This is a genomic window from Kitasatospora sp. NPDC048365 (assembly GCF_043200835.1).
In the GTDB taxonomy this organism is placed as follows: Bacteria; Actinomycetota; Actinomycetes; order Streptomycetales; family Streptomycetaceae; genus Kitasatospora; species Kitasatospora terrestris.
Window position 1 is genome coordinate 57,672 of the sequence record NZ_JBICYJ010000015.1, and the last position, 113,863, is coordinate 171,534.

99 protein-coding genes and 3 tRNA genes (2 of these 102 only partly in view) are annotated in these 113,863 nt (G+C 73.2%); 28 read left to right on the forward strand and 74 right to left on the reverse strand.

Annotated features, from left to right (window positions below; translation table 11 throughout):
• On the reverse strand, positions 1 to 115 hold the 5' end (the start) of the coding sequence (locus ACGFX4_RS17405) for an SGNH/GDSL hydrolase family protein (protein WP_393074611.1). The gene continues 701 nt to the left of window position 1, outside the view; the window shows 115 of its 816 coding nt (coding positions 1-115); the start codon lies at positions 113 to 115; the stop codon falls past the left edge of the window.
• 148 nt (positions 116 to 263) lie between these two features.
• On the reverse strand, positions 264 to 1,205 hold the full coding sequence (locus ACGFX4_RS17410) for a PAC2 family protein (protein ID WP_393074614.1): 942 nt from the start codon (positions 1,203 to 1,205) through the stop codon (positions 264 to 266).
• A gap of 666 nt (positions 1,206 to 1,871) precedes the next feature.
• On the opposite strand from ACGFX4_RS17410, the gene ACGFX4_RS17415 reads away from it, so the two are divergent.
• Positions 1,872 to 2,597 carry a GNAT family N-acetyltransferase gene (locus ACGFX4_RS17415; RefSeq protein ID WP_393074616.1) on the forward strand — a complete coding sequence of 242 codons (726 nt, stop codon included), beginning with the start codon at positions 1,872 to 1,874 and terminating at the stop codon, positions 2,595 to 2,597.
• A gap of 128 nt (positions 2,598 to 2,725) precedes the next feature.
• Here the strand turns inward: ACGFX4_RS17415 and ACGFX4_RS17420 are convergent, their stop codons facing one another.
• The 8 genes from ACGFX4_RS17420 to ACGFX4_RS17455 all read right to left on the reverse strand — a co-directional run bounded on the left by ACGFX4_RS17420 (position 2,726) and on the right by ACGFX4_RS17455 (position 13,256).
• Positions 2,726 to 3,406, reverse strand: coding sequence for an MOSC domain-containing protein (locus ACGFX4_RS17420; protein WP_393074619.1), 681 nt, complete (start codon positions 3,404 to 3,406; stop codon positions 2,726 to 2,728).
• Positions 3,407 to 3,547: 141 nt separating this feature from the next.
• The gene (locus ACGFX4_RS17425) at positions 3,548 to 4,858 is read right to left on the reverse strand and encodes an ADP-ribosylglycohydrolase family protein (protein WP_393074622.1); all 1,311 of its coding nucleotides are present in this window, start codon (positions 4,856 to 4,858) and stop codon (positions 3,548 to 3,550) included.
• Between the two features lie 67 nt (positions 4,859 to 4,925).
• Complete coding sequence (locus ACGFX4_RS17430) at positions 4,926 to 5,477, reverse strand: ribonuclease (protein ID WP_393074624.1); 552 nt, start codon at positions 5,475 to 5,477, stop codon at positions 4,926 to 4,928.
• Positions 5,478 to 5,689: 212 nt separating this feature from the next.
• Entirely contained in the window at positions 5,690 to 8,398 is a 2,709-nt protein-coding gene (ppdK, locus tag ACGFX4_RS17435) for a pyruvate, phosphate dikinase (RefSeq protein ID WP_393074626.1), read from the reverse strand.
• Between the two features lie 565 nt (positions 8,399 to 8,963).
• Positions 8,964 to 10,037 carry a tRNA dihydrouridine synthase DusB gene (dusB, locus tag ACGFX4_RS17440; protein WP_393074855.1) on the reverse strand — a complete coding sequence of 358 codons (1,074 nt, stop codon included), beginning with the start codon at positions 10,035 to 10,037 and terminating at the stop codon, positions 8,964 to 8,966.
• Positions 10,038 to 10,426: 389 nt separating this feature from the next.
• Positions 10,427 to 11,398 carry a hypothetical protein gene (locus ACGFX4_RS17445; protein WP_393074629.1) on the reverse strand — a complete coding sequence of 324 codons (972 nt, stop codon included), beginning with the start codon at positions 11,396 to 11,398 and terminating at the stop codon, positions 10,427 to 10,429.
• Positions 11,395 to 12,042, reverse strand: a complete 648-nt coding sequence (locus ACGFX4_RS17450) for a response regulator transcription factor (protein WP_345696965.1) — start codon at positions 12,040 to 12,042, stop codon at positions 11,395 to 11,397. The genes ACGFX4_RS17445 and ACGFX4_RS17450 overlap by 4 nt, the downstream gene beginning before the upstream one ends.
• Positions 12,030 to 13,256, reverse strand: a complete 1,227-nt coding sequence (locus ACGFX4_RS17455; RefSeq protein ID WP_393074632.1) for a sensor histidine kinase — start codon at positions 13,254 to 13,256, stop codon at positions 12,030 to 12,032. The genes ACGFX4_RS17450 and ACGFX4_RS17455 overlap by 13 nt, the downstream gene beginning before the upstream one ends.
• Before the next feature lie 135 nt (positions 13,257 to 13,391).
• On the opposite strand from ACGFX4_RS17455, the gene ACGFX4_RS17460 reads away from it, so the two are divergent.
• The 3 genes from ACGFX4_RS17460 (at position 13,392) to ACGFX4_RS17470 (ending at position 16,871) form a co-directional block, all read left to right on the forward strand.
• Positions 13,392 to 14,114, forward strand: a complete 723-nt coding sequence (locus tag ACGFX4_RS17460) for a hypothetical protein (RefSeq protein ID WP_393074635.1) — start codon at positions 13,392 to 13,394, stop codon at positions 14,112 to 14,114.
• 588 nt (positions 14,115 to 14,702) lie between these two features.
• Positions 14,703 to 15,287 carry an NADAR family protein gene (locus ACGFX4_RS17465; protein WP_393074637.1) on the forward strand — a complete coding sequence of 195 codons (585 nt, stop codon included), beginning with the start codon at positions 14,703 to 14,705 and terminating at the stop codon, positions 15,285 to 15,287.
• A gap of 186 nt (positions 15,288 to 15,473) precedes the next feature.
• Entirely contained in the window at positions 15,474 to 16,871 is a 1,398-nt protein-coding gene (locus tag ACGFX4_RS17470; RefSeq protein ID WP_393074640.1) for a hypothetical protein, read from the forward strand.
• A gap of 243 nt (positions 16,872 to 17,114) precedes the next feature.
• Here the strand turns inward: ACGFX4_RS17470 and ACGFX4_RS17475 are convergent, their stop codons facing one another.
• Positions 17,115 to 18,497 (reverse strand): glycine--tRNA ligase, encoded by a 1,383-nt coding sequence (locus tag ACGFX4_RS17475; protein ID WP_393074642.1) that lies wholly within the window; start codon positions 18,495 to 18,497, stop codon positions 17,115 to 17,117.
• A 293-nt stretch (positions 18,498 to 18,790) separates the two neighbouring features.
• On the opposite strand from ACGFX4_RS17475, the gene ACGFX4_RS17480 reads away from it, so the two are divergent.
• The 4 genes from ACGFX4_RS17480 (at position 18,791) to ACGFX4_RS17495 (ending at position 22,189) form a co-directional block, all read left to right on the forward strand.
• Entirely contained in the window at positions 18,791 to 19,759 is a 969-nt protein-coding gene (locus tag ACGFX4_RS17480) for a metal ABC transporter substrate-binding protein (protein ID WP_393074645.1), read from the forward strand.
• Positions 19,760 to 19,866: 107 nt separating this feature from the next.
• Entirely contained in the window at positions 19,867 to 20,697 is an 831-nt protein-coding gene (locus tag ACGFX4_RS17485; RefSeq protein ID WP_393074648.1) for a metal ABC transporter ATP-binding protein, read from the forward strand.
• Positions 20,698 to 20,711: 14 nt separating this feature from the next.
• A complete protein-coding gene (locus ACGFX4_RS17490; protein ID WP_393074858.1) occupies positions 20,712 to 21,740 on the forward strand; it encodes a metal ABC transporter permease in 1,029 nt (342 codons plus the stop codon).
• A 35-nt stretch (positions 21,741 to 21,775) separates the two neighbouring features.
• Positions 21,776 to 22,189 carry a Fur family transcriptional regulator gene (locus ACGFX4_RS17495; RefSeq protein ID WP_345696973.1) on the forward strand — a complete coding sequence of 138 codons (414 nt, stop codon included), beginning with the start codon at positions 21,776 to 21,778 and terminating at the stop codon, positions 22,187 to 22,189.
• 89 nt (positions 22,190 to 22,278) lie between these two features.
• On the opposite strand, the gene ACGFX4_RS17500 is transcribed toward ACGFX4_RS17495, so the two are convergent.
• The 4 genes from ACGFX4_RS17500 to leuA all read right to left on the reverse strand — a co-directional run bounded on the left by ACGFX4_RS17500 (position 22,279) and on the right by leuA (position 26,783).
• Positions 22,279 to 23,115, reverse strand: coding sequence for an isoprenyl transferase (locus ACGFX4_RS17500; protein WP_393074651.1), 837 nt, complete (start codon positions 23,113 to 23,115; stop codon positions 22,279 to 22,281).
• 2 nt (positions 23,116 to 23,117) lie between these two features.
• Positions 23,118 to 23,864 carry a DNA repair protein RecO gene (gene recO / locus ACGFX4_RS17505; RefSeq protein ID WP_393074654.1) on the reverse strand — a complete coding sequence of 249 codons (747 nt, stop codon included), beginning with the start codon at positions 23,862 to 23,864 and terminating at the stop codon, positions 23,118 to 23,120.
• Positions 23,865 to 24,101: 237 nt separating this feature from the next.
• A complete protein-coding gene (locus tag ACGFX4_RS17510) occupies positions 24,102 to 24,647 on the reverse strand; it encodes a TerB family tellurite resistance protein (protein WP_393074657.1) in 546 nt (181 codons plus the stop codon).
• A gap of 354 nt (positions 24,648 to 25,001) precedes the next feature.
• Positions 25,002 to 26,783, reverse strand: coding sequence for a 2-isopropylmalate synthase (leuA, locus tag ACGFX4_RS17515; RefSeq protein WP_393074660.1), 1,782 nt, complete (start codon positions 26,781 to 26,783; stop codon positions 25,002 to 25,004).
• Positions 26,784 to 27,130: 347 nt separating this feature from the next.
• On the opposite strand from leuA, the gene ACGFX4_RS17520 reads away from it, so the two are divergent.
• Positions 27,131 to 27,448 carry a protealysin inhibitor emfourin gene (locus ACGFX4_RS17520; RefSeq protein WP_393074662.1) on the forward strand — a complete coding sequence of 106 codons (318 nt, stop codon included), beginning with the start codon at positions 27,131 to 27,133 and terminating at the stop codon, positions 27,446 to 27,448.
• On the opposite strand, the gene ACGFX4_RS17525 is transcribed toward ACGFX4_RS17520, so the two are convergent.
• From ACGFX4_RS17525 to ACGFX4_RS17580, 12 genes are all read right to left on the reverse strand, one after another.
• Positions 27,424 to 28,287 (reverse strand): phosphate ABC transporter ATP-binding protein, encoded by an 864-nt coding sequence (locus ACGFX4_RS17525; protein ID WP_393074665.1) that lies wholly within the window; start codon positions 28,285 to 28,287, stop codon positions 27,424 to 27,426. The two genes, ACGFX4_RS17520 and ACGFX4_RS17525, sit on opposite strands and share 25 nt — an antisense overlap.
• A gap of 215 nt (positions 28,288 to 28,502) precedes the next feature.
• Positions 28,503 to 29,480, reverse strand: a complete 978-nt coding sequence (locus tag ACGFX4_RS17530; RefSeq protein ID WP_393074666.1) for a sortase domain-bontaining protein — start codon at positions 29,478 to 29,480, stop codon at positions 28,503 to 28,505.
• The gene (locus ACGFX4_RS17535) at positions 29,477 to 31,765 is read right to left on the reverse strand and encodes a hypothetical protein (protein WP_393074668.1); all 2,289 of its coding nucleotides are present in this window, start codon (positions 31,763 to 31,765) and stop codon (positions 29,477 to 29,479) included. The genes ACGFX4_RS17530 and ACGFX4_RS17535 overlap by 4 nt, the downstream gene beginning before the upstream one ends.
• A gap of 187 nt (positions 31,766 to 31,952) precedes the next feature.
• On the reverse strand, positions 31,953 to 33,542 hold the full coding sequence (locus tag ACGFX4_RS17540) for an Ig-like domain-containing protein (protein WP_393074671.1): 1,590 nt from the start codon (positions 33,540 to 33,542) through the stop codon (positions 31,953 to 31,955).
• Positions 33,543 to 33,623: 81 nt separating this feature from the next.
• Positions 33,624 to 34,613, reverse strand: a complete 990-nt coding sequence (locus ACGFX4_RS17545; RefSeq protein ID WP_393074674.1) for a substrate-binding domain-containing protein — start codon at positions 34,611 to 34,613, stop codon at positions 33,624 to 33,626.
• 114 nt (positions 34,614 to 34,727) lie between these two features.
• On the reverse strand, positions 34,728 to 37,346 hold the full coding sequence (locus ACGFX4_RS17550; protein WP_393074676.1) for a hypothetical protein: 2,619 nt from the start codon (positions 37,344 to 37,346) through the stop codon (positions 34,728 to 34,730).
• Complete coding sequence (gene pstA, locus ACGFX4_RS17555) at positions 37,343 to 40,855, reverse strand: phosphate ABC transporter permease PstA (RefSeq protein WP_393074679.1); 3,513 nt, start codon at positions 40,853 to 40,855, stop codon at positions 37,343 to 37,345. The genes ACGFX4_RS17550 and pstA overlap by 4 nt, the downstream gene beginning before the upstream one ends.
• The gene (gene pstC / locus ACGFX4_RS17560; protein ID WP_393074682.1) at positions 40,852 to 41,868 is read right to left on the reverse strand and encodes a phosphate ABC transporter permease subunit PstC; all 1,017 of its coding nucleotides are present in this window, start codon (positions 41,866 to 41,868) and stop codon (positions 40,852 to 40,854) included. The genes pstA and pstC overlap by 4 nt, the downstream gene beginning before the upstream one ends.
• Positions 41,865 to 42,305 (reverse strand): hypothetical protein, encoded by a 441-nt coding sequence (locus ACGFX4_RS17565; protein WP_393074685.1) that lies wholly within the window; start codon positions 42,303 to 42,305, stop codon positions 41,865 to 41,867. Before ACGFX4_RS17565 ends, pstC begins: the two co-directional genes overlap by 4 nt.
• A gap of 163 nt (positions 42,306 to 42,468) precedes the next feature.
• A complete protein-coding gene (locus ACGFX4_RS17570) occupies positions 42,469 to 44,946 on the reverse strand; it encodes a beta-glucosidase (protein WP_393074687.1) in 2,478 nt (825 codons plus the stop codon).
• Positions 44,947 to 44,949: 3 nt separating this feature from the next.
• On the reverse strand, positions 44,950 to 45,663 hold the full coding sequence (locus tag ACGFX4_RS17575; protein WP_393074690.1) for an alpha/beta fold hydrolase: 714 nt from the start codon (positions 45,661 to 45,663) through the stop codon (positions 44,950 to 44,952).
• Between the two features lie 64 nt (positions 45,664 to 45,727).
• A complete protein-coding gene (locus tag ACGFX4_RS17580; protein ID WP_393074693.1) occupies positions 45,728 to 46,978 on the reverse strand; it encodes an MFS transporter in 1,251 nt (416 codons plus the stop codon).
• A gap of 140 nt (positions 46,979 to 47,118) precedes the next feature.
• On the opposite strand from ACGFX4_RS17580, the gene ACGFX4_RS17585 reads away from it, so the two are divergent.
• Entirely contained in the window at positions 47,119 to 48,135 is a 1,017-nt protein-coding gene (locus ACGFX4_RS17585) for a LacI family DNA-binding transcriptional regulator (protein ID WP_393074696.1), read from the forward strand.
• A gap of 66 nt (positions 48,136 to 48,201) precedes the next feature.
• Here ACGFX4_RS17585 and era read toward each other — a convergent pair whose 3' ends face one another.
• The 15 genes from era to hrcA form a co-directional block, all read right to left on the reverse strand.
• On the reverse strand, positions 48,202 to 49,131 hold the full coding sequence (era, locus tag ACGFX4_RS17590; protein ID WP_345696981.1) for a GTPase Era: 930 nt from the start codon (positions 49,129 to 49,131) through the stop codon (positions 48,202 to 48,204).
• 36 nt (positions 49,132 to 49,167) lie between these two features.
• Complete coding sequence (locus ACGFX4_RS17595) at positions 49,168 to 49,323, reverse strand: hypothetical protein (protein ID WP_393074698.1); 156 nt, start codon at positions 49,321 to 49,323, stop codon at positions 49,168 to 49,170.
• 71 nt (positions 49,324 to 49,394) lie between these two features.
• Positions 49,395 to 49,748 (reverse strand): cytidine deaminase, encoded by a 354-nt coding sequence (locus tag ACGFX4_RS17600; protein ID WP_393074701.1) that lies wholly within the window; start codon positions 49,746 to 49,748, stop codon positions 49,395 to 49,397.
• A gap of 17 nt (positions 49,749 to 49,765) precedes the next feature.
• Positions 49,766 to 50,734, reverse strand: coding sequence for an aldo/keto reductase (locus tag ACGFX4_RS17605; protein WP_393074703.1), 969 nt, complete (start codon positions 50,732 to 50,734; stop codon positions 49,766 to 49,768).
• Positions 50,735 to 50,832: 98 nt separating this feature from the next.
• A complete protein-coding gene (locus tag ACGFX4_RS17610) occupies positions 50,833 to 51,372 on the reverse strand; it encodes a DUF4383 domain-containing protein (protein ID WP_393074706.1) in 540 nt (179 codons plus the stop codon).
• A gap of 12 nt (positions 51,373 to 51,384) precedes the next feature.
• On the reverse strand, positions 51,385 to 51,615 hold the full coding sequence (locus ACGFX4_RS17615; RefSeq protein ID WP_393074709.1) for a hypothetical protein: 231 nt from the start codon (positions 51,613 to 51,615) through the stop codon (positions 51,385 to 51,387).
• Positions 51,616 to 51,741: 126 nt separating this feature from the next.
• Positions 51,742 to 53,076, reverse strand: a complete 1,335-nt coding sequence (locus ACGFX4_RS17620; RefSeq protein WP_393074711.1) for a hemolysin family protein — start codon at positions 53,074 to 53,076, stop codon at positions 51,742 to 51,744.
• Between the two features lie 13 nt (positions 53,077 to 53,089).
• Positions 53,090 to 53,584, reverse strand: coding sequence for an rRNA maturation RNase YbeY (gene ybeY / locus ACGFX4_RS17625; RefSeq protein WP_345696988.1), 495 nt, complete (start codon positions 53,582 to 53,584; stop codon positions 53,090 to 53,092).
• A 14-nt stretch (positions 53,585 to 53,598) separates the two neighbouring features.
• Positions 53,599 to 54,702 (reverse strand): PhoH family protein, encoded by a 1,104-nt coding sequence (locus ACGFX4_RS17630; protein WP_393074714.1) that lies wholly within the window; start codon positions 54,700 to 54,702, stop codon positions 53,599 to 53,601.
• A 203-nt stretch (positions 54,703 to 54,905) separates the two neighbouring features.
• Positions 54,906 to 55,823: a ribonuclease Z gene (locus ACGFX4_RS17635; RefSeq protein ID WP_393074717.1), complete on the reverse strand. Its 918-nt coding sequence runs from the start codon at positions 55,821 to 55,823 to the stop codon at positions 54,906 to 54,908.
• 6 nt (positions 55,824 to 55,829) lie between these two features.
• A complete protein-coding gene (locus tag ACGFX4_RS17640; protein WP_393074720.1) occupies positions 55,830 to 56,183 on the reverse strand; it encodes a histidine triad nucleotide-binding protein in 354 nt (117 codons plus the stop codon).
• A gap of 53 nt (positions 56,184 to 56,236) precedes the next feature.
• The gene (locus tag ACGFX4_RS17645) at positions 56,237 to 59,431 is read right to left on the reverse strand and encodes a PDZ domain-containing protein (RefSeq protein ID WP_393074723.1); all 3,195 of its coding nucleotides are present in this window, start codon (positions 59,429 to 59,431) and stop codon (positions 56,237 to 56,239) included.
• 63 nt (positions 59,432 to 59,494) lie between these two features.
• On the reverse strand, positions 59,495 to 60,244 hold the full coding sequence (locus tag ACGFX4_RS17650) for a 16S rRNA (uracil(1498)-N(3))-methyltransferase (protein WP_393074725.1): 750 nt from the start codon (positions 60,242 to 60,244) through the stop codon (positions 59,495 to 59,497).
• A 91-nt stretch (positions 60,245 to 60,335) separates the two neighbouring features.
• Complete coding sequence (gene dnaJ, locus ACGFX4_RS17655; RefSeq protein ID WP_345696994.1) at positions 60,336 to 61,475, reverse strand: molecular chaperone DnaJ; 1,140 nt, start codon at positions 61,473 to 61,475, stop codon at positions 60,336 to 60,338.
• 71 nt (positions 61,476 to 61,546) lie between these two features.
• Positions 61,547 to 62,620 (reverse strand): heat-inducible transcriptional repressor HrcA, encoded by a 1,074-nt coding sequence (gene hrcA, locus ACGFX4_RS17660; RefSeq protein ID WP_393074728.1) that lies wholly within the window; start codon positions 62,618 to 62,620, stop codon positions 61,547 to 61,549.
• Between the two features lie 186 nt (positions 62,621 to 62,806).
• Between hrcA and htpX the strand changes: the two genes are divergently transcribed.
• Complete coding sequence (gene htpX, locus ACGFX4_RS17665; protein ID WP_393074731.1) at positions 62,807 to 63,724, forward strand: zinc metalloprotease HtpX; 918 nt, start codon at positions 62,807 to 62,809, stop codon at positions 63,722 to 63,724.
• An 80-nt stretch (positions 63,725 to 63,804) separates the two neighbouring features.
• Positions 63,805 to 64,395 (forward strand): hypothetical protein, encoded by a 591-nt coding sequence (locus ACGFX4_RS17670; protein WP_393074733.1) that lies wholly within the window; start codon positions 63,805 to 63,807, stop codon positions 64,393 to 64,395.
• Between the two features lie 4 nt (positions 64,396 to 64,399).
• Here ACGFX4_RS17670 and ACGFX4_RS17675 read toward each other — a convergent pair whose 3' ends face one another.
• Complete coding sequence (locus ACGFX4_RS17675; RefSeq protein ID WP_393074735.1) at positions 64,400 to 64,750, reverse strand: hypothetical protein; 351 nt, start codon at positions 64,748 to 64,750, stop codon at positions 64,400 to 64,402.
• Between the two features lie 236 nt (positions 64,751 to 64,986).
• On the opposite strand from ACGFX4_RS17675, the gene ACGFX4_RS17680 reads away from it, so the two are divergent.
• Positions 64,987 to 65,757, forward strand: coding sequence for a DUF2785 domain-containing protein (locus ACGFX4_RS17680; RefSeq protein WP_393074737.1), 771 nt, complete (start codon positions 64,987 to 64,989; stop codon positions 65,755 to 65,757).
• A 101-nt stretch (positions 65,758 to 65,858) separates the two neighbouring features.
• Entirely contained in the window at positions 65,859 to 66,689 is an 831-nt protein-coding gene (locus ACGFX4_RS17685; RefSeq protein ID WP_393074739.1) for a DUF3097 domain-containing protein, read from the forward strand.
• Positions 66,690 to 66,725: 36 nt separating this feature from the next.
• On the opposite strand, the gene ACGFX4_RS17690 is transcribed toward ACGFX4_RS17685, so the two are convergent.
• The 3 genes from ACGFX4_RS17690 to ACGFX4_RS17700 all read right to left on the reverse strand — a co-directional run bounded on the left by ACGFX4_RS17690 (position 66,726) and on the right by ACGFX4_RS17700 (position 70,204).
• Positions 66,726 to 66,848: a hypothetical protein gene (locus ACGFX4_RS17690; protein ID WP_393074741.1), complete on the reverse strand. Its 123-nt coding sequence runs from the start codon at positions 66,846 to 66,848 to the stop codon at positions 66,726 to 66,728.
• A 170-nt stretch (positions 66,849 to 67,018) separates the two neighbouring features.
• Positions 67,019 to 68,248: a radical SAM family heme chaperone HemW gene (gene hemW, locus ACGFX4_RS17695; RefSeq protein ID WP_393074744.1), complete on the reverse strand. Its 1,230-nt coding sequence runs from the start codon at positions 68,246 to 68,248 to the stop codon at positions 67,019 to 67,021.
• A gap of 57 nt (positions 68,249 to 68,305) precedes the next feature.
• A complete protein-coding gene (locus ACGFX4_RS17700) occupies positions 68,306 to 70,204 on the reverse strand; it encodes an AMP-dependent synthetase/ligase (RefSeq protein WP_393074746.1) in 1,899 nt (632 codons plus the stop codon).
• Positions 70,205 to 70,425: 221 nt separating this feature from the next.
• On the opposite strand from ACGFX4_RS17700, the gene ACGFX4_RS17705 reads away from it, so the two are divergent.
• Positions 70,426 to 72,159 (forward strand): ABC transporter ATP-binding protein, encoded by a 1,734-nt coding sequence (locus ACGFX4_RS17705; protein ID WP_393074861.1) that lies wholly within the window; start codon positions 70,426 to 70,428, stop codon positions 72,157 to 72,159.
• Positions 72,160 to 72,245: 86 nt separating this feature from the next.
• Entirely contained in the window at positions 72,246 to 74,144 is a 1,899-nt protein-coding gene (locus tag ACGFX4_RS17710) for an ABC transporter ATP-binding protein (RefSeq protein WP_393074864.1), read from the forward strand.
• Here the strand turns inward: ACGFX4_RS17710 and ACGFX4_RS17715 are convergent.
• Both ACGFX4_RS17715 and ACGFX4_RS17720 read right to left on the reverse strand, forming a co-directional pair.
• Positions 74,120 to 75,055, reverse strand: a complete 936-nt coding sequence (locus ACGFX4_RS17715) for an EamA family transporter (protein ID WP_393074748.1) — start codon at positions 75,053 to 75,055, stop codon at positions 74,120 to 74,122. The genes ACGFX4_RS17710 and ACGFX4_RS17715 overlap by 25 nt on opposite strands.
• Before the next feature lie 17 nt (positions 75,056 to 75,072).
• Complete coding sequence (locus ACGFX4_RS17720) at positions 75,073 to 76,422, reverse strand: MFS transporter (RefSeq protein ID WP_393074751.1); 1,350 nt, start codon at positions 76,420 to 76,422, stop codon at positions 75,073 to 75,075.
• 90 nt (positions 76,423 to 76,512) lie between these two features.
• Here ACGFX4_RS17720 and ACGFX4_RS17725 point away from each other — a divergent pair, with 90 nt between their 5' ends.
• The 4 genes from ACGFX4_RS17725 (at position 76,513) to ACGFX4_RS17740 (ending at position 79,812) form a co-directional block, all read left to right on the forward strand.
• Positions 76,513 to 77,022, forward strand: a complete 510-nt coding sequence (locus ACGFX4_RS17725) for a MarR family winged helix-turn-helix transcriptional regulator (protein ID WP_393074753.1) — start codon at positions 76,513 to 76,515, stop codon at positions 77,020 to 77,022.
• 17 nt (positions 77,023 to 77,039) lie between these two features.
• Positions 77,040 to 77,927 (forward strand): RNA polymerase sigma factor SigJ, encoded by an 888-nt coding sequence (gene sigJ, locus ACGFX4_RS17730; RefSeq protein WP_393074755.1) that lies wholly within the window; start codon positions 77,040 to 77,042, stop codon positions 77,925 to 77,927.
• A gap of 109 nt (positions 77,928 to 78,036) precedes the next feature.
• Positions 78,037 to 79,107: an NAD(P)/FAD-dependent oxidoreductase gene (locus ACGFX4_RS17735; protein ID WP_393074757.1), complete on the forward strand. Its 1,071-nt coding sequence runs from the start codon at positions 78,037 to 78,039 to the stop codon at positions 79,105 to 79,107.
• A gap of 120 nt (positions 79,108 to 79,227) precedes the next feature.
• Complete coding sequence (locus ACGFX4_RS17740) at positions 79,228 to 79,812, forward strand: hypothetical protein (protein ID WP_393074759.1); 585 nt, start codon at positions 79,228 to 79,230, stop codon at positions 79,810 to 79,812.
• Positions 79,813 to 79,873: 61 nt separating this feature from the next.
• On the opposite strand, the gene lepA is transcribed toward ACGFX4_RS17740, so the two are convergent.
• A complete protein-coding gene (lepA, locus tag ACGFX4_RS17745) occupies positions 79,874 to 81,742 on the reverse strand; it encodes a translation elongation factor 4 (RefSeq protein WP_393074762.1) in 1,869 nt (622 codons plus the stop codon).
• Between the two features lie 91 nt (positions 81,743 to 81,833).
• Between lepA and ACGFX4_RS17750 the strand changes: the two genes are divergently transcribed.
• Together ACGFX4_RS17750 and rpsT are read left to right on the forward strand one after the other, a co-directional pair.
• Positions 81,834 to 82,139 carry an antibiotic biosynthesis monooxygenase family protein gene (locus ACGFX4_RS17750; RefSeq protein WP_393074765.1) on the forward strand — a complete coding sequence of 102 codons (306 nt, stop codon included), beginning with the start codon at positions 81,834 to 81,836 and terminating at the stop codon, positions 82,137 to 82,139.
• Between the two features lie 134 nt (positions 82,140 to 82,273).
• A complete protein-coding gene (gene rpsT / locus ACGFX4_RS17755; protein ID WP_393074768.1) occupies positions 82,274 to 82,537 on the forward strand; it encodes a 30S ribosomal protein S20 in 264 nt (87 codons plus the stop codon).
• 253 nt (positions 82,538 to 82,790) lie between these two features.
• Here rpsT and ACGFX4_RS17760 read toward each other — a convergent pair whose 3' ends face one another.
• Complete coding sequence (locus ACGFX4_RS17760) at positions 82,791 to 83,756, reverse strand: AraC family transcriptional regulator (RefSeq protein ID WP_393074771.1); 966 nt, start codon at positions 83,754 to 83,756, stop codon at positions 82,791 to 82,793.
• A 98-nt stretch (positions 83,757 to 83,854) separates the two neighbouring features.
• Here ACGFX4_RS17760 and ACGFX4_RS17765 point away from each other — a divergent pair, with 98 nt between their 5' ends.
• Positions 83,855 to 84,760, forward strand: coding sequence for an MBL fold metallo-hydrolase (locus ACGFX4_RS17765; RefSeq protein WP_393074773.1), 906 nt, complete (start codon positions 83,855 to 83,857; stop codon positions 84,758 to 84,760).
• Between the two features lie 93 nt (positions 84,761 to 84,853).
• On the opposite strand, the gene ACGFX4_RS17770 is transcribed toward ACGFX4_RS17765, so the two are convergent.
• Positions 84,854 to 86,023, reverse strand: a complete 1,170-nt coding sequence (locus ACGFX4_RS17770; RefSeq protein WP_393074775.1) for an FAD-dependent oxidoreductase — start codon at positions 86,021 to 86,023, stop codon at positions 84,854 to 84,856.
• Between the two features lie 179 nt (positions 86,024 to 86,202).
• Between ACGFX4_RS17770 and ACGFX4_RS17775 the strand changes: the two genes are divergently transcribed.
• Positions 86,203 to 86,949, forward strand: a complete 747-nt coding sequence (locus tag ACGFX4_RS17775; protein ID WP_393074777.1) for a hypothetical protein — start codon at positions 86,203 to 86,205, stop codon at positions 86,947 to 86,949.
• A 95-nt stretch (positions 86,950 to 87,044) separates the two neighbouring features.
• On the opposite strand, the gene holA is transcribed toward ACGFX4_RS17775, so the two are convergent.
• Complete coding sequence (gene holA / locus ACGFX4_RS17780) at positions 87,045 to 88,037, reverse strand: DNA polymerase III subunit delta (RefSeq protein WP_393074779.1); 993 nt, start codon at positions 88,035 to 88,037, stop codon at positions 87,045 to 87,047.
• A gap of 78 nt (positions 88,038 to 88,115) precedes the next feature.
• Between holA and ACGFX4_RS17785 the strand changes: the two genes are divergently transcribed.
• On the forward strand, positions 88,116 to 88,379 hold the full coding sequence (locus ACGFX4_RS17785; protein WP_393074782.1) for a hypothetical protein: 264 nt from the start codon (positions 88,116 to 88,118) through the stop codon (positions 88,377 to 88,379).
• A gap of 24 nt (positions 88,380 to 88,403) precedes the next feature.
• On the opposite strand, the gene ACGFX4_RS17790 is transcribed toward ACGFX4_RS17785, so the two are convergent.
• The 4 genes from ACGFX4_RS17790 to ACGFX4_RS17805 all read right to left on the reverse strand — a co-directional run bounded on the left by ACGFX4_RS17790 (position 88,404) and on the right by ACGFX4_RS17805 (position 94,473).
• Positions 88,404 to 91,154, reverse strand: a complete 2,751-nt coding sequence (locus ACGFX4_RS17790) for a ComEC/Rec2 family competence protein (protein WP_393074785.1) — start codon at positions 91,152 to 91,154, stop codon at positions 88,404 to 88,406.
• 143 nt (positions 91,155 to 91,297) lie between these two features.
• A complete protein-coding gene (locus ACGFX4_RS17795; RefSeq protein ID WP_393074788.1) occupies positions 91,298 to 92,419 on the reverse strand; it encodes a helix-hairpin-helix domain-containing protein in 1,122 nt (373 codons plus the stop codon).
• Positions 92,420 to 92,608: 189 nt separating this feature from the next.
• Entirely contained in the window at positions 92,609 to 93,454 is an 846-nt protein-coding gene (locus ACGFX4_RS17800) for a DegV family protein (RefSeq protein ID WP_393074790.1), read from the reverse strand.
• A gap of 224 nt (positions 93,455 to 93,678) precedes the next feature.
• Positions 93,679 to 94,473 (reverse strand): hypothetical protein, encoded by a 795-nt coding sequence (locus tag ACGFX4_RS17805; RefSeq protein WP_393074793.1) that lies wholly within the window; start codon positions 94,471 to 94,473, stop codon positions 93,679 to 93,681.
• Positions 94,474 to 94,795: 322 nt separating this feature from the next.
• Here ACGFX4_RS17805 and ACGFX4_RS17810 point away from each other — a divergent pair, with 322 nt between their 5' ends.
• Positions 94,796 to 95,749, forward strand: a complete 954-nt coding sequence (locus ACGFX4_RS17810; RefSeq protein ID WP_393074794.1) for a helix-turn-helix transcriptional regulator — start codon at positions 94,796 to 94,798, stop codon at positions 95,747 to 95,749.
• Between the two features lie 67 nt (positions 95,750 to 95,816).
• Here ACGFX4_RS17810 and ACGFX4_RS17815 read toward each other — a convergent pair whose 3' ends face one another.
• The 6 genes from ACGFX4_RS17815 to ACGFX4_RS17840 form a co-directional block, all read right to left on the reverse strand.
• Positions 95,817 to 96,410: a hypothetical protein gene (locus ACGFX4_RS17815; protein ID WP_393074797.1), complete on the reverse strand. Its 594-nt coding sequence runs from the start codon at positions 96,408 to 96,410 to the stop codon at positions 95,817 to 95,819.
• On the reverse strand, positions 96,407 to 97,504 hold the full coding sequence (locus ACGFX4_RS17820; RefSeq protein WP_393074800.1) for a hypothetical protein: 1,098 nt from the start codon (positions 97,502 to 97,504) through the stop codon (positions 96,407 to 96,409). The genes ACGFX4_RS17815 and ACGFX4_RS17820 overlap by 4 nt, the downstream gene beginning before the upstream one ends.
• A gap of 74 nt (positions 97,505 to 97,578) precedes the next feature.
• Complete coding sequence (leuS, locus tag ACGFX4_RS17825; protein WP_393074802.1) at positions 97,579 to 100,452, reverse strand: leucine--tRNA ligase; 2,874 nt, start codon at positions 100,450 to 100,452, stop codon at positions 97,579 to 97,581.
• A gap of 269 nt (positions 100,453 to 100,721) precedes the next feature.
• Positions 100,722 to 102,011 carry a hypothetical protein gene (locus tag ACGFX4_RS17830; RefSeq protein WP_393074805.1) on the reverse strand — a complete coding sequence of 430 codons (1,290 nt, stop codon included), beginning with the start codon at positions 102,009 to 102,011 and terminating at the stop codon, positions 100,722 to 100,724.
• A gap of 99 nt (positions 102,012 to 102,110) precedes the next feature.
• Positions 102,111 to 102,183 (reverse strand) — tRNA-Ala (locus ACGFX4_RS17835).
• A 65-nt stretch (positions 102,184 to 102,248) separates the two neighbouring features.
• Positions 102,249 to 103,691, reverse strand: coding sequence for an MFS transporter (locus ACGFX4_RS17840; RefSeq protein WP_393074807.1), 1,443 nt, complete (start codon positions 103,689 to 103,691; stop codon positions 102,249 to 102,251).
• A gap of 94 nt (positions 103,692 to 103,785) precedes the next feature.
• On the opposite strand from ACGFX4_RS17840, the gene ACGFX4_RS17845 reads away from it, so the two are divergent.
• Positions 103,786 to 104,673: a helix-turn-helix transcriptional regulator gene (locus ACGFX4_RS17845; RefSeq protein ID WP_393074809.1), complete on the forward strand. Its 888-nt coding sequence runs from the start codon at positions 103,786 to 103,788 to the stop codon at positions 104,671 to 104,673.
• Between the two features lie 44 nt (positions 104,674 to 104,717).
• Here the strand turns inward: ACGFX4_RS17845 and ACGFX4_RS17850 are convergent.
• The 8 genes from ACGFX4_RS17850 to ACGFX4_RS17885 form a co-directional block, all read right to left on the reverse strand.
• Positions 104,718 to 104,790, reverse strand: a tRNA-Ala gene (locus tag ACGFX4_RS17850).
• Positions 104,791 to 104,831: 41 nt separating this feature from the next.
• A tRNA-Ala gene (locus tag ACGFX4_RS17855) sits at positions 104,832 to 104,904 on the reverse strand.
• A 106-nt stretch (positions 104,905 to 105,010) separates the two neighbouring features.
• On the reverse strand, positions 105,011 to 105,658 hold the full coding sequence (locus ACGFX4_RS17860) for a histidine phosphatase family protein (protein ID WP_393074867.1): 648 nt from the start codon (positions 105,656 to 105,658) through the stop codon (positions 105,011 to 105,013).
• On the reverse strand, positions 105,655 to 106,107 hold the full coding sequence (rsfS, locus tag ACGFX4_RS17865; RefSeq protein ID WP_393074811.1) for a ribosome silencing factor: 453 nt from the start codon (positions 106,105 to 106,107) through the stop codon (positions 105,655 to 105,657). The genes ACGFX4_RS17860 and rsfS overlap by 4 nt, the downstream gene beginning before the upstream one ends.
• A 54-nt stretch (positions 106,108 to 106,161) precedes the next feature.
• A complete protein-coding gene (locus tag ACGFX4_RS17870) occupies positions 106,162 to 107,841 on the reverse strand; it encodes an LCP family protein (protein WP_393074813.1) in 1,680 nt (559 codons plus the stop codon).
• A 16-nt stretch (positions 107,842 to 107,857) separates the two neighbouring features.
• The gene (nadD, locus tag ACGFX4_RS17875; protein ID WP_393074816.1) at positions 107,858 to 108,481 is read right to left on the reverse strand and encodes a nicotinate-nucleotide adenylyltransferase; all 624 of its coding nucleotides are present in this window, start codon (positions 108,479 to 108,481) and stop codon (positions 107,858 to 107,860) included.
• 74 nt (positions 108,482 to 108,555) lie between these two features.
• A complete protein-coding gene (locus ACGFX4_RS17880; RefSeq protein ID WP_345697031.1) occupies positions 108,556 to 108,711 on the reverse strand; it encodes a hypothetical protein in 156 nt (51 codons plus the stop codon).
• 125 nt (positions 108,712 to 108,836) lie between these two features.
• On the reverse strand, positions 108,837 to 108,983 hold the full coding sequence (locus ACGFX4_RS17885) for a hypothetical protein (RefSeq protein WP_345697032.1): 147 nt from the start codon (positions 108,981 to 108,983) through the stop codon (positions 108,837 to 108,839).
• Positions 108,984 to 109,178: 195 nt separating this feature from the next.
• Here ACGFX4_RS17885 and ACGFX4_RS17890 point away from each other — a divergent pair, with 195 nt between their 5' ends.
• Complete coding sequence (locus ACGFX4_RS17890; RefSeq protein WP_393074821.1) at positions 109,179 to 110,234, forward strand: M48 family metallopeptidase; 1,056 nt, start codon at positions 109,179 to 109,181, stop codon at positions 110,232 to 110,234.
• Between the two features lie 36 nt (positions 110,235 to 110,270).
• On the opposite strand, the gene ACGFX4_RS17895 is transcribed toward ACGFX4_RS17890, so the two are convergent.
• The 4 genes from ACGFX4_RS17895 to ACGFX4_RS17910 form a co-directional block, all read right to left on the reverse strand.
• Positions 110,271 to 111,329 carry a hypothetical protein gene (locus ACGFX4_RS17895; RefSeq protein ID WP_393074824.1) on the reverse strand — a complete coding sequence of 353 codons (1,059 nt, stop codon included), beginning with the start codon at positions 111,327 to 111,329 and terminating at the stop codon, positions 110,271 to 110,273.
• A 90-nt stretch (positions 111,330 to 111,419) separates the two neighbouring features.
• The gene (locus ACGFX4_RS17900) at positions 111,420 to 112,007 is read right to left on the reverse strand and encodes a hypothetical protein (protein WP_393074827.1); all 588 of its coding nucleotides are present in this window, start codon (positions 112,005 to 112,007) and stop codon (positions 111,420 to 111,422) included.
• 126 nt (positions 112,008 to 112,133) lie between these two features.
• Positions 112,134 to 113,438 carry a glutamate-5-semialdehyde dehydrogenase gene (locus tag ACGFX4_RS17905; RefSeq protein WP_393074830.1) on the reverse strand — a complete coding sequence of 435 codons (1,305 nt, stop codon included), beginning with the start codon at positions 113,436 to 113,438 and terminating at the stop codon, positions 112,134 to 112,136.
• 62 nt (positions 113,439 to 113,500) lie between these two features.
• On the reverse strand, positions 113,501 to 113,863 hold the 3' portion of the coding sequence (locus ACGFX4_RS17910) for a hypothetical protein (protein ID WP_393074833.1). The gene runs 156 nt beyond the window's last position; 363 of the gene's 519 nt are visible here — the last part of the coding sequence; its start codon lies off the right edge, out of view — the gene reads right to left on this strand; it ends in the stop codon at positions 113,501 to 113,503.

The window sequence follows — 113,863 nt, forward strand, 5'->3', positions numbered from 1 at the left end:
GCGACGGGTAGTTCACCCCGGAGCGCGCGCAGCCCGCCGGCACCCCGACCTGCGGCTGGATCCGCAGCCCCGAGGTGTACGAGTCCCCCAGCGCGACGTACGGACCCGCCGGCACGGGACTCGGACTCGCGCTCGTGCCCACCCGCGCCGCACCGGTGCTCGACACCGGCACCGGCCGCTCCGCCGGGCCGCCACCGCACCCGGTCACCAACACCCCCAGGCCCACCGCGACAGCGGCGGCCACCACCCCCGAGCGCCGCACCCTACTCGGTGTCGCGCTCGTGCTCGGCGAGGAACTCCTCGAACCGCCGGCCCAGCTCGTCCGCCGAAGGCAGGTCGACCTCCTCGGCGAGCAGGCTCTCCCGGCTGACCGCGCCGGAGACCGCGTCGTACTGGCCCTCCATGCCCTGGATCGCCGACCGCAGCTCGCCGTCGCCCTGGGCCAGCTGCTCCTCGATCTCGGCGTGCACCTCGTCCGTCCGGACCCGCAGCTCGGTGCCGGGCAGCACCAGACCGGTCGCGGACTGCACCGACTCCAGGATCACCACCGCGGCCGAGGGGTAGGCCGAGCGGGCGATGTAGTGCGGCACGTGCACGGCGAAGCCCAGCACGTCGTGCCCGGCCTCGGCCAGCCGGTACTCCACCAGCGCCTGGGCGCTGCCGGGCACCTGCGCCTGGTCGAACCACTTCGGGTGGCCGGGCGCCAGGTCGAGCCGGTTGCCGTGCGGGGTCAGACCGACCGGGCGGGTGTGCGGCACGCCCATCGGGATGCCGTGGAAGTCGACCGCGAGCCGGACCTGGAAGCGCTCGACCAGATCGGCCACGGCCGCGGCGAACAGCTCCCACTCGGTGTCCGGCTCCAGGCCGGTGAGCAGCAGGAACGGCGCGCCGACCGAGTCGTGCACCAGCTGGAGCAGGATCTCCGGCGGGTCGTAGGCCACCCAGCTCTCGCGGTCGAACGTCATCGCGGGGCGGCGGGCCCGGTAGTCGACCAGGCGGTCGTGGTCGAACCGGGCGACCACCTGCGGCGCCCCGTGTTCCAGCAGGTGGGAGACCACCTGGCCGCCGGCCTCCCCGGCGTCCATGAAGCCCTCGAAGTGGTAGAGCAGCACCAGACCGCTGCCCGCCTCGGCGGCGGCCCGCGCGGCCGCCAGCGCGGTCACGCCCTGCGGCTCCAGCTCGTACAGCTCCTTGGGATCACGCACGGTGCACCCAACCCCGTCCCGTCTCGTCGTCGTACCTGTCGTCCAGTCCAGCGTGGCGGAGGCCGCCGACATTCCCGCTGTGGTTCCGCACTCCGGTCAGAGTCTTCACCTCCCCTCGCGAATCCTCTCACTTCCGCTAAAAACCGCAGGTGGAGTGCGTGGCGCCGCGATCGGAAGGTAGGATTCCGGCCGGGATCGAACAGTCCGCGGCGTGACGCGCGGCTTCGCGCGCCCCCGATGGCGCGCCGCGAAGTGACGCATTGCCCTCGGACGGGTATCGTCCTCTCGCTGCCTCGCATCGTCGCGTCGTCGCGCCACGCCGTCTGTCACGTCGTGGGCCACGTCCCGGTCCGATGTGCGGCCAGCCACTCCTAGCGCACCTTGCCTTCACCTGGCCGCCTGCTTCGCTTCGTGATCTCGTCTCTCTCTCGGCCATCTCGCGGACGCACACTGTCCCCTCGCTCATCCCGCCGGACCGGTCCGTCGACCCGTGTCCGTCTCCGGCACCGCGCTGCCCGCTTCCGGGCCGCCGCACCCCCGCACGTCCCAGCCTCGGGCGTGACCGGGCCGGGCGGCCGTTCCGAAGCCGGGGCGAAACGACCACTGCCCTCGTGCCGCAACCCTGGTACGCGGGCCCCCGACGACCGTCGAAGGACCGAAGGATCCGTGCCCGTACCCGTCACCCTCTACGGCCGCACCGTGCGGCTGGAGCCCCTCGCCGAGCACCACGCCCCGGCCCTGGCCGAGGCAGGCGCTGAGGACCGTACGACTTACGCCTTCACCCCCGTCCCGCACGGCCTGGAAGCCGCCCGCGACTACGTCGCGCGCGCCCTGGCCGACCGAAGTGCGGGCCGGTCGCTGCCCTTCGCCATCATCAGTACCGCCGACAACCGGGTCGTCGGCTCGACCCGGTTCCTGGAACTCGACTACTGGCAGGGCCCGCTGGTCTGGCCGCCGACGCCCGGCGTCCCGCACGGCGACCCGCTGCTCGCCGTGCCGGACGCCGCCGAGATCGGCAACACCTGGCTGTCCCCGCGCGCACAGGGCACCGGCATCAACACCGAGGGCAAGCTGCTGATGCTGCGGCACGCCTTCGAGGAGTGGGGCGTGCGCCGCATCTCGCTGCGCGCCGACGCCCGGAACACCCGCTCGCGGGCCGCGATCGAGCGGCTCGGCGCCACCTCCGAAGGGGTCCGCCGGGCGCACTCGCGCGGGCTGGACGGCGTGGTCCGGTCGACCGCCTTCTACTCGATCCTGGACGAGGAGTGGCCGGCCGTCCGCGACATCATCGAGCTGCGGATCGCCGCCGCCACCTCCCCGAGCGCGCCCGACCCGGCGCCCCTCAACCAGGAGTGCCTTAGACACGGCAGCAGCCCGCTGATCCCGGCCTGAGCCTGATGCTGATCCCGGCCTGGGCCTGATGCTGGACTGGGCCCGAGCCCGATGGTGGTCCGGGCCCTGAGCCCGGCGTTCCGTCCGCCGTGCCCGTCCCTCCCGTCCCCCTGCCCGCCCGCCCCGGCTCAGTCCTCCGGGGCGTAGGGCGGGGTGGCGGTGCGGCGGCGGGCCAGCTCGCGGTCCTCCTCCGGCAGCTCGGCGATGTCCACCAGGCGGGGCAGCAGCGTGGCGTCCGTCATCAGCGCGCGGAACACCAGCGAGACGCTGACGTCGTGGTCGGGCCGGTGCACCACCTCGACCGGGTCACCGGCCCGGACCGGCCCCGGCTCGACCACCCGCAGGTACGCGCCGGGCAGCCCGCGCTCGGCGAACCGGCGGGCCCAGCGCTGCTCATCCAGCCAGCGGGCGAAGGTCGAGCACGGGATCCGCGGGCAGGTGACCTGGAGCACCAGCCGGTCGCCGATCCGCCAGCGCTCGCCGATCAGCGCGCCGTCCACGTCCAGTCCGACGGTGGTGAGGTTCTCGCCGAAGCACCCGCCCGGAAGCTCCCGGCCCAGCTCCCGCTCCCACGCGTCCAGGCTCTCCCGGGCGTACGCGTAGACCGCCTGGTCGTCGCCGCCGTGGTTGCGCGTGTCGAAGATCGCATCACCGACCAGCCCACTGTGCAGACCGGTGCCCTTCGGGCCCGGCGCCCGCACCTCCACCGGCCCGGTGGTCGGCCGCTTGTCGATGCCGGTGGTCCCGACCGCCGACTTCGCCGGGTTGGGGCGGGGGTGGGCGAGATTGACCGAGAGGATGTGTGTCATGCGCGGCAGCGTACGACCGCTCCTCCCGTACGGCGCCCGGTTTTCCGCGCGGGGCCCCGCTGCTGACCATCACTCACGACCAAGTGACGAGAAATCAGCAGGTGGTGACTGTCCAGGTGGTGACGGTCCCGGCTCGGCAGCTCACAGCTCCCGCAGGACGTCCGCGAGCAGGCGCTCGGGATCGCCGAACCGGGCCGGATGCGCCTCGTACTCCCCAGCTGCCGGCCGCCACCCGCCCCGCACCGGCTCCACCGGAACGGCGGCCAGCCGGTACCCGGTCGACCCCTCGTGCACCGACAGCACGCCCTCGGCGGTGGACAGGCGCCACCGGCCGCTCCCGCGATGCGTCCTGACGCGCTGCCAGTCCCCGTCCGTCCAGAACAGGTCCGGCGGTGTGACCGATCGGGGCCGGCAAAAGGGCTCCGACCGACCGGGCCCCGCGTCCACCACCCCTCCGGCCTCGGGGAACGCCCAGCCGGGCAGCGACTCGCGGGCGGCCGACCAGGCGGCGGGGACACCCGCCGTGCCCGTGCGGGCGGCGACGATGCCGCCGACGATCGCCGCCGTGGTGTCCACGTCCCCGCCCGCCGAGACGGTCGCCCAGATGGCCGCCGGGTAGTCGTCCAGGTGCCGGGCCGCCACCAACAGCGCGAACGGCACCGTGTCGAGCGCGCTGACCCGGCTGCCGTTGCCCAGCAACCGGGCGGCGGTGCCGGTATCGGCCACGGTGACCAGCACGGCCGCCTCCTCCACCGCCCGCCGGACCGCGCCGTCCGGGGTCAGCCCCGCCACCTCGCCCAGGAACTCCGCCGGACCGATCTGCTCCTCGCGCGAGCGAACGGCGAACGCCGCCGCGACCGCGACGGCCACTGCGCCGTCCACCGCCTGGGGATGCGTGTGCGTGATCACCGCCGTCTCGGCCGCGGGCCCCACCACCGCCGCCGGATCCCCGGCGAACGCCGCGCCCAACGGGGCCACCCGCATCGCCGCGCCGTTCCCGAACGAGCCCTGCCCGTCGAACAGCCCACCCGCCAGCTCCCGGGCGTCTCCGCCCTCCCGGATCAGCCGCAGCAGCCGGTTGGCCGCCGGACCGTACCCCCGGTCGAAGTCGTGGCGCCGGGCGAAGGCGTGCGTGAGGTCGAAGGAGTCGATCCGGCCGCGCTCGCGGAACGCCGCGTACACCGAGCAGGCCATCTCGGTGTCGTCCGTCCACGGCCACGGCCCGGGCGGGGCCTGCAGCGCCGTCAGGTACGGGCGGTTGGCCGGGACGAAGAACTGGGCGCCGAGCGCGTCGCCCACGGAGAGTCCGTGCAGCGAGTCGAACGCAGGATCGGAGACGGCGTCGGGAGTCGGGCCGGGGGTCGGGTCCGGAGTCGGGCCGGGGGTCGGGTCCGGAGTCGGGCCGGGGGTCGAGTGGGATGCGGTGCCGGGGGTCGGGTCGGAGATGGTCATCCCGCCCAGGATGGCGGCCGCCGACGACCCGGCCAACCGAATTGCGTCCGGCTCCCGGCGGCGGCCCTCAGCAGCGGGCGTCGATCTCCTGGAAGCTCGCGTAGTGGTCCGCGGTCCAGTACTGCTCGCCCGCCGTGCCGGTGACGATCCGCCGGGTGCCGCGGTCGTCCGAGCCCGGGGTGACCACGGTGTACTCGTGGTAGTAGCCGGTCCGCTCGCGCGGCAGGCGGCTCTCCCGGTTCTCGAAGACGATGCCGTCCGAGCGGTACGGGTACGGGCCGCCCTTGGCGATCAGGGTGAGGGTGTCCAGGGCCTGCGTGGGGAGCTTGGTGCGGCACACGTCGGCGAGCGCGGTGCTGCTCGGCACCCACGCGGGCGAGGCGAGGATCGTCGACGCGGGCGCCGACGGCTTGGGCCCGCCGCCGGCCGACCGGCTCGCACCGGCCTTGGGGCTCGCACCCGTGCCCGCACTCGCGCTGGTGCCGTTGCCCGGGTTGCCGCTTCCGCCGCCACTGCCGGTGCCGCTTCCGCCCGAGCCGGAACTGCCGCAGCCGCTCACCACCAGGGCGGCGGAGAGGGCGACGAGGACGGTGGCGAGGCGGGTTCGGCTGCTGTGCATGGCCCCAGCTTGCCGTCTCCCGGTTTCCCCCGTCCGGCTCACTCGCCGGTGTGACGGCCACGAGCGGGAAAACGCCGCCGGGGCGGGAACGGACGCCATTGTCCGTTCCCGCCCCGGCTGCCTACGTACGGCGGCTCTCCTGCGCCGAGCTCCGCCGTACGCCCCTCCCCAGTGGAGGGGTGCGGTCAGCGATGGGACCGCGCTGCTTCGTGTCAGCGCGAATCGCTGCCCGCCGTCTCGATGGCGGCGCGGCCTGCCTCCAGGCGCGCCACCGGGATCCGGAAGGGGGAGCAGGATACGTAGTCCAGCCCGACCTCGTGGAAGAAGTGCACCGACTCCGGGTCGCCGCCGTGCTCGCCGCAGACACCGAGCTTGAGGTCGGGGCGGGTGGCCCGGCCGGCCTCGGCGGCGTGCTTGACCAGCGAGCCGACGCCGTCGCGGTCGATGGTCTCGAACGGGCTGACGCCGAAGATGCCCTTCTCCAGGTAGGAGGTGAAGAACGAAGCCTCCACGTCGTCCCGGGAGAAGCCCCAGACGGTCTGGGTCAGGTCGTTGGTGCCGAAGGAGAAGAACTCGGCGGCCTCGGCGATCTGACCGGCGGTCACCGCGGCGCGCGGCAGCTCGATCATGGTGCCGAGCTTGATGTCCAGCTGGACGCCGGTGGAGGAGGCGACCTCGGCGAGCACGCGCTCGCACTCGTCGCGGACCAGCTCCAGCTCCTGGACGGTGCCGACCAGCGGGATCATCACCTCGGGGCGCGGGTCGCCGCCGGCCAGCTTGCGCTCGGCCGCGGCCTCGGCGATCGCCCGGACCTGCATGCCGAACAGGCCGGGGATGACCAGGCCGAGGCGGACGCCGCGCAGACCCAGCATCGGGTTCTGCTCGTGCAGCTTGTGCACGGCCTGGAGCAGGCGCAGGTCGTTCTCGTTCGGGTCCTTGCGGGCCTCGGCGAGGGCGACGCGCACCGACAGCTCGGTGATGTTCGGCAGGAACTCGTGCAGCGGCGGGTCGAGCAGGCGGACGGTGACCGGGAGTCCGTCCATCGACTGGAACAGCTCCAGGAAGTCGCCCTTCTGCAGCGGCAGGAGGGAGGAGAGCGCGGTCTCGCGGTCCTTGTCGTTGTCCGCGAGGATCAGGTGCTCGACCTCCTTGCGGCGCTCCTCACCGAGGAACATGTGCTCGGTGCGGCACAGGCCGATGCCCTGGGCGCCGTACCGGCGGGCGCGGTTCGCGTCCTCGGCGTTGTCGGCGTTGGCCCGGACGGCCATCCGACGGCGGGTGTCGGCGTGCGCCATGATCCGGTGCACGGCCTGGACCAGACCGCCCTGGACGTCGGCGCCGGCGTGCAGGGTGCCCTCGAAGTACTCGACCACCGGGGACGGCAGCACCGGGACCTCGCCCAGGTACACCCGGCCGTTGGCACCGTCGATCGAGACCACGTCGCCCTCGTGGACGACCAGGCCGTCGGAGGTGGTGAACTTGCGGTTCTTGGTGTCGACCTCGAGCTCCTCGGCACCGCAGACACAGGTCTTGCCCATGCCACGGGCGACCACGGCCGCGTGCGAGGTCTTGCCGCCGCGCGAGGTCAGGATGCCCTCGGCGGCGATCATGCCCTCGAGGTCGTCCGGGTTGGTCTCCCGGCGGACCAGGATGACCTTCTCGCCGGAGCGCGACCACTTGACCGCGGTGTACGAGTCGAAGACCACCTTGCCGACCGCGGCACCCGGGGAGGCGGCGATGCCCCACGAGATCTGCTTGGACTCGGCGTTCGGCGCGAAGCGCGGGAACATCAGCTGCGCGAGCTGACCGCCGGTCACCCGGTGCAGCGCCTCGTCCAGGTCGATCAGGCCCTGGTCGACCAGCTGGACGGCGATCCGGAAGGCGGCGGCGGCGGTGCGCTTGCCCACGCGGGTCTGCAGCATCCAGAGCTTGCCGCGCTCGATGGTGAACTCGATGTCGCAGAGGTCGCGGTAGTGCGTCTCCAGCGTGTGCATGATCGACATCAGCTCGTCGTACGACTTCTTGTCGAGCTGCTCGAGGTCGGCCAGCTGCAGGGTGTTGCGGATGCCGGCGACGACGTCCTCGCCCTGCGCGTTGGCGAGGTAGTCGCCGTAGACGCCCTGGGTACCGGTGGAGGGGTCGCGGGTGAAGGCGACACCGGTGCCCGAGTCCTCGCCGAGGTTGCCGAAGACCATGGTGCAGATGTTGACCGCGGTGCCCAGGTCGTTCGGGATGCGCTCCTGGCGGCGGTACAGCCGGGCGCGGTCGCCGTTCCACGAGTGGAAGACCGCGTAGATCGCGAGGTCGAGCTGCTCGCGCGGCTCCTGCGGGAAGGCTCGGCCGGTCTCCCGGAGCACGATCGCCTTGAAGGTCTCCACCAGGGCCTTGAGGTCCTCGGCGGTCAGGTCGAGGTCGTTGACCGTGCCCTTGGCGTGCTTGGCCTCTTCGAGGGCCTCCTCGAACAGCTCACCGTCCACGCCCAGCACGGTCTTGCCGAACATCTGGACCAGACGGCGGTAGGAGTCCCACGCGAAGCGCTCGTTGCCGGACTGGGCGGCGAGCCCGGTCACCGAGACATCGGAGAGGCCGATGTTGAGGACGGTGTCCATCATGCCGGGCATCGAGAACTTCGCACCCGACCGGACCGAGACCAGCAGCGGGTTGTCCGACTGGCCCAGCTTCTTGCCCATCTCCTGCTCGAGGGCGGCGAGGTGGCCGCTGATCTCCTCGTGCAGGGAGGTCGGCTCACTGCCGGTCTCCAGGAAGACCTTGCAGGCCTCGGTGGTGATGGTGAACCCCGGAGGGACGGGGAGACCCAGGTTGGTCATCTCGGCGAGGTTCGCACCCTTGCCGCCGAGAAGATCCTTCAGGTCCTTGTTTCCTTCGGTGAAGGAGTAAACAAACTTCTGCTTCGCCGCCACGGGTCGTTCTCCTCGCACACGGTTGCCCTGACGCCGGAGAACATACCCATTTCGAAGGCCGTGTAGGGGGACCAATGTCACGTACGAGCCTCGGAGCGGGCACCGACCCGACAGATCGAATGCCTGTCAGGGCGTTTACCTCTGTTGCCGAAATCGTCCGGCTGACGCTAGGGATCGTTCAAGTAGTGAACGCATCGAAACTCGAAGATCACATGAGTCGGACGCAGAGTAGCGGCCGGTCGACCGCCACGTTTCCCCGGCTTGATTTCCTGCAGTCAGCTGCAGCGATCCGCCCCGGCAAGCCTTCGGGAAGCGATCCCGACTTGTACACCTTGGCGAACACCACTGACTGACCGTCAATCGCAACGATATGTGGCAAGCGTCACGAGTGCATCTCAGCGTCTCGACGTAGCCCGGATCCGCCAATCGTTGCATTGGGCGATGACAGGGGCGCGCAGCGTGAGCAAAATCTGCCGAAAAGGAGCCCTCTTGGCCAGATCGGCAAAGAGGGCTGGGCCGAGAAGGCGAGACCCCGGAAGGGGCCTATTTTGCCTCTTCGTCCTTGTCATCCACCAGATGTGTCCGATTCGGCATCTTCGCCCGGCCGGGCGCAGTCGTACGGATCGTCCAACCAGCCCTCGGGCAGGACCACCCGGTTGTTGCCGCTCGTCCGGCCGCGGGGACCGTCCGCCCCCACCGGCCAGGACTGCTCCTGGTCGACCTCGGCCAGCGTCCCCGCCAGCTCCGCCAGCGTCGAGGAGTTGGCGAGTCGCACCCGCAGCTCGGAACCGACCGAGAAACCCTTGGTGTACCAGGCCACGTGCTTGCGGAAGTCGATCACGCCCCGCGCCTCGTCGCCCAGCCACTCCCCCAGCAACTGCGCGTGCCGCACCATCGCCGACGCCACGTAGCCGAAGGTCGGACGGGCGTAGTCCACCTCGCCCTCGAAGATCGAGACCAGGTCCTTGAACAGCCACGGCCGGCCCAGGCAGCCACGGCCCACCACCACGCCGTCGCAGCCGGTCTCGCGCATCATCCGCAGCGCGTCGTCCGCCGACCAGATGTCACCGTTGCCCAGCACCGGGATCTCCGCCGGGACCGACTCCCGCAGCCGGGCGATCGCCGACCAGTCCGCCGTACCGCCGTAGTGCTGCGCCGCCGTCCGCCCGTGCAGCGCGATCGCCGAGACCCCCTCCTCGGCGCCGATCCGCCCGGCGTCCAGGAAGGTGAGGTGGTCGTCGTCGATGCCCTTGCGCATCTTCATGGTGACCGGCAGGTCACCCGCGTTGGACACTGCCTCCCGCAGGATCTCGCGCAGCAGGTTCCGCTTGTACGGCAGCGCCGAGCCGCCGCCCTTGCGGGTCACCTTCGGCACCGGGCAGCCGAAGTTCAGGTCGATGTGATCGGCCAGGCCCTCCGAGGAGATCATCCGGGCCGCCTTGCCCACCGTCTCCGGGTCCACCCCGTACAGCTGGATCGAACGCGGCTTCTCGCTCGCGTCGAACTTGATCAGCTGCATGGTCTTGGCGTTCCGCTCCACCAGCGCCCGAGTGGTGATCATCTCGGAGACGTACAGCCCCTTGCCGCCGCTCTGCTCGCGGCAGAGCGTACGGAACGGCGCGTTGGTGATGCCCGCCATCGGCGCGAGCACCACCGGCGGCCACACCTCCAGCGGGCCGATGTGCAGCGGTGAAAACTCGCCGTCGGCGGGGGCACCGGTGGGCGTGTGGTCGGAGGCGCCGGCGGGCTTCTCGGCGGGGGCGCCGGTGAGCCCGTCGGTGGGGGTGCCGGTGGGGGTGCCGGTGGGGTTGCCGGTGGAGGCGCCCGCGGGCGTGTCGGTGGAGGTGGGGACCGGGGTGATCTCGGTGGGAGTGGCGGTCATGCTCGGCGGATCCTCAAGGGTCGGGTCCCAACGGCGGAATTCGGGACGTTCCATTGTCCCCCACCTGGCGGAGTGGCCGGGGGCGCGCGGACGCCGGGGGCCTCGGGGGCCTCGACTTCGTGCGGGCCAGGCGATTGTCGGGCCGGTCAGTGGGTGGGGGCGGGTGCCTTCCCTCTGGTGATGTTGATGGGTGCCGTGGCGGTGGAAAGGTCGAGGAGTCGTGGTGCGGTGGCGTCCTCGATGCCTCGGGCGACGGCGAGGCGGCCGTCGATGGTGAGGAAGTCGATCCGGTACCCGGCGCCGTCGTCCGGGAGGCCGACGATCAGGGGGCCCGACGCAAGCCGTGCCTTCACCGCCTCCGGCGGGCGGGCGAAGTCCAGGACGGACTGGCCGGAGTCGGCCGCCAGCTCCACGGTCGGCGAGGAGAGCCCCTTGCCGTCGATCTGTCCGGAGTCGGTCTTCACCCAGAGCCGACCTGCCAGGTCGCGCAGCTCCAGCCGACCCTCCTCGGTCGAGGCGTGGACCTCGCCCGAGACGCCGTGTATCGCCGCTCGCCCCGAGCGGGTCGCCACCCGGAGCGCGGTCGACGCGGGCACGGTGATGTCGACCGTGGCGGCGCAGCCCAGGACGGCCGTGCCGCGCGGGCAGTCGACGCTGACCTTCAGCGTGTCACCCGTCACCTCCTGGGAGACGGTCGGCCGCCCCAGCACCCAACCCACCAGATCGTTCACCACGACCCGGCCGTCGTCGCCGGCGCTGACGGTCACGTCCGCCGCGCCGCCGTCCACCTCCACCGTGTGGATCGGCTCGGAGTAGGACTGCCGGTGGCGCTCCTCCTGCTGGGCGAGCTGGGACCAGGCCAGCGTCGCACCGGCGAGGACGGCGACTGCCAGCACCAGCCCGGCGACCAGGCGCCAGCCTCGCGCCGCGGTGAGGGGCTGGGCGGCTTCGGGCCCGGTGGAGGCGGTGCGCACGGTGCGCCCGGCGGTCGCGGGGCCGGTCGCAGGGCCGGTGCCGATGCCGGTGCCGGTGCTGGTGCCAGTGCCGGTGCCGCCGGAGGTGGTCGCGCTGGTGGCGGCAGCTCCGGTGGTGGTCGTGGCGTGCTCGGGGGGCGTCATGGGCTCACCTCCAGGTAGCGGAGCACGGCCAGGACCCGGCGGTGGGTGGCGTCGGCGGGGGGCAGGTCGAGCTTGGTGAAGATGGAGTTGATGTGCTTGGCGACGGCGCTGTCGCTGATCACCAGGGCCTCGGCGATCGCGGTGTTGGAGCGTCCCTCGGCCATCAGGGTGAGGACCTCCCGCTCGCGTGGGGTGAGCCTGCGCAGCGGGTCGTTGTCCTTGCGGAGCAGCAGTTGGGCGACCACCTCGGGGTCGAGCGCGGTGCCTCCGTCGGCGACCCGTTGGAGCGCGTCGACGAAGTCGTCCACATTGGCCACCCGCTGCTTGAGGAGGTAGCCCACCCCGCTGGTGTTGGTGGAGAGCAGGTCGGCGGCGTAGCGCTCCTCGACGAACTGGGAGAGCAGCAGCACGGCCACCTCCGGCCACTGCCGGCGGATCATCAGCGCGGCCCGGACTCCCTCGTCGGTGAAGCCGGGTGGCATCCGGACATCGACCACGACCACCTGCGGACGATGCTCCTCCACCGCTGCGAGCAGGGTCTCGGCGTCGCCGACGGCAGCCGGGACCTCGAAGCCCACCGTCTCGAGGACTTTGACCAGGCCGACTCTCAGCAGGACCGAGTCCTCCGCGATCACAGCTCGCACGGCAGCTCCATGGTGATGGTGGTCGGGCCCCCGCGGGGGCTGGTGAGGGTGAAGGTGCCGTCGACGGATGCGGCCCGTTGCCGCAGGCCGTGCAGCCCGCTGCCGCGGCTGGCGTCGGCGCCGCCGACTCCGTCGTCGGTGATGGTGATGTGCAGTCGGTCGGCTGTCTGGCGGAGGGTGAGGTCGACCCTGGAGGCCTTGGCGTGCTTGGCAGCGTTGGTGAGTGCCTCGGAGACGGTGAAGTAGGCGACGGCTTCCACCGTGGGCGCGACCCGGTGGGGCAGGTCGACGGTGAGTCGGACGGGGACGGGGCTGCGGGCGGCGATGCCGGACAGGGCGGCGTCGAGGCCGCGGTCTTCCAGGACCACCGGGTGGAGACCGCGGACCAGGTCGCGCAGCTCCTCGATCGCTGCCTGCGCCTCCTGGTGGGCCTCGACGATGACCTGCATGGCCTCCGGGGGTATGTCGTGCAGGACGCGTCGGGCGAGCCCGAGATTCATCGCGAGGGAGACCAGGCGTTGTTGGGCACCGTCGTGGAGGTCGCGCTCGATCCGGCGGCGCTCGGCGTCGGCGGCGTCGACCACGCCTGCACGGCTCTCCGCCAGGTCCTCGACCCGGCGGGCGAGGAGGTCGGCGCGGTTGGGACCGAGCAGCGCCGACGCCGTGCGGATCTCGGCCCGGGCCAGCCCGTCGAGCAGCCACGGCAGGAGGGCCAGGACGAGCAGGCCGGTGAGGGTGATCCACAGGTCGGTGGTGCTCCACCCGGGGCCGGCCCGGAAAGGACCGCCGAAGGGGATCAGCCAGGCCCAGGCGTACACGCTCGCCATCAGCAGGCCGGCGCCCCACAGGGAGAGCGCGGCGGCGGCGAGCACGGCGTGCAGTGGCGCGACCACCAGGTGGTGGACGACCTGGCGCCAGGTGAGCCCGGCCTTGATCCGGGCGCTCCACCCGGCACCGGCGGGCAGTCGGCCGGGGACGGAGACACCGCGCAGGGCGCGCAGCCGGCTGCGCTGTGCGGTGGTGAGGAGATCGGAACCGACCACGGAGAGTGGGATCAGGAACCACAGGTTCTTCAGGTCGGACAGGGCGAGGAGGCAGGGCAGGCCGAGCGGGACTCCTGCCGCGAGGAACAGTGAATCCCGCCGTGCCGCGGCCGACCACGGAGCGCGCAGGGCGCTCCGGATCGGCTGAGGGCGAGGGCTGGATTTGAACATGGCGCTCAGCGTAGGCGGCGGCTGATCATGGCTGCCATGGCGCGAGCTGCCGTCTTTGGGGTGTAGCTAGGTACACCCCAAAGACGGAAGTGTGGACTAACGACACCGCTCCGGCGGATGGCGAGTCTTGACGGCATGACGAAGACGAACATCACGTACATGCTGCACGGCGGCCTGACTGCCTTTCACACCGGGCGGCACGACCTCTCGCACGGCCGACCGGAGGGGAGTCGGCCCGCCGAAGGCTCTGGCACCGTCGAGGGGATCGGAGCGGACGGCACCGGGCTTCCGCTCGGGCGCAGGGTGGAGTGGGTCGATCCCGGCCCTCCCGACGGGCCGTGGGCGGTACGGGTGCTGTCCGGTGGTGGCCGCCGGGCCGCGATGGAGATCCACGAGCTCGGTGAGCTTCGCGATGTGGTCGTGGAGTCGGCGCTGACCGTCGGCTTACTGCGCGGCGCACAACGGATCGACCGGCGAAGGTGGTGGACCTTCAGCCGCCTGCACGGCACTCCCGGTCCTGGCGACGGATGCTCGGCGCTGGGCGACGGGCCCTCCGGTCGGAGCGGCACCGCTCCGGCACCGGCCACCATCGCCTGGGGTCGGCTCCCCGAGTCCGGCATGCCCCCGCTGGTCACCTTCCTCAACCGTGTCCGGGGCGGTCGCCGTTGTGCCGGCCAGGTCGTCCCCGTCGCCGAGCGGTTCTGGATCGCTTACGCCGAAGGCGCGTTCACCACGGTGCGGGCGGAGACCGCCGGCGGCGACTGGGCCGAGGTGCGGGCCGGTCGCACCCCGGCAGCCGGCCGGTCCACCACGGACGACGTCCGGTCCGCAGCGACGGGCGCCGGTGATGCGTCATGAGTGCGGTCCTGGCGGTCCGGCCGACGGTCGGCAGCATCAGGCAAGTACGCGCGTTCACGCCTCGCGCCGCGTCCCGGGTGCTGGTCTGGTGCGGGCTCGCCCTGGTCCCCTGGGCCGCCCTGCTGGCCACCCTGCCGGGCGGCCGGGGGTGGGCCGTCCTCGACCTGGCCGAGGCGGCTTCCCTGATCATTGGCGGCATCCGGCTTCACCAGGGGCAGGGCGCACACCGGTTCGCGGTGGCACTGGCCGCGGCACTGCTGCTGGGCGACGCCTGCTGCGATCTGGCCACCGCCGCGCCGGGCTCGGAGCTGGCCGCGGCGCTGCTGATGGCCGGCTGCGCCGAGGTGCCGCTCGCCGTCCTGTGCGGGAGGCTGGCGCTCGCCCGGCTGACACCGGCTCCCGCACCGCCACGCACTCCCGCGCCCTCACCACCCCGCGCGCCCGCGGGTCCCCGTCGCGAGACCCAGGCGCGGCGCACGGCGCTGCCGTCCGACCCCGCCTCCCGGGGAAGGGCCGTGCCCGGATCTCCGCAGGTCGCCGCCGGATATTCGCAGGCCAATCGTCAGTGGTCGATGACACCATGGCGGTATGACCACTTCCCCTGCCCAGGAGCCGACCGACACCCGGTCCCGCGAGGAGCTCACCGAGCTTGTGTCCCGCGGTGCCCGGCCCAAGTACCTACTGTTCTGGGGACACCGGCCCGAGCGGGACGGCCGGATCGGGACGGGTTCACTCAGCCAGTGGTGGCCGTCGCCGTTCACCGTCGACGGAGTCACGTACGCGACGGCCGAGCACTGGATGATGGCGGGGAAGGCCAGGCTGTTCGGCGACGAGCAGATCGTGCCGCGCATCCTCCAGGCGCGGACACCGGCGGAGGCCAAGAAGCTGGGCCGGCTGGTGAGCGGATTCAACGAGGAGCGCTGGGCCGCCGAGCGCTTCGGTCTGGTCGTCGATGGCAACGTGGCCAAGTTCGGCCAGGACGACGCACTGCGCTCCTACCTGCTCGGTACCGGGCACCGGGTGCTGGTCGAAGCGAGTCCGCTCGACCGGGTCTGGGGCATCGGTCTCGCGGCGGACAACCAGCAGGCGACCAGGCCTGCCGAGTGGCGCGGTCTGAATCTGCTGGGCTTCGCCCTGATGGAGGCTCGTGCCCGGCTCTCCACCGGCAGCTGAGCGTTTCTCCACTCCTGCCCGCTTCGTCCGTAACTTCCGTGTGTCGCAAGGCAATCGAAGTGGATATCGCAAAGCTTCGGACTCACTCCCGTAACGTTCTCGCCGTATCGCGACGAAAGGATGACCCGCAGTCGATGGCGGGAGCTGGTGGGAGGCTCCCGGCCGAGAGATCGGGGCGGGATCACCATGACGCTGCAGGAGCTGGAGCCAACGTCGGCCGAGGTCCAGTCGCTACGGGCGGAGTTGGACGAGCTGCTCAGAGCACGGCAGTTCGCGGCACAACGCGAGCGCCGACTCACCGAGGCCCTGCGCTCGGCCGGCGCCCCGGCCGGGGACCGCCGCCAGCACGGCGACCTTCAGCGCCAGCTCGCCCAGGCACAGCACCTGCGCGAGGGGCTCGGCGCCCGGTGCCTGGAACTGAGTGACCGTCTCATCGCCATGGAGGACAGCCTTCTCGTCCAGCAGCGCTACTCCGGCAGCGGCCGGTCCGCCGCGGAGGCGGACCACCGACCGCCGACGTCAACAACGCCGCCCACTCCGCCACAGCCCTCGGCCACCCTGCCCCCGAAGCTCTCGGAGGCAGCACCTGCCGCCGAGCTTTCCGGGCACCCTCACCGGGGAATCCCCGCAGCAAAGGCCACCACCGCACCGACCCGGCCACCGGCAGCACCCAGCCGCCCGACGGCGACGGCCGCATCGGCCGGACCCGCCGCACCGTCCACCGGAATCAATCGCCCCCGGAACGCCGCGCCCTCGTCCGCTCCGCCCCTCGCTCCCCCCATCACCCCGGATTCGGCGGACGCGCACCAGCAGCGGCCCCAACCCGCGCGACACCGCACCGTCGTCGAGCTCGGCGCACTGGCGAAGCGCATCACCGACCTGCACCTGCAGGGCGCAGTCCGGGACTCGGCGGCGATCGTCGCGCAGGCGGCGGTATCGCTCGTCCCCGCCGACGTCGCCCGACTGGTCGGCCTCCTGCGGGACGGCGGTCCGACCGGGGCCGCCGGATACCTGGCCCGGGCCACCTCCTACGGGCCACCCGAGCAGACGGCAAGGACACTGGCGGAGCTACGCACCACCGGGCTGGTCGAGGAGGCCGCCGAGCTCTTCCACACGCTCTGGTCGGTACCGGTCAGCGCGCTGCCCGCGATGCTGGCGGCGCTCGAGCAGGCAGGGCAGTCGGCGGACGGGCACACACTGCTCTGGGAGTGGGCGTCCGCGCCACCGGCCGAACTGGCCGAGCTCGCAGCCCGCTTGCGGGAGGCAGGGAGGGCCGACGATGTCAGCAACCTCCTGCGGCAGGCGGTAGGCCGGCCGATGGGCGACGCGGCGGCGGTGGCCCTGGCGCTGGATCCCGCGCTCGCGGTCGGCCTGGTCGGCGAGGTGGTTCGGCTCCGGTCGGCCGGCGACCTGGGCGAGTTCGCGGCAGCGGTCCATGGGCAGCCGGTCCTCTACGAGGCGCTGCTCGGCGCCGTGTCGGGGCTGGACGAGAGCCGCGCCCGCAGCGCCTTCGCCTCGCTCCGCTCGGCCGGCCTCCCGACCGAGCCTCCCCGCACCCGAGGCCGCGGCCGCATCCGCCGCTGACCCCGGCCGGTCCGAGCCACCGCCCGAGCTACCACCCGAGCCACCACCCGGGCGAACCCCGCCAAGACCTTCGACGTCCACTCCGACCGACCCTCGCGTCCACCCCAAAATGCCCCGGCGCCCAGCCCGACCGCCCTGACACCCGAACACCAACGCCCCACCCCAACCACCCCCCAACGACAACGGCTCCCCACCGCCGAAGCGGTGGGGAGCCGGAGTGCCCTGGTCGAACAGGCGGCTTCGTCAGCAGCCGATCAGGCGGGCGGCCAGGTACGACTTCACCTGGTCGAGCGACACGCGCTCCTGCGCCATGGTGTCCCGCTCGCGGACGGTCACGGCGTTGTCCTCGAGGGTGTCGAAGTCGACGGTGACGCAGAACGGGGTGCCGATCTCGTCCTGGCGGCGGTAGCGCTTGCCGATGGCGCCGGCGTCGTCGAAGTCGACGTTCCACGCCTGCCGCAGGTCGGCGGCGAGGCCGCGGGCCTTCGGCGAGAGGTCGGCGTTGCGGGAGAGCGGCAGGACCGCGACCTTGACCGGCGCGAGGCGCGGGTCAAGGCGCATGCCGACGCGCTTCTCCATCTGGCCCTTGGCGTTGGGGGCCTCGTCCTCGAAGTAGGCGTCGAGGAGGAAGGCCAGCAGGGCGCGGTTGAGGCCGGCTGCGGGCTCGATGACGTACGGGAAGTACCGCTCGCCGGACTCCTGGTCGAAGTACTTGAGGTCCTTGCCGGAGTGCTCGCTGTGGACCGCGAGGTCGTAGTCGGTCCGGTTGGCGATGCCCTCGAGCTCGGAGAACTCGCTGCCGCCGAAGTTGAAGCGGTACTCGATGTCCACCGTGCGCTTGGCGTAGTGGGAGAGCTTCTCCTTCGGGTGCTCGAAGTAGCGCATGTTCTCCTCGCGCAGGCCGAGGTCGCGGTACCAGTTCCAGCGCTGCTCGAGCCAGTACTCGTGCCACTGCTCGTCCTCGCCCGGCTTGACGAAGAACTCCATCTCCATCTGCTCGAACTCGCGGGTCCGGAAGATGAAGTTGCCGGGGGTGATCTCGTTGCGGAAGCTCTTGCCGACCTGGGCGATGCCGAACGGCGGCTTCTTGCGCGAAGTGGTCTGCACGGCGCTGAAGTTGGTGAAGATGCCCTGCGCGGTCTCCGGGCGGAGGTAGGCCAGGCCGGAGCCGTCCTCGACCGGGCCCAGGTGGGTCTTCAGCATGCCCGAGAATTCCTTGGGCTCGGTGAAGGCACCCTTGTTGCCGCAGTTCGGGCAGTTGATGTCGGCGAGGCCCTTCTCCGGGAGCCTGCCGTGCTTGGCCTCGTACGCCTCTTCGAGGTGGTCGGCGCGGAAGCGCTTGTGGCAGGAGAGGCACTCGGTCAGCGGGTCGCTGAAGGTGGCGACGTGGCCGGAGGCCTCCCAGACCTCCTTGGCGAGGATCACCGAGGAGTCGATACCGACGACGTCCTCCCGAGCGGTGACCATCGAACGCCACCACAGGCGCTTGATGTTCTCCTTGAGCTCGACACCCAGCGGACCGTAGTCCCAGGCGGCACGGGTGCCACCGTAGATCTCGCTGCAGGGGTAGACGAAGCCACGGCGCTTGCTCAGGCTGACAATCGTGTCGATCTTGTCGGCGGCCACAGTGCTCTCTTCGGTACGGACGCCGGCACGGGGTACCGGCGGCACGGTCTAGGCGCGGCTGGTTGCACGCACCCGAATACCTCAGGTTACCGGGGAGGCGGGTAGGCGGTTCAACTCGGTAATTGCGCGCGCGTCGGTCAGGTGAGCGACGCACATCGGCCGGGCGAGCGGCCGGTGTCGGGCAGGCAAGCGGCCCGTATCGGCCGGCGAGCGGCCCGCGTCGGTCAGGCGAGCGAGCGGCGAACAGATGCGCAAGTTGACAATCATTTCCACTTAAGATGAGAATGGTTGTCATGAAGATCCGACGTCGCCCCACCTCCATAGCCCTCGCCGTCACCGCCCTTGTCAGCGCGCTCACGCTCTCCGCCTGCGGTGGCAGCAGCAGCGCGAAGGACGGCAGCGGCAAGCTGGCGGTGGTGGCGTCGTTCTATCCGATGGAGTTCCTGGCCGAGCAGATCGGCGGCGAGCACGTGAAGGTCACCGACCTCACCGCCGCCGGCGTCGAGCCGCACGACCTCGAACTGACCGCCAAGCAGGTCGGCGCGGTCACCAAGGCCGGCGCCGTCCTCTACCTCAAGGGCCTGCAGCCCAGCGTGGACAAGGCGGTTGCCCAGTCCCACTCCCAGCACGTGGTGGACGCGGCCGCCGTCTCCCCGCTGGTCGACCACCACCTCGACGAGGGTACCGAGGAGCACGGCGGCGAGGCCGGCCACGAGCACGCCGACGCCGCCGGCGACCCGCACATCTGGCTCGACCCGACCCGCTACGCCGCCGTCGCCAAGAGCGTCGGCGCCGAGTTCGCCAAGGCCGACCCGGCCCACGCCGCCGACTACCAGCAGAACACCGACGCCCTGGTCACCAAGCTCGCCGCCCTCGACAAGGAGTTCCAGGACGGCCTGAAGAACACCGGGACCAAGGCCTTCGTCACCAGCCACGCCGCGTTCGGCTACCTCGCCGACCACTACGGCCTGGAGCAGGTCGCGATCAACGGGGTCGACCCGGAGGCGGAGCCCACTCCGGCCCGGCTCGCCGCGATCCAGCAGGCGGCGAAGGAGCACGGCGTGACCACCGTGTTCTTCGAGACCCTGGTCAGTCCGAAGCTCGCCGAGACGGTGGCGAAGGACCTCGGTCTGAAGACCGCCGTCCTCGACCCGCTGGAGGGCGTCAAGGACCCGGCGAAGGACGACTACTTCTCGGTGATGAAGCAGAACCTCACCAACCTCCGGTCCGCCCTCGCTGCCACCCCCACCACCACCGGCTGACACCCACCCGGCACCACCCCGCACGAGCCACAGGCCACAAGCCACAGGCCACAAGCGACAAGCGACAAGCGACAAGCCACCGGAACAACGGAACCTCGGGAACCACCATGAGTGCTGTGATCTCCACGGCAGACTCCGACCAGGCGCGGCGACCCCTCCTCGGGGACGCCGCGCCGGCGGCGGTCTGCCTCCGCGACGCCGTCGCCTCGGTCGGCGGCCGGCCGGTGCTGCGCGGCGTCGACCTGACCGTCCTGCCCGGCGAGGTGGTCGCCCTGCTGGGCGCCAACGGCTCGGGCAAGTCCACCACCGTCAAGAGCGTGATCGGTTCGGTGCCGCTGGACCGCGGCTCCCTGGAGCTGTTCGGCACCCCGTTCTCCCGCTTCCGCGACTGGCGGCGGATCGGCTACGTGCCGCAGCGCACCACCGCGGCGAGCGGGGTGCCGGCGACCGTGCGCGAGGTGGTCTCCACCGGCCGGCTGCCGCTGCACCGCCTGCTGCCGTTCCGGCGCAAGGACCGTGAGGCGGTGGACCGGGCGCTGGCCGCGGTCGGCATGCTCGACCGGGCGTCGGACGGCGTCGCCAACCTCTCCGGCGGCCAGCACCAGCGGGTGCTGATCGCCCGTGCGCTGGTCGGCGAGCCGGACCTGCTGATCATGGACGAGCCGATGGCCGGCGTGGACGTGGTCAGCCAGCAGCTGCTCGCCGAGATCCTCCGCCGCGAGGTCGAGCGCGGCTGCTCCGTCCTGCTGGTCCTGCACGAACTCGGCCCGCTGGAGCCGCTGATCGACCGTGCGGTGGTGCTGCGCGACGGCTGCGTGGCGCACGACGGTCCGCCGCCCCGCGGCGTCGGCCAGCACGCGCTGCCGGGCCACGACCACGTCCACCCGCACGCGGACGACGACCACCACCGCTCCACCACCCGAGGGCTGCTGACGTGATCGACCTGACCGAGATGCTGCAGTACGACTTCATGCAGCGGGCGTTGATCGCCGCCGTGCTGGTCGGCATCACCGCGCCGGCCGTCGGCATCTACCTGGTGCAGCGGCGGCAGGCGCTGATGGGCGACGGCATCGGCCACGTCGCGCTGACCGGTGTGGGCCTGGGCTTCCTGTTCCAGACCAGCCCGGTGTGGATGGCGGTCCTGGTCTGCGTGCTGGGCGCGATCGTGATGGAGCTGGTCCGCTCGCGCGGCAACCAGCGCGGGGACATCGCGCTGGCGATGCTCTTCTACGGCGGTATGGCCTGCGGAAAGCTGCTGGTCTCGAAGAGCGCGCAGGCGGGCAGCGGCAGCCTGGAGAGCTACCTGTGGGGGTCGATCCTCACGGTCTCGCCCGCCGACCTGGTGGTGATCTCCGGGCTGGCCGCCGTGGTGATCGCGGTGACCTTCGGGCTGCGCCGCCAGCTCTTCGCGATCTGCCAGGACGAGGAGTTCGCCCGGGTCACCGGCGTGCCGGTGCGGCTGCTGAACCTGCTGCTCGCGGTGATGGCCGCGGTCACCGTCACGGTGGCGATGCGGGTGGTCGGACTGCTGCTGGTCAGCGCGCTGATGGTGGTCCCGGTGGCGGCCGCGCAGCAGCTGACCCGGTCGTTCGCGGCGACCCAGGCGGCGGCGGTGGGCCTCGGCATCACGGTCGCGGTGCTCGGCGTGGGCGGCTCGTACGAGACCGACCTGCCGCCCGGGCCGACCATCGTGCTGCTGGCGATCGCCGCGTTCGCGCTGTTCAGCGCGGTGGCCGCGCCGCTCGCCCGGCGCCGGCACCGGTCCGCCCCGGACACCGGTCCGGCGGTCTGCGACGTCGTCCTCCCCGCGCAGGACGACCACCGCGGTACGCAGGACGACCACCGCGGCACGTTGCACGACCACCGCGGCACGCTGCTGCACGGCGACCGCGGCACGCTGCACGGCGACCGCCCCGCCGACGGGCCGGACGGCACCCGTCGTGCGGAGGATCCGCTGCCAAGTGGAGGGCTGGCACAATGATGTGCGACACCACTCGACGAGCAGGAGGACCCACGGTGACCACCGCAGGCCCGTCGCCACGCGCGCGTTCGACTCGGCAGCGCACCGCCGTCTCGGCGGTCCTGGACGAGATCGAGGACTTCCGCAGCGCGCAGGAACTGCACGACATGCTCAAGCACCGGGGCGACTCGGTCGGTCTCACCACGGTCTACCGGACCCTGCAGTCGCTCGCCGACGCCGGTGAGGTGGACGTGGTCCGCACCGCCGGCGGCGAGGCCGTGTACCGGCGCTGCAGCAGCGGTCACCACCACCACCTGGTCTGCCGCCAGTGCGGCGCGACCGTCGAGGTCGAGGGCCCGGCGGTCGAGCGCTGGGCGAACGCGGTGGCCGCCGAGCACGGCTTCACCGACATCGCCCACACCTTGGAGATCTTCGGAACCTGCGCGGAGTGCGCCAGAAACCAGGGATGAGCGCGGCAGGACGAAGGAACGGCAGTACGCGAGAGGGGAGGTCCCGGGCCACGGCCCGGGACCTCCCCTCGTCGGTCGGCTCGGCCGGCTCAGCGCTGCGCCGGCAGGTCCGGGTTGCCCGCGGCGTCGTTGGGGATGGCGCCGCCGAAACGGCGGTCGCGGCGCGCGTACTGCTCGCAGGCCTGCCAGAGGTTGCGGCGGTCGAAGTCCGGCCAGAGCACGTCCTGGAACACGAACTCGGCGTACGCGGACTGCCAGGCGAGGAAGTTGGAGGTGCGCTGCTCGCCGCTGGGGCGCAGGAACAGGTCCACGTCCGGCATGTCGGGGTAGTACAGGTACTTGGCGAAGGTCTTCTCGTTGACCTTGGACGGGTCGAGCCGGCCGGCGGCGACCTCGCGGGCGATGGCCTGGGCGGCGTCGGCGATCTCGGCCCGGCCGCCGTAGTTGACGCAGAAGTACAGCGTCATGGCGTCGTTGCCCTTGGTCTGCTCCTGGGCGATCTGGAGCTCCTGGACGACGCTCTTCCACATCTTCGGCATCCGGCCGACCCAGCGGATCCGGATGCCGAGGGCGTCCATCTCGTCGCGGCGGCGGCGGATCACGTCCCGGTTGAAGTTCATCAGGAACTTCACCTCATCGGGCGACCGCTTCCAGTTCTCGGTGGAGAAGGCGTACAGCGAGAGGTTCTTGACGCCGATCTCCAGGCAGCCCTTGAGCACGTCGAGGACGACCGACTCGCCGATCTTGTGGCCCTCGGTGCGGGGCAGGCCGCGCTCCTTGGCCCAGCGGCCGTTGCCGTCCATGACTACCGCGACGTGGTTCGGGACCAGCTCGCCGGGGATCTTCGGCGGCCGGGCACCGCTCGGGTGCGGCTCCGGGGTCTGATAATCCCGCTTCTTGCTGCCGAACAGCCGTCGCGCTGCCATGCTCACTTCTCCACGTATCTCATCGAGCGGATACCCCGCTCAAGGTGCCACTGCAGATAGGCGGCCACCAACCCGCTGCCCTCCCGCCAGTACCGGGGTTCGCAGGCGTCGGCCGTCTGCCAGTCCCCCGACAGCAGCGCGCCGAGCAGTACCAGTGTCTCAGGGGAGGGTACGGCACTGCCCGGCACCCGGCAGTCCCCGCACAGGACCCCGCCGGCCTGCAGCGAGAAGAAGCGGTTGGGGCCGGGCAGGCCGCATTTCGCGCAGTCGGTGAAGCTGGCGCCGTAGCCGTTGACCGCGAGGGAGCGGAGCAGGAAGGCGTCCATCACCAGGTGCGGCTCGTGCTGCTCGGCGGCCAGCGTGCGCAGGCCGCCGACCAGCAGCAGGTACTGCTGGACGGCGGGCTGGCCCTCGTTCTCGGCGAAGCGTTCGGCGGTCTCCAGCATCGCGGTGCCGGCCGTGTACCGGGCGTAGTCGGTGACGATGCGGGCACCGTACGGGGCGATGGTCTCGACCTGGGTGCACAGCGGCAGGGTCCGGCCGACCAGGTCGGCGCCGCGGCTGAAGAACTGGACGTCGACGTGGCAGAAGGGCTCCAGCCGGGCGCCGAACTTGGACTTGGTGCGGCGCACGCCGCGGGCCACCGCGCGGACCTTGCCGTGCTGACGGGTCAGCAGCGTGATGATGCGGTCGGCCTCGCCGAGCTTCTGGGTGCGCAGCACGATGCCGTCGTCGCGGAAGAGACTCATGGTCCCCCCATTGTCGCCCAGCCCACTGACAACCCGGCCCGTCCCCGTCGGCAACCCGGCACCACCGACACCACCGACGCCACCGGCGTCACCGGCGTCACCGGGAGCGGGGGCACCACCGGGGCGACCCGCAGCCGGGCAGCCATGAACCCGCACCGGGGGCCCGTGGGGGGAATCGCCCGTAGGTGCGGGTCACGGCGGGCCCGGGAGGGGGGTTTCGGGCCCGGCTGTGGGGGCTCAGCGCGACGCGCTGGTGGCTGCTTCGAGGAGCGCGTCGACCTGAGCGGTGGAGAGTTTGAGGCAGCGGCCGACGACGCCGAGCGCGGCGCGCTCCTGCGGCAGGTACCGGCCGTCGGCGAGGGCCACCCAGGCGCCCTGGGTGAGCAGTCGGGCCCGGCCCTGGAGGGCCAGGTGCGGGGCGAGCGGTTCGAGGGCGGCGTGCAGTTCGACGGCGAGGCCGCTGCCCTCGGCGGCGACGTCGATCGGGTCTCCCCCGCCGTGGCCGGAGAGGGCGGCGAGCGCGGCGAGCACCTGGGCCTCGCCGCAGTCCTCGAAGCCGGCCTCGCGGATCACGGTGCAGGCGGCGTCCCGGCCGGCCCGGCCGGCGGTGCCGCCGGCGGCGAGCGCGGCCAGCGCGATGGTGTACTGCGCGTCCCGGAGCATGGCGGCCAGCCGCAGCGAGGTGAGCTGTTCGAGTGCGTCGGTGCCGTAGCGGCCGTGGCAGGAGGTGCACTGCACGCTGCCGATCACCGGGCCGAGCGGGAGGATCGGGGTGCCGAGCAACCGCAGCCACCGCCGGCCGTGCTGCCGGCGGTAGTTGCGGTCCCCACCACAGCCCGGGCAGAAGAACTCACCGAGAACATCAGTCCGCCAGCGAGGGCGGACACCCCACAACCCTGTCACGGCGCCACTCCCCAGACATGGCAGGCGGCCTGCACATCAATGGGCAGGTCACGCGACCGGACGCCGCGGGCCGTCCCACCGACCCCGAATCCGGTGGATCGATGTTGCCACGGTTGCCCCCGGGTGTCAGCACCCCGAACGGGTCAAGAAGCGAAAATTTGTGACGCGGGCCACACGGAAGCCGAAGGGCCACCCGCCGACGGCGGGTGGCCCCAGGAGGTCCTACCGGGGAGGTCAGCCGCGCTGCGCCCGGTTGACGGCGCTGACCAGTGCCTTCAGCGAGGCCAGCACGGTGTTGGAGTCGATGCCGACACCCCACAGCACCTTGCCCTCGACCGCGCACTCGACGTACGCGGCGGCCTGGGCGTCGCCGCCCTCGCTCAGCGCGTGCTCGGCGTAGTCCAGCACCCGCACGTCGACGCCGATGGTGCCCAGCGCGTTGACGAAGGCGGAGACCGGGCCGTTGCCGGTACCGGTCAGGGTGACCGGCTGCCCGTCGACGACGGCCTCGGTGGACAGCGCGTCGCGGCCGTCCTCGGTGGTCAGGCTGCGCGATCCGCTCAGCGAGATCCGGCCCCAGGCGTTGTCGGGGGTGGGCAGGTACTCGTCCTGGAAGACGGCCCAGATGTCGCCCGGGGTGACCTCGCCGCCCTCGGCGTCGGTCTTGGCCTGGATGATCTTCGAGAACTCGATCTGCATCCGGCGCGGCAGGTCCAGCTTGTGGTCGTTCTTCAGGACGTACGCGATGCCGCCCTTGCCGGACTGGCTGTTGACCCGGATGACCGCCTCGTAGCTGCGGCCGACGTCCTTGGGGTCGATCGGCAGGTACGGCACGCCCCAGGTGAAGTCCTCGACCGGGACGCCCGCCGCCTCGGCGTCGGCGGCCAGCGCGTCGAAGCCCTTCTTGATGGCGTCCTGGTGGGAGCCGGAGAAGGAGGTGTACACCAGGTCGCCGGCGTAGGGGTGGCGCTCGGGCACCGGCATCTGGTTGCAGTACTCGGCGGTGCGGCGGATCTCGTCGATGTCCGAGAAGTCGATCATCGGGTCGACGCCCTGCGAGAACAGGTTCATCCCGACGTTGACCAGGTCCAGGTTGCCGGTCCGCTCGCCCTGGCCGAACAGGCAGCCCTCGACCCGGTCGGCGCCGGCCATCATCGCCAGCTCGGCCGAGGCCACACCGGTGCCGCGGTCGTTGTGCGGGTGGGTGGACAGGCAGACGAACTCGCGGCGGGACAGGTTCCGCGACATCCACTCGATCTTGTCGGCGTAGACGTTGGGGGTGGAGCGCTCGACCGTGGTCGGCAGGTTCAGGATGATCTCGCGGCCCTCGCACGGCTGCCAGACGTCCATCACCGCCTCGCAGACCTCCAGCGCGAAGTCCAGCTCGGTGTCGATGAAGATCTCCGGCGAGTACTCGTAGCCGAAGACCGTCTCGTCGCCCAGGATCTTCTCGGCGTACTCCATCACCAGACGGGTGCCGTCCACGGCGATCGCCTTGATGTCGTCCTTGGAGCCCTTGAAGACCACCCGGCGGAACAGCGGCGAGGTCGCGTTGTACAGGTGGACGGTCGCCCGCTTCGCGCCCTTCAGCGACTCCACGGTCTTCTCGATCAGGTCCTCGCGGGCCTGGGTCAGCACCGAGATGGTGACGTCGTCCGGGATCGCGTTCTCCTCGATCAGGGAACGCACGAAGTTGAAGTCGGTGGCACCGGAGGACGGGAAGCCGACCTCGATCTCCTTGTAGCCCAGCCGCACCAGCAGGTCGAACATCTTGCGCTTGCGGGCCGGCGACATCGGGTCGATCAGCGCCTGGTTGCCGTCCCGCAGGTCGGTCGACAGCCAGCGCGGGGCCTGGGTGATGACCTTCGACGGCCAGGTGCGGTCCGGCAGGTCGACGGCGCCGAAGGGTACGTACCGGTGGAACGGCATCCCCGACGGCTTCTGCAGCACGGAGGAGGCGGTGATCGGGGTGGGACGGTCGATGAACGCGCGGGCGACGGACGACTGCTCGGTCATGGGTGAGACTCTCGGCTTCCCTGTCGATTGCGGGCTGTGGGTCGGGATGAGGACACCGACCGGCCGACTGGCTGCGCCGCTTGCGGAATACGGGCGCAGAACAACTCCCCGCGGCGAGGGAGCCGGCCTTTTTGGACTACAGGCCCTCGCCGCGGCAGCTAAGAAGAAGCAGCCCGTAACGCATGATGTTCTCCACTGTAACCGGAGTGTCTCGGCGCACGAAGTGAAGTCCGCCACGATTCCACCCAGTGAGACGCGGCGGCGCGGCCCGGCGGCCCGCCGAGCGGGCGCGGGGAGTCTGCGAAAAGGCTCGGCAAAGCACATCGCTGCGTAGCACACTGACAACCATGCGTATCCAGGTGATTCGGTCCGGCGGCCTCGCCGGCCGCGTGGTCAGGGCCGAGCTGGACACCGCCGAACGGCGGGACGCGCCGCACGTCCACGCCCTGGCGCGCGAGGCGGTGGCCGGCGGGCTGCGCGCGCGTGCGTACGGCGTGCCCGACGGCTTCCACTACGAGATCACGGTGGACGGCCGCACCGTGTACTGCTCGGACCCCAAACTGACCGACTCCCAGCGGGAGTTGGTCAGCCTGGTGCTGCGCGAGGGCCTGTCACCCGAAGGCGTGCACCCCGGGTCGGGTCAGCCGAACCTGCCGTTGACGTAGTCCGCGGTCCGCGGATCGGCCGGCGAGCCGAACATCGCCGCGGTCGGCCCGTGCTCGACGATCCCGCCGGGCGTGCCCTGCTCCGCCAGGAAGAACGCGCACTGGTCGGAGACCCGCTGCGCCTGCTGCATGTTGTGGGTGACGATCACGATGGTGACCTCGTGCACCAGCTCGCGGATGGTCTGCTCGATCCGCCGGGTGGACGTCGGGTCGAGGGCCGAGCACGGTTCGTCCATCAACAGCACCTTGGGGCGCACCGCCAGCGAACGGGCGATGCACAGGCGCTGCTGCTGACCGCCGGAGAGCGCGCCGCCGGGCTGCCGCAGCCGGTCCGCGACCTCGCGCCACAGGCCCGCCTTGCTCAGGCACTCCTCCACCAGGTGGTCCTTCTCCGCCCGTGACGCACGGGTGCCGGTCAGCTTCAGCCCGGCCACCACGTTGTCGTAGATCGACATGGCGGGGAACGGGTTCGGCTTCTGGAACACCATGCCGATGTCGCGGCGGGCCTCGGTCAGCCGGCGCTCGGGCGCGTAGATGTCCGCGCCGTCCAGCAGCACCTCTCCGGCCAGCGAGGCGGCCGGGATCAGCTCGTGCATCCGGTTGAGGATCCGCAGGAACGTCGACTTGCCGCAGCCCGACGGGCCGATCAGCGCGGTCACCTGGCCCGCCGGCATCTCCAGCGACACCCGGTCCAGGACCTTGCGCTCACCGAACCACGCCGAGACCGCGCGCGCGTCCAACGCCCCCGCCGGGGACAGCCCACCCGGACCCGCCGGTCCGAAGGGCGGCAGCGGGGACAGGACGGCGGTGGTGGCGAGTTCGGGCTCGGTGGTGGTCATCCGGCTGACTCCTAGGTGAGTGACGGTCGAGCAGATCGGTGGGGCGGGGTCAGGTCGTCGGTCGGATCAGGGCGGCCGGATCGGCACGGTCGGATCGGAGCGGTCGGATCAGGTCGGGGAGATCGGGGCGGGCACATCAGGTCGGGGAGATCGGGGCGGGCACATCGGGGCGGGCACATCGGGGCGGTCAGATCGGGGCGGGCACATCGGGGCGGTCAGATCAGGTTGGGCAGCAGCCGGGCGACCTCGTCGGCCACCGCGAGGGCCAGGTAGCCCACCACCGGCACACCGACGATCCACGTCTGCCGGCGACCCCAGCGCGCCCACGCCACCGCCAGCCCGACGGCCGCCAGCAACAGCCCCTCGCCCCACAGCACCAGCGGGATCCACGCGGCGTCCTCGGTGCCCATCGCCGCCTCCGCGGCGGGCAGCGCGGCGGCCGTCAACGGCCGGGCGTTCGCCGGACGCACCTCGGACATCAGATCGGCGTCCACCAGCAGCGTGCCACTCGGCGCGTAGTGCGGACCGGAACCGGTCACCAGCACCAGCCGACCCGCCTCCGCCTTCGCCGGCGCGGGGATCGGATCCCCGACCCGGCGGGTACCGATCACCCGGAACACCTGCTCGCCCTGACCGGTCGTCACCTTGAACGTCTCGCCCGGCCGCAGGTTGCCCAGCGCACCGAACGGCCCGCCGAAACCGGCCTGCCGACCGAACACCACACTGGTGCCCGCCTGGCCCGGCATCGGGGTGTCCCGGCGGTGCCCCGGACCGGACTCCAGCACGCCCCCGCCGGTGCCCTCGCGGACCACCTCGCGCAGACCGAGCTGCGGAATCTCCAGCAGCGCCACCGGAGTACCCACCTCGACCGGCTTGCCGTCCGCACCGTACTGACCGATCGGCGTCAGGCCCTTCGCGAGCGACTCGCGGAGCTGCGCGTACCCGGTCTCGTGGTCGCGCAGGTGCTTCACCGCACCCAGCGGCCCGAGCTCCAGCACCAGACCCAGCAGCAGCGCGGCGGCGATCGCCAGCCCCGCCCCGATCAGCTGCGGGACGTCCGGCAGCACCTGCCGGAACTGCCGGACCGGCGCGACCCGCGGCAGCACGACCCTCCGCGCCCCGCCGGCCGGCGGCGGCGCCCACGGCGACGGCGCGGGCGCACTCGCCACCGGCGGCAGATCGGTCACCGTCATCGCCCGACCTCCGCGACCGCGGCACCCCCGGCAGCAGCCCCCACGGCCGCCCCCGCCGCCCCGCCGGAAGCGGACCCGGCGCCGGCGGGAACGACCGCAGCGGCGTCAGCCTCCGCCGGGCCCGAACCGACGCCCCCACCGGAGGCGGGCCCCGAGGCGGGCGTCGTCGCCGTAACGGCCTCACCACCGGAGGCAGGAGCGGCGACTGCGGCAGCGAGCACAGCACCATCGGCGGCCGTCAGGTCCGCCCCGCGCGCAGCGGGCACCCCAACAGCGCCCGTCCCCCCGCCTGAGGCGGGCTTCGTCGCCGTACCGGCCTCACCACCGGAGGCAGGAGCGGCGACTGCGGCAGCGAGCACAGCACCATCGGCGGCCGTCAGGTCCGCCCCGCGCGCAGCGGGCACCCCAACAGCGCCCGTCCCCCCGCCTGAGGCGGGCTTCGTCGCCGTACCGGCCTCACCGCCGAAGGCAGGAGCGGCGCCTGCGGCAGCGAGCACAGCACCATCGGCGGCCGTCAGGTCCGCCCCGCCGGTAGCGGGCTCCCCGGCGTCCCCCGTCTCCCCGCCGGAGGCGGGCTCGGTGGCTCCGGCGGTGGCGGGGGTCTCCGGGGTGCGGCGGAGGCGCTTGCGGAGGGGCGGGAGGGCGACCCAGCCGACGAGGAGGACGCCGCCGGTGATGGCGATCCAGGGGCCGAGGGAGGTCCGGGACTCTGCCGGGGCGGTCGCGGCGGGTTGGGGCTTCTTCGCGGTCTGCCCGGCCGCCGGATCCGCGCCGGCGGCGTGGATGACGCCTTCGGGGGCGACGGTGGTGGCGGTCCAGGTGGTCGGCGTGGTGAAGGTGAGGACGCCGGTGAAGTCCTGGGTGGAGGTGGGGTTGACCTTGCCGCGGCAGCTGGCGGTGATGGTGTACGCGCCGTTGAGCTGTCCGGCGCCGGCCCGGTTGGCGATCACCCGGAGGGTGTTGGCGAGCGGTACCACGAACCCGCCGTTGGCGGCGGGCCGGTACGCGGCGGCGGCGGTCGTCCCGGTGATCGGGGCGCCTTCGGCGGGGAAGCCGTGCCCGCCGATCCGCACGGTGAGGTAGTCGGCGTCGGGGTGCGGGCAGGGCCCGGAGGTGAGCAGGTCGATGGCGTCGTCGTCGTGCCCGCTGGGGTAGTCGAAGGCGAGCGTCCCGGCGGGCGGGGCGTCGGCGGCTGCGGCTCGCGGTGCGGGGCCGAGCACGAGGGTGCCGGCGGTGAGCAGGGCGAGCAGCGCCGCGCCGAGGACGGCGACGGCGGGCGGGGTGTGCTGCAGGAGGTGGGGCGGGATGCGCCGGGCGCGGCGTCGCCGGGTCCACCAGAGCACGGCGACGGCGCCGATCAGGGCGGCGAGGGCGAGCATGGTCCACGGGATGGCGAAGTAGCCCTGCTTGTGGACGGTGGAGGTGAGCTTGGGGTCGTGGTCGCCGGCGATGGCCATCGGGTCGATGGTGATGCCTGCCGTCCCGAAGACGGTCGGGTAGGCGCCGCTGACCTCGACGCGGTAGTCGACGGCGTTGCCGGGCAGGAGTTCGCGGAGGTCGGCGGGGGCGTCGCCGGTGGCGACGGTGCCGAAGAGGTTGGTGACGCGGACGGCCTGCTTGCCGCCGAGCCGGACGTTGCCGGTGTTGCGGACGGTGTAGCGGACGGTGGTGCGTCCGGTGGCGAAGGGGTTGAGGCCGGGGTGGTGGACGACGCGGGCGCCGACCACGGTCAGTTCGGCCTTGAGGTCGCCGGCGACGCGGACGTTGACCCGGGTGCCGACCCGCTGGTCGACGGTGACGGCGTTGCCCTTGGCGTCCTTGCTCTCCTGGCGGAGGACCGCGACGATGCCCGCCGGGTGGTCGCCGGGCCCGGCGGTGGCGGGGACGGCGAGCGTGAAGGGCACGATCTGCCGGCTGCGGGCCGGGAGTTCGACGGTGGCGACGGCGGTGCGCAGCCAGCTGCCGGCCTGGGTGGAGGGCTTGCCCTCGGGCAGCAGGTCGTAGCCGCCGGTGTCGGTGTTGAAGGCGTCGGCTGGGTAGAGCCGGAGGGTGAGCGGCTGGTCGCTGTAGTTCCAGAGCGCGACGTGGTCCTTGACGATCGCGCCGGGGGTGGCGGAGTAGGTGAAGCTGCCGCGGCCGTCGGGGTCGGTGGCGGTGGCGGGCTGGATGCCGAAGGTCTGCGCCTGCGGTCCTTCGGTGAGGGCGCTGCGCGGGGTGGCGTGGGCGGTCGGGCCGCCGAGCAGCAGGAGCAGGGCGGTCAGTGGTACCAGGAGCCATCGGCGCATCGGCGGCGTCATCCTCGGGAGCGGGGTGCGGAGGTGCTGGGGTGGCGGCGCGGGCCGCCCGGGCGCTCGGCGGTACGTCAGGGGTACGCCGATTGCGCCAGGGCGGCCCGGCCGCCGGGTGACGGGCTGACGGCCCGGTGGTGAAGAGTGGGCGTCAGCTCCCGTTCAGCGGGCTCGGATCACGCGGTCAGATCGCGGTGAGGGTGAGCACGCCCTGGTAGGTGCCGGCCAGGGTGGAGGTCGGCGCAAGCAGGGTGAGGTCGGCGCCGAGCTTGGCGGTGCCGAGGCCGGTGGCGGTGGCCAGGGTCCGGGCGGACTTCAGGCCGAGTGCGCCGGCGTCGTTGGCCTCGACGGCGTTGGCGGGGTTGACCGCGGTGCCGAGGGTGACCTTGAGGCCGTCGCCCTTGGAGACGAGGTTCGGGGCCCAGCCGAGGTTCTGCGAGTTGATGGCGTTGGCGCCGGACTTGAAGTCCGAGACCTGGCCGCTGACCGACCAGCCGGGGGCGCCGGCGCGGGTGTCGGTGACGGTGACGGTCTGGATCGGGCCGGCGGAGCCGAACCGGGTGGAGTCGTTGTTCAGGGTGAGCGGCGGGAGGGTGACGTTGCTGCCCGCGACGCTGATCACCAGGGCGCCGGGGGCGACCGTGGTGGTGATGGTCTCGCCGACCGGGGCCGGGGAGTCCGGCTTCGGCGGGACGATCACCGGGGTGACGGTGAAGGCGACCGCCGCGGACTGCGAGGCGGCGAACTGGGTGGCGTCGGCCGGGACGAACGCGGCGGTGAAGGAGTGGTCGCCCTCGGCGGGGGCGGTCACGGTCAGCTCGGCGGTGCCGCCGGCCAGGGCCACCGGGGAGCCGAGCGCCACGCCGTTGTCGCTGAACTGGACGGCGCCGGTGGCGCCCGCGTCGACGGCGGCCGACAGCTTGACGTCGGTGCCCTTCTGCGCGGAGCCGGACGGGGTGACGGCGAGCGAGGTGTGGGTGACGGTCGCGCCCTTGGGGCTGATCGTGTAGGCGACCGCGGTGGAGGTGGAGCCGAGGAAGTGCGCGGTGTCGGTCGAGGTGAAGACCGCGGTGAGGTTGTGCGCGCCCTTGGCGAGGGTGTTGACGGTGAGCTGGGCCTGGCCGGCGGTGACGGCGACCGGGGTGCCGAGCGCGACGCCGTTGTCCTGGAACTGGACGGTGCCGGGCGCGGCCGGGCTGACGGCGGCGGTCAGCTTGACGTCGCTGCCCTCGGTCGCGGTGGACGCCGGGTCGACGGTCAGCGCGGTGGTGGTGGCCTGGGCGACCGGCGCGTTCGGGTCGGTGGAGGTGTACGCGGTGGGGCTGGTGAACCAGACCGCGCCGACGAAGTCACCGAAGTAGGTGGCACCGATCTTGGCCTGGCAGCGGACGTGGAACTCGTACTTGCCGCTCAGCGTGGAGAAGCCGTTCTTCTGCGCGAAGCTGGCCATGGTGTCGCTCAGCGGGATGGACATCCGGCCCTGGGCGTCCACCGGGTAGATGGACTGCGCGGAGTTCGGGGTGACGCCGTAGCCGGCGGCCGGGAAGCCCTGGCCGAAGACCAGCGCCTGCAGGTTGGTGCCGCCGGGGCAGGTGGCGGAGGTGACCAGGTTGATCAGCTCGGTGTCGGAGCCGGTGGCCGGGTTGACGGTCGCGGTGCCGATGACCGGGCTGTCGGCGGCGAAGGCGGTGGCGGAACCGAGGAAGGTGGCGGAGCCGGCGGCCAGCACGGTGGCGGCGCCGAGCGCGACGGTGCGCGCGATACGGATGCTCACGGCGTGAGATGCCTTTCAGCTAAGCGTGGTTGAGGGTTGATCAGCCGGAATGGGTCGGCCGGGGTCGGTCGGCCGAGCTGGTCAGCCGGTGGTGCGGGTGGTGTCGCCACAGGCGGCGTTGACGCCGAAGCCGTACTGCTTGATCGTCGCGGTCTGCTGGCAGACCAGCGAGTTGGAGCCGACGAAGGCGTCGCTCCACGGGCTGGTGGCGACCTTGCTGGTCGGGATGACGTTGTAGACGTCGCGGGTGGCGGCGGCGCTGGTGTTCAGCAGCAGCGACGGGACGCCGTTGATGTTGCCCAGCTGGGCGGTGCCGCGCAGGTCGGCGATGGTGCTGGAGCTCTGCGCGATGTACTGGGCGATCGAGAACGGCACCAGCGAGGCGGAGTCGAGGACGCGGCCGTCGTGCTCCTCGATCTTCTTGCCGCCCTTGGTGTCGGTGACGCAGGGGTACTTGCCGGCCGCGACGTCCGCCTCGGTGATGCCGACGGTGGCCTCCCAGAAGCTGCGGGTGCCGGAGCCGGCCTGGGGCAGCATCGGGTGGATGTCGTAGTTCGGGCCGGTGCCGACGTAGCCGGGGTCGCAGCTGTAGATGGCGTGCAGGTCGGCGATGGACAGGTCCAGCGGCAGGGCGCTGCCGGCGCTGACCGCGTAGGTGACGCCGTCGACCGCGAACGGGACGTAGGTCAGGCCCGGGGTGGAGGCGGCCAGGTTGAGGCTGGAGGAGCGGGAGAAGTCCAGGCAGTTGTTGCCCTTGTTGAGCTCGTTCAGCAGGGCGGTGCGGCCCGCGCCGGAGCCGTTCGGGCGGTTCAGGCCCTGGCAGGCGGCGGCGGCCTTGGTGTTGATGGTGGGGGTGCCGACGGCGTCGTACGAGCCGAGGACCGGCTGGCCGTTCAGGGTGACCTTGCCGGCGATCGCGTTCATCACGCCCTGGGTGGTGTCCGAGCCGACGCCGGCCAGCGGACGGTACCCGGTCGGGTCGGCCTGGGCGGTGCCGGTGCCGGCCACCACCAGGCCGAGGCCGGCGACGGCGGTGACGCACTTGGCGACCTGACGCTTGGTGAGCTTCATGGGTGCGGAATCCCTTGTGAGAGTGCGGTTTTCGGGCACGGCGGAGCGAGCTCCGGCCGGTTCGGCGCAGGTGCTTGAGAAGGGGTGGGACAACAGGTGGGCAGAGGGGCCCGTTCAGTGCCGCCGGTTGCGCAGCACGCGCGGGACGACGACCCCGGCGGCGGCTGCCAGCACTCCGGCGATCAGGGCGCCGAGGAGCAGGTAGCGCAGGTCGCCGACGTCGGTGCCGGCGGTCCGGGCGACCGGGGCGGCCGGCGGGGCCGGGGCGAGGGTGGTCGGGGTGTGGGCGGGCGCCGTGGACGCCGGGGCGGGTGCGTCCTGGGCGCCCCCGCCGCCCTGGGCGGGGGGCCGGGAGCCGCCGCCGGCGGAGACCGCCTCGCTGCCGCCGCCCGCGGGCGGGGCGGGGGTGGCGGCGGCGCCCTCGGGGATGCCGGCCCGCTGCTCGATGGTGCCCGCCGCGGCCAGGGCCTGGCTGCGCAGCTCCTGCGGCAGCGGCGCGTAGCCGTCGGGCAGCCGGCCGGCCGCGATGCCGGGCTGCTGGCCGTCGCCCATGCCGTAGCGGATCAGGTCGGCGTACGCCTTTCCGGCGGCCCGGTCCATCGAGGACGGTACGGCGGCGCCGTAGGTGATCGCGGTCAGCGGGTAGCCGCCCGCCGGGACCTTCGCCGGGTCGACCACCTTCACCACCGGGTTCTCGCCGGCCGGCGCGGAGGCCGCGGCGGCCAGCATGGTGGTGTTGTCGGCGGTGACGAACTGCCCGGTGGAGTTGCGCAGTTTCGCGGTGTTCAGCCCGTACCGGGCGGCCAGCGCGGTGGTGGTCACGGCCATCACCCCGCGCAGGCCCTGGGCCTGCGGCTGGGCCTTCTTCAGCGAGCCGGGGATGGTGCTGGCGTCCCACACCGAGCGGGCCAGGGTGTCGCCGCGGGCGGTGGACCGGGCGGCGTCGCGGAGGTTGTTGGCGTACGGGTGGCCGTCCAGGTTGCACCACTTGGGGCGGCCGCTGGGGTCGTCCGGGTACTCCACGCAGAAGATGTCCGGCTTGGGGTAGTTGGGGCGCGGCAGCTCGACCTTGTCCGGCTTGAAGTTGGGGTTGACGGTCTCGCCGTGCGGGCCCGGGGCGCCCTGCAGGAAGGCCTTGGCGTCCGGGTCGGCCAGGATCCACCGCCACACCGCGCGGGCGGAGTCGCCGTCGCCGACCGGCAGCAGCAGCTCGGCGATCCGCGCGGGGAAGTACAGCTCCTTGAACTGCGGGTTGAGGTCGGTGAACTCGGGGTCGGAGGTGAGGTCCAGCGGGTTGTTCGCCGGGACGTCCGGGTCGCCCGGGTTGACCGAGAAGCGGTAGCTCTGGGTGAGCAGCTTGGCGGCCAGCCGCGGGGTCAGCGAGACGTCGGTGATCCGCTGGCCGTCCTTGAGCCGGGTGGCCGGCGGGGTGCGCGAGTACGACTGGCTCTCGATGTCGAAGGCGATCACCAGTCCGGAGACGGCGAGCGGCGCGTACACCGGGGTGCGGTCCTCCACCTGTTCGGCCTTGGGCAGCGCCTCGCCGACGAGGACCAGGCCGGAGTCGCCGTTGCGGACCAGCCGGTTGCGCGCCAGGTCGTCGGTGACCTGGGTGTAGCTGAACGCGCCGCCCGCCGTGCCGCACAGCGTCGGCTGCCAGCGCCAGATCATCTCGGCCGCCAGCTCGGTGCCCGCGGTGGGGCGTTCGGAGGCGATCGGGCAGGCGATGCCGATCGGCTCGAAGTGCAGCGGGACGACCAGGCGCTTCGCCCAGTTGGTGGTGGACAGCGGCGAGGACTGCAGCTTGCCGGACTGGCCGACCGGCGGCTGGCCGTCGACCTCGGTGCCGCCGCGCGGCACGACCACCAGCCAGCACCGGCGGCCCTCGGTGAACGGTCCGGGCTGCCCCTCCGGGGTCTGGCCGCAGCCCAGGCCCGGGGCCTCCATGCCGGTCTCCACCTCGAAGAACACCTGGCCGGTGCCGTCGGCGCGGGTCGGCGCGTACGGGACCTCGTTGGTGGACTGGATGTCGTAGTACTGGCTGCTGCCGTTGGTCTCCTCCGCCTGGCCGGTCACCGGGCGGAACGGCACGTAGGCGTTCTGCGTGTCGCTCGGCGCCTTGATCGGCTCCAACGGGTCGACCAGGGTCCTGCCGTAGCTGAGCTGGCGGCTCGGCACGAACGCGCCGCCGCGGTCGTCGCCGCGGGTCGCGCCGTACTGGCACTGGGTGCGGTCCGGGCCGTCGCCGTCGCCCCAGCACTGCATCAGCGACAGGTAGTGCTGGCCGAACACCATCGGGCTGGGCACCGTCGGGGTGCCGCCCTTCCAGCTGACCGTGACCACCTGGTTCACCAGGTGGGTGGTCTGCGAGACGGTCACCTCCAGGCCCGCGAACTCGCCGCTGCCCTTGACGGTGACGGTGTCACCGTCCGCCGCGGCCGCCTGGGCGGTGACCGCTCCCGCTCCCCCCGCAGCCGCCCGGGCGGTGGCGTCACTGCCCGCGACAGCGGCCTTCGCGCCACCGGTGGCGGCGGTCGGGTCGATCGCGGACGGTCCGCCGGTCAGCGGATCGACCGGGATCTCCGGGGTCGCGCTGCTCGTGTCCGCGACCCGCACCGGCGGGTCGCCGGGGTCCGCCGAGAGCACCGCCCCGGCGGTCACCGCGGCCAGCAGCCCCAGCACCCCCGCGGTCCGCAACGCCCGGCGGCGGATCCGCACCGTTCTGCCGCTCACCGCTCCCCCTCCGCAGCCGCCTGCGACGCGCTGCCGGCACCCGGCTCAGCGCCCTGGCCGGCGACGGGCGCACTCCCGACCGGCTCCCCACCACCCGGTCGGGCCCCCGCGTCCCCGCCCACAGCCGGAACCGGCTCCCCACCGGTCACCGGCAGCGCGGTACCCGGGCCGGCCGTCGGCGCGGCCGGCGCCCCGCCCTGCCCCGGCACCGCCGGGAGCGGAGCGGTGGCGTCCCCACCCGGTGCGGGCACTCCCCCGGGCGCGGCCGGAACCGCCGCACCGTGCGCGGGCTGCGGGGCCGGGGCCACCGGCCCGCCGCCCTGCCCCGGTACCCCCACCGGCAGCGCCGGCAGCGGAGCGGCCACGCCCGGGTGCTGACCCGGCATCACTCCCGGTCCCGCGTACGGACCCGCGTACGGACCCGCCTGGTACGGACCCGCCTGGAAGGGGGTCATCGGCGGGTACGCCACCGGCACCGCGCCCGCGCCGCCCGGCGCCTGCGGGTACGGCCCGGCCGCCCCCGCCGCACCGCCACCGCCGTACGCGGCCCGCGCCGAGCGCCCCATCACGATCGGCGGCAGCACGATCAGCGCGCCGAGCAGCGCCCCCGCGATCAGCATCAGCGCGTTGCGCAGCCCGGTGCCGCCGCCCGCCGCCAGGGCGACCGAGTCGCCGGCGTACTGCTGGCCGCCGCCTCCGCCGGCACCGGTGCCGCCACCGGTGAGCGCCGGGTCGGCAGCGCTCGCGCCGCCGCCGGCACCGTCCTGGCCGGCCCCCGCGCCGCCCGCGGTGCCGCCGGCGCCGCCCGTGCCGCCGGTCCCCGCGGTGCCGCCGGTCCCCGCGGCGCCCCCGCTGGTGCCCCCGGTGCCCTTGGCCCCGCCGGCGCTGACCGGGGTGGTCTGCTTGGCACCGCCGGTGCCGGTCTCGCACTGGGTGGTGGAGCCCTTCTTGTCGCAGTCCCTGGGCTTCGGGGCGCTGTCCGCGAAGGGGTTGGTGCCGTTCGCCCCGAAGGTGGGGTTGGAGCAGGTGTTGCGGTCGAAGGCCTTGTTCTGGCTGCCGGGGATCTTGGCGAGCTGCTGGAAGCCGGACTCCACCAGCTGCGCGGTGAGCGGCGCGTACCCGAGGTCGTCGGCCTGTTTCTGGCCCTCGCACAGGAAGTAGTAGCCGAAGGCGGAGAGGGTCTTGCCCTTCTCCGCGTCGAAGGGCGCCGCGGTCGAGGTGTGCACCACCATGTAGCTGTAGCTGGACAGCGGGTAGGCGTTGTCCTCGGCCGAGTCGTAGACGCCGTCGAGCTTCTGGGTGAGATCGCTGTTGATCTGCACGGCCTTGAGCGCGGTCGCCACGTTCGGCCCGTTGGGCTCGACGTACCAGCCCTTGTTGTTGAGCACCTTGGCGACCGGGAAGTGCGCGTTCTTGGCGTACGAGTACTCGACGTAGGTGATGGCGCCGACGTTGTTGTCGGCGGCGACGGCGCCGGCGACGTTGATCGAGGAGCCGAGCGCCTGCCAGCTGGAGCCGGGCAGCAGCGGGTAGAAGGAGGTCATGCCGCAGGCGGCGTGCCGCTGCGAGCGCTTGCAGTAGTCGTCCCAGAGGGCGGGGTACTTCTTGGCCAGCCAGGTGGTGAGCTGGGCGGTGGTGCCGGAGCCGTCGGAGCGGACCACCGGGCGGACGTCGATGGCCGGGAGGTTGAGGCTCGGGTTCTCGGCGAGCACCGCCGGGTCGTTCCACTTGGTGATCTTGCCGGTGAAGATCTTGGCGAGGGTCTCGCCGGAGAGCCGCAGGTTGGTGACCCGGTTGGCGCCGACCTTCAGGTTGTACATGAAGGAGGTGCCGCCGGCCACGATCGGCAGGTAGGCGTACGGCCAGCTCGGCGCGGCGTCGAACTGGCCGCCGTCCTCCAGGCCGTAGGGGATCTCGGTGATGCCGAAGTCGGTGGTGCCGTTCTTGAACTGGGTGCGGCCGGCCGAGGATCCCACCGGGTCGAAGTTGATCTTCATGCCGAACTGGCGGACGTTGGACACCCAGGCGTCCACCGCGTTGAAGCTCCAGGTGGACCCGGCGCCGCCGATCAGCCGGTAGTTCTCGGCGGCCGCGCGCGGCGCCGCGCCGAACAGCAGCGAGCTCGCGAACACCGCGAACGCGGCGAACAGCGTGACGGTACGGGTGACGGCACTGCGTGACACGACGGCCTTCCGGGCAGGGGTCTGGTGAGGGTCCGGCCCGCCCGGCCGCGCGTGCGGCGGGTGGGTCGAGGGGTACGGCTGCGCGTACGGCGGCTGCGCCTTCGCGGTGACCAGCCGGCGGAAGTCCTCGGCCGACCGGACGGCCCGGCGCCGCTGCTGACCGGCCGACAGCTCGCCCGCCCCGCGCCCGCCGATCAGCCGGGCGATCAGGAAGAGCACCAGGACCAGCCCCAGCAGCACCGCCGCCGCGCCGAACGCCCGGGCCCGGTGGAAGTCGGACGGGATCTTGATCAGCGTGAAGGCCATCAGCGGCAGCGAGGTCTGCGGGCCCTCGGTGGGGTCGAGGTTGAGGTTCTTGGTGTAGCCGGAGCAGAGCAGCACCGGCGAGGTCTCGCCGATGCCGCGGGCGGCGGCCAGGATCACCGCGGTGGCCAGGCCCGAGCGGGCGCTGGGCAGGGTGACCGTCCAGACGGTCCGCCAGCGGCCGGCGCCGAGCGCGTACGAGGCCTCCTTGAGCGAGCCCGGGACCAGGCGCAGCACCACGTCGGCGGCCCGGATCAGGATCGGCAGCATCATCACCGACAGCGCGACCGCGGTGGCGAAGCCGGAGCGCGGGACGCCGAAGCCGACCACCAGCATGGCGAAGACGAACAGGCCGGCGACGATCGACGGCAGCGCGGTCATCGCCTCGACCAGGGTGCGCACCAGCCGGGTGAACCGGCCGGGCACCTCGCCGAGGAAGACCGCGCAGCTGACCCCCAGCGGCACGGTGATCGCCAGCGCGATGACGATCTGGGTGAGCGTGCCGACCGCGGCGTGCAGGGCGCCGCCCTTGACCAGGGCGTCCGCCGGGCCGGCCAGCGAGAGGTCCTCGGTGAAGAAGTTGAGGTGGCGCAGCGCGTCGAAGCCGTGCAGGAACACGTAGACGACGATCCAGACCAGGATCGCGAGCAGCACCGCGCCGAGGCTGTGCACCACGGCGGAGGCCAGCCGGTCGCGGACCGCGAGCCTGCCCTCGCCGCGCAGCACCAGGGCGTACAGGCCGAGGAAGGCCAGCCAGCTGCAGACCGCGAAGCCGATCACGCCGCTGAACGGGGCGATCCGCTGGAACAGCAGTCCGCTGAGCGCGAGCCCGCCGACCAGGCTGCCGAGCAGCGCCCAGTGGTCGCCGGATCGGCGGCCGCCGATCCGGCGGCGCGGCTCGGGTGCGGCGAGCGCCGCCGCGGCCCCGACCACGGTGGTCGCGCCCGCCGGGGTGCCGGTCGCCGGGCCCGCGGTCGTCGGGCCGGCGGGGACGGTGTCGGCGGGGACGGTGTCGACCGTCATGAGGTGGCCCCCGATCGGCTGCGGGCCACCACGGCGGCCGCCGCGAAGTTGACCACCAGGGTGAGCAGGAAGAGCGAGAGCCCGGCGGCCATCAGCGCGGAGATGGCGAACTCGCTGGAGTCGCCGTAGCGCAGCGCGATCAGCGGCGCGACGGCGCTGCCGCCGGTCTGCAGGATGTGCGGCTGGATCTCGAAGTGCATGGAGAGGATCAGGAAGACGCTGATCGTCTCGCCGAGCGCCCGGCCGAGGCCGAGCATGGTGCCGCCGATGATGCCGCCGCGGCCGAACGGCAGCACCACGGTGCGGATCATGCCCCAGCGGGTGGAGCCGAGCGCGTACGCGCCCTCGCGCTCGCCGGCCGGGGCCTGGTCGAAGACCTCGCGCATGATCGAGCACATGATCGGGGTGATCATGAAGGCGACCACCACGCCGGCCATCAGGCTGGAGGCGGTGTACACCAGCGGCGGGGTGATCGGGTCGTCCACCCGGACGTCGCCGGTCACCGCGAACAGCGGGATCCAGCCCAGGTAGGTGGCCAGCCAGCGGGCCAGGCCGGTCAGTTGGTACTGCAGCAGGACGAAGCCCCAGACGCCGTAGACCACGCTGGGCACGGCGGCCATCAGGTCGACCAGGCCGATCAGGGTCCGCTTGATCCGGCGCGGCGCGTACTCGCTGATGTAGAGCGCGCTGCCGAGCGCCAGCGGCACGGCCAGGACGACCGCGATGCCGCCGATCAGCACGGTGCCGGTGAGCACCGCGGCGATGCCGAACTGGCCGCGGCCGCCGTCGGGGTTCCAGTTCTCCACGGTCAGGAAGGACCAGCCGGCGGTGGAGAGGGCGTCGGTCGCCCGGAGGGCCAGGTAGCCGCCGACGGCGCCCATGACGACCAGGACCAGGATGCCGCTGCCGCGCGCCCAGCCGAGGAAGATCCGGTCGGTGAGGTCGGGCAGGGTGTCCAGGCGCCGCCGCAGCTCGGCGGGTTCGGCCTCCGGCTCGGCCGCCGTGCCGCTCACACGCCGCTCCGGCGCAGCTGCGCGGCGCGGCCCTCGGGCCGGAGCTGCGGGACGGCCGGGGCGTGCTGCCGGGGCAGCGCGAGCGGGCGGGGGCCGGGCTCGGCGCTGCGCGCGCCGGCCAGGAAGAGGCCGAGGCTGTACTGGCACTCGCGCTGGCGCCGGTAGGCGCGGGTGGAGCTGGCGACCGGCGCGCCGTCGAGCTCCAGGCGCCAGCGCCAGAGCTGGCCGTGCTCCTCGCCGGCGATCACCGAGCGGCTGCGGTCCAGGCCGCGCTGCAGGCGGCCGATCGCGGCCAGGCAGCCGGCGACGTCGAGGAAGGTCTCCTCGCTCTGGCCGAGGTGCCGGTTGTTCGCCCCGAGCAGCCGCCAGACGGTGCCGCCCCGCGCGGGGTCGGGAAGCTGGGGTCTGCTGACGATCAGGAATCTCGGCTGTCCCATGCCGGTCATCGCCTTCCGGAGCGCTCGTTGGCCGGAAGAGACCGTCTCGATCCCCGGCGGATTACCGGATGCCGAGGCATGAACGCCGGACACGGGCCACGTGAACGGGCAGTGCGCGAGTCCTCCACAAATCGCGCACCGCCCGTTCCGATATGACGAAGCGTCAGGCCTGGACGGGAACCTCCAGAGCGACCGTCAGCGGACGATCGGCAGCGCTCCGACCTGCCTCGACCGTGTACGTTCCGGGCCTGGTGACCCAGCCGCCGAGGGTCTCGTCCCAGGTTTGCACAGTCCTGACCGACAGCCGCAGCCGTGCGGCGGCCACCTCGTCGGGGCCGGCCTCGACCACCGCGAATCCGGCCAACTGCCGGTCGGGGCGCGAGCGGTCCACGCCGTCCGGCGCCAGGTAGACCTGGACCACCTCGCGGCCGGCCCGCCGCCCGGTGTTGCGCACCCGCACGCACACCTCCGCGAGGGTGTCCTCGGGCCCGCCGAGCCGGACCTCCAGCCCCTCGTAGGCCCACTCGGTGTAGCCCAGGCCGGCGCCGAACCAGTACGCGGGCTGTGCGCCGGACCGCCGCTGCCAGGCCCGGTAGCCGATGAACAGGCCCTCCCGGTAGGCGAGCCGGCCCTCGGTCGGGGCGACCTCCCGGACCGGGCAGTCGGCCTCCTCGGCCGGCCAGGTGGTGGGCAGCCGGCCGCCCGGCTCGGCGGCGCCCAGCAGCACGTCGGCCAGCGCCGCGCCGCCCTGCTGGCCGGGGAACCAGGCCAGCAGCACCGCCGCGACCTGCTCCCGCCACGGCATCAGCACCGGCGCGCCGGCGTTGACCACCACCACGGTGCGCGGGTTGGCGGCCGCGACCCGGGCCACCAGCTCGTCCTGCCGGCCGGGCAGCGCCAGCGAGTCGCGGTCCACGCCCTCGCTCTCCACCTCCTCGGTGGTGCCGACCACGACCACCGCCACCTCGGCGGCGCGGGCGGCGGCCACCGCCTCCTCGATCAGCTCGTCGGGGCCCGGGCCGGGCGCGCCGTGGCCGAGCTGGAAGGAGACCAGACCGAATCCGGCCAGTCCGGTGTTCTCCGGCAGCACGCAGGTCAGCCGGACCTCGCAGGCCCGGTCGGCGGCCAGCTCGACGGTGAAGCGCCGCTCCGGCGGGTTGAGGAAGGCGGCCGCCGGGTCCTCCCCGGACGGCAGCAGCGCCCCCTCGAACAGCACCTCGCCGTCGGCCTCCAGCCGGTACCTGCCGACGCCGCGCACCGAGAGCTCGTGCACCCCGGCCCGCCCGGAGCCGACCTCGGTGGTCAGCCGGACCTGCCGCAGCTCGGCGAAGTCCACGCCGCCGGGCAGCGTCCCCAGCCAGCGCACCGAGCCGTCGGCGGTGGCCGCCGTGCCCAGCGGCTCGCCGTCCGCACCGAGCAGCTCGGCCCGGCCGGGGAAGGCCGCCGGGGGCAGGAAGGTCCGCGGGTCGGCGCCGAGCGCGTGGCGCAGCTCCGTGCCCGCGCCGAGCGCCTCGCGCAGCCCCTCCAGCGGGGAGACCACCCGCTCCGGGAAGACCTGGGCGCTGCCGCCGCCGCCGAACCGCAGCTCGGCCGCGGCCGGGCCGATCAGCGCCACCGAGGCGGGCGCCGGGTCGAGCGGCAGGACGCCGCCCTCGTTGCGCAGCAGCACGAAGGAGCGGGCCGCCAGCTCCCGGGCCAGCGCCTCGCCGTCGACCGGCGGGGGCAGCTCGGCCGGGTCGACCGCGGCGGGGGCGCCGGCGAGCAGGCCGACCCGGGCGGCCAGCCGCAGCACCCGGCGGGCCAGCTCGTCCACCTCGTCCTCCGGCACCAGGCCCTCCCGGACGGCCTTCACCAGGTGCTCGCCGTACACGGTGAGCGGGCCCGGCATGGCGACGTCCAGGCCGCCGAGCGCCGCCCGGACGGTGTCCCGGGCGCCGGTCCAGTCCGAGACCAGCGCGCCGTCGAAGCCCCACTCGCCGCGCAGCACACCGTGGTTGAGCTCCCGGTGCTCGGACATGCTCGGCCCGTTGACGCCGTTGTAGGCGGCCATCAGGCCCCACGGGTGGGCCTTCTTCACGATGGTCTCGAACGGCGCCAGGTACAGCTCGCGCAGCGTCCGGTCGTCGACCCGGACGTCCACCGTGTACCGGTCGGTCTCCGAGTCGTTGGCGACGAAGTGCTTGGGCGTGGTGGCCACCCCGCCGTCCTGCACGCCGGCGACCACGGCCGCGCCGATCTCGCCGCTGAGCACCGGGTCCTCGGAGTAGCACTCGAAGTGCCGGCCGCCGCGCGGACTGCGGTGCAGGTTGACGGTGGGCGCGAGGACGACGTGGGCGCCCTTGCGGCGGGCCTCCTGGGCGAGCAGCCGGCCCGCGCGGCGGACCAGGTCGGTGTCCCAGGTGGCGGCCAGCGCGGTCGGCGAGGGGATCGCCACCGACGGGTCGTCGGGCGTCCACTGCTCGCCGCGCACGCCGGCCGGGCCGTCGGACATCACCAGCCGGCCGAGGCCGATCTCCGGGTTCGCGGGCAGCGACCACATGTCGGCGCCGGCCAGCAGCGCGACCTTGGCGGGCAGGTCCAGGGCCGCCAGCGCGGCCTCCACGGCGGTCTCCCGCCGGGCGTCACGGGTGTCGAGTGCCATGGGTCAGATCCATCCTTCCAGCGAGGCCATGAAGCCGTCGAAGTCGTCGCGGTGCACGGTGTGGCCGGCGCCGGCCACGGTGCGCACCTCGAAGCCGCGGTCGCGCAGCAGCCCCGCGTCGGTGTCGTCGACCAGGAAGCTCCGGTCGGCGAGCTGGACCAGCGAGGGCACGGCGGGCGCCGCGGGCAGCCCGGAGTCCTCGGCGTTGGCCCACAGGCCGAGCGCGGTGTCGGAGTCCCAGGCGGCCAGGGTGGCCAGCTCGACGTCGATGTCCGCCTCCTCCCAGCGCGGGTTCATCGCGGTGATCTGCTCCCGGGTGCCGTTCTTGAACTCCACGAACAGCCGCGGGTCGACGCCCTCGGCCTTGGCGAACTGCCAGGCCGGGTCCGAGTAGACGGCCCGCGCGGGCCGCAGCCGGTCGACCGCGCCCAGCAGCGTCAGGCCGCCCAGCGAGTGGCCGATCGCCAGCTCGGCGCCGGTCGGCAGGGTGTCCACCAGGTCCTGGGCGAACAGCCGGGCGCCGTACTTCTCGCCGGGCTCGGCGCCGTCGCCGCGCGGGCTGGCGCCGTGGCCGCGGAGGTCGACCGCGATCACCCGGTACCCGCGCTCGGCCAGCGCCGGGCCGACCCGCCGCCAGGTGCGGTGGTCGGACATGATGCCGTGCACCAGCAGGGCGAGCCGGTCGCCGGTGCCCCACTCGTGGGTGTGCAACTTCATCGGGACGGAGCCTTTCTGACGGACCTGCGGGCGCAGGCGGTGGGGAGGGAGGGTCGGGGCGGGGTCACCGGACGCCGCGGATCGGCCGCACGGCCAGCGCGCCGAGCACGGCCAGTACCGCGCCGAACAGGAACAGCGGGGTGTAGCCGCCGAGCGAGACCACGGCGGAGGCGACGAACGGGGCGACGATCTGCGGGCCGGCGTTGGCGATGTTCAGCACGCCCATGTCCCGGGCGGCGTCCTCGGCCCTGGGCAGCACCATGGTCACCAGCGCGGTGTCCACCGCCATGAAGCAGCCGAACGCCAGGCCGTTGACCACCGAGAAGGCCAGCATCCCGGCCCAGGTCGGGGAGAACACCGGGATCAGCAGCGACAGCGCGGAGAGCGCCGCCGAGCAGCCGACGAAGAGCTTGCGCCGGTCGAGGCGGTCCGAGAGCACCCCGCCGACCACGGTGGACAGCGCCATCGCGATCGAGGAGACCGGGGTGAGGACGGCGACCGCCTCGGTCGGCTCCAGGCCGTCCGGCAGCGCGATGTGGTCCTGCAGCACGTACAGCTGGTAGCCGACCACCGCGAAGTAGCCCAGCACGAGCAGGGCCCGGCCGATGAACGCCCAGCGGAAGTCGGGCACCTTCAGCACGCCGAGGAAGGCGGCGGCCTGCTCGCGCAGCGGGACGGGGCGCTTCGGGGGCATCCGGCGCTCCCGGGCGCCGGCGGTGAACAGCACCGCCGCGGCCGCGACCAGCAGGCCGAGCACCAGGTAGCCGGTCCGGTAGCGGTCGGACAGCGCGGAGGCGATCAGCACGCCGACGGTCGAGCCGACCGGCAGGCCGAGGCCGACCGCCGCGGAGGCGGCGCCGCGGCGGGCGGCCGGTACCCGGTCGGGGACCACCGAGGTGAGCGCGGCCTGGTAGCAGTTCATCACCGCCTGGCCGAGGCACCAGGCGATCGCCACCAGCAGCACGGTGTTCACCGCGCCGAGCAGCGCCATCGCGCCGACGGCGGCCAGGCCGCCGCCCAGGATCCACGGGTTGCGCCGCCCGGAGCGGTCGGACATCGCTCCGGCGAACGGGTTGAACAGGGTGGCGAAGACCGCCGAGACGCCGCCGACCAGGCCCAGGTTGGCGACCTTGGCGGCGGGGTCGATGTGCTCGATCTGGAGCGGCAGCAGCACGCCGCCGACGCCGATGTAGAGCGCGTACATCGCGGTGTTGCCGGTGAACAGCAGCGGCAGCAGGCCGCGGGTGGGCGTGGGGGCGGGGTCGGGGGTGTCGTCGACGGGTCTGTCGTCGTCGCGGGTGGGGGAAAGGGCCACGGTGCCCTCCAGGTTCAGCCGGGTGGGGCCGGGTGGGTGGAATGGAGGTTACACGTGTAGGCGTTACACGTGTAACCAGATGTCTAGCAGGGCACCCCGAGCCCCGGCCAGAGGCCCGGCGTGAAAAGATTCGAACCGTTATGACCAGCAGCCAACCGCCCACACCCCCGCCGACCAGCGCCGACGTCGCCCGGCTCGCCGGGGTCTCGCGCGCCACCGTGTCGTTCGTCCTCAACAACACGGCCGGCGGCCGGGTCAGCGAGCAGACCCGCCGCCGGGTGCGGGACGCCGCCGACCGGCTCGGCTACGTGCCCAACGCCGCCGCCCGCTCGCTGCGGGCCGGCCGCAGCGGCATCGTCCTGCTGGTCGGCTCCTCCGCACCGATCGGCCCGCTGTTCAGCGCCTTCTACCGCGAGCTCCAGCAGGCCCTGCAGCGCCACGGCTACACCGGCGTGCTGTACGGCCCCGCCCCCACCGGCACCGACGACCCGGCCCGCGGCTGGGCCGAGCTGCGGCCCGCCGCCGTGCTCTGCTTCGAACCGCTGCTCACCCCCGCCGGGGTGGAGCTGCTGCACCGGGCCGGCACCCGGGCGGTCGCCACCGTCGGCGTCCCGGCGGTGCCGGGCGCGCACGCCCTGCTGCTCGACCAGCACCAGGTCGGCGCCACCGCCGGCGCCCACCTGCTGGCCGCCGGCCGCCGCCGGATCGGCGCGGTGATCCCCACCGACCGCGGGCTCGACCTGTTCAGCGGGCCCCGGCTGGCCGGCCTGCGCTCGGCCGTCGAGGCGTCCGGGCTCGACGCCCTGGTCGAGCCGCTCCCGCTCGACTGGACCGAGGAGAGCGGCGCCGCTCTCGCGGCCCGCTGCCGCGCGGCCGGGCTCGACGCGGTGTTCGGCTACAACGACGAGTACGCGATGCTGGCGCTCCGCTCGCTCCAGGACGCGGGCCTGGACGTCCCCGGCGACGTCGCGGTGGTCGGCGCCGACGACCTGATGCTGGCCCGGCTGCTGCGCCCCCGGCTGACCACCGTCCACATGAGCCTGCCGGGCGGCGAGGAGCTCGCCGAGCTGGTCGACCGGCTGATCTCCGACCCGGCCGCCGAGCCGGTCTCCCGCGAGCTGATGACGGTCCGTCTGGTGGTCCGCGACTCCGGCTGAGCACGCGGCGCCGAACACGCCGGAGGCCCGGCGGGTGGTCACCCGCCGGGCCTCCGGGACGTTCCGTCAGAATCCGAGCTTGCGCAGCTGCTTGGGGTCGCGCTGCCAGTCCTTGGCGACCTTGACGTGCAGGTCCAGGTAGACCGGGGTGCCGAGCAGCGCCTCGATGTGCTTGCGGGCGGTGGTGCCGACGTGCTTCAGGCGCGAGCCCTTGGCGCCGATCACGATCGCCTTCTGGCTCTGCCGCTCGATGTAGACGTTGGCGTGGATGTCCAGCAGCGGACGGTCGGCCGGGCGGCCCTCGCGCGGGATCATCTCCTCGACCACCACCGCCAGCGAGTGCGGCAGCTCGTCGCGGACGCCCTCCAGCGCGGCCTCGCGGATCAGCTCGGCGACCATGATCTGCTCGGGCTCGTCGGTCAGGTCGCCGTCCGGGTAGAGCGGCATGCCCTCCGGGAGCAGCTTGGTGATCAGCTCGCCGACCAGCTCGACCTGCTTGTCGCCGACCGCCGAGACCGGGATGATCTCGGCCCACTCGATGCCCAGCTCGGCACCGAGCTGGTGGACGGCGATCAGCTGCTCGGCCAGTCGCTTGGAGTCGACCAGGTCGGTCTTGGTGACGATGGCGACCTTGGGGGTCTTCTTGATCTCGGCGAGCTCCTTGGCGATGAACTTGTCGCCGGGGCCGAGCTTCTGGTCGGCGGGCAGGCAGAAGCCGATCACGTCGACCTCGGCCCAGGTGGAGCGGACCAGGTCGTTGAGCCGCTCGCCGAGGAGCGTGCGGGGCTTGTGCAGGCCGGGGGTGTCCACCAGGACGAGCTGCGCGTCGGGGCGGTGGACGATGCCCCGGACGGTGTGCCGGGTGGTCTGCGGTCGGTCGGAGGTGATCGCGACCTTCGTCCCGACCAGGGCGTTGGTCAGGGTCGACTTGCCCGCGTTGGGACGGCCGACGAAGCACGCGAACCCGGAGCGGTACGGGGAGGAAGGACTACTCATGGGCACCATTCTCCCTGATCACCGACGCCCGGCCGGTCACCCCGTCTTCTTGCCGCCCGTCATCCCGCCGATCAGCACCAGGACCAGCAGCGCGATCGATCCGGCGAGCCACCACGGCGAGCCGGTCTCGTGCCAGCGGCCGAGCCCCATCACGGTCAGCAGCAGCCCGGCGAAGAACGCCAGTACGCCCATGGTCCCCTCCCCCAACGCCACCCTTGCGGTCAGATTATCGCCCTGCCGCAAGGGGGCTCGGGAGGAGTCGCTCAGCGGGCCCCGGTGACCGACCGCACCGTGCCGTCCGGACCGGCCAGCAGCACCGGCGTACCGGCCCCGCCCAGGTCGCGCACGGCCGCCAGGTCGGCGTCGGCCGGGGCGTCGGCCGCGGTCACCACGGCGGCCGCCTCCAGGCCCTTGGCGCCGCTGGCGACGGCCATCGCGACCGCCGTCTGCAGGGCGCTCAGCCGCAGCGACTCCAGCGCCACGGTGCCCGCCACGTACGTGCGGCCGGTCTCGTCGCGCACCGCCGCGCCCTCCTCGACGCCGTTGCGGGCGCGGGCGGATCGCGCCAGCGTGACGATCTTCTTGTCCTCGGGGTCCAGCTCGGAGATCTCGCTCATGGGCAACGAGCATAGGCTCACTCCATCAGCGCGCCCTCACCCACCGGGGCGAACGCCGCCAGCGCCGCGTCGATCCGGGCCAGCGTCGGTGCGTCCAGCGCGAGTTCGGCCGCCGCGAGGTTCTCCGTGATGTGCGCCGGGGTGCGGCTGCCGGGGATCGGCACCACCTGGGCGTCCCGGTGGAGCAGCCAGGCCAGCGCCAGCTGCCCGGGCGTCACGGCCAGCTCGGCGGCGATCGCCCGCACCGGGGCGTAGCGGTCGTTGTTGGTCCGCAGGTTGTCCCCGCTGAAGCGCTCCTGCTGGTGCCGGAAGTCCCCCTCGCCCAGCCCCTCGACGGTGCCGGTGAGGAAGCCGCCGCCGAGCGGGCTCCAGGCGACCACGGCGACGCCCAGCTCCTTCGCCGCCGCCAGCAGCTCCGGGTCGACCGCCTGCCACATCGACCACTGCGCCTGCACCGCCGCGACGGGATGCACGGCGTGCGCCGCCCGCAGCTGCTCGGCGGTGACGTTGGAGACGCCGAGCCGGCGGACCAGCCCGTCCTCGACCAGCTCGGCGACCGCGCCCACGGTGTCCTCGAAGGGCACCTGCGGGTCCGGGAAGTGCGGGTAGTAGAGGTCGATCGCCTCCACCCCGAGCCCGCGCAGCGACTGCTCCGCGTACCCGCGGACGAACTTGGGCTCGCAGTTCACCGCGAGCTCCCCGAAGGCGTAGTTCACCGGGAACCGGTGCGCCTCGGCGCCGTCCGGGATCCGGAACCCGAACTTGGTGGCGACCAGGACGTCGTCCCGGCCGTCCAGCGCCCGCCCGACCAGGCGCTCGTTGTGCCCGTCCGGCCCGTACCCGTCCGCGGTGTCGATCATCACCGCGCCGGCGTCCAGCGCGGCCCGCAGCGCGGCCTCCCCGCGCCGGTCGTCGATCTCCCCGTACATGCCGGGCGACAGCACCATCGCGCCGTACCCGATCCCCGACCGCCCCTCGATCACCATGCCGGTGGTCCCCTTCCGTCCGTAGGCGTACGGGGACCACTCTCACCCGGCGGCGCGCGCCCGGCATGCCGCGGCGCGCGCCGATCACCCCCAGAACATCAGTGCCCGGTCGGATTGGGCGGCCCGGGCCGCATCACCTTGACGAAGGCGGGCGGGCCGGAGGGCAGCGTCTCCGGGCGGGAGTGCCGCTCCTTCCAGTACGGGTTGTCCTTGGGCAGGTGGCTGCTGACTCTGCCGTACATGCCGAAGGTCAGGACCACGAAGCCGAACACGAAGCTGAAGATCACGTTGGAGATGTGGAAGGCGAGCCGGTTGGCGCTGCTGTCGAGCACCATCAGCCCGACGAAACCCGCCAGGATGAACAGCAGGCCCATCACCATGTTGATGTTGGAGGCGATGTTGCCGCCGATCACCGCGCCGAGGATCAGCACGCCGCCGGCGACCAGCGAGAGCACGCTGAGCGCGCCGTTGCTGGAGAGGCCGATGACCTCCTTGCCCTCGGTGTCGATGAAGCCGGGGTGGCTGCCGGTCAGCCCCAGGATGCCGAAGACCACCAGGAAGACGCCGCCGAGGCCGGCGCCGAACCGGTAGACCTGGCCGAGCTTGTGGTCGACCGGGAGTTCGTCCTGCAATTTCATCGCAACCTCCGCTCAGGCCCAGTCCGCCGGAAGGAACGGGGCCTCGTGCAGGTACAGCGAGCCGCACTGCTGGCAGCTCTGCAGGCCGGTGCCCCAGTCCGACTCGGGCCGGGTCTCGGCGTCCGCGACGATCTCCGCGCCGCACATGCCGTGCGAGGGATCGGTGCTCCGGACGACGTGCCACCTGGCCACCCCGCCGGACGGCCCCCCGGGGCCGTACTCCGCGCGCAATTGATGTGCCATGTGTCCATCGTCGTCATCCCGGCGAGCCCGGGGCAAACGCTGCACGAAGGCCCGGCCGTTCCTCCAAGGACAAGGCGGCCCGCGGGGGGATCCCCACGGGCCGCCGGGTCCGAAACGCCGGGACGCCTACTCGTGTTCGGCCTCGACCGGCTCCTCCAGGTCCGCCGGCTCGCGCACCGGCGCCGCGACCACGGTGCCGATCCGGTTGCGGCGGCCGGCCGAGCTCTCGGCGGTCAGCCGGATGGACAGCAGGTCGCTGCCCGCCTCCTCCGGCACCGGGATGGCGCAGGAGGACCCGGGGATCGGCACCCGGCCCAGGTGCTTGGCGAGCAGGCCGCCGACCGTCTCCACGTCCTCGTCGGCCAGCTCGATGCCGAACAGCTCGCCGAGGTCCTCCACCAGCAGCCGGGCGGTGATCCGGTAGGACCCGTCGCCGAGGTCCTCGACCGGGGCGATCTCCCGGTCGTACTCGTCGGTGATCTCACCGACGATCTCCTCCAGGATGTCCTCGATGGTCACCAGGCCGGCCGTGCCGCCGTACTCGTCGATGACGATCGCCACGTGCGAGCGCATCTGCTGCATCTCGCGCAGCAGGTCGGCGGCCGGCTTGGAGTCGGGGACGAACACCGCCGGGCGCATCACCCCGTCGACCTGCTCGGACTCCGACTCCCGGTTGATGTGGGTGCGCCGGACCAGGTCCTTCAGGTACACGATGCCGACCACGTCGTCCTCGTTGTCCCCGACCACCGGGATCCGGGAGAAGCCGGAGCGCAGCGCCAGGGTGAGGGCCTGCCGGACGGTCTTGTGCCGCTCGATCATCACCAGGTCGGTGCGCGGCACCATCACCTCGCGGACGATGGTGTCGCCCAGCTCGAAGACCGAGTGCACCATCCGGCGCTCCTCGTCCTCGATCAGGTCGTCCTGCTCCGCCAGGTCCACCAGGGCCCGCAGCTCCGCCTCGGAGGCGAACGGCCCCTCCTTGTACCCCTTGCCCGGGGTGAGCGCGTTGCCGACCAGGATCAGCAGCTTGGGGATCGGCCCGAGGATCCGGGCCAGCGGCAGCAGCACGTACGAGGCGGTGGTGGCCGTGGTCAGCGGGTGCTGGCGGCCGATGGTGCGCGGCGAGACGCCGACCGCCACGAAGGACACCAGCACCATCACGCCGACCGCGGTCAGCACCGCCTGCCAGGTCTCCTCGAAGCTCCGCACGCAGACCACGGTGACCAGCACCGCCGCCGCCATCTCGCAGGCCACCCGGATCAGGGTGGCCAGGTTGAGGTAGCGGATCGAGTCGGCGGTCAGCGCGAGCAGCCGGTCGGCGCCGCGCCGGCCGGCCCTCGCGGCCTCCTCGGCGCGGAACCGGGAGATCCGGGAGATGCCGGCCTCGGCGCAGGCCGCGAGCCAGCCGAGCACGACCAGCAGGAGAGCTCCGAGGAGGAAGCTCGTACTTTCACCACTCACAGACGGCCGGCCCTCAGTGGGTGGTCGGCGCCGGGGAGATCCCGGACAGTCCGCGACCGGCGCGCCAGTCGTCCAGGATCCGCTTCTGCAGCGCGAACATCTCGCGCTCCTCGTCGGGCTCCTCGTGGTCGTAGCCGAGCACGTGCAGCACGCCGTGGACGGTGAGCAGCTGCAGCTCCTCGTCCATGGAGTGCTTGGACGGGGCGGCCAGGCCCTGCTTCTCGGCGACCTCGGGGCAGAGCACGATGTCGCCGAGCAGCCCCTGCGGCAGGTCTTCGCCCTCCTTGCCGGGACGGAGCTCGTCCATCGGGAAGGACATCACGTCGGTGGGGCCCGGGAGGTCCATCCACTGCACGTGCAGCTCCGCCATGGCGTCGCTGTCGACCAGGATCACGGACAGTTCGGACTGCGGGTGGATCCGCATCTTGTCGAGGGCGTACCGGGCGACGTCGAGGATAGACTCCTCGTCCGCGTCCCAGCCGGACTCGTTGGCGATGTCGATCGACATGGAGGGTGCGTTACTCAGCTTTCGGTGCGATGGGACTGGCGCGGGGCACGGGCGCCCCGGCGCTGGACGGGTTTGCGGTTCGCGGGGGCCTCGTCGGCCTCCTGCTGGGCGTCCCAGCGCTCGTAGGCGTCCACGATCCGGCCGACCAGCTTGTGCCGCACCACGTCGGTGCTGGTGAGCACCGAGAAGTGGATGTCCGGCACGTCGGCGAGGATCTCCTGGACCACCTTCAGGCCGCTGCGGGTGCCGCCCGGCAGGTCGATCTGGCTGGTGTCACCGGTGACCACCACCCGCGAGTTGAAGCCCAGCCGGGTCAGGAACATCTTCATCTGCTCGGGCGAGGTGTTCTGCGCCTCGTCCAGGATGATGAAGGCGTCGTTCAGGGTGCGGCCGCGCATGTACGCGAGCGGGGCGACCTCGATGGTGCCCGCGGCCATCAGCCGGGGGATCGAGTCCGGGTCCATCATGTCGTGCAGCGCGTCGTACAGCGGGCGCAGGTACGGATCGATCTTCTCGTACAGCGTGCCGGGCAGGAAGCCCAGCCGCTCGCCCGCCTCGACCGCCGGACGGGTCAGGATGATCCGGTTGACCTCCTTGGCCTGCAGGGCCTGGACGGCCTTGGCCATCGCCAGGTAGGTCTTGCCGGTACCGGCCGGGCCGAGGCCGAAGACGATCGTGTGCTTGTCGATCGCCTCGACGTAGCGCTGCTGGTTCAGGGTCTTGGGGCGGATGGTGCGGCCCCGGTTCGACAGGATGTTCGCCGTGAAGACCTCGGACGGGGCCGGGTGGGCCGGGTCGTCCTGGGCACTCCTGAGCATGGCGATGGAGCGCTCCACGGCGTCCTCCGTCAGGGGTTGGCCGGTGCGCAGCACCAGCATCATCTCGTTGAAGAGCTGCTCGACGAGCTTGATCTCGGCCCGGGAACCGGTGGCGGTCACCTCGTTGCCGCGGACGTGGATGTCGGCGTCCGGGAAGCCGCTCTCGATCACTCGCAGGAGCGAGTCGGCCGCGCCCAGCAGGGTGACCATCGGGTGCTTCTCCGGGATGACGATCCGGGTGCTGGCCTCCGCGTCGGGGCGCTGCTGTCCGTTGGTTCGGGTCTGCGGTGTGTCACTCATGGGTCGGCGCTGCCGCCTGCCTCATCCCCATCCGTCGTCTCGTGTGGCGCTCCGGGCTCTCCGGGTCACCAGGGTACGCCGCGCAGGTGTTCGCCGGAGCGGCGCAGCGCGTTCGATGGTCCGCCTGATCCGCGGCCGACGCGAATGGTTTTCCGCCCGTTCCGCGCTCGGTCCCGCGCTCGGTCCCGCGGTCAGTTCCGCGGTCAGTTCCGGGCCGGTACCGGGATGCGCGCCAGGTCCTCGGCGACCACGATCTCGCCGTCGAAGTGCTTGCGCGCCTCCGCGAGATGACCCTCCAGGTCCGGGTAGCGCTGCGAGAAATGGGTGAGCACCAGCGTCCGCACGCCCGCCTCGGCCGCCACCCGCGCCGCCTGCGCGGCCGTCAGGTGGCCGTGGTCCTCGGCGAGGTGCGCGTCCGCGTCCAGGAAGGTCGCCTCGATCACCAGCAGGTCGACGCCGGCCGCCAACTCCTGCACGCCCTCGCACAGCCGGGTGTCCATCACGAACGCGAAGCTCTGCCCGGGCTTCGGGGCACTGACCTCGTCGAGGGTCACGGTGCGGCCGTCCAGCTCGACCCGGCCCTCGCGCTGCAGCCGGCCCACCGCCGGGCCGGCGATCCCGGCCGCCCGCAGCAGCGCCGGGTCGAGCCGCCGGCCGTCCGGCTCGACCAGCCGGTAGCCGAACGAGTCCACCGGGTGCGACAGCCGCACCGCCTCCAGCGCGAACGGCGCCCCCGGCGCCTGGAGCGGCCCGGGCTCCGAGATCGGCCGGGGCCGCAGCTCCGCGGTCTCGAAGTACGCCGTGGCGTGCCGCAGCCGGTCGAAGAAGACCTGCCCGGACGCCGGGTAGTAGGCGTCCACCGGGTGCGGGACGCGATCCAGGTTGATCCGCTGGATCACGCCCGCCAGGCCCAGGCAGTGGTCGCCGTGGAAGTGCGTCACGGCGATCCGGGTGATCCCGGTGGCGGACACCCCGGCGTGCAGCATCTGCCGCTGGGTGCCCTCCCCCGGGTCGAACAGCAGGCCCTCGCCGTCCCAGCGCAGCAGGTAGCCGTTGTGGTTCCGGTTCCGGGTCGGCACCTGGCTGGCGGTGCCCAGGACGACGAGTTCACGCTGCGACACGGTGCCTCAGATCATCCGCTCGGTCATCGGCGTGCCGCCGAGGACGTGCACGTGCGCGTGGAAGATCGTCTGCCCCGCGCCCGCGCCCGTGTTGAAGATCAGCCGGTAGTCGGAGATCCCCTCGTCCTCGGCCACCCGGCCCGCCTCCGCCAGCAGCTCACCGGCGATCTCCGGCTCCGCCGCCGCCAGCTCGGCGGCGTTCGGGTAGTGCACGTGCGGGATCACCAGCACGTGCACCGGCGCCTTCGGCGCGATGTCCCGGAACGCCAGCGTGCGCTCGGTCTTGCGCACCACCGTCGCCGGGATCTCCCCCGCCACGATCCTGCAGAACAGGCAGTCGGACTGCGCCTCGCCGGCCATCTCGCTCTCCTCCTGAATGCTTGTCAGTACGCCGCGAAGCGTACCGCCCGTGGTCACCCGCCGATCTCGGGCGCGGTCCTCGCCGGGGTCTCGGCCAGGGCCGCCAGGGCGATCCGGACGCCCTCCGCCAGCTGGGTGTCGCGGCCGGCCGCCCAGTCCTGCGGGGCCACCACCACCTCGACGTCCGGGTCGATGCCGTGGTTCTCCACGCCCCAGCCGTACCCCTCCAGCCAGAAGGCGTACTTGGGCTGGGTCACCAGGGTGCCGTCGACCAGGTGGTACTTGCTGTCGATGCCGATGACGCCGCCCCAGGTGCGGGTGCCGACCACCGGGCCGATGCCCAGCGCCTGGATCGCCGCGTTGACGATGTCGCCGTCCGAGCCGGAGAACTCGTTGGCCAGCGCCACCACCGGCCCGCGCGGGGCGTCCGCCGGGTACGGCTCGGCCGCGTCGATGTCACGGGCCCGGTCCCAGCCGATGATCCTCCGGCCCAGCTTCTCGATGATCAGCTGCGAGGTGTGGCCGCCCCGGTTCTCCCGCAGGTCGACCACGACCCCCTCGCGCGCCATCTCGGCCCGCAGGTCGCGGTGGAGCTGCGCCCAGCCGGCGCTCTGCATGTCCGGCACGTGCAGGTACCCGAGCCGCCCGTCGGACAGCTCCCGCACCAGCTCCCGCCGGCCCGCGACCCAGTCGTGGTAGCGCAGCGCCTCCTCGTCGGCGAGCGGCACCACCACCGGGTGCCGCTCCCCGGTGCCGTCCTTGCCGACCACGGTGAGCTCCACCGGCTGCCCGGCGGTGCCGGCCAGCAGCGGGAACGGGCCCGCCACCGGGTCCACCGGCCGGCCGTTGACGGCCAGCACCGCGTCACCGGGCCGGATCGCGACGCCGGGCGCGGCCAGCGGCGAGCGCGCCCGCGGGTCCGAGGACTCGCCGGGCAGGACCCGCTCGACCCGCCACACCTCGCCGTCCCGCACCAGGTCGGCGCCGAGCAGGCCCTGCCGGCGGGCCGCCTCCGCGCCGCGCCCCGGCGGGATCACGTACGCGTGCGAGGTGCCCAGCTCGCCGACGGTCTCCCAGAGCAGGTCGACCAGGTCGGTGTGCGAGCCGACCCGCTCGACCAGCGGGCGGTAGCGCTCCAGGACGCCCGCCCAGTCGACGCCGCCGAGGTCCGCGCGCCAGAAGTTGTCGCGCATCAGCCGGCCGTTCTCGTCGAACATCTGCCGCCACTCGGCGGCCGGGTCGACGGTGACCCGGATCCGGTCCAGGTCCACGTCCAGGTCGTCGTCCTCGCCGGCCTTCCGGTCGGCGGGCACCACCCGCAGGTCGCTCTCGTCGAGGACGACGAGCCGCGCCCCGTCACCGCTGACCGCGAACCCGTCCAGCCCGCCGAGCAGCTGCTCGACCCGGCGCTTCTTCAGGTCGAAGCGCTCCAGCGCGGCCCTCGGCTCGTCGGCCTCCAGCGAGGACGCGGTGTCGCCGAGCTCGCCGACGAACGGGAGCCGGGTCCACAGCACGCCGTCCTTGGCGGCCCGCAGCGAGCCGAACCGGCCGCCCTCCACCGGGAAGGGGACGATCCGGTCGGCGATCCCGTCCAGGTCCACCCGGGTCGCCGGGTGCGCGGAGGCCTCGTCCTTCTTCTCGTCCTTCGGCTCGTCCTCGTCCCCGCCGAGGCCGAGCCCGGCCCGCTGCGGGCCGAACGGCGACGGGGTGTCGGCCGCCAGCGTGATCAGGTACGGCCGGGTGCCCGCCGGGAAGGACAGGTCGAAGACGTGCGCGTCGTACACCGGGTCGAAGTTGCGCACCGACAGGAACGCCAGGTGCTTCCCGTCCGCGGTGAAGGCCGGCGAGTAGTCGTGGAAGCGCTGCGGGGTCGCCTCGCTGACGGTCCGTGAGGTCAGGTCGGCCAGCATGATCTGGCGCAGCGCCCACGGGCCGAGCACCGGCTGCGACCAGGCCAGCCACGCCGAGTCCGGGCTGAACACCAGCCCGCTCACCTCGCCGTCGCCGCTGCGGGCCAGCTCGTGCACCGCGCCGTCGCTCAGCGCGACCAGCAGCACCCGGCCGTCGTGCGCGGCGACCGCCAGCAGCCTGCCGTCCGGGGAGACCTCCAGGGCCCGGACCCGGCCGAGCCGCCCGGCGGCCAGCCGCCGCCGCTCGGCCCCCAGTACGGCGGGCGCGTACTCGATCGCGTCGTCACCCTCGGCGTCGGTCACCCACACCGCGCCCTGCCCGCCGTCCTCGCCGGGCACCACCCGCACCTGCCGGGCCCGCACCCCGGCCGTCTCGTCCAGCACCCGGGACGGGCCCTCCCGGTGGGTCAGCCAGTGCACGGTGCCGCGCACCACCACGGCGCTGGCCCGGCCGGTCCGGTCCGGGGCGACCGAGTCGATCCGGCCGCCCGCCGACACCGGCCGCGGCTGGCGCAGCGTCCGGGGCCCCGCCGGGGTGAGCTCCAGCCGGCGCGGTTCGGCGCCCCGCAGGTCGTCCAGCAGCCAGACGTCACCGGCGCTGTACCAGACCACCCGGGTGCCGTCGGTGGACGCGCCGCGGGCGTAGAACCCGCCGTCCGTGTGCCGGCGCAGGTCACCGCCGTCGGGAAGGCTGGAGTACAGCTGCCCGACGCCCTCGTGGTCCGACAGGAACGCCACCCGCTCGCCCACCCACAGCGGCGACTCCAGGTGCCCGTCCAGGTCCGCGTGCAGCCGGGCGAACTCCGTCGTACCGATCCACAGCTTGCCCGTCTGCCCGCCGCGGTAGCGCTTCCACATCGCGGGCTCCCGGCCGAACGCCGACACCAGCAGCGTCCGCTCCCCGCCCGGCTCCTGCGCCAGCCCGCTCACCGGGCCGTACGGCAGCCGCTCGGCGGGGCCGCCGTCCAGCGGCACGGCGAACGCCCAGGTGCGGCGGATCGTCGCCTGCCCGCCGGTGGTCGTCGCCACCGGCCGGCCGTCCGCCGTCCAGCCGCGCACCGCCGTGAACGGGCTGCCCCAGAACGTCAGGCGCCGGGACGGGCCGCCGTCCACCGGCGCGACGTGCACCTCCGGCGCGCCGTCCCGCATCGAGGTGAAGGCGATGTGCCGACCGTCCGGCGAGAACCTCGGGTGCGCCACCGGCACCTGGTCCGCCGTCAGCCGCCAGGCCCGCCCACCCGCCACCGGGGCCAGCCAGACATCGTCCTCGGCAACGAAGGTGACCAGGTCACCGTGCACATGGGGATGGCGCAGGTAGCCGCGCTGAGAATCTGTCACATCCGCCACCATAGGCAGCCGGGGACGGTCCGGCCACGAATTCCGGCGTTCCGGAACGGCGCGCTACGCCCAGCGGCCGGTGCGGCCCAGCAGCAGGGCGCCCGCCGCGACACCCGCCGTGGACGTCCGCAGCACCGACGGCCCGAGCCGGTACGGCTGCGCACCCGCCTCGGCGAAGGCCGCCAGCTCCTCCGGGGCGACCCCGCCCTCCGGGCCGACGACCAGCACGATGTCCCCGCCGACCGGCAGCTCCGCCGCGGCCAGCGGTGCCGCGCCCTCCTCGTGCAGCACCGCGGCCAGCGCCGCCTGCTCCAGCAACGGGACCAGCTGACGGGTCGTCATCGCCTCGCGCACCTCGGGGAAGCGCAGCCGCCGCGACTGCTTGCCCGCCTCCCGCGCGGTCGCCCGCCACTTGGCCAGCGCCTTGGCGCCCCGGTCGCCCTTCCACTGGGTGATGCACCGGGACGCCGACCACGGGATCACCACGTCCACGCCGACCTCGGTCATCGTCTCGACGGCCAGCTCACCGCGGTCGCCCTTCGGCAGGGCCTGCACCACGACGATCCGCGGGCTCGGCTCCGGCTCCTCGCGGACCTCCGCCACGGCGACGTCCAGCGCGTCCTTGCCGTGCACGGCGGCGACCGTCCCGAACACGCCGAGCCCCAGCCCGTCCGCCAGCGTCACCGCCTCACCGGCCTCCAGCCGCTTCACCGCAACGGCGTGCCGCCCCTCCGCCCCCTCCAGACGCACCGTCGCCCCCGGCGCGACCCCGGCCAGCAGGGCGGTCTCGACGACGAACACCGGCGCAGTCATGACGAAGTACCTCTCTCGATGCGTAACGACAACAGGGCTCGGGGAACTGCGAGGCCGACCTCACAGTTCCCCGAGCCCCTGGAACGAGCTCCTACCGGCCGTTGAAGGCGTCCTTCAGGCGGGAGAACAGCCCCTGCTGGCCCGGCGCGAACTGGCCCGACGGACGCTCCTCCCCGCGCAGCATGGAGAGCCGCCGCAGCAGCTCCTCCTGCTCCGGGTCGAGCTTGGTCGGCGTCTGCACCTCGACATGCACTATCAGGTCGCCCCGGCCGCCCCCGCGCAGGTGCGTGATGCCGCGACCGTGCAGCGGGATCGACTGGCCGCTCTGGGTGCCGGGCCGGATGTCGACCTCCTCCAGCCCGTCGAGGGTCTGCAGCGGCACCTGGGTGCCGAGCGCGGCGGCGGTCATCGGGATGGTCACCGTGCAGTGCAGGTCGTCCCCGCGCCGCTGGAACACCTGGTGGGCGGTCTCGGCGATCTCGACGTAGAGGTCACCGGCGGGGCCGCCGCCGGGGCCGACCTCGCCCTCGCCGGCCAGCTGGATCCGGGTGCCGTTGTCGACACCGGCGGGGATCTTCACGGTCAGCGTGCGGCGGGCCCGGACGCGGCCGTCGCCGGCGCACTCGGGGCACGGGGTGGGCACCACGGTGCCGAAGCCCTGGCACTGCGGGCAGGGGCGGGAGGTCATGACCTGGCCCAGGAAGGACCGGGTGACCTGGGAGACCTCGCCCTTGCCGCGACACATGTCACAGGTCTGCGCGGAGGTGCCGGGGGCGGCGCCCTCGCCGTTGCAGGTGGTGCAGGTGACGGCGGTGTCGACCTGGAGTTCCTTGGTGGTGCCGAAGGCGGCCTCCTCCAGGGTGATCTCCAGGCGGATCATGGCGTCCTGGCCGCGGCGCGTCCGGGAGCGCGGACCGCGCTGGCCGGAGGCGGCGCCGAAGAAGGCGTCCATGATGTCGGAGAAGCCGAAGCCCGCCGCGCCCGCGCCGAACCCGCCCGCGCCGCCGCCGTTGGGCGACAGCGGGTCGCCGCCGAGGTCGTAGACCTGGCGCTTCTGCGGATCGGAGAGCACCTCGTAGGCGGCGTTGATCTCCTTGAACCGCTCCTGCGTCTTCGGGTCGGGGTTGACGTCCGGGTGCAGTTCGCGTGCGAGGCGTCGGAACGCCTTCTTGATCTCGTCCTGCCCCGCGTCGCGTCGGACGCCGAGTACCGCGTAGTAGTCCGTGGCCACCAAATGCTCCGGTTTGTTCCGCCTCTAGAAGTGCTTGCGATCGACTGCGCCGGCTCTGACCGGCATCCCTGCTACGACTCGGCCAGGATCTGACCCACGTACCGTGCCACCGCTCGCACCGCCCCCATTGTGCCCGGGTAATCCATCCGGGTCGGACCGATCACCCCGAGCTTTGCCACGCTCTGGTCGCCCGAACCGTAACCGACCGAGACCATCGAGGTGGAATTGAGCCCCTCGTACGCGATCTCGTGGCCGATCCGGACCGTCATCCCGGACTCCGCCGTCTCACCCAGGAGGCGGAGCAGGACGACCTGCTCCTCGAGCGCCTCCAGCACGGGCTGGACGGTGAGCGGGAAGTCGTGGCCGAAGCGGGTCAGGTTGGCGGTACCCGCCAGCATGATCCGCTCCTCGTTCTGCTCGGCGAGGGTCTCGAAGAGGGTGGCGAGCACGGCGCTGACGATCGGCCGTTCGACCTGCTCGAAGCCGGACGGCAGATCCTCCAGGATCACCGGGACCTCGGGCAGCGGACAGCCGCCGGCCATGCCGTTGAGCTTGGCGCGCAGGTCGCCGAGCAGGGTCTCGCCCACCGTGCCGGGACAGTCGACCAGCCGCTGCTCGACCCGGCCGGTGTTGGTGATCAGCACCAGCATCAGCTTGGTCGGGGTGATGGCGACCAACTCGATGTGCCGCACCGTGGAGCGGGTCAGCGAGGGGTACTGGACGACGGCGACCTGCCGGGTCAGCTGGGCGAGCAGCCGCACCGTGCGGGCGACCACGTCGTCCAGGTCGACGGCGCCCTCCAGGAAGTGCCGGATGGCGCGCCGCTCGGGCGCGGACATCGGCTTGACCTCGGCGAGCCGGTCGACGAACAGCCGGTAGCCCTTGTCGGTGGGGATCCGGCCCGCGCTGGTGTGCGGCTGCTGGATGTACCCGTCCTCCTCCAGCGCGGCCATGTCGTTGCGCACGGTGGCCGGGGAGACGCCCAGGTTGTGCCGCTCGACCAGGGCCTTGGAGCCGACCGGCTCCTCGGTGCCCACGTAGTCCTGGACGATCGCGCGCAGCACCGCGAGCCGCCGCTCGTCGAGCGGGCGGACAGACGGGCGGGCGTCGAACCGCCGAGCCTCGGGCTTGCCGTCCTCGGGCATGGCACGCACCTCCGTCTTCGTCCGTTGACCTGGTAGCCGTCCCCCGTCTGGCACTCCGGAAGGCAGAGTGCCAGGACCGTACCAGCCAGTGTAAGGCCCGGGTCCGACGGCAGGAACGGCCCGGCCACGTGATCCTCGTCCGAGTGGCAGCATCGAAGTCAGAAGGCACCTGAGGAGGAAGCGGCGATGTCGACGTCACAGCACTCCCGGTTCGCGCCCGACCGCGGCCTGACCGGGCGGATGGTCACCACGATGTTCCTGATCGGCCTGGTGTACGTGGGTTTCACCGGGCTGCTGATCGTGCTGCTGCGCGGCGCGTGGCCGCTGATCGTCCTGATCTCGGGCGGCCTGTTCGTCGCCCAGTTCTGGTTCAGCGACAAGATCACCGAACGGGCGATGGGCGCCCACGAGGTGACGCCCGAGCAGTACCCGCAGCTGCACGGCGCCGTCGACCGGCTCTGCGCCCTGGCCGACATGCCCAAACCCCGGGTGGCGGTCGCCGACAACGACATGCCGAACGCCTTCGCCACCGGCCGCAAACCCGAGAAGTCCGTGGTCTGCGTCACCACCGGCCTGCTGCGCCGGCTCGAACCGGAGGAGCTGGAGGGCGTCCTCGCCCACGAGCTCTCGCACGTCGCCCACCGGGACGTCGCGGTGATGACGGTGGCCGGATTCCTGGGCGTGCTGGCCGGGGCGATCACCCGGATGGCCCTGTACGGCGGATTCGTCGGCTCCAACCGGAACAGCAACGACTCCAACGCCGCAATCGCGGCACTGATCGTCCCGCTGGTGGCCATGGTGGTGTACGCGATCAGCTTCCTGCTCACCCGGCTGCTCTCCCGCTACCGGGAACTCGCCGCCGACCGGGCCGCCGCCCAGCTGACCGGCCGGCCCAGCGCGCTGGCCTCCGCCCTGACCAAGGTCAGCGGGCAGATCGCCGCCATCCCCACCAAGGACCTGCGCCAGGCCCAGCCGTACAACGCCTTCTACTTCGCCCCCGCGCTGAGCGCCCGCGAGGCCGCCGGCCAGCTGTTCTCCACCCACCCGACGCTGGAGCGGCGGCTGGAGCAGCTGGAGAAGATCTCCACCGAACTCGGCCACTGAAGCCGACCTGAACCCGGCCGGCCCGGCCACCGAGCCCCGATCCGCGAGGATCGGTCCTCGCGGACCCGAGAGGACCTGAGATGGGATTCCTGGACGCCCTGTTCGGCCGCTCCAAGCCGGTCAAGCCCGACCTGGACCAGCTGTTCGCCGTCCCCTCCGCCGCGCTCACCCTGGAGGCCGCGTCCGGCTTCCGGCCGACCGGTCTCGGGTCGGTGTGCTTCGCCGCCGTCGAGGGCGGGGCGTTCGCCGACGTCCAGACGCAGGTCCGCGAGCTCCTGGACGCCGACACCGCGCGCGGCGGCGTCCCGGTCGAGGTCTCCCAGGACTCCTACGGCTACACCTGGCTGCTCGCCCGCCACACCCCCGAGGAGATCGCCGACCTGGTCAACGACCTGCACGCGGTCAACAGCGAGCTGGAGGCGAACGGCTTCGGACCGCAGCTGCTCTGCTCGATCGTCGCGTTCCGCAACCCCGCGGGGCAGTCCCTCGGCCTGGTCTACCTCTACAAGCGCGGCACCTTCTACCCGTTCGCCCCGATGCCGGGCGGCGGCGAGAAGCGCAACAGCCCGGTCGAGCTCCAGGCCAAGGGCCTGCTCACCAACGACCTCCGGGTCGAACAGGACCTCTCCCGCTGGTTCCCCGTCTGGGGCGCCCCGGGCCTGACGGACTAGCCCCTCACGCCGGCCCGGGCCGGGCCGGTGGCAGGTGCGGGCACGGGCCCGCGTCCGGGGCGACCGTGGAGCGGGCCGGCCACGGCGGGAAGTCGGGCGCCGGCAGGCCGGCGGCCAGCGCGTTCCACCGGTCCACCCAGGGCTGCGCCAGCTCCGGACAGCACCACACCCGGTTCCAGCCCCAGTACCAGCCGTCCGCCCGCACCCTCTGCACCGCCGGGCTGTGGACGCCCTTGACCCGGAAGTTCTCCAGGTGCCGCCGGAAAATGATCAGGGAGATCTGCCGCCTGCGCCCACCGCGGTGGACCCCGATCACCTGCACCTGCTCGTCCTCGTCCGCGTAGCGGGGAGGCACCACCCACAGCCTCGCCCCCGGAGCGAAGTGCTTCAGCCCCGACTCCGTTCGGGCACCGCCGGGCCCGTGCGTGGTCGACCGGGCCACATTGGCCACCACGCCCCACTCCAGGGGCCCACCCGTCGCTTCGTCCGGTTCCGTCACACCGAGAAGTATCGACGGGCCGCGTCGCGGGCCGCCGCCCGCCTCCGGGTATTCCCTCGCCGCCGCTTCCCCGGCCGGACTAGAGTCCGCCCGTGACCGATTGGGACCTTCTGGAAGCCGCCGCCCCCTCCGCCGAGTCCGTCGCGGTGGCGAGTGCCGCACTGCGCTCGCCCGACCCGGTGGAGCGCGACGAGCGGGCCTACCCGCTGCTGGCGCGCTGGGTGCCCGAGCTGGCGCCCGAGGCGCGACTGGCCCTCGGGGACGAGCTGGCCGAACGCTTCGACGATCCGGAGATCCAGGCCCGGACGTTCGCACCCCTGGTCCTGGCGAAGCTCGTCCGGGCCGGTGCGTACCGGCCGCAGTGGCTGGCGGCGTTCGGCCGCTGGTACCCCGCCGAGACCGACCTGCGCGGGTGGGACCCGGCGCTGGGGTGGCTGCACGCGGTCGCGCACGGCGCCGACCTGCTGCGCGCCTTCGGCGAGCACCCCGAGGTGGACCCGGCCGAGCCGCTCGCCCTCGGCGCAGCCCGACTGCTCGCACCGACCGACCACGTGTGGGACGCGATGGAGGACGACCGGCTCGGCTTCGCGCTGGCCCTCACCCTGACCCGCGAGGAGCTGGCCGAGGACCGGGCGGTGGCCTGGCTGGACCGGATCGCGGAGGTCTTCGCCACCGGCGAGCCCGGCCCGATGCCGCCGTTCGCCTCCAACACGCTGCGCACCCTGCGCGTGCTCTACCTGCTCGCCGACCGCGGGGTCCGCCCGGACTGGGTCGGTGGCGAGGTACGGGCGCTCCCCCACGGCGAGGCGGTCAAGCAGCGGATCGCCGAGGTACTGGCGATCGCCGCGCCCTACCCGGGGTGAGGGCAGGCCGGTGCGAGGTGTGTGGGGTGCAGGTGTGTGGGGTGCGCCGGGTGTGCGGGTCTCCCGGGTGACGGCCGGTCAGCGGCCGTAGACTCGGTCAGATGCGCAGCAGGAGTTACGGGCCGGATCTGACCCCGCCGTGGAAGAAGCAGCAGCCCGCGCCCGAGGTGGCGGCCGAACGCGACCTGGTCGTGGAGGAAGCTGCCACCGGGTTCTGCGGGGCGGTGGTGCGCTGCGAGCGGACCGCCGAGGGCTGGACCGTGACCCTGGAGGACCGCTTCGGCAAGCACCGGGTCTTCCCCCTGACGGACCGCGGCTTCCTGCTGGAGGGCCGGGTGGTGACCCTGGTGCGGCCGACCGCTCCGGCGCCGGCCCGCGGGCCGGGCCTGACCGCCTCCGGTTCGGTCGCCGTCCCGGGGGCCCGGGCGCGGGTCGCCCGGGAGTCGCGGATCTACGTGGAGGGCCGGCACGACGCCGAGCTGGTCGAGCGGGTCTGGGGCGACGACCTGCGGATCGAGGGCGTGGTGGTCGAGTACCTGGAGGGCATCGACGACCTGCCCGCGATCGTCGCCGAGTTCGCCCCGGGCCCTGGCCGGCGGCTCGGCGTGCTGGTCGACCACCTGCTGCCCGGCACCAAGGAGCACCGGATCGCCGCCCGGGTGACCGGCGACCACGTGCTGGTCGTCGGCCACCCGTACATCGACATCTGGCAGGCCGTGAAGCCGTCCAGCGTCGGCATCCCCGGCTGGCCGGACGTGCCCTTCGAGGAGGACTGGAAGCAGGGCATCTGCCGCCGCCTCGGCTGGCCGGTGGACACCCCGGCCGCCTGGAAGCGCATCCTCGCCTCGGTGAACTCCTACAAGGACCTGGAACCGGCCCTGCTGGGCCGCGTCGAGGAGCTGATCGACTTCACGACAGAGCCGGGTCAATGACCACCCGGGTCGGCCCTCGGAGTCGGTGACCGTGTGTCAGCCGGCGGCCTCGACCACCCGGACCACCGGCGGCACGCAGCTCGGCAGGGTGTCGACGACCCTGGTGGTGAAGGCCGACGGGCCTTCGGGCCGCGGCTGACCGAAGTTCTGAACGATCACCAGCAGGGTGGCGCCCGCCGGGATCCGGGCGGGGTCGATCCGGACGGTGCGCCGGTCGTCCTCCGGATGCTCGACGTCGGACCCGGGCCGTCCCCTTCACTCCCTACTTGGCCGCAGCCGCGCCGAGCGTTTCATCGCTCACCCGCAGGAGTGAGGGGACCGGTCCGCCGTCAGTCGACCAGGTCGCGGACCACGCCGTCGGCCAGCAGGCGTCCGCGCAGGGTGAGCGCGGCCCGGCCGTCGGCGAAGGCGTCCTCGTCCAGCAGGCCGTCGGCCACCGCGCGTTCGGCGGCGGCGCGGCCGTCGGCGGTGAGCAGGGTGAGCGGGCAGCCGTCGACCAGGCGCAGTTCCAGCAGGATCCGCTCGACCCGGCGGTCCTCCTCGGCGAGCACCTCGCGGGCGAGCGCCGGGGTGCGGCCCTCCGCGAGGGCCTGGGCGTAGGCGGCCGGGTGCTTGGCGTTCCACCAGCGGACGCCGCCGACGTGGCTGTGCGCGCCCGGTCCGGCGCCCCACCAGTCGGCGCCGGTCCAGTACAGCTCGTTGTGGCGGCAGCGGCCGGCGTCGGTGGTGGCCCAGTTGGAGACCTCGTACCAGGAGTAGCCGGCGGCGGCGAGCGCCTGCTCGGCGATCAGGTAGCGGTCGGCGTGCACGTCGTCGTCGATCATCGGCAGTTCGCCGCGCTTGACCCGGGCGGCCAGTCGGGTGCCGTCCTCGACGATCAGCGAGTAGGCGGAGACGTGGTCGGGCCCGGCGCCGATCGCGGCGTCCAGCGAGGCCCGCCAGTCGTCGTCGGACTCGCCGGGGGTGCCGTAGATCAGGTCGAGGTTGACGTGCTCGAAGCCGGCCGCGCGGGCCTCGGCGACGCAGGCCTCGGGGCGGCCGGGGGTGTGGTGCCGGTCGAGCAGCTGCAGGACGTGCGGGCGGGCGCTCTGCATGCCGAAGGAGAGCCGGTTGTAGCCGCCCTCACGGAGTTCCGCCAGGTAGGCGGGGTCGACCGACTCGGGGTTGGCCTCGGTGGTGACCTCCGCGCCGTCGGCGAGGCCGAACTCCTCGCGGATCGCGGCGAGCATCCGGACCAGGTCGCGGGCGGGCAGCAGGGTGGGCGTGCCGCCGCCGAGGAAGACGGTCTGCACCGGCAGGTCGGCGTCGCCGAGCACCTTGCGGGCGAGCCGGACCTCGGCGATCAGGTTGTCGGCGTAGGTCTCCTGCGAGGCGACCGCGCCGGAGCTGCGGAGCTCGGTGGCGGTGTAGGTGTTGAAGTCGCAGTAGCCGCAGCGGCTGGCGCAGTACGGCACGTGGACATAGAAGCCGAACGGTCGCGAGCCGAGCCCACGGAGCGCGTGGGCGGGCAGGGAACCGTCGGACGGCACCGGGTCGCCGTCGGGAAGTGCGGAGGGCATGCCCCCATTGTCCGGTACGGCTCACCGATCTCGGAAAGCCGTACCGGACGGGCGGGATCAGGCCTCGTTGGCGCCGGCGTACATCCCGGCCACCGCGTCCGCGTAGGTCTTCTCGACCACCGGGCGCTTGATCTTGAGGCTGGGGGTGAGTTCGCCGTGCTCGACGTCCAGGTCGCGCGGGAGCAGGTGGAACTTCTTCACCGTCTGCCAGCGCTGCAGCTCGCCGTTGAGCCGCTGGACGAAGCCGTCGATCAGCGCGACGGTCTCCGGGGCGGCGGACACCTCGGCGTAGGACTTGCCGGCCAGGCCGTGCTCGGCGGCCCACGGCATGATCACCGTCTCGTCGAGGGCGATCAGCGCGGTACAGAAGTTGCGGCCGTTGCCGATCACCAGGACGTTCGAGACGAACGGGCAGATCGCCTTGAACTTGCCCTCGACCTCGCTGGGTGCGACGTACTTGCCGCCGGAGGTCTTGAACAGGTCCTTCTTGCGGTCGGTGATCCGCAGGAAGCCGTCCGGGGAGAGCTCGCCGATGTCCTCGGTGTGGAACCAGCCGTCGGCCTCCAGCACCTCGGCGGTCTTCTCCGGGAGGTTGTGGTAGCCGCGCATGATGCCGGGGCCGCGGAGCAGGATCTCGCCGTCCTCGGCGATCCGGACCTCGGTGCCGGGCAGCGGACGGCCGACGGTGCCGACCCGGATGTCCTCGGCGCGGTTGACGCAGGAACCCGCGCTGGTCTCGCTCAGGCCGTAGCCCTCCAGGATCGGCACGCCGGCGCCGACGAAGAAGTAGCCGATCTCCGGGGCGAGCGCCGCCGAGCCGGAGACCGCGCCGCGCAGCCGGCCGCCGAACGCGGCACGGATCTTGGCGTACACCAGCTTGTCGGCGAGCGAGTGCTGCAGGCCGAGCGCGAACGGCACGCTGTCGCGGCCGGTAGCGACCCGGTTGGCCTGGGTGGTGCGGGCATAGTCGCGGGCGACCTTGGCGGCCCACAGGAAGATCTTGTACTTGGCGCCGCCCTCGGCTCTGGCCCGGCCGGCGATGCCGTTGTAGACCTTCTCGAAGATGCGCGGCGCCGAGGCCATGATGGTCGGCTTGATCGCGGGCAGGTTGTGGATGATCCGGTCGACCCGGCCGTCCACGGCCATCACGTGGCCGGTGGCGATCTGGCCGGAGATCAGCGTCTTGCCGAAGACGTGCGACAGCGGCAGCCACATGAACTGCACGTCGTCGGCGGCCAGCAGGCCGCTCTCCTCCTGGGCGATGCCCTCGTACGCCCAGCAGTCGTGCACCAGGCGCACGCCCTTGGGGCGGCCGGTGGTGCCGGAGGTGTAGATGAGGGTGGCGAGCTGCTCCTTGTCGAGGGCGTCGACCGCCTTCTCGATCGCGTCGGGGTGCTCGGCCAGGTACGCGGCGCCGCGCTTCTCCAGCTCGGCGAGGGTGAGCACCTCCAGGCCGTCGTGGACCGGCAGCTCGTCCGCCGCGTCGAAGAGGATCACCCAGCGCAGGTCCGGCAGCTGGGCCTTCTCCTCCGCCGCCTTCGCCAGCTGCTTGACGTCCTCCGCGAACAGCGCGCGGCTGCCGGAGTTCGCCAGGATGAAGGCGGTCTCGTCGGCGTTGGTGCTGGGGTAGATGGTGGTGGTCGCGGCCCCGGCGCACATGTTGCCCAGGTCGGCGAGGATCCACTCGACCCGGGTGGCGGAGGAGATCGACACCCGGTCCTCGGCCTCGATGCCCAGCGCCATCAGGCCGGCCGCCACGGCCTTGACCCGCTCGGCGGTCTGCGCCCAGGTCAGCGACCGCCACTGCTCGGCACCGGGAGCGCCGTCGGCGGCGTGCTCGTCGACCGGAACGGGGAAGCGGTACGCCTCGTGCTCCGGGGTGGCCTTTACCCTGCTGAGGAAGAGGTGGGCCACGGAGGGCGGACGCCGCTCGATCATGGACTGCGCGGAACTCAACGAGGACCTCCGGGGGGCGGCTTCGGTGACGGCTTTTAACCGGCGGGGCGGCTTATTAACCGGCGAGTAACAAGAGGAGTATCAGCAGCCTAGGGGGTAGTCGGCCGTTCCAAAAGGGGGTGAGCCCCGGTGGCACGCCCTTCGGGCGGCAGTGCACAGGTTTTCCACAGGTTCCGTAATTTGGGATGCGCGATTCACTTGACGACGACGAGAGTGTCACGGTGCTGATCCGACTGCTCCGGGCCCACCTGGGCCCCTACTCCAAACCCATCACCCTGCTGGTCCTCCTCCAGCTCGTCTCCACCCTCGGCATGCTCTATCTGCCGACCCTGAACGCCGACATCATCGACGACGGCGTGGTCAAGGGCGACACCGGCACCATCCTGCGCATCGGCGCGGTGATGGTCGGGGTCTCCCTCGCCCAGGTGGTCTGCCAGATCGGCGCCGTCTACTACAGCGCCCGCACCGCCATGGCGGTCGGCCGTGACATCCGCGCCTCGGTCTTCGACCGGGTGCAGAGCTTCTCCGCCAAGGAGCTCGGCCAGTTCGGCGCACCCTCGCTGATCACCCGTACCACCAACGACGTGCAGCAGGTCCAGATGCTGGTGCTGCTGGCATTCACCCTGATGGTCGCCGCGCCGATCATGTGCGTCGGCGGCATCGTGATGGCGCTCAACCAGGACGTGCCGCTGTCCGCGCTGCTGCTCGCCGTGGTGCCGCTGCTCGGCCTGGTGGTCGTGCTGCTGGTGCGCAAGCTGCGCCCGCAGTTCCGCGGCATGCAGGTCCGGATCGACGGCGTCAACCGGATCATGCGCGAGCAGATCACCGGCATCCGGGTCATCCGCGCCTTCGTGAAGGACGGCCACGAGCAGCGGCGCTTCGGCGACGCCAACGGCGAGCTGGCCGACTACTCGCTGCGCGTCGGCCGGCTGATGGCCCTGATGTTCCCGCTGGTCATGGGCGTGGTGAACGTCTCCAGCGTCGCCGTGCTCTGGTTCGGCGCGCACCGGATCGCCAGTGGCGGGATGCAGATCGGCGCGCTCACCGCGTTCCTGTCCTATCTGATGCAGATCCTGATGAGCGTCATGATGGCCACCTTCATGTTCATGATGGTGCCGCGCGCCGAGGTCTGCGCCGAGCGCATCCAGGAGGTGCTCTCCACCGAGACCAGCGTGGTGCCGCCCACCGCGCCCGTCTCCGAGCTGCTCGCCCGCGGCACCCTGGAGCTGCGTGCCGTCGACTTCCGCTACCCCGGCGCCGAGGCGCCGGTGCTCCGGGCCATCGACATCCACGCCCGCCCCGGCGAGACCACCGCCGTGATCGGCTCCACCGGCTCCGGCAAGTCCACCCTGCTCGGCCTGGTCCCGCGGCTGTTCGACGCCACCGGCGGCCAGGTGCTGGTCGGCGGCGTGGACGTCCGGGAGCTCGACGCCAAGCGCCTCGCCGATGCGATCGGCCTGGTCCCGCAGAAGCCGTACCTGTTCACCGGCACCGTCGCCTCCAACCTCCGGTACGGCAAGCCCGACGCCACCGACGAGGAGCTCTGGCGGGCCCTCGAGATCGCCCAGGCCAAGGACTTCGTCGAGCGCTTCGACGAGGGCCTGGACGCGCCGATCGCCCAGGGCGGCTCCAACGTCTCCGGCGGCCAGCGCCAGCGCCTGGCGATCGCCCGGGCGCTGGTCCGGCGGCCCGAGATCTACCTGTTCGACGACTCCTTCTCGGCGCTCGACTACGCCACCGACGCCAGGCTGCGCGCCGCGCTCGCCGAGGAGACCTCCGACGCCACCGTGGTGATCGTCGCCCAGCGGGTGTCCACCATCCGCGACGCCGACCGGATCATCGTCCTCGACGAGGGCGCCGTCGTCGGCTCCGGCACCCACGGCGAACTTATGGCCGACAACCCGACGTACCGGGAGATCGTGCTCTCCCAGCTCACCGAGCAGGAGGCGGCGTGACCACCCCGGAGAAGAAGCCCGCGGGCGCCGCGTCCAACTCGCAGGAGGCCGCCGCCCGCCGCGGCCCGGCCGGCCCCGGCCGGTTCATGGGCGGCCAGGGCACCGAGAAGTCCAAGGACTTCAAGGGCTCGACCAAGCGGATGCTCGGCATGCTCAAGACCGAGCGGCCGCTGCTGCTCGGCGTGCTCGGCCTCGGCACCGTGGCCGTCGGCTGCCAGGTGATCGGCCCCAAGCTGCTCGGCACCGCGACCAACCTGATCGTCGCCGGAAGCATCGGAGCGCAGACCCCGGCCGGGAAGACCAAGCAGCAGGTCATCGAGGCCCAGCAGGCAGCGGGCCAGGGCAAGACGGCCGACTTCTTCAGCTCGATCGACTTCACGCCCGGGCAGGGCATGGACTACGGCGCCATCGGCACCGTCCTGCTCTGGGTGCTCGGCGTCTACCTGGCCGCCACCCTCTTCGGCGTCTTCCAGGGCCGGCTCGCCGCCCTCGCCATCAACCGGGTGGTGTTCCGGCTCCGCGAGGAGGTCGAGGCGAAGCTGTCGCGGCTGCCGCTCAGCTACTTCGACAAGCAGCCGCGCGGCGAGGTGCTCAGCCGGGTCACCAACGACATCGACAACATCGGCCAGTCCATGCAGCAGACCATGGGCCAGGTGGTGAACTCGCTGCTCACCATCGTCGGCGTGCTCGCGATGATGTTCTGGATCTCCCCGCTGCTGGCGCTGATCGCGCTGATCTCGGTCCCGGTCTCGGTGGTGGTCGCGGCCAAGATGGGCAAGCGCGCCCAGCCGCAGTTCATCGCCCAGTGGAAGACCACCGGCACGCTCAACGCCCACATCGAGGAGATGTACACCGGGCACGCCCTGGTCAAGGTGTTCGGTCGGCAGGACGAGGCCGCCGAGATCTTCCGCAAGGAGAACGAGGCGTTGTACGCGTCCGCGTTCAAGGCACAGTTCATCTCCGGCATCATCCAGCCCGCGATGATGCTGGTCGGCAACATCAACTACGTGCTGGTCGCGGTGGTCGGCGGTCTGCGGGTGGCCTCCGGCGCGCTGTCCATCGGTGACGTGCAGGCGTTCATCCAGTACACGCGGCAGTTCAGCCAGCCGCTCAGCCAGGTCGCCTCGATGGCCAACCTGGTGCAGTCCGGCGTGGCCTCGGCCGAGCGGGTCTTCGAGCTGCTGGACGCCCCCGAGCAGTCGCCCGAGCCGCTCGCCCCCGAGCGCCCGGCGGAGCTGCACGGCCGGGTCGCGTTCGAGGACGTCTCGTTCCGCTACGACCCGGAGAAGCCGCTGATCGACGGCCTCTCGCTCAAGGTCGAGCCGGGCCACACGGTGGCGATCGTCGGCCCGACCGGCGCCGGCAAGACCACCATGGTCAACCTGCTGATGCGCTTCTACGAGGTCAGCGGTGGCCGAATCACCCTGGACGGGGTGGACATCGCCGCGATGTCCCGCGAGGAGCTGCGCTCCGGCATCGGCATGGTGCTGCAGGACACCTGGCTGTTCGGCGGCAGCATCGCCGAGAACATCGCGTACGGCGCCGACGGCGCCACCCGCGAGCAGGTGGTCGAGGCGGCGAGGGCGGCCCACGTGGACCGCTTCGTGCGCACCCTCCCCGACGGCTACGACACCGTGCTCGACGACGAGGGCACCGGCGTCAGCGCGGGCGAGAAGCAGCTGATCACCATCGCCCGGGCGTTCCTCGCCCAGCCGTCCATCCTGGTGCTGGACGAGGCGACCAGCTCGGTCGACACCCGGACCGAGGTGCTGATCCAACGGGCGATGGCCCGGCTGCGCAGCGGCCGGACCAGTTTCGTGATCGCCCACCGGCTCTCCACCATCCGGGACGCGGACGTGATCCTGGTGATGGAGAACGGTTCGATCGTCGAGCAGGGCAGCCACGACGAGCTGATCGCCGCTCAGGGGGCCTACCACCGGCTCTACCAGGCGCAGTTCGCTCAGGCGGTGGCCGAGGTCGACTGACGCCGCTCGGCCTGCGTCGCCAGGGGGAGGTCCGGTTCGCCGGCCTCCCCCTTCGCGCGCCTCGGCGCGGCGGCGGTGGAGCCCAGCGCGGTGGAGCCCAGGGCGATCGCCATGCCGACGATCTGCGGGGCGGTCAGCGACTGGCCGAGCGCGGCCCAGCCGATGACGGCGGCGGAGAGCGGGCTGAGCAGGCCGAGGAAGGCGACCGAGGCTGCGGGCAGCCGGCCGATCCCCTGGAACCACAGCCAGTAGCCGAGTGCGGTGTTGATCGCCGCCAGGTACAGGTAGCCGAGCAGGTTGGTGGCGGTCAGTGCGGGCGGGGCGCCCTCGGCCAGCAGCGCGACCGGGAGCAGCAGCAGGCCGCCGGCGGTGAGCTGCCAGCCGGTGAGGGTGAGCGGGCCGACGCCCTCGGGGCGGCCCCAGCGCTTGGTCAGCACAGTGCCGGCGGCCATCGCGGCGGCGCCGGCGAGGCCCGCCGCCAGGCCGATCGCGTCCAGTCGGGCGGTGGCCTTCAGCACCACCAGGGCGACGCCGAACACCCCGGTGACCCCGGCGAGCAGCTTGCGCGGGCCGATCCGCTCGCCGAGCAGCGGGATCGCCAGTCCGGCGGCGATCAGCGGCTGGACGGCGCCGAGGACCGCGGCGACGCCGCCGGGGAGGCGGTACGCGGAGACGAAGAGCAGGGCGAAGAAGACACCGATGTTGAGGGCGCCGAGCACGGCCGCCTTCCACCACCAGGCGCCCCGGGGCAGCTGCCGGGTGACGGCCAGCAGCACCAGTCCGGCGGGCAGCGCGCGCAGGGTCGCGGTCAGCAGCGGCCGCTCGGCGGGCAGGAACTCGGTGGTGACGGCGTAGGTGGAGCCCCAGGCGAGCGGGGCCAGCGCGGTCAGCAGCAGGGTGCGGGTACGCATGGCGAGTCCTTCCGGGTTCAGCGGACGGTGGAGGCGGCGACGACACGGGCGGGCACCGGCGATCCGGCCTCGGCCGCCGCGGGCGCGTGGACGAGCACACGGTGGGCCGCTGCCGCGGGCTCTCCCGCTGCCGGCTGCGCGGCAGCGCCGGTCGTTGTGCCGGCGGTCGGCTTCAGGGCGCGGGCCGCTCGGGTCAGCAGGGCGGCGCCGGCGAGGACGGAGACGGCCAGGACCAGCCAGGGCAGGCGGCCGTCGAGGGCGGAGAGGCCGGTGAAGAGCGAGGGCGCGAGGGCCGAGGAGAGCGACCAGGAGAGCTGGTAGGCGGCCATGTAGCGGCCGCGCAGGGCGGCGGGGGCGGCCTCGGCGACCAGGGTGGAGGCAGCCGGGTTGTGCAGCACTTCGCCGAGGGTGGCGAGGACGACGGCGGTGAGCAGTGCACCGGTGGTCCAGGCGCCGGCGTGGGGCACCAGCAGGGCCTGGGCGAGGAAGGCCACGGCGAACAGCGCGGCACCGGCGACGGCCGCCCGGTGCCGGGCGGTGAAGCGGTTGACCAGTCGGCCGGCGGGCACGCCGAGCGCCGCGCAGAGCACGGTGTTGACGGCGAAGGCGACGCCGGTGACGGAGGCGGAGGCGTGCAGCACCCCGGTGACGAAGACCGGCAGCAGGATCGCCAGCGAGGCGTAGCCGAGCGCGATCAGGAAGTTGGCGGCGGTCAGGCCGAGGAAGGGCCGGTCGGCGAAGACCGTCCGGTAGCCGGCGCGGGCGGCGGCGGGGCCCGCGGTGGCCCGTCGGCCGGCCGGGACGCGCCGGGCGAGCAGCCCGGCGACCAGGAAGCTGGCGGCGTTGAGCCAGGCGGCGACGGAGTAGCCGCTGTCGCCGGCCAGGGCGACCAGCAGGGCGGCGGCCAGGCTGCCGGCGCCGAGCCCGGCGTTGGCGAGGCTGCGCATCAGGGCCTGCATCCGGACCAGGGCGGCGCCGGTCACGAGTTCGCCGATCCGGGCCTGCTGGACGGCGGGGTGGCCGCTGGTGGCGACTGCGGCGACCAGGGCGACGGCGGCGAACGCGGGCAGCGATCCGGCGAGGGGGTACACCGCGAAGACGGCGCCGCGCACGGTGTAGAGGGTCAGCTGCATCCGCCGGGCGCCGAAGCGGTCGACCGCGGCGCCGATCAGCGGCAGGCAGGCCATTCCGACCAGGCCGGTGACGGTGAGGACCAGTCCGATGACCGGCAGCGGCAGGCCGGTGACGTGCCGGAAGAACACCAGGCTGAACGGTATGTACATGCCGTTGCCGAGTGCGTCCACCGCGAGACCGGCGACCAGTCCGCGCTCCCCCGGGAAGCGCTGCTTCCCCTGTCCCTTGCCCAAACCCCGAATCGAAAGCATGTAAGTAACTTACCACTAAGCTAATTATCGTCAAGCCTCTTATCGGCAAGCGATCCGTGGCACACTGTCCGCATGACCGGAACCCCCGACCAGGACCCCGTCGACGCGATCGCCGAGCAGTGGCGCCGCGAGCGTCCCGAGCTGGCCCAGCACACCGAGGCGATGGCCGCGTACGGGCGGATCTACCGGCTCGCCAAGGCGATGGGCGACAAGATGGAGGACGCGTACGCGCCCTACGGCATCGGCCGCGGCGAGTTCGACGTGCTGGCCACGCTGCGCCGCGCGGGCGAGCCGTACTCGCTCTCCCCGCGCGAGCTGACCGCCACCCTGATGCTCACCACCGGCGGCATGACCGGCCGGCTGGACAAGCTGGAGCGGGCCGGGCTGGTCACCCGCTCCCCCGACCCGAACGACCGGCGCGGCCTGCGGATCACCCTCACCGACAAGGGCCGCGAGGTGATCGACGGCGCGGTCGAGGCGGGCATGCTGGTCCAGCGCGGTACGGTGGCCGGCTTCACCGCCGACGAGCTGGACACCCTCAACGACCTGTTGCGGCGCCTGCTGGCGGCCAACTCGGGGTGAGGGGTTACCGTGTCCGGGTGACTGACGTCGAATCAGCGTTCGTGGACGCCTTCCAGACCCACCGCCGCTACCTCGGCTCGGTGGCGTACCGGCTGATGGGCTCGGTCACCGACGCCGAGGACGTGCTGCAGGAGGCGTGGCTGCGCTGGCAGTCGGTGGACCGCGCCGGCGTCCAGGACCCGCGCGCCTTCCTGACCACCGTGGTCACCCGGCTCTGCTACGACCAGCTGGGCTCGGCCCGGGCCCGCCGCGAGGCGTACTACGGCGAGTGGCTGCCCGAGCCGGTGGTCGCCGCCGAGGACTCCCCCGCCGAACTGGCCGAGCTCGGCGAGTCGGTCTCGCTCGCCATGCTCGCCGTGATGGAGCAGCTGACCCCCGCCGAGCGGGCCGCGTTCGTGCTGCACGACGTCTTCGCGGTCGGCTTCGACGAGATCGGCGCCACCCTGGAGCGCACCCCCGAGGCCGCCCGGCAGCTCGCCTCGCGGGCCCGCCGACGGGTCCGCGAGGGCAGCCGGCGACGCACCGAAGTGGACGTCACCGAGCACCGGCAGGCGGTCACCGCCTTCGCGGCGGCCGCCGCCAACGGCGACATCCAGGCACTGCTCGCGGTGCTCGACCCGGACGTGATCTGGCACTCCGACGGCGGCGGCGTGGTCCGCGCCGGGGTCCGCTCGATCGCCGGCGCCGACAAGGTCTCCCGCCTGGTGGCCGGTCTGATCCGCCGGGCGGACGTCGAGTTCCCCGGCGGCGTCTTCGAGTTCGCGCTGGTCAACGACGAGCCCGGGCTGGTCTTCCGGACCGCGTCCGGCGAGGTCGCGGGCGTGCTCGCCTTCGCCGTCGCCGAGGGCCGGATCGCCGAGGCGTACGTGGTGGTCAACCCGGAGAAGCTCACCCGCGTGGCGTGACACTGGCGTGACGCAGGTGTGACCGGGGTCACGGTCACGTTCTTCCGGGCCGCGTCGTCCCCTTCCCGAACGGCACCGCAGGTGCAGGTGCCCACCGGAGGAGGACGACATGACCAGCAAGCACATCGTCGTGATCGGTGCGGGCTACGCCGGACTGAGCGCCGCCACCCGGGCCGGCCGGGGCGGCGCCCGGGTCACCCTGGTCGCACCGGAGGCACGGCTCCTGCACCGGATCCGCCTCCACGAGACCGCGGCCGGCCGAGACGTACCGCGCCCCGCGATCGCTCACGTGCTGCGCGGCCGACCGGTCACCCACCTGCAGGCCAAGGTCACCGAGCTGGACCTGGCCGGCCGCAAGGTCTTCACCGACACCGGCGAGACCCTGGCCTACGACACCCTGGTGTACGCGCTCGGCAGCCGCACCGCCTGGCAGGACGTCCCCGGCGCCGCCGAGCACGCCTACTCGGCCGAGCGGGCCGAGGAGGTGAACCGGCGGATCCAGGCCTCGCCGGTGCCGGGCACCGTCGCCGTGGTCGGCGGCGGCTCCACCGGCATCGAGCTGGCCGCCGAACTCGCCGAGGCCCACCCTGACTGGCAGGTGCGGATCGTCGCGGCCGGTGCCGTCGGCGGCCACTTCTCCGAGCGCGGCCGGGCCCACGTCCGCAAGGTGCTGGACGGCCTCGGCGTCGTCTTCCACGAGCACACCCCCGTCACCGCCGTCACCGCCGACGCGCTGGAGACCGCCGCCGGACCGGTCCCCGCCGACCTGGTCGTCTGGGCCGCCTCGCTGGAGGTCAACCCGCTCGCCGCCGAGGCCGGACTGGCCGTCGCCTCCAACGGCCAGGCCGTGGTCGACGACCACCTGCGCTCGGTCTCGCACCCGGACGTCCACGTGGTCGGCGACGCCGCAGCCGTCGTCCTGCCCGGCATCGGCCGGCTGCGGATGGCCTGCGCCACCGCCCAGCCGATGGGCGCCTACGTCGGCAAGCTGCTCGCCGGCCGCACCGACAAGCCCTTCGGCTACCGCTACATCACCCAGTGCCTCAGCCTCGGCCGGCGGGAGGCGCTGGTCCAGCTGATCCACGCCGACGACTCGATGCGCCAGGGCATCATCACCGGCCCCCTCGGCCGGCTCACCAAGGCGCTCATCGTCAACGCCGTCCCGCTCAGCCTGCGCTGACCCGGCGCGGACCGGCGCTCACCGACACCGATCAGCACCGACCAGCACTGACCCGGCCTCAGGGGCGGGACCCGGGAAACCACTTCCCGCGGCCCCACCCCTGCTGCCACACTCCTGCCCGTGCCAGACACCGAACTCGTCTACGAATCCCGCCACGGCTGGAGCACCCGCACCGTCGTCCTGCTGGTCGGCTCGCTGCTGCTCACCGCGGGGCTGTTCCTCTTCGACCCGTCCGAACCGGTCGACGTGAAGGGGTTCCAGGTGGCCGCCATCTGGATCCAGGTCCCCGGCTTCCTGCTGTTCGGCGGCGGCGCCGCGGTCCTCGGCTACAACGCGGCCAGCCGGAAGGTGGCCCTCCGGGTGGACTCCACCGGCGTCCTGCTCGGCGGCTCCCCGCTGCGCTACGCCGCCACCACCGTGCTGGTCCCCTGGTCGGAGATCGCCGCCGTGGAGCTGTGGATCCAGCGCGTCGGCCGGCAGAAGCTCCCGTACGTCGGCGTGCACCGCCACGCCGGCCTGCCCCCGCTGCCCGGCGGCACCAACCGGCTCGGCTCGGCCGCCGCCGGCAAGCCCGCCGCCCTGGTCGCGGGCAGCCGCCAGGTCGGCGGCTGGCCGCTGTACACCCCGGCCCTGCTCGCCACCGTCCGCCGCCACGCGCCCGCCACCGCGATCGCCGTCGACCCGGACTTCCCGGCGAAGGTCTGACCCCTCCGAACACGCAGGAGGCCGCCGCCCCCTCCCGGGGACGGCGGCCTCCTGCGTTGTCCTACTTCTTGTCCTTCGGCGCCTCGGCGTCGGTGGACAGCGCGGCGATGAAGGCCTCCTGCGGGACCTCCACGCGGCCGACCATCTTCATCCGCTTCTTGCCTTCCTTCTGCTTCTCCAGCAGCTTGCGCTTACGCGAGATGTCACCGCCGTAGCACTTGGCGAGAACGTCCTTGCGGATCGCGCGGACCGTCTCACGGGCGATCACCCGGGAGCCGATCGCAGCCTGGATCGGCACCTCGAACTGCTGGCGCGGGATCAGCTTCTGCAGCTTGCCGGCCATCATCACGCCGTAGTTGTAGGCCTTGTCCTTGTGCACGATCGCGGAGAAGGCGTCCACCGCGTCGCCGTGCAGCAGGATGTCGACCTTCACCAGGCTGGCGGTCTGCTCGCCGATGGGCTCGTAGTCGAAGGAGCCGTAGCCGCGGGTCTTGGACTTCAGGTGGTCGAAGAAGTCGAAGACGATCTCGGCGAGCGGCAGGGTGTAGCGCAGCTCGACCCGGTCCTCGGAGAGGTAGTCCATGCCCTGCAGGTTGCCGCGGCGGGCCTGGCAGAGCTCCATGATCGCGCCGACGAACTCGTTCGGCGCCAGGATGGTGCCGCGCACGATCGGCTCGTACACCTCGGCGATCTTGCCGGTGGGGAACTCGCTCGGGTTGGTGACCGTGTGCTCGGTGCCGTCCTCCATGATCACCCGGTAGATCACGTTCGGGGCGGTGGAGATCAGGTCGAGGTTGAACTCGCGCTCCAGGCGCTCCCGGATGATCTCCAGGTGCAGCAGGCCGAGGAAGCCGCAGCGGTAGCCGAAGCCGAGCGCGACCGAGGTCTCCGGCTCGTAGATCAGCGCCGCGTCGTTCAGCCGCAGCTTGTCCAGCGCGTCGCGCAGCAGCGGGTAGTCCGAGCCGTCCAGCGGGTACAGGCCGGAGAACACCATCGGACGCGGGTCCTTGTAGCCGCCCAGCGGCTCGGTGGCGCCCTTGTGCATCGAGGTGATCGTGTCACCGACCTTGGACTGCCGGACGTCCTTCACACCGGTGATGATGTAGCCCACCTCACCGACGCCCAGGCCGTCCGCGACCTTCGGCTCCGGCGAGATGACGCCGATCTCCAGCAGCTCGTGGGTGGCGCCGGTCGACATCATCGCGATCCGCTCGCGCTTGGTCAGCTGGCCGTCCACCACACGGACGTAGGTGACCACGCCGCGGTAGGAGTCGTACACCGAGTCGAAGATCATCGCGCGGGCCGGGGCGTCCTTGACGCCGACCGGGGCCGGGATGTTGTCGACGATGTGGTCCAGCAGGTCCTCGACGCCCAGACCGGTCTTCGCCGAGACCTTGAGCACGCTCTCCGGGTCGCAGCCGATGATGTGCGCGATCTCCGCCGCGTACTTCTCCGGCTGCGCGGCCGGCAGGTCGATCTTGTTCAGCACCGGGATGATCGTGAGGTCGTTCTCCAGCGCCAGGTACAGGTTGGCGAGGGTCTGCGCCTCGATGCCCTGGGCCGCGTCGACCACCAGGATGGTGCCCTCGCACGCGGCGAGGGAGCGGGACACCTCGTACGTGAAGTCCACGTGGCCCGGGGTGTCGATCATGTTCAGGATGTGCGTGGTGCCCGCGTTCTCACCCGCCCGCGGCGCCCACGGGAGGCGGACCGCCTGCGACTTGATGGTGATGCCGCGCTCGCGCTCGATGTCCATCCGGTCGAGGTACTGGGCGCGCATCTGCCGCGGGTCGACGACCCCGGTGATCTGCAGCATCCGGTCGGCGAGCGTCGACTTGCCGTGGTCGATGTGGGCGATGATGCAGAAGTTGCGGATCAGCGCCGGGTCGGTACGGCTGGGCTCTGGCACATTGCTGGGGGTCGCGGGCACCTTGATCCGATTCTCGTCACTGTCGATATGGCTCCGACCATCTTCCCACGATCTGGGCGTAGGCCGCCGGTCAGCTCTACGATGACCGACCATGATCTTGGAAAGCGCACTGCTCGACGTCCTGCCCGGCCAGGAGGACGCCTTCCTCGCCGCGTTCGCCGAGGCCCGTCCGCTGATCGCCGTCCAGCGGGGCTTCCGCTCCCTCCAGCTGCGACGCTGCCTGGACGAGGGCCGCGGATCCCGCTTCCTGCTGCAGGTCGAGTGGGAGACCCTGGAGGACCACACCGAGGGCTTCCGCGGCTCCGCCGAGTACCAGCAGTGGCGGGCCCTGCTGCACCACTACTACTCGCCGTTCCCCGAGGTCGAGCACTACGGGGAGCCGCTGCTCACCGCGTAGTGCCGGTTTGGGGCCGTAGCGGTGCCCCTGGTAGCGTGGGGCGCTGCACCTGGCATCGGCATGCCCTCTCAGCAGGTCCGACGCCGTCGGGTGCGCCCGTTCACATCCTGAATCACACAGACTGAGGCTCTTTCGTGGCGAACATCAAGTCCCAGATCAAGCGCAACAAGACCAACGAGAAGGCGCGCCTGCGCAACAAGGCCGTCAAGTCCTCGCTGAAGACCGCCCTCCGCAAGGCCCGTGAGGCCGCTGCCGCCGGCGAGACCGAGAAGGCCACCGAGCTCGCTCGCGTCGCCTCCAAGGCCCTCGACAAGGCCGTCAGCAAGGGCGTCATCCACAAGAACCAGGCCGCCAACAAGAAGTCGGCGATCACCAAGCGCGTCAACGCCGCCGCCTGATTCTCCGGTACCTCCGCTTGACCGGGCCCGACGTGATCGAGCCCGACCGGACGGTGTGACCCGCGGCCCTCTACCCGCGACCGCCGTCCACCCCTCCCGGGACTCCGGCCCTCTACCCGGAACCCGCCGAGGGAGCACCATCCCGTACCGCACGCGGCCTGCGTTCGCCACGCGGGTGCGGTACACACCTGAACACCCCGTCCGCCCGCCCGGTTCACCCGGGCGGGCGGACGTGTTTTCCGGACGCGCTTCGCTAGGCACGGCCCGCCGGGGGCTCGGCCTCGCGGGCGCGGTAGCGGCCCGGGGTGGTGCCGAAGTGGCGGGCGAAGGCGTGCGAGAAGGCGTACGGGGAGCCGTAGCCGACGCGGTCGGCGATGGTGGCGAGCGGGTCGGTGGTGTCGCGCAGCAGGGTCGCCGCGAAGGTGAGGCGCCACCAGGTGAGGTAGGCCATCGGCGGACGCCCGACCAGGGCGGTGAAGCGGCGGGCGAGGGTGGGGCGGGAGACCCCGGCCGCGGCGGCGAGCCGGTCGTTGGTCCAGCCGGCGGCGGGGTCGGCGTGCAGTGCGCGCAGCGCCGCGGAGGCCACCGGGTCGCCGAGCACGGCGGGCCAGGCACCGGCGGAGCCCTCGGCGAGCCAGGCACGGACCATGTAGACCAGCAGCAAATCCAGCAGGCTCGGCACGGCGATCTGACCGCCGGGCCGCTGGTCGAGGAGTTCTCCGCCGAGCAGATCGATCGCGGCGCGCAGTTCGGGGTGGCCGCCGACCCGGTTGGGCAGGTGGACGACGGACGGCAGCTCGGCCATCAGCGGATGGGTCCGGCTGCGGTCGAGGCGGTACTTGCCGCAGAGCAGTTCGGCCTGGCCGGGACCGGTCCGGGGCGGACGCGGCGCGCTGCCGTCCAGCAGCCGCTCGAACGGCACCGCCCGGTCGGCGGCGGCGAGGTCGGCCTCCTCGTCCATCAGGACGTGCCCCGTCCCGTGCGGCAGCAGCACCGCGTCGCCGGTGCGCAGGATGAGCGGCCCGGGGTGCCCGGAGCCGCAGCCGCCGGGGTCGCCGGGGTCGTCGAGGAGCAGCCGGCAGCCGCCCTCCAGCACCACGTGGAACCCGGCGCCGTCGTACGGGGACAGCCGGGTGCTCCAGGTGCCGGCGACCCGCAGCCGGTTGGTGGAGGGCCGGCCCACCCGCACGGCCGCGATCGCGTCGCTCACCACGTCCATGGGGGCATGGTAATCGGCTCGGAGGTGAGAGCCATGCGCATTCGGATGAGCAGATGAGGCATTGAGAGGATCAGGACAGCCTCCGTAAGGTCGATCGCATGAGCATCGAGAGCGCACAGCGCATCGTCCTCGGCGACGTCGAGGCCATCCGTGTCGTCGAGTACCAGGGCCCGTTCCGGCCAGCCCGCGTCCTCGTCCCCGACTCCCCCGCCGAGCTGTGGCGGGACAACGCCGATTGGCTCGCGCCCGACCACTGGGACCCGTCGTCGGACCTGGCGGCGATGGCCCTGCAGACCTGGGTGCTGCGCAGCGGCGGGCGGACCGTGCTGGTCGACACCGGCGTGGGCGACGGACGCGAGCGGCCGGACACCCCCGAGTTCCACCGGCGGGAGGGCCGCTTCCTGGAACGGCTGGCCGAGGTCGGCGTCCGCCCGGAGGACGTGGACGTGGTGGTCAACACCCACCTGCACGCCGACCACGTCGGCTGGAACACCCGGGCGGACGGGGACGGCTGGGTGCCGACCTTCCCGAACGCGCAGTACCTGCTGCCGGCCGCCGACGACCTCCACTTCGGGCCGCGGGGCGAGTACGGGCGGGGCGTCCTGGCCAACGACCGGCTGGTCTACGAGGACAGCGTCGCGCCCCTGCACCGGGCGGGGCAGGCAGTGCTCTGGGACGGCACCCACGTGATCGACCGCGACCTGACGCTGGAGTCGGCCCCCGGCCACACGCCCGGGTCGGCCGTGCTGCGGCTGGCGTCCGGAACCGACCGGGCGGTGTTCGTCGGCGACCTGCTGCACAGCCCCGTACAGTTCCTCGACCCGACGTGCAGCAGCTGCTTCTGCCTGGACCCGCAGCAGGCCGTGGCCAGCCGCCGCCGGATCCTGGAACGCGCCGCCGACCTCGGCGAACTGGTCCTCCCCGCGCACCTCGGCGGCCCGGGAGCTGCGGAAGTGCGGCGCCGCGGCACCGGATTCACCATGTCCCACCGCTCGACCGTCTGACGGCGGACCTGGCTCGGGGCCGGGGCGGTCAGGGGCTGGGGGCGGTCAGGGCCGAGCGCGGGACGGGGCCGGGGCGGTCAGGGGCCGGGGCGCTCAGGGACCGAGCGGGACGGGGCCGGCGACGGACTCGGCGAGGAAGCGGCGGCCGGTGGCCGTGGCGAGGACGGTGCGCAGGGCGGTGTCGCGTGCGGCCCGGGCCGGAGCGGCGCGCAGCGTCCACGCGCGGGTGGCGAAGTCCGTACGGGCGAGGACGCGCCACGCCTCGGCACGGCGGGCCCGGTGCCAGGCGCGCAGCGCGGGACTGTCCGGCCCGGCGCCGGCGGCGGTCGCGTCGGGCAGCACCCGGGCCAGCGAGACGGCGTCGCGCAGGCCGAGGTTGAGGCCCTGCCCGCCGATCGGGCTGCAGACGTGGGCCGCGTCGCCGATCAGCAGCACCCGGCTGCCCCGGCGGTGCCCGGCGAGCCGCCGGTGGGTGCGGAAGCTGCTGGTCCACCGGCATTCGTGGACCGACGCCGCCCAACCCCGCGCCGCCGCCTCGGCGACCAGCGGTTCGACGGCGCCGGGCGAGGACTCCGCCGGGGACACGGAGGGGAGGTGCAGGACCACCCGGACCCACCCGTCGAGGTGCATCGGCAGGACGACCAGCAGCCCGCGCGGCCCGCCCACCATGTGCACCAGGCCCGGATCCAGCGCGGGGTCGCTGACCCGCAGGTCGGCCAGCTGCCAGCTGCCGGGGTACGTCCAGCCCCGGAAGCCCGTCCCGGACAGGGCGCGCAACGCGCTCGACGCCCCGTCGGCGGCGACCACCCAGCGGGCGCGCACCGGCTCGACGCCGTCCGCGTGGACGGTGGCGCCCGCGGCGTCCTCCACCACCGAGCGGACGGGGGTCGAACGGTGGACGGTGACGCCGCACGCCGCCGCCTGCTCGGCGAGCAGCCCCTCCGTGGTGCACTGCGGGACGGTCAGGATGTACGGGTACGGCGAGCGCAGCCCCGCCAGGTCGAACCCGCCGACGCTGCGGCCTCCGTCCCACATCCGGACCGCGTCGACCCGCCGCCCGAGCGGGACCAGCAACTCGGTCAGCCCGCTGGGCTCCAGCGCCTCCAGCGTCCGCGCGTGCAGGTCGGTCGCCCGGGACTCGACGACCGGACCGGGGCGCCGCTCCAGCACCACCACGCCGAGCCCCGCGCGGGCGAGCAGCAGTGCGGCGCCCAGCCCGACCGGGCCCGCCCCGACCACTGCCACGTCCGTGTCGATCGCCATGCCGCCACCGTAGCCGCGCCGACGGACGGTGCCGACAGCGGCTCCTGACCTGGCGTCAGCTCAACGTCAGATCCACGTCAGCTCCGGTTGACGCGCTACTCAGAGTGTCGCGACCGACACCGATAGTGTTCGGTGGCGAGCACCCGCCGCCCACTGCCGAGCCGCCCACGGGGGATCCGATGTCGACACCGCCTCCGTACCTCGCCGGCCCGTGGCACCCCGACGCCGCCGCCCCGGCGTACGGGCCCGTACCGTCGCCCGCTCCGGCTCCTCCGCCGCCGCGGCGGGGGCGGAAGGTGCTGTGGGGCATCGGCGGGGTCCTGGTCGCCTCGGCGGTCTGGGCGGGCGCGGTGCTGACCGTCCCCGGGCTGGTCGGCGGCCGTGACGCGACCGGCTCCGTTCCCGGCACCGCGGGCTTCCGGGTGGTCGACGACCTGTGCGCGACGGCCCGGCTCACCTCGTTCGGCCGGATCTACCCGGCCCAGTCCGGCACGCCGTACCACTACACGACCCGGCACCGCGCGCTCGACGACATGTACTGCAGCCAGTACCGCAAGCGGGCTGGCGGCGACAGCGAGTACGTCTCGCTGTACCTCCAGACCCAGCTGCACAAGGCCGTCGACCCGCGCCCGGAGTTCGAGGCGCAGCGGGACGGGCTCCGGCAGCGCGGCTACCAGATCACCGCCGTACCGGGCCTCGGCGACGACGCGTACCTCGGTTACCTGGACGACCTCAGCCGCTCGGACCCGACCTGGCACTACCTCACCCAGGTGCTGTACGTCCGCCAGCGCGGACTGACCTTCTACGCGAGCTGGTCCGGCTCGTACCAGGACGGCAAAACGGCGGCGCCGGACCGGGAGGAGATCCGACTCGCGCTGCTGGCCGACGCGCGCGAGCTGCTGCGCTCGCTCGGCGCCCAGGTGTGACGCCCGCTCAGCGGCCGGGCGGTCACTGCGGGCGCGCTGCCTCTGCGGGCTGACTTGTCCCTACCGGCAGGCTGTCCCTACGGGCTGGGCAGTCCCTACGGACGGGCTCCCGCGCGGGAGGCGCGGGCGACGGCGACGACAGCCCGTTCGAGCGCGTACGCGGGGTCGTCGGAGCCGCCCTTGACCGCCGCGTCCGCCGCGGCGATGGCGGTGAGGGCGGCGGCCACGCCGTCGCCCGTCCAGCCGCGCATCTGCTGGCGGACCCGGTCGACCTTCCACGGCGGCATGCCCAGCTCGCGGGCCAGGTCACCGGGACGCATGTTCCGCCCCGCGGTCGCGAGCCGACCGATCGAACGGACCCCGGACGCCAGCGCGTACGTGATGCCGGTCGGCGGCTGGCCCACGGCCAGTGCCCAGCGCAGCCGCTCCAGCGCCTCCGCCGCCCGGCCGGTGACCGCCAGGTCGGCCACCTCGAAGCCGGTCGCCTCGGCCCGGCCGCTGTAGTAGCGGGCGACCGCCGTCTCGTCGATGGTGCCCTCGATGTCCGAGGTCAGCTGGCTGCACGCCGCGGCCAGCTCGCGCAGGTCGCTGCCGAGCGCGTCCAGCAGCGCCTGGCAGGCCTCGGGGCTGGCGGAACGGCCCAGCGTGCGGAACTCGTTGCGGATGAACGCGAGCTTGTCGCCCGCCTTGGTCAGCTTGGCGCAGAGCACCTCGCGCGCGCCGGCCTTCTTCGCCGCGTCCAGCAGGCCCTTGCCCTTGACGCCACCGGCGTGGACCAGGACCAGGATGACCTCCTCGGCGGGCGAGCCGATGTACGCCTTGACCTCCTTGACGGAGTCGGCGCCCAGGTCCTGCGCCGCACGGACGACGATCACCTTGCGCTCGGCGAACAGCGAAGGCGTGGTCAGCTCGGCGAGCTGCCCCGGCTGCAGCCCGCCGGGCGCGAGGTCGCGGACGTCGGTCTCCGGGTCCGCCGCCCTCGCGGCGGCCACCACCTCGGCGACCGCGCGGTCGAGCAGCAGCTCCTCCTGGCCGACCACAACGGTCAGCGGGGCGAGCAGGTCGTCGGGTGCACTCTTCCTGGCCATCGCCTACCAGCATCCCACGGGCCGCCGACAGCCCTGCCCGGTCACCGGTCGGCGGGGGCCGGTCGGGAGAATGGGACGGTGACCGCGAACCATGACCGTCAGCTGCTCGTCCTGCCCGACCGCGACACCGCCGAGGCCGTCGCGGAGGAGCTGTCCGCCCGCTGGCCCGTGCTGGCCGATCCGGAGGTTGTCCGGGACTCGCTGGCCGGCGAGGACGACGCCGAGGACGCCCAGTGGCTGGTCGTCCTGGAGGCCCCCGAGGAGGACGGCTGGACGGCCGAGGTGCTGGAGGGCCTCGACGGCCTGATCGCCGAGCACGACGGCTGGCGCGAGCAGGACTGACGCCCCGCCGACCGGCCGGGACGGTCAGCCGCGTGGCGGGTGGGGGTGGGTGGCCGCGGTCAGCCGGTCGTGGGTGCCGAGGACGGCGATGTCCCCTCTCTGGTCGGTACGCAGGACGGTGGCGCCGAGCCCCCGCAGGTCCGCGACGGTGTGTGGGGACGGGTGCCCGTACGGGTTGCCGATGCCGCAGGAGATCAGGGCCAGCCGCGGGTGCAGAGCGGCCGTCAGCGCCCGGTCCTGGTTGGCGGAGCCGTGGTGGGCGACCTTCAGCACGTCCACCGGTCCGAGTGGCGGACCGCGGCGCAGCACCGCCGCCTGCGCGGCCGGTTCGAGGTCGCCGAGCAGCGCGATCCGGACGGCGTCCCGGCCGGTGCCGACGGTGACCAGCAGGGCGACGCTCGCATTGTTGGGACCGGGCGCGTCCGGTGCCGGGACGGTGTCCGGCCACAGCACCTCCCAGCTCAGGCCGGGGCCGGCCGTCCGCCGCTCGCCCCGACCGGCCCGGAGGACCGGGATCCGCGCGGCCTGCGCCCACCCGGTGACCCGGGCCCGCTCGCCGGGCGGCGCGTCCAGGGTGGTGACCTGCAGCGCGCCGACCGCACGGCCCCGCAGCACGCCGGGTAGGCCCTCGGCGTGGTCCGCGTGGAAGTGGGTCAGGACGAGGAGCGGGATCCGGCTGATGCCGAGCTCGCGCAGGCACGCGTCGGCGGCTTTCGGCTCGGGGCCGGCGTCCACCACCACCGCGCTGTCGCCGCCGAGCGGCAGCACCGCCATGTCGCCCTGGCCGATGTCGCACAGGACGAGCCGCCAGCCGGGCGGCGGCCAGCCGGTCGCGATCCGGACCAGGCTCGGCGGACGGAGCAGCACCGCCGGGAGCAGCACCGCCAGCGCGAGGGCGAGCAGCGCGCGGGCCCGGTTGCCGCGCAGCCGTCGGGTGGCGAGCAGCGGCGGGACGGCCCAGCAGAGCGCCACGGTCACCGCGACGAGCAGGCCCGCGCCGGCGAGGCCGTGCGGCCAGGCGAGCTCGGCACCCGGCAACGCGGCCCCGCGCCGGGCCACCGTGACGAGCCATGCGGCCGGTACCGCGGCCAGGTCGGCGAGGAAGCGGGCGGCCGGGTGGGAGACCGGGTCGGTGGCGAGCACGGCGAAGCCGAGCAGGGTCGCCGGGGCGACCGCCGCCTCGGCGAGCAGGTTGCAGGGGACGGCGACCAGGCTGACGCGCGGCGCGAGCAGGATCGTCACCGGTGCGCAGAACGCCTGGGCGGCGGCGGTCGCCGCGACGGCGGAGGCGAGATGGGGCGGCCAGTGGCGGGCCTGCAGAGCGGCCGCCCAGCGCGGCCCGAGGGTGAGCAGCCCGGCGGTGGCGAGCGCGGACAGCAGGAATCCGTAGGAGCGGGCGAGCGGCGGGTCGAGCAGCAGCAGGACCAGCACGGCGCCGCAGAGGGCGGGCAGGCCCTGGCGGGGGCGGCCGGTGGCGAGGGCGAGCAGCGCGATGAGACCGGTGGCCGCGGCGCGCAGGACGCTCGGGTCGGGCCGGCAGACGGTGACGAAGGCGAGCGTCAACGCGGTGCCGACTGCGGCGGTCGTCCGCAGGGAGAGGCCGAGTCGGGCGGCGAGACCGCCGCGGCGGGCGGTGCCGGCGGTGCTCGGCGTGCCCAGCAGGACGGCGAGCAGGATCCCGAAGTTCGCCCCGCTGACGGCGGTCAGGTGACCGAGGTCGGTGGCACGGAAGGCGTCGGCGAGGTCGTCGGGGAGGCGGGAGGTGTCGCCGACCACCAGGCCGGGGAGCAGGCCCCGGGTATCGGGCGGCAGGTGGTCGCAGGCGTCGCGCAGGCCGGCCCGGAGCCTGGCGGCGGCGCGCTGCGGAAGGCTCGGCGGGGCGAGGAGCCGGGGCGGGCCCAGGGCGACCAGCAGGGCGGCGGAGTCGGTACGGACGGCGGTGGTTCGGGCGGCGGTGACGGGGCCGTCGGCGACGGCTCCGCCCGAGGAGGCGGACGGAGCGGACGGGGCGGCGGGGTCGGCAGTTGACGCGTCGTCCGCCGCCGGACGGCTGTCGGGACCTGCGGTGGACAGGGCACGGACGGCGGGTGCGAGCGGCACGGCCTCGGCGGACGTCGCGGGTGGAGGATCCGGGACGGGCGGTGGCGGCCCCGCAAGCGCAGGTGGCGCGAGCGGAGTGTCCGAGGCGGGTGGGATGGCAGGGGCTTCGGGGGTAGCCGGGGCTTCGGGGGCGGCGTTGGGCAGGACGTGGACGGCGGCACGGACGCGGGTCGACGGGATCAGGGTGCGCCAGGCGGCGGCGTCCTTGGCGCGGACCGTCACGGTCACCGGGGTACGGGTCGCGGTCGCGCCGACCCGGTCGACCCTGGCCGGCACGAGCAGCCTGGGCTGGCCGGGCGTGGTGCCGTTGGTGTGGCCGGTACGGGACTTGGGGTCGCCGGTGACGGTCAGGTCGACGGTCAGCTCGGCACCGGAGACGGCGAGCGCGGGGAGCGGCCCCCGGTAGAGGTCGGCGGTGTGCAGGACGGTGGTGGTGACGGCGGCGGTGGCGGTCAGCAGTGCGGCCGCGAGCGTCCGGAGGAGCGCGGTGCGGCGGGGTGTACGGACGGCGAACAGGAGGAGGGCGAGAAGCGCGGCCGGCACGGCGAGCAACGGCAGCTCGCTACGGCTGACAGGGCCGGCGCCGAGGACGAGGGCCGTGACCGCCCAGGCGGTGGCCGTGGGGACCAGGAGGCGCAGGTCGGCGGGCGGGAGGGCGACGGGCTTGGCGGACATCGGCACCTCCCTGGGCGGTCGGGTGCAGCGGTGGGGGTCGGGGCGTGGGGGTCTGGGCGTGGGCGGCGGCGCAACGGAGGTGGACCGACACCGGCCGCCCGGCCGCCCGGGCATCCGGGCATCCGGGCATCCGGCGCGAGGTGTCAGAGCGTCAGCAGGGGCTTGATGTCGTCGAACTTGCGAGGGCCGATACCGCCGACCTGGCGGAGCTCGTCGAGGGAGCTGAACGGGCCGTGAGCCAGGCGGTACTGGACGATGCGCTGCGCGAGGGTCGGGCCGACGCCGGGGAGGGTGTCGAGCTGTTCGGTGGTGGCGCGGTTGAGGCTCAGCGGTCCGGCGGGGGCGGCGGAGCCGGCGGGCGGTGGGCCGCCGACCAGGACCTGTTCGCCGTCGGTGAGGACACGGGCGAGGTTGAGCCCGTCGGTGTCGGCGCCGGGGACGGCTCCCCCGGCGGCGCGCAGGGCGTCGGCGACGCGGGAGCCGCCGGGCAGCGTCCGCAGACCCGGGTTCTGGACGTCACCCGCGACGTCGACCACGACCTGCGCGCCTCCGACCTGGGTACCGCCGGCCTGCGTGCCGCCGATCGGGGCGGGCGGGCCGGGGCCGCTGCGGCCGGTGGAGGACGCCGCTGCGGGAACGCTGCCCGCGACCGCCGGGATGGGCACCGGCTGGGGTCGGCCCAGCCAGAAGTGCTGGACCGCATACCCGACGGCGAGAACGAGCAGCAGCGACAGGCCGAGCACCGCCCGCCGGTCGAAGACGAGGGCCGGATGGAGTGTCAGGGGCAGCCGCCTCGGCGGCGGGTCGTCGGCAACGGGCTCGGTGTCCTGCGGTTGGGACGGCTCCAGGGGGCGGGCACCGGGACGGGTGGACGTGGTCGGCTCCGGGCGGTCGGCGGCGGGCAGCGGGGTCGAAGGGCCGACGTCGGACGGCACGGTCGTCGGGCCGACGGCGGGCGCCGCATTCGTCGGACCGGCAGGCGGCGGGGTCGTCAGGCCTGCGGGCGGATCGCCGGACGGATCACCGGGGGGCGGCAGCCCCGCCGGCTCCACCGGCAACGTCGCGCCCCCGCCCACCACCTCGGTTCCGTCCACCGCCTCGGCGGCCGCCGGCGGACCGGCACCGCCCGCCGGCACCGGCTCGGCCAGGAGAGCGGCCTCACCCGTGCCGAAGGGCGGCGCGCCCGTGAAGAGCTGGGACAGGCGACCGCGCGCGGCGTCGGCGGTCTCTCGGCGTCGGGCAGCACCCGGGACGAAGGTCTTCATGGCGTGGACCGTACGTCCGTCCCCGGACCCCCGTCAGAGACGGCCGCCAAGCTGTGGACAAACCCCGCCTGTGGACAACCCGTGTCCCCCGGACGAGCGAGTTTCGACGGCCCGATTACCGCCACCCCCGGTACCAACGAGCCGGGTACCGATGACCTGGGTTCCGACGAGCCGGATACCGACGACCCGTCAGCGCGGCGAGACCACGACCGCCAGCAGGCCCGGCCCGACGTGGGCGCCGATCACCGCGCCGACCTCGCTCACGTACAGCTCCCGCAGACCGGGTACCCGTTCCCGCAGGCGCTCCGCGAGCGGCTCGGCCCGGTCCTCGGCGGCGAGGTGGTGGACGGCGATGTCGACCTCGCGGTCGGCCGCGCAGTCGACGGCGATCTCTTCGAGCCTGGCGATGGCGCGGGAGGCGGTGCGGACCTTCTCCAACGGTTCGATCCGGCCGCCGGTGAGGTGCAGCAGTGGCTTCACCGCCAGCGCGGATCCGACCAGGGCCCGGGCGGCGCCGATCCGGCCGCCCCGGCGGAGGTGCTCCAGCGTGTCGACGTAGAAGAAGCTCCGGGTCTCCTCGGCGCGGCGCTCGGCGGCCGCGACGGCGCCGTCCAGGTCGGCACCGGCCTCGGCGGCCTCGGCCGCGGCGAGGACGCACATGCCCAGGGCCATGCCGACCAGTCGGCTGTCGACCACGCGGACCGGGACGGTCGCCTCGGCGGCTGCCAGCTGGGCGGCCTCCGCCGTGCCGGACAGCTCACCGCTGATGTGCACCGAGACGACGCCACTCGCCCCGGCCTCGGCGGCGGCCCGGTAGGCGGCCGCGAAGGTCTCGGGGCTGGGGCGGGAGGTCGTCACCCGGTGCTTGCCGCGCAGCGCCTCGGCGACGTCCTTGGGGGAGATTTCGACGCCCTCGGCCAGCACCTCGTCACCGACCGCAACGCTCAGCGGGACCACCCGGATCCGGTGTCGGTCGACGGCTTCCTGCGGGAGGTACGCCGTGGAGTCGGTGACAAGTGCGAGGTGCCCGGGCATGTGCCGGAGGTTACCTCCCGCCCGCACCGGACAACAGCGCCGGGCCACGTGGAACCCACCCACGCGGCGGACCCGGTCGACGGCCCGGGCGACCCGGCCTGTCGACGGACGGCCAACGAACCGGCCACCGCGGTCGGCCACAGAGAACGAACCGGCCGTGGCGGTCGGCCACGGCCGGTCGGCTACCGGCAGTCACCTACGGACGGTCGGCCACCCTCGGGCGGCTATGGACGGTCGGCCGCGGCCGGGCCGGGGCGCCCGGGCTTGCGGAGGCGTTCGGCGAGCCGGCTGAGCGGTTCGGCGGCGAGGCCGAGCAGTTCCTCGGCGCTGGGCTGGCGCCCGGCGGTGATCCCCCGGCGCGACGCGTCACGTTCCGCACCGGCGGCGCCACGTGCGGCCCCGGCACCAGCACCGGCCCCGGCCCCGGCATCCGCAGGACCGTCCGCAGACCCGGTCGGCGCGTCGGCCGGGGTCCAGTGCCGGAGGGCGCCCGCCTCGTCCTCGCACTCCTTGCTCAGCCGCACCAGCTCGTCGTCGGCGAAGCGTCGCATGCGGTCCTGGGCAGCCCAGCGCAGCGAGTCGGCGGAGTGGGTGATCCGGTCGGCACGTTCGCGCAGTTCGGGGAGTTTGGCGCTGACCCGGGCGGCGTCGGGTTCGCGCTCCAGCAGGCGCAGTTCGGTGTCGAGTTCGGCGGCGTGGGTGTCCAGCCGGGCGAGCAGTTGGAGTGACTCGCCGAGTTGGCTGTCCTCGACGTGGCCGGCCTGGAGGACCTGCCGGGTGGAGTCGAGGGCGGTCCGCAGTTCGAGCCGGACCGCGGCGAGCTTGCCCGGGTCGCCGGGCTTGGCGAAGCTCTTCGCCTTGAGAGTGGCGTTCTCCACGGCCCTCCGGGCCTTGACCTCCTGCTTGTGCACCCCGTCGGCGACGGCCTTGACGGCCTTCACCGTGACGATCACCGCCAGGATCAGCAGGGTCAGTCCGAAAGCGGCGGCCAGGGCGACCACCACACCGAGCGCATCCATCGGGAGCCCACCTTCCGCCCGTCCGGCCCGGGACCGCCGGCTGCGGTCCGTGCGAGTGCCGGGCCTCCACCGTAGCCCGCGAGCCGGGCCGGGAGGAGGTCGTACGGGCGCTCGGAGCCGGAGATCAGGGAGACGTCAGGGATGATCTCAGGGTTCGCCGAGGGCGGTAGCCGGTCCCGCCGGCCGCGACGACCGGGCACGCCGGCCGCGACGACCGGGCACGCCGGCCGCGACGACCGGGCACGCCGGGCGCGACGGCCAGGCACGACGGCCGGGCCCGCCGAGGGCGGTAGCTGTCCGCGATCGCTGCCAGACTGGCGGCATGTTGGAGACCTCGGCCCGTCTGCTGCGCCTGCTCTCGCTGCTCCAGGTCCGCCGCGACTGGTCGGGCGCGGACCTGGCGACCCGCCTCGACGTGGACGTCCGCACGGTCCGCCGGGACGTGGAGAAGCTGCGCACCCTCGGGTACCCGGTGGACTCCGCCCCGGGTGTGGCGGGCGGTTACCGGCTCGGCGCGGGGGCGGAGATGCCGCCGCTGCTGCTGGACGACGAGGAGGCGGTCGCGGTCGCGATGGGCCTGCGGACGGCGGCGGGCGGGACGATCGACGGCATCGAGGAGTCCTCGGTCCGGGCCCTGGCGAAGCTGCAGCAGGTGATGCCGTCCCGGCTGCGGCACCGGGTGGAGTCGCTCGCGGTGGCGACCGTGGCGCTGGGCAGCAACGGTCCGACGGTGGACGCGGAGACGCTGACCGCGATCGCCGCCGCGTGCCGGGCGGCGGAGCGGCTGCGCTTCGACTACCGGGCGCACGACGGGAGCGAGAGCCGCCGGGACGTGGAGCCGCACCGGCTGGTGCACTCCGGCACCCGCTGGTACCTGGTCGCGTACGACACCGCCCGCGCGGACTGGCGGAACTTCCGGGTCGACCGGATCACCCTCAAGCCGCCGTCCGGCCCGCGCTTCACCCCGCGCCGGCCGCCGGACGAGGACGTGCGCCGCTGGGCGTCGTGGGAGGTGGCGGTCGGCCAGTACCGCTACCAGGCGCGGTTCACGGTGCGGGCACCGGCGCACGTGGTGGCGGCCCGGGTGACGCCGACGTCGGGGCTGGTCGAGCCGATCGACGAGGACAGCTGCACGCTGCGGGCGGGGTCCAACTCGCTGGACGGTCTGGCGGTGCACATCGCTGTACTGGGCTTCGAGTTCACCGTGCACGAGCCGCCGGAACTGGTCGAGCGGGTCCGCGTCCTGGCCGACCGCCTGCACGCCGCGTCGCCCTGAGCGGAGCGGCACCGGAACGTCCCTGCGGCCCCCGGAACGCCCGGCGGCCCGGAGAGAGCGGCGGCACTCAGGAGCGCAGCAACCGGACGCCGTGCCGCAGCCGCACCGCGCCCGGCAGGTCGTAGTGCAGCCTGCGTTCGGCGAGGACGTGTCCGTGGGCGGCGAGGCTTCCGGCGACCGTGCAGCGCGCGGTCCTGGCGGACATCAGCCGGGCCCGGCGGACCACCGCCACCAGTGCTTCCACCTCGAACGACACCTCCAGGGCCAGTTCCAGGACGCCCACCGGTACGCCGTCGACCAGCAGCTCGACCCCGGGCCGGTGGCTGGAGCTGATCCGGTGCCGGGCCATCGTCACCACCTCCTCGCTGCCGGGTGCGTCGCGGGTGCGCCGGGCGGCGGCGCGCAGCGCGGAGTGGCGGGCCCAGCCGCCGGCGGCGAGGTCGAGCAGGTCCAGGGCGAGCAGGCGGTCGAGCACGGCGGCGACCTCGTGCTCGACGGCCCGCCCGCCCGCGCCGGTGAGCCGGCCGGCCCCGCCGACCAGGGCGGGGACGGCGCCCTGGCGGTGCAGCGAGTCCTCGATGGCGGAGACCGGGTCGACCTGTCGGCCGTCGAACAGGACGTCCCGGACGGTGACGGGTCCGACGGCGGTGGGGGTGCTCATCGTTCGCCCTCCTCGAGGTGCTGGGTGCCCGGGTCGGGGCGCGGCTCCAGCCGGACGCTGTGCGAGCGGCTGCCGGCGGCGGTACCGGTGGCCTCGGCGACCCGGTACCGGCCGGGTCCGACCGGCCGGCCGTGGGCGGTGACGTGCTTGCCGACCCAACCGGGTCCGCGCCGCCGCGAGAGCCCGTACCCGCTCGCGCCGGCGAGCAGCGCCGCGCCGCCGAGTACGGCGCCCCACTGCGCCCCGGTCAGCCCCGCTCCCCCGCCTCCGGACGAGCCGTTCCCGGACCCGCCGGAACCGCCTGAACCTTCAGAGCCACCTGCCCCTCCGCCAGACCCGCCACCACCGGTGCCGCTCGACGCCGGGTCGTCCGTCGGGATCCCGCCGGTGCCGCCCTCGAGTGCTGTGAAGGGCGCCTCGGCCGCCGCCTCCGGCCGGTCCGCGCAGGCGGCGTGCAGCGTGTGCGGACCTGCCGCCAGGCCGGCCGGGACGGTGCCGCCCACGGTGAAGCCGCCGTCGGCGGTGACCGGGACGGTGGCGCCCCTCCCCGGCTCCCGGGTGTCGAACCAGAGGTCGGCGGAACCGCCGGCGCAGGCGTCGAACCGGCTGCCGGTGACCGTCACCTGCTGCCCGGCCGCCCCGCGCGGGGGATCCACCACCAGTTGGGGCCTAGCCGCCGGTTCGGCCGCGACGACGGTGAAGGCGGCGACCGGGGAGCCGGGGCTGCCGTCGACCGTCGCGGCCTTGCAGCGTGCGGAGAACCAGTGCCGGCCGGGCTCGGCCCCAACCGGGACCGTGAACTGGACCGAGAAGTTGCCGAAGCCGTAGGGGTGGGCGTCGACGGCGCCGGCCTCCTGCCCGTCCCACATCACCAGGAAGTCACCCTGGCAGTTCTTGAAGTTCCGTCCCTCGACCTTGACGGTGCTGCCCGCCCTGCCCTGCGGCGGGTCCGCGGTGAGCGAGGTACCGATGTCGCCCACCGCGCCGAGGGCGCCGGCCGCGGCGAGAACGACGAGGGCCACCGCGGCCGCGATGCCGAGGAGCAGCGCGGTCGGCCCGACTCCGAGGGACCGCACGGGCCGTGACACGTCCATCGGAAACGATTGTCCCCGCCCCCGCCGGCACTCACCAGCGAGAACGGGGACCGTCGGTCCAGGACCGTGCGGCGTCAGCCGGTGACGATGTTCACCAGCTTCGGCGCGCGGGCGATGACCTTGCGCACCGGCGCGTCGCCGATCGCGGCGACCACGGCCGGGTCGGCCAGGGCCAGCGTCTCCAGGTCCGCGTCGGAGATCGACGGCGCGACCTCCAGGCGGGCCTTGACCTTGCCCTTGATCTGCACAACGCAAGTGACCGTCTCGTCCACCACGTACGCCGGGTCGGCGACCGGGTAGTCCGCGAAGGCCAGCGACTCCTCGTGGCCCAGGCGGCGCCACAGCTCCTCGGCGATGTGCGGGGCCAGCGGGGCGACCATCAGCACGATCTGCTCGGCCACCTCGCGCGGGGTGGAGCCGCGCTTCACCAGGTAGTTGTTCAGCTCGATGGCCTTGGCGACGGCGGTGTTGAAGCGCAGGCCGGCCATGTCGCCGCGGATGCCGTCGATCGCCTTGTGCAGGGCGCGCAGCGTCGCCTCGTCGGCGGGCTCGTCGGTGACGACCAGCTCGCCGGTGGTCTCCGAGACGACGTTGCGCCACAGCCGCTGCAGGAAGCGGTACGAGCCGACGACGGCGCGGGTGTCCCACGGGCGGGAGACGTCCAGCGGGCCCATCGACATCTCGTACAGGCGCAGGGTGTCCGCGCCGTACTCGTCGGCGATCTCGTCGGGGGCGACGGCGTTCTTCAGGGACTTGCCCATCTTGCCGGCCTCGCGCTTGACCGGCTCGCCCTGCCAGAAGTACTGGCCGTCCCGCTCCTCGACCTCGGCGGCCGGGACCGGGAAGCCCCGCTCGTCGCGGTACACGTCGGCGGTGATCATGCCCTGGTTGAACAGCTTGTGGAACGGCTCGACCGAGGACACGTGGCCCAGGTCGTGCAGCACCTTGTGCCAGAAGCGGGCGTACAGCAGGTGCAGCACCGCGTGCTCGGCACCGCCGACGTACAGGTCGACGCCGCCGGCCGGCTTCTCGGCCGTCGGGCCCATCCAGTACGCCTCGTTGGCCGGGTCGACCACCCGGGCGGAGTTCACCGGGTCGACGTAGCGCAGCTCGTACCAGCAGGAACCGGCCCAGTTGGGCATGGTGTTGGTCTCGCGGCGGTACGTCCGGACGCCGTCGCCCAGGTCCAGCTCGACGGTGACCCAGTCCTCGTTGCGGGACAGCGGGGTCTTCGGCGAGGAGGTGGCGTCGTCCGGGTCGTAGGTGTGCGGCGAGTAGTCCTCGACCTCGGGGACCTCGACCGGCAGCATCGACTCGGGCAGCGCGTGCATGGCGCCGGTCTCGTCGTAGACGATCGGGAAGGGCTCGCCCCAGTACCGCTGGCGGCTGAACAGCCAGTCGCGCAGGCGGTAGTTGACGGTGCCTTCGCCGATGCCGCGCTCGGCCAGCCAGCCGGTGACGTGGGCCTTGGCGTCGACGACGCTCAGCCCGTCCAGCGACAGGTCCTCGCGCGCGGAGTTGACGATGACGGAGTCGTAGGTGTCGAAGGCGTCGTCCCAGTCCGCCGGGGAGTCGCCGCGGCCGTCGGTGGGCTCGACCACGCAGCGCATCGGCAGCGCGAAGGCGCGGGCGAAGGCGAAGTCGCGGTGGTCGTGGGCCGGGACGGCCATGATCGCGCCGGTGCCGTAACCCATCAGCACGTAGTCCGCGATGAAGACCGGGACCTGCTCGCCGCTGACCGGGTTGGTCGCGTACGCGCCGGTGAAAACGCCGGTCTTGACCTTGGCCTCGACCTGGCGCTCGACGTCCGACTTGGCGGCGGCGGTGGCCCGGTAGGCGGCCACGGCCTCGGCCGGGGTGGCGGCGCCGCCGGTCCACTCGGCGGGGACGCCGGCGGGCCAGGCGGCCGGGACGATCGAGTCGACCAGGCCGTGCTCGGGGGCCAGCACCATGTAGGTGGCGCCGAACAGGGTGTCCGGGCGGGTGGTGAAGACGGTGATCCGGTCCTCGCCGACGGCGAAGTCGACGCGGGCGCCCTCGGAGCGGCCGATCCAGTTGCGCTGCTGCAGCTTGATCGCCTCGGGCCAGTCCAGCAGGTCCAGGTCGGCGATCAGGCGGTCGGAGTACGCGGTGATCCGCATCATCCACTGGCGCAGGTTGGACTTGAAGACCGGGAAGTTGCCGCGCTCGGAGCGGCCGTCCGCGGTGACCTCCTCGTTGGCCAGCACGGTGCCCAGGCCGGGGCACCAGTTGACCGGCACCTCCTTGGAGTACGCCAGGCGGTACTCGCTCAGCACCTCGTCGCGCTCGACGCCGGACAGCTCGGACCAGCCGCGGCCGCCCGGGACCTCACGGGCGCCGGACTCGAACTGGCCGATCAGCTCGGCGATCGGGCGGGCCTTGCCGGCCTCGCCGTCGTACCAGGAGTTGAAGATCTGCAGGAAGATCCACTGCGTCCAGCGGTAGTAGTCCGGGTCGATCGTGGAGATCGAGCGGCGCGAGTCGTGGCCCAGGCCCAGCCGGCGCAGCTGCTGGCGCATGTTGGCGATGTTGGCCTCGGTGGACACCCGCGGGTGGGTGCCGGTCTGCACCGCGTACTGCTCGGCGGGCAGGCCGAAGGCGTCGTAGCCCAGGGTGTGCAGCACGTTGTGGCCGGTCATCCGCTGGTAGCGGGCGTACACGTCGGTGGCGATGTACCCCAGCGGGTGGCCGACGTGCAGGCCGGCGCCGGACGGGTACGGGAACATGTCCATGATGAAGCTGTGCGGCTTCCCGGAGACCTCGGAGCCGTCGGCCAGCGGGCCGGTGGGGTTGGGGGCGTTGAACGTCCCCTCCTTCTCCCACAGGTCCTGCCAGCGGGACTCGATCTCGGCGGCCAGCGCGGCGCCGTAGCGGAAAGGCTCGGTGGCGGCTTCGGCCGCGCCGGAAGCGGGGGTCGTCTCGCTCATGGTCCTTCGGGCTCCATCGTCATCAGTCAGCGAACACGCCGTAGAAAGCAGAAAACCCCTCCGCAGGAGGGGTCGCCACGCTGACTCCGGCCTCGGCCGGTCCTGGTCAGCGCGGCCGGCTAAGCAGCAGGCGCACGGTTCGCATGGCCTCAGGGTACCGCACGCCCCACCTTCTCCCGCCTGACATTCCGCCCCTCGGCGCCGCCACTCCGCCCGCGGGGCCCCGTCGAAGTCGCGCGGGGCCGACCCGCTCCGCCCGCGGGGCCGACCTACTCCGCCCGCATGGCCCCGTCGAAGTCGCGCAGCGCCCGCGCGACCCGCGCCGACTGCATGCCGGCCGCCAGCAGCCTGGCCCGGTCGGCGGCCCGGAGCGCTTCGTCGAGGTCCCCGGTGCGTCGGTAGGAGTCGGCCAGCCGGACCATCAGCAGCGCCCGGCCGCGGGCCCGCTCGGGCGACAGCTCGGAGATCGCCCCGGACAGCAGCTCACGGGCCCGCTCGTGCTCGCCGAGGAACAGGTACGCCTCCCCCACCATGCCCTCCAGGTCGGCCCGTTCCTGCGGCCCCGACTCCGGGCCCTCCAGCGCCCGGAACGCCCGCTCGGCGACCGCCTCCGCGCTGAACTGCTCGCCCTTGCGGCCGTGCGCCCGGGCGATCCGGCCCAGCTGCAGGGCCCGCTCACGCGGGGTCAGCACCTCGTCCGCGGCGCGCAGCGCGGTGGACAGCATGGCGACCGGGTCCAGGCCCCGGCCGCCCGAGTTGTAGGTGGCCTGCACCGCGAGGCAGCCCACCACGCCGACCCCGAGCCGCGGGTCGCCGGAGACGTGCGCCGCCCGCAGCGCGGCGACGAACGCCCGCTGCGCGGCCGCGTCGTGGCCCAGGTCGTAGGCGGCCCAGCCGACCAGCCGGGCCAGTCGGCTGGCGGCGCCGTAGAGCTCCCGGCCGAGCGCCTCGTCGTAGCAGCCGAGCTCCAGCAGCTTGCCGACCATCGCCAGCTCCGCCTTGGCCGGATCCAGGATCAGGCCGCCGCCGTAGGCCCGCTCCAGGCGCTGCTTGGACTCGTAGCTCAGCCGCAGGTCGGCGAGCTGCTCGGGGGCGATCCGCAGCGCGCCCTCGCCGCCGGTCACCTCGGGCGGCGGGGAGGCCCAGTGCCGGGCGGCCTGCTCCAGCTCGTCGCCGCGGAACAGGTCGGTCAGCCGGACCGGTGCCGCGTCGGCGCCCGCCTCGCGCAGCGCGGTCTGCGCGGTGTCGGCCGTCCACGGGTCGGTGAGCAGCCGCGGCGAGAGCACCTTGGCGCCGCGGTTGGAGCCCATCTGGCCCCACAGCTGCTCGTAGGTGACGGCGATGCCGACCGCCCGGCCGAGCACCTCGCAGACCGTCTGGTCGTGCGGCGAGCGCGGCACCATGCCGCGGTCCCGCCACTTGTACGGCGCGGTGGAGCTGATCGCCAGCCCGGACGGAAGGACGGCGCTGACCTCCCGAGCCAGCCGCTCCGGGCTCCACCCCAGCTGGTGCAGTATCCGCGCCAGCTCCTCGTTCCGCTTCCGCTCCAGATCGGCCATGGACCCGACCGTAGCGCCCGCGGCACCCCGCCCGTAAGGCGGTTCCGGTAAACGCGAGAGGCCGTCACCCGGATCGGGTGACGGCCTCTCAATTCACTGTGGAGCTATGGAGAATCGAACTCCAGACCTATTGCATGCCATGCAATCGCTCTACCAACTGAGCTATAGCCCCTTGTCGCTGTCCCCGGCGTTTCCCCCGGCGACATCGACAACTGTACACGGTCGGGGACCGTGTCCCTAATTCACTTTCTCGCGGTTCCGCGTCCCCGCCAGCGCGGACAGCGCGGCCAGCACCAGGGCTCCGGCGATCACCGCGGCGGCGGTCCACAGCGCGTGGCCGGAGGCCGCGGCGGTGGCCGGGAAGCGGACCCGGCCGAGGAAGACCGTGCCGAGCACGGCGACGCCGACCACCTGGCCGAGCTGCACCAGGGTGACCACCACGCCGCCGGCGTCGGCGGCGTCCGCCGGGTCGACCCGGGCCAGCGCCCGGCCGAACAGCGGGCTGTACGCGCACCCGGCCGCCAGGCCGAGCCCGGTGAGCACCAGCTCGGCGACCAGGTCGACCGGGCCGCCGTCGCGCAGCAGCCACCCGGTCGCCAGGTAGGCCGGCGCGACCAGGGCCAGGGCGAGCACCGGCAGCGCCCGGTGCAGCCGGGCGGGCAGCCGCTGCCAGTGCAGGCTGGAGACGCCGAAGCCGACCGCGACCGGCGCGGACAGCAGCCCGGCCTTCAGCGCGCTGTGCCCGAGCCCGGCCTGCTGGTGCAGCGCGAAGGCGAACATGAACCCCGCGAAGCCCGCCATCACCAGGAACACCGCCCCGGCGGCCGGCAGCAGCCCGGGCGAGCGCAGCACCCGCGCCGGGATCAACGGCTGGCCGCCGCGCGCGGCGATCCGCCACTCGACCACCGCGAAGACGGCGAACAGCACCCCGCTGCCGGCCAGCATCACCCAGCCCCAGGCGGGCCAGCCCAGCTCGTGGCCGAGCACCAGCGGCACCACCAGCAGCCCCAGCGCGAGGGCCAGCACCACCAGGCCGGGCACGTCGAAGCGGCGGCCCGGATCGCCCGGCGCGGCCGGCAGCAGCCGGCGCCCGGCGAGCAGCAGCGCCACCCCGAGCGGCACGTTGACCAGGAACACCGGCCGCCAGCCCGCACCGAACAGGTCTGCGCTGACCAGCAGTCCGCCGAGCACCTGCCCGGCCGCCATCCCGCCGGCCAGCACCGCCGAGTACAGCCCGAGCGCCCGCACCCGGGCCGGGCCGGTGAAGGTCCGCTGGATCAGGCTCATCACCTGAGGCACCATCACCGCCGCCCCGACGCCCTGCAGCACCCGGAAGCCGATCAGCGCCTCCGTACCCGGCGCCAGCCCGCAGGCCAGCGAGGCCGCGGTGAAGCCGGCCAGCCCGTAGCGGAACAGCCGGGCGTAGCCGTACCGGGCGCCGAGCCGGGCACCGGTGATCAGCAGCACCGCGTACGCGATGGTGTAGCCGGCCACCACCAGTTGCAGGGCGGCGCCGGTGGCACGCAGGTCGGCCCGGATGGTGGGGACGGCGACGTTGACGATGGCGATGTCGAGCACCGCCATCAGCTGTCCGGCCAGGATCAGGGTGAGCAGCGCACCCGGCCGCGGGCCGCCCGGGGCGGGCGCCGCGACGGCGGGGCGGGTCTGAAGGTCCGTCATGGAACCATCGTGGGGCGCCTCGCATACTGGTGGTTAGAGCCTGCTGATCCTGGTACCGGCAGCACCAGGCGGGCCGTCACGACGGGGGACGAACGTGATCGAGGAAGCCGCGCGCCCGCGGAGCGGGCCCGAGCAGCGGCGCACCGAGCTGGCCGCGTTCCTGCGCGCCTGCCGGGCCCGGGTGAGCCCGGAGGCGGTGGGCCTGCCGCCCGGGCCGCGCCGCCGCACCCCGGGCCTGCGCCGGGAGGAGCTGGCACAGCTCGCCGGCGTCGGGGTCACCTGGTACACGTGGCTGGAGCAGGGCCGGCCGATCAACGCCAGCGCGCAGGTGCTCACCGCGGTGGCCCGGGCGCTGCGGCTGGACGCGGCCGAGCGCGACCACCTGTTCCGGCTGGCCGGGACGCCGACCCCGCAGGCCGGCCCGGCCGCACCGGTGCTGGACCGCACCTGCCAGGTGATCCTGGACGGCCTGGACCCGATGCCCGCCGCGATCTCCAACGGCCGGTACGACGTGCTGCTGCACAACGCCGCGTACGACGCGCTCTTCCCGGGCGCGACCCGGCCCAGCTCGCCCGACGGGCGGCGGAACTCCATGTGGTGCGCCTTCACCGTGCCCGCCTGCTGCAACCCCTTCCTGAACCGGGCCGAGGAGCTGCCCCGGATGGTCGGGCGGCTGCGCGGCGCGTACGGGCGGCACGTCGGCGAACCGGTCTGGGAGGAGTACATCCGGGACCTGAGCGCGGCCAGTGCGGAGTTCCGCGAGCTGTGGGCCCGGCAGGAGGTGGCGCCGCCGCGGACCTCGCGGAAGGTGTTCCGGCACGCGGCGGTCGGCGAGATGGCCTTCGAGGCGGCGTACCTGACCATCCCGGCCGCGCCCGAGTGCCACCTGGTGGTCTACACCCCGGAGGGCCCGGAGGACCGCCGCCGGATGGAGCGCCTGGTGGCCGACCCCGGGCTGCCCGCCGTCGACCACGTGCACTGATGCGAAAAGCCGCCGTCCTGAGGACGGCGGCTTTCACGAGACTGTGGAGCTATGGAGAATCGAACTCCAGACCTATTGCATGCCATGCAATCGCTCTACCAACTGAGCTATAGCCCCGCGACACTGACGACCAACCACTCGCGACCATCGGTGCGGAGTGGAGCTATGGAGAATCGAACTCCAGACCTATTGCATGCCATGCAATCGCTCTACCAACTGAGCTATAGCCCCGCAGCCTCGCGATTTCGGCTTACCTTCCGGTCCGCGTTCCTCGCTGGCAACGAGGAAGACTCTAGCTGGTCAGAGCCGGAACTGTGAAATCGCGCCCCGGCTGCCGTCAGGTCTCGTCGCCGATGACCGGCTGCGGCAGGGTGCCGGCGTTGTGCTCCAGCAACCGCCAGCCGCGGGCGCCCTGGCCCATCACCGACCAGCAGCAGTTCGACAGGCCGCCGAACCGCTCCCACTGGGCCGGCTCCATGTCGAGCAGCCGCCCGATCATGGTGCGGATGGTGCCGCCGTGGCTGACCACCACGACGGTGCCGTTGTCGGGCAGCTTGTCGACCGCGTCCAGCACCACCGGCACCGCGCGGTCGGCCACCTCGGTGGCCAGCTCGCCGCCGCCGCGCCGGACCGGCTCACCGCGCGACCAGGCCTCGTACTCCTCCGGGTAGCGGGCCCGGATCTCGGAGTTGGTCAGACCCTGCCACTCGCCCGCGTAGGTCTCCCGCAGGCCCTCGTGGTGGTCCACCTCCAGCCCGGTGAGCCGCGCCAGCTCGTCGGCGGTGCGCCGGGCCCGCTGGAGGTCGGAGGAGATCAGCAGGTCCGGCTTGAGCGCGGCCAGCAGCCGGGCCGCCCGCTGCGCCTGGAAGACGCCCTGGTCGGTCAGCGCGATGTCGGTCGTCCCCTGGAACCGGGACTCCAGGTTCCAGGAGGTCTGGCCGTGCCGCCAGAAGACGATCCGCGGCCCGGCCGCGCCGCGGCTCAGTGGTCGGCCCCGAAGTCGTCGGCGGGCGCCACGGCGTTGCCGGCGGCGTCGGTGACGGCGTTCTCCGGGCGGTTGCGGGTGGCCATCGCGTCCTCCGGGATCGGCAGCTCGGGGCAGTCCTTCCAGAGCCGGTCGAGGGAGTAGAAGGAGCGCTCCTCGGAGTGCTGGACGTGGACCACGATGTCCAGGTAGTCCAGCAGGATCCAGCGGCCCTCGCGCTCGCCCTCCCGGCGGACCGGCTTGGTGTCCAGCTTCTCGCGCAGCTGGTCCTCGATCTCCTCGGCGATCGCGCGGACCTGGCGGTCGTTGGCGGCCGAGGCGATCACGAAGGCGTCGGTGATCGACAGCACCTCGCTGACGTCGAAGGCGATGATGTCGTGGGCCAGCTTGTCGGCCGCCGCCTGGGCGGCGACGGTGATGAGTTCCTGGCTACGGTCGGTGACGGTCACGATGCTCTTCCGGCTCGGCAGATCGGGGGTACGCCTTCCAGGATCTCACGCCCGTCACGGCGTTTTCGGCACCTGGTAGTCCTTGCCCACCACCAGCACCAGATCGGCGTTCTGCGCGTCGGTGACCTTCTTCACCGCGGTCTCCGGCAGTCCGAGGCTGACGGCCAGCGACTTCGCGGCCGCCTGCTTGGCGTCGTCGGCGTAGCGGATCTCCGAAACGGCCTGCGCGGCGGGCGCCTTGCTGGCGGGCAGCGCGTCCAGACCGGCGTTCTGCACCTGGACGCTGGCCGAGGTCCCGGCCGCGTCGCTGCCGGAGGCGTTGACGACCGCCACCCGGGTGGAACCGCCGGTGCCCTTGGCGTTCTGCACCACGCCGCCGAGGATCTCCTTCACCTGGGCACCGGCCGTGGCCTCGTCCAGGGTGCCGTCCGGCCGGGTCTTCAGCGTGCTGGTGGCGACCTTGCCGTCCTTGGCCAGCTGCGCGAGCTGCGCCAGCACGCCGGCCAGTGCGCTCTCCGGCAGCGAGGGGTCGGCCACCGAGTTCATCCGGTGCACGTCGTCGGTGGCCGAGGCCAGGTCGGTCGGCATCGTCCGGATCACCGCCTCCAGCACCTGCCCGAACCGGGCCAGCTGGGCGTCCCGGGTCTCCCCCGGGTTCTGCAGGGTGGCGTACGCCACGGAGGCCATGCCGCTCAGCAGCACCTGCTTGCCCGGCTGGGCGAGCACCTTGCCGTCGGCCTTGTTGTTCTCCCGGACCGTCGCGTTGACGTCGACCTTGACCCCGCCCAGCTGCGCGACCAGCAGCTGCAGGAACGGGGTGTCCAGCCGCCAGGTGCCGTCCACCTTGGCGCCGAGCACCGTGCCCAGGCCGTCGCGGGTGGCGGAGGCGCCGACCGCGTCCAGCGACTGGCCGACCGTGGTGGTCGCCGAGTCGCCGTTGCTCGGCAGCTTCAGGGTGTCGGGCAGCAGCAGCACCGAGCCCTTGCGGCCCGACTCGTCGTCGACCAGCAGGGCGGTGCTGACCTTGCCGGTCAGGTCGCGCAGGTGGACCACGTTCACCGCACGGCCGCCGGCCGCCTTCGCCGCGGTCTCCTCGCGGTTCCACCACAGGTAGCCGCCGACGCCGCCGCCGACCAGCGCCAGCGCCACCGCGGCGCCGATCAGCCGGTTGCGCAGCCGGCGCCGGCGCTCGGCCCGCACCTCGCTGCGCGACTCGGCGAACTTCAGCCAGTCGATGGCGTCCTGGGACTCCTCCGTCACCTCGTCGACGAAGGTGAACTCCCCGGTGGGGTACGAGTCCGCCGACGCCCGGGCGGCCCGGCTGCCGCCGACCCGCTCGGAGGGGCCCTCGTCCACGACCGGCTCCGGCTCGGCCGGCCGGGGCCGCGGGGCCCGCAACGGCGGAGCGGCGGCGGGCGGCGGCGGCGCGACCGGCTGCACGGACTGCGGCTGCGGCGGCGCGACCGGCTGCACCGGCTGCGGCTGGTAGTACTCCTGCTGCGGGTACGGCTGCTGGTAGTACTCCTGCGGCTGCTGCGGGTACACCGGCCGCCCGTACTGGTCGTACTGCGGCTGCTCGTACTGCGGCTGCGGCTGCTGCGGGTAGTACGGGTCCTGCTGCTGCGGGTAGACCGGCCGGCCGTACTGGTCGTACTGCGGCTGCTGCTGGTGGTGGTACGGGTCCTGCGGGTACTGCTGCCCCTGCTGCCCGTACCAGCCCTGGTCCTCGGTCACGCCGTCCCCCTCGGAATCAGGGCTGGGCCGGCGCGTACAGCGCCCGCTTGTGGATGTATCGGACCACGCCGTCCGGCACCAGGTACCAGATCGGCTCACCCTTGGCGACGCGCACCCGGCAGTCGGTGGAGGAGATGGCGAGCGCCGGGACCTCGACCAGCGAGACCCCGCCGACCGGCAGTCCGGTGTCGGAGAGAGTATGGCCCGGCCGGGTGCAGCCGATGAAGTGCGCGAGGTCGAAGAGCTCCTCGGAGGAGCGCCACGAGATGATCTGCGCGAGCGCGTCGGCGCCGGTGATGAAGAAGAGCTCCGCGTCCGGGTGCAGCGCGCGCAGCTCCCGGAGGGTGTCCACGGTGTAGGTGGCGCCGCCCCGGTCGATGTCGATCCGGCTGACCGAGAACTGCGGGTTCTCCGCGGTGGCGATGACCGTCATCAGGTAGCGGTCCTCGGCGGGCGAGACCCGCCGCTCGGACTTCTGCCACGGCTGGCCGGTCGGGACGAAGATCACCTCGTCCAGGTGGAAGGCGCTGGCCACCTCGCTGGCGGCCACCAGGTGCCCGTGGTGGATCGGGTCGAAGGTGCCGCCCATCACACCCAGGCGCCGCTTCGCCGTCGGTCCGGATCCGGCCTGCTCTCTCATGGCGCCACACCTTACGCGACCCGGATGACCGCAGGGAAAGCCCCGCACGACTGCGGGGCCCTCCGCCGCCGGGCTCAGCGGTCGCGGTTGAAGCGGGTGGTGATGAAGAGCAGCAGCAGGAGGATGAACAGCGCCGCACCGCCGGTCAGGTACGGGTTGAGGCTGTCGTGGTTGCCGCCCTCGGACCCCTCGGCGATCTTGTTGAGGGCAGTCAGTGCAACAGTGCTCATGCTCGGCAGGACCTTCTCGGCTCGGCGGGACCAGTCGTGCGGGCCACGGCGGCCTGCGCGCTCATCGTACGGGGGCGCTCACCGCAACCGCTCGGCGGCCCACCGCGTCTGACGCTGGATGGGACTCAGTTGTTCTTCCCGGCCCTGACCAGGATCCAGGCGAGCAGCCCGACGCCCACGAAGGAGGCGATCAGGACGATCCGCAGGAACAGGCCGGGGCCCGCCTCGGTCGAGATCGGTCCGGCGAGGTGGACCAGGTCGGCAGCAGACATCGGGGCGCTCCTTGTTCGTACGGCACAGCCAGAGTAGCCGCGCTTACGGCCCGCCCCGGCCGAACCCCCCGCGGGTTACGGTGGCCCGCGGGGACGAGTACGCACGCACGGGCGTTGAAGCCAGCAGTTGAAGCCAACAGCAGCGGGGGCCGGCCGCACGGCCGGTGCCGGCATCGACCAGGAGGTACTCAGCAGATGACCGACATGACCAAGGGCGCGGGCACGCCGAGCCGCCGCCGGCAGCGCTTCCCGGAGATCTCCACCCGCGCCTGGGAGCACCCCGCCGACCGCTCGGCGCTGGTGGCCCTGCGCAAGCTCAGCGGCTTCGACGAGATCCTCAAGAAGCTGGCCGGCCTGGTCTCCGAGCGCAGCGTCCGCCTGATGTTCCTGGCCACCGCCGTGAAGACCTCCGAGCGGCAGTTCCCCGAGCTGTACGACATGGTCCGCGACGCGGCCTACCTGCTCGACCTGGAGAAGGTCCCGGACCTGTACGTCACCCAGGACCCGACCGTCAACGCCATGTGCATCGGCATGGACACCCCGGTCGTCGTGGTCACCAGCGGCCTGGTCGAGCTGCTCGACGAGGAGGAGCTGCGCGCGGTGATCGGCCACGAGGTCGGCCACGCGATGTCCGGCCACGCGGTGTACCGGACGATGCTGCTGATCCTCACCAACTTCGCCGCCCGGGTCGCCTGGATCCCGCTCGGCAACCTGGCGGTCATGGCGCTGATCACCGCGCTCAAGGAGTGGTTCCGCAAGGCCGAGCTCTCCTGCGACCGGGCCGGCCTGCTCGCCGGGCAGGACCTGCAGGCCTCGATGCGTGGCCTGATGAAGCTGGCCGGCGGCCACAACCTGGCCGAGATGAACGTGGACGCCTTCCTGGAGCAGGCCGAGGAGTACGAGAAGGCCGGCGACCTGCGCGACGGCGTGCTCAAGCTGCTCCAGGTGCTGCCGCAGACCCACCCGTTCGCGGTGGTCCGGGTGGCCCAGCTGAAGAAGTGGGCGGAGAGCGAGGAGTACCGCTCGATCCTGGCCGGCGCCTACCCGCGCCGCGGCGACGACCCGGACACCTCGGTCGGCGCCCAGTGGAAGGCCGCCGCCGACTCCTACTCGCAGTCGGTGAAGGAGTCCAAGGACCCGCTGATGGGCCTGCTGCGCGACGTCGCGGGCGGCGTCGGCACGGTCGGCGAGAAGCTCCGCGACACCTTCAACAACGCGGCCGCCGCCGGGCGTCAGCGCGACGGGGAGTGACCGGGCGGGGAGTGACCGGGCGGGGAGCGACCCGGCTCAGCCGGTCTTGAGCACGCCGCACAGCTGCCAGCTGTGCGCCGCGTGGTCGCCCGGGTCGACGGCGGGCGGCGCCGGGGCGGTCACGCCCGCCGCGGTGGCCAGCACCGGCTGCAGGTAGCCGGAGAGCACCGCGCCGCACGCCGTCGGCCCGGCCTGGGTCACCGCGTCCACCAGCCGCAGCTGCCCGGAGCCCAGGTCGGTCCGGTCGAACTCGAAGCGCAGCTCCCGGCGCACCCAGTACAGGCTGACCGAGGAGTCGTCGGTGGTGCCGGCCGGGCGCAGCGCGTAGACGAAGGTGTGGTCGGTGGTGATCTCCAGGGTGCCGCTGTCCGCCTCGGCGATCTCCGCCGCGCCCCGCACCCGCACCGACTCGTCGGCGAGCGCCACCTGCCCGGGGTCGAAGCGCACCAGCCAGCCGGTGGCGGCGTGGTGCTGGTCGTCCCGCGGGTGGTCGACGCTGTCCTCGTACTGCGCCTGCTCACCCGGGGTGACCAGCGACCGGGCCGCCCCGGTCTCGCTGCGGGCCACCGTGGCGGGCGCCAGCGCGGAGGCGGTCAGGTAGCGCTGGACGGTCTCCAGCGCCCGGGTCACCTCGGAGCGGGTGAAGTGCGTGGTCGGCGTGGCCGGCGGGATGCCGAAGCCCGCGGCCCCCACCCCGTAGCCGGCCAGCGACGCGAACGGGTCCTTGGGGTCGGCGACCGCGGTGACCGCGCCCGTCGGCGCCAGCGCCACCACGGCGGCGGTCAGCTGGTTCCCGGACGGCGGGGTCGCCTGCCGGCGGGGGGAACTGATCCCGAAGTACACGGCCGCGGCGAACGCCATCACCACCAGCAGCATCAGGGCGACGGCCTGCCGGGGCAGCGAGCCCAGCGGCCCGAGCCCGACCCGCGGCTTGGTGGCACGCGGATGCCCGGCACCCAGGCGCTCCCGCGCCGAGAGCTCCTGGATGCGCGCAGCCCGGACGAACGATTCGTCGAAAACGACGGACCGGAACTCGTCCTCGTTGCCGGAACCGCCCTCGGGCGTACCCTCGGGAGGTTCGAGCGGGTCACCCATAACACCAGGGTAGACGCGGGCCCCGCCGGGTACGAGAGGACCGGCGCGACAGTTCGGCGACGCGTCGTGACCGGGCGGGGAAACCCCAGCTCAGCTGCCCGGCACCGCTGCCAGCACCGGCACCGGCGCCACCGACGGCGAGGGCACCGGGGACGCCCCGGTGGTGCTCGTCCCGCTCTCCGGCCGCCGCGGCGGCTCGCCCGCCCCGCCGACCCCGCGGTAGATCGCCGCCACCGCGACCGCCACCACGCTGACGCCCATCACCAGCGCCAGCACCCAGGCCACCGGCCGGTGCCAGCGTTGCTGTGCCACCTGCCGGCCGTGCCCGGCCGCCAGCGGGTCGAAGCCGACCCTGCCCCAGCGGGACCGCCGGCGGGCCCGGTCGCGGCCCGACCACGGATCCGGGAAGTACCGGTCGTCGTCCAGACCCTCCGGGTGCGGACGCAGCTCCAGCGGCAGACCCTCGCCGGAGATCGTCAGCTCATAGCCCCGGCCCGGCCCGGCGTCCGGCTCGAACCGCGCCTCGGCGGCGGCCAGCTGCCGCTCCCGGGCGCTCGGTTCGTGCACGGCGGCGGAACGGACGAAGGCCTCGTCGAAGACCACGGTGGCGAACTCGTCGTCCGCACCACCGTGGTCGGCGCCGTCGGAGTACGGCGAGCCCCCCACATCCTCAGCCACGGATTCAGCGTATTACCGGGCGGACGATTTGTCTGTGGCTCCCCGCAGTTGCTCCGTCACCCGGGTGCACCGATTGGGCCGTTCAGCACCCGTTCAGCACTCGTACGGCACCCGGGCGGAGCCGGGTCAGCCCCCGACGGTCTGCGTCGCCTCACCGCGGACATGGCCGTCACCAGTCACGATGTACTTGGTCGAGGTCAGCTCCGGCAGGCCCATCGGGCCGCGCGCGTGCAGCTTCTGGGTGGAGATCCCGATCTCCGCGCCGAAGCCGAACTCACCCCCGTCGGTGAACCGGGTCGAGGCGTTGACCGCGACCGTCGTCGAGTCCACCAGCTGCGTGAAGCGGCGCGCCGCCGCCTGCGAGGTGGTCACGATCGCCTCGGTGTGCCCCGAGGTCCAGCGCCGGATGTGCGCCACCGCCTCGTCCAGCGAGGGCACCACGGCCGCGGCGATGTCGTACGACAGGTACTCCGCCGCCCAGTCCTCGTCCGTCGCCGGCACCACCGACGCCCCGGTGCCCTCGGCCGCCTTCAGCACCGCGTCGTCGCCGTGCACCGTCACGCCCACCCCGGCCAGCGCGGCGAGCGCCAACGGCAGGAACGCGTCCGCGACGTCCTGGTGGACCAGCAGCGTCTCGGCGGCGTTGCACACGCTCACCCGCTGCGCCTTGGAGTTCAGCAGGATGCCGACCGCCATCGCCAGGTCCGCCTGCGCGTCCACGTACACGTGGCAGTTGCCGGTGCCGGTCTCGATCACCGGGACGGTGGAACCCTCCACCACGGTGCGGATCAGCGAGGCGCCGCCGCGCGGGATCAGCACGTCCACCAGGCCGCGGGCCCGCATCAGCTCCTGCACCGAGTCCCGGCTCTCGCCCGGCACCAGCTGCACCGCGTCGGCCGGCACGCCCGCGGAGGCCACCGCGGCGCGCAGCACCTCCACCAGCGCGGTGTTCGACCGGTACGCCGAGGCCGAGCCGCGCAGCAGCACCGCGTTGCCCGACTTCAGGCAGAGCGCCGCCGCGTCGACCGTCACGTTCGGGCGGGCCTCGTAGATGATCCCGACCACGCCGAGCGGCACCCGCACCTGGCGCACGTCCAGCCCGTTGGGCAGCGTGTACCCGCGGACCACCTCGCCGACCGGGTCGGGCAGGCCGACCACCTTGCGGACGTCGTCGGCGATGGCCGCGATCCGCTCCTCGTTCAGGGTCAGCCGGTCGATCACCGACTCCGCGGTGCCCGCCTCGCGGGCCCGCGCCACGTCCTCGGCGTTGGCCGCGGTGATCTCCGCGCTCCGCGCCACCAGCGCGTCGGCGATCGCCACCAGCGCAGCGTCCTTGACACTGCGCGGCAGCGGGGCGAGCACGGCGGCCGCCTCCCGGGCACGGCGCGCGGTGGCGAGGACGGGGCTGTCGGCAACGGAGAGATCGCTCATGCGGCAAGGGTAGCGAGTACGCCCCCACAGGCCGCCAACCGTTTCAGCAGACGGTCACCCGGTCAGTACGGCTGGACGCTGCCCAGCTGCGGGGGCGGGTCGCCGAAGCCCTCCGCGACGCGCTGGTGGTAGGTGGCCCGGTCGACCACCTCCAGGCCGACGATCTCCCACGGCGGGAGGCCGGCCGAGACCTTGTGCTCGCCCCACAGCCGCAGCGCGATCGCCGCCGCGTCGTGCAGGTCCCGCGCCTCCTCCCAGTAGCGGATCTCCGCGTGGTCGGCCGCGTAGCGCGCGGTCAGGAAGAACGAGTGGTCGTGCGCCAGCCGCTCCAGCCCCGCCCGCAGCTCGGCGAGCGGCGTCACCCGCCCGGCGACGCTGAGCACCACGTGCCACAGCCGCCCCTGCTCGCGCTCCGCCCCCTCGTC

Coding starts and splice junctions, on each gene's coding strand:
- ACGFX4_RS17420 (WP_393074619.1), bottom strand. CDS start 3,406: ATGACACACATCCTCTCGGTCAATCTCGCCCACCCCCGCCCCAACCCG.
- ACGFX4_RS17425 (WP_393074622.1), bottom strand. CDS start 4,858: ATGACCATCTCCGACCCGACCCCCGGCACCGCATCCCACTCGACCCCC.
- ACGFX4_RS17430 (WP_393074624.1), bottom strand. CDS start 5,477: ATGCACAGCAGCCGAACCCGCCTCGCCACCGTCCTCGTCGCCCTCTCC.
- dusB (WP_393074855.1), bottom strand. CDS start 10,037: ATGGCGGGCATCACCAACGCGCCGTTCCGTACGCTCTGCCGCGAGCAG.
- ACGFX4_RS17445 (WP_393074629.1), bottom strand. CDS start 11,398: ATGACGCCCCCCGAGCACGCCACGACCACCACCGGAGCTGCCGCCACC.
- ACGFX4_RS17455 (WP_393074632.1), bottom strand. CDS start 13,256: ATGTTCAAATCCAGCCCTCGCCCTCAGCCGATCCGGAGCGCCCTGCGC.
- ACGFX4_RS17460 (WP_393074635.1), top strand. CDS start 13,392: ATGACGAAGACGAACATCACGTACATGCTGCACGGCGGCCTGACTGCC.
- ACGFX4_RS17465 (WP_393074637.1), top strand. CDS start 14,703: ATGACCACTTCCCCTGCCCAGGAGCCGACCGACACCCGGTCCCGCGAG.
- ACGFX4_RS17470 (WP_393074640.1), top strand. CDS start 15,474: ATGACGCTGCAGGAGCTGGAGCCAACGTCGGCCGAGGTCCAGTCGCTA.
- ACGFX4_RS17480 (WP_393074645.1), top strand. CDS start 18,791: ATGAAGATCCGACGTCGCCCCACCTCCATAGCCCTCGCCGTCACCGCC.
- ACGFX4_RS17485 (WP_393074648.1), top strand. CDS start 19,867: ATGAGTGCTGTGATCTCCACGGCAGACTCCGACCAGGCGCGGCGACCC.
- ACGFX4_RS17490 (WP_393074858.1), top strand. CDS start 20,712: ATGCTGCAGTACGACTTCATGCAGCGGGCGTTGATCGCCGCCGTGCTG.
- ACGFX4_RS17500 (WP_393074651.1), bottom strand. CDS start 23,115: ATGGCAGCGCGACGGCTGTTCGGCAGCAAGAAGCGGGATTATCAGACC.
- recO (WP_393074654.1), bottom strand. CDS start 23,864: ATGAGTCTCTTCCGCGACGACGGCATCGTGCTGCGCACCCAGAAGCTC.
- leuA (WP_393074660.1), bottom strand. CDS start 26,783: ATGACCGAGCAGTCGTCCGTCGCCCGCGCGTTCATCGACCGTCCCACC.
- ACGFX4_RS17520 (WP_393074662.1), top strand. CDS start 27,131: ATGCGTATCCAGGTGATTCGGTCCGGCGGCCTCGCCGGCCGCGTGGTC.
- ACGFX4_RS17525 (WP_393074665.1), bottom strand. CDS start 28,287: ATGACCACCACCGAGCCCGAACTCGCCACCACCGCCGTCCTGTCCCCG.
- ACGFX4_RS17530 (WP_393074666.1), bottom strand. CDS start 29,480: ATGACGGTGACCGATCTGCCGCCGGTGGCGAGTGCGCCCGCGCCGTCG.
- ACGFX4_RS17535 (WP_393074668.1), bottom strand. CDS start 31,765: ATGCGCCGATGGCTCCTGGTACCACTGACCGCCCTGCTCCTGCTGCTC.
- ACGFX4_RS17545 (WP_393074674.1), bottom strand. CDS start 34,613: ATGAAGCTCACCAAGCGTCAGGTCGCCAAGTGCGTCACCGCCGTCGCC.
- pstA (WP_393074679.1), bottom strand. CDS start 40,855: ATGACGGTCGACACCGTCCCCGCCGACACCGTCCCCGCCGGCCCGACG.
- ACGFX4_RS17565 (WP_393074685.1), bottom strand. CDS start 42,305: ATGGGACAGCCGAGATTCCTGATCGTCAGCAGACCCCAGCTTCCCGAC.
- ACGFX4_RS17570 (WP_393074687.1), bottom strand. CDS start 44,946: ATGGCACTCGACACCCGTGACGCCCGGCGGGAGACCGCCGTGGAGGCC.
- ACGFX4_RS17575 (WP_393074690.1), bottom strand. CDS start 45,663: ATGAAGTTGCACACCCACGAGTGGGGCACCGGCGACCGGCTCGCCCTG.
- ACGFX4_RS17585 (WP_393074696.1), top strand. CDS start 47,119: ATGACCAGCAGCCAACCGCCCACACCCCCGCCGACCAGCGCCGACGTC.
- era (WP_345696981.1), bottom strand. CDS start 49,131: ATGAGTAGTCCTTCCTCCCCGTACCGCTCCGGGTTCGCGTGCTTCGTC.
- ACGFX4_RS17595 (WP_393074698.1), bottom strand. CDS start 49,323: ATGGGCGTACTGGCGTTCTTCGCCGGGCTGCTGCTGACCGTGATGGGG.
- ACGFX4_RS17600 (WP_393074701.1), bottom strand. CDS start 49,748: ATGAGCGAGATCTCCGAGCTGGACCCCGAGGACAAGAAGATCGTCACG.
- ACGFX4_RS17605 (WP_393074703.1), bottom strand. CDS start 50,734: ATGGTGATCGAGGGGCGGTCGGGGATCGGGTACGGCGCGATGGTGCTG.
- ACGFX4_RS17610 (WP_393074706.1), bottom strand. CDS start 51,372: ATGAAATTGCAGGACGAACTCCCGGTCGACCACAAGCTCGGCCAGGTC.
- ACGFX4_RS17615 (WP_393074709.1), bottom strand. CDS start 51,615: ATGGCACATCAATTGCGCGCGGAGTACGGCCCCGGGGGGCCGTCCGGC.
- ybeY (WP_345696988.1), bottom strand. CDS start 53,584: ATGTCGATCGACATCGCCAACGAGTCCGGCTGGGACGCGGACGAGGAG.
- ACGFX4_RS17630 (WP_393074714.1), bottom strand. CDS start 54,702: ATGAGTGACACACCGCAGACCCGAACCAACGGACAGCAGCGCCCCGAC.
- ACGFX4_RS17640 (WP_393074720.1), bottom strand. CDS start 56,183: ATGGCCGGCGAGGCGCAGTCCGACTGCCTGTTCTGCAGGATCGTGGCG.
- ACGFX4_RS17650 (WP_393074725.1), bottom strand. CDS start 60,244: ATGACTGCGCCGGTGTTCGTCGTCGAGACCGCCCTGCTGGCCGGGGTC.
- hrcA (WP_393074728.1), bottom strand. CDS start 62,620: ATGCCCGAGGACGGCAAGCCCGAGGCTCGGCGGTTCGACGCCCGCCCG.
- htpX (WP_393074731.1), top strand. CDS start 62,807: ATGTCGACGTCACAGCACTCCCGGTTCGCGCCCGACCGCGGCCTGACC.
- ACGFX4_RS17670 (WP_393074733.1), top strand. CDS start 63,805: ATGGGATTCCTGGACGCCCTGTTCGGCCGCTCCAAGCCGGTCAAGCCC.
- ACGFX4_RS17685 (WP_393074739.1), top strand. CDS start 65,859: ATGCGCAGCAGGAGTTACGGGCCGGATCTGACCCCGCCGTGGAAGAAG.
- hemW (WP_393074744.1), bottom strand. CDS start 68,248: ATGCCCTCCGCACTTCCCGACGGCGACCCGGTGCCGTCCGACGGTTCC.
- ACGFX4_RS17710 (WP_393074864.1), top strand. CDS start 72,246: ATGGGCGGCCAGGGCACCGAGAAGTCCAAGGACTTCAAGGGCTCGACC.
- ACGFX4_RS17715 (WP_393074748.1), bottom strand. CDS start 75,055: ATGCGTACCCGCACCCTGCTGCTGACCGCGCTGGCCCCGCTCGCCTGG.
- ACGFX4_RS17725 (WP_393074753.1), top strand. CDS start 76,513: ATGACCGGAACCCCCGACCAGGACCCCGTCGACGCGATCGCCGAGCAG.
- ACGFX4_RS17735 (WP_393074757.1), top strand. CDS start 78,037: ATGACCAGCAAGCACATCGTCGTGATCGGTGCGGGCTACGCCGGACTG.
- ACGFX4_RS17750 (WP_393074765.1), top strand. CDS start 81,834: ATGATCTTGGAAAGCGCACTGCTCGACGTCCTGCCCGGCCAGGAGGAC.
- ACGFX4_RS17760 (WP_393074771.1), bottom strand. CDS start 83,756: ATGGACGTGGTGAGCGACGCGATCGCGGCCGTGCGGGTGGGCCGGCCC.
- ACGFX4_RS17765 (WP_393074773.1), top strand. CDS start 83,855: ATGAGCATCGAGAGCGCACAGCGCATCGTCCTCGGCGACGTCGAGGCC.
- ACGFX4_RS17770 (WP_393074775.1), bottom strand. CDS start 86,023: ATGGCGATCGACACGGACGTGGCAGTGGTCGGGGCGGGCCCGGTCGGG.
- ACGFX4_RS17775 (WP_393074777.1), top strand. CDS start 86,203: ATGTCGACACCGCCTCCGTACCTCGCCGGCCCGTGGCACCCCGACGCC.
- holA (WP_393074779.1), bottom strand. CDS start 88,037: ATGGCCAGGAAGAGTGCACCCGACGACCTGCTCGCCCCGCTGACCGTT.
- ACGFX4_RS17790 (WP_393074785.1), bottom strand. CDS start 91,154: ATGTCCGCCAAGCCCGTCGCCCTCCCGCCCGCCGACCTGCGCCTCCTG.
- ACGFX4_RS17795 (WP_393074788.1), bottom strand. CDS start 92,419: ATGAAGACCTTCGTCCCGGGTGCTGCCCGACGCCGAGAGACCGCCGAC.
- ACGFX4_RS17800 (WP_393074790.1), bottom strand. CDS start 93,454: ATGCCCGGGCACCTCGCACTTGTCACCGACTCCACGGCGTACCTCCCG.
- ACGFX4_RS17805 (WP_393074793.1), bottom strand. CDS start 94,473: ATGGATGCGCTCGGTGTGGTGGTCGCCCTGGCCGCCGCTTTCGGACTG.
- ACGFX4_RS17810 (WP_393074794.1), top strand. CDS start 94,796: ATGTTGGAGACCTCGGCCCGTCTGCTGCGCCTGCTCTCGCTGCTCCAG.
- ACGFX4_RS17815 (WP_393074797.1), bottom strand. CDS start 96,410: ATGAGCACCCCCACCGCCGTCGGACCCGTCACCGTCCGGGACGTCCTG.
- ACGFX4_RS17820 (WP_393074800.1), bottom strand. CDS start 97,504: ATGGACGTGTCACGGCCCGTGCGGTCCCTCGGAGTCGGGCCGACCGCG.
- leuS (WP_393074802.1), bottom strand. CDS start 100,452: ATGAGCGAGACGACCCCCGCTTCCGGCGCGGCCGAAGCCGCCACCGAG.
- ACGFX4_RS17830 (WP_393074805.1), bottom strand. CDS start 102,011: ATGGCCGATCTGGAGCGGAAGCGGAACGAGGAGCTGGCGCGGATACTG.
- ACGFX4_RS17840 (WP_393074807.1), bottom strand. CDS start 103,691: ATGACGGACCTTCAGACCCGCCCCGCCGTCGCGGCGCCCGCCCCGGGC.
- nadD (WP_393074816.1), bottom strand. CDS start 108,481: ATGAGAGAGCAGGCCGGATCCGGACCGACGGCGAAGCGGCGCCTGGGT.
- ACGFX4_RS17880 (WP_345697031.1), bottom strand. CDS start 108,711: ATGAGCACTGTTGCACTGACTGCCCTCAACAAGATCGCCGAGGGGTCC.
- ACGFX4_RS17885 (WP_345697032.1), bottom strand. CDS start 108,983: ATGTCTGCTGCCGACCTGGTCCACCTCGCCGGACCGATCTCGACCGAG.
- ACGFX4_RS17890 (WP_393074821.1), top strand. CDS start 109,179: ATGACCGACATGACCAAGGGCGCGGGCACGCCGAGCCGCCGCCGGCAG.
- ACGFX4_RS17895 (WP_393074824.1), bottom strand. CDS start 111,329: ATGGGTGACCCGCTCGAACCTCCCGAGGGTACGCCCGAGGGCGGTTCC.
- ACGFX4_RS17905 (WP_393074830.1), bottom strand. CDS start 113,438: ATGAGCGATCTCTCCGTTGCCGACAGCCCCGTCCTCGCCACCGCGCGC.